A 111042-nucleotide genomic window follows, 5' to 3' on the forward strand; every position below is an offset into this window, starting at 1 on the left:
GGCGATGAGATAACGGCTGGCGAAGTCGGTGATGGTCAGCGGATAGCAATAGCGCCGATCGGCGAGCATGAACTCGCCCTTGTAGTCGGCGCACCACAGTTCATTGGGTCGACAGGAGTGGGAAAGCGCTGTCCCCGTTGCCTTGTTGCGTCGCCGCTTGCGGCGCTCGACCAGGCCGTGGCGGTCCAGAACCGCATGCACCGTCGAGATCGCTGGCCTGTGCACATCCGGGTACAGCCGGGCCAGCCGCTCGCGTATCTTCGGCGCTCMCCAGTTCGGCTTGTCCTGCTTCAGGCGCACAATCAGCTTCTCGATTTGAAACGGAAGCTGATTGGCGTGGCGGTAGGGCCGGCGAGACCGGTCCGTCAGTCCTTCCAAGCCGCTGTCGTTGTAGCGCGTGAGGATCTTGTAGCCGGTCTTGCGCGAGATATCGAACTCCCGGCAAAGCACCGCCATCTTCTCGCCGTCCAGCAGCCGGGCAACGAACTTCAGCCGCTCTTCCATGACGTTACACTCCTTCCAAGGCACCTTGCTCTCCTTGCAAAGGGCCGAAAGTGTAACCCATCTATCCGGAATGAACTGTCACCCATCTCTCGGGAAGGGCACTATAATAGGATCTTGTAGCCGGTCTTGCGCGAGATATCGAACTCCCGGCAAAGCACCGCCATCTTCTCGCCGTCCAGCAGCCGGGCAACGAACTTCAGCCGCTCCTCCATGACGTTACACTCCTTCCAAGGCACCTTGCTCTCCTTGCAAAGGGCCGAAAGTGTAACCCATCTATCCGGAATGAACTGTCACCCATCTCTCGGGAAGGGCACTATAAATCCACCATAGCCAGCGGGGGCTTTCCCACGCGCGCAGCGGCAACACTACGGCTCCGATCGATCCGACAGTTGCCATTGATCGGGTTTGCCGACTGGCAAGAAGCCGTCAGCGCTTCCAGAAATCGCGGTGCGGTGCGAGCAGCTCGTCCGCGATTTCGGGAAAAGGGCCAAAGACCTCGATCTTTTTCTGGCCGGAGTCGAGTACGGTGCGCGAAGAGAGGCTCATCGTCGGATTCTCCGCGTGATCCCCGGTGAGCGCCAGGAGCTCGGCCTCCTCGAAGCCGTAGACCAGCCGGCCGATATTCGCCCAGTAGAGCGTTCCGGTGCACATCGCGCAGGGTTCACCGGTTGAGACCAGCGTGCAGGTCCAGAGAAACTCCGGCTCGTAGGTCGCCGCGGCGCGCCGGGCGAGCTCTGTCTCGGCATGGCGCACCGTGTCGAGATTGCCCTGCCGCATCAGCACGCAATCGTCCGGTCCGACCAGCACGCAACCGAACGGATGATGCCCATGCGCCGCCGCCTCGTGCGCCACGGCGCCGGCGGATCGGAGGTGAGCGAGCATCTGATCGCGGGTCATGGCAAGATCCTGTCACGCCGACATCCACCCGATGAGCGGCTCTTTGAGCCGAGATTGCCGCCAAGGGAAGCGAGTGGCAAGGGCCAACCGTCGCTTGAGACCTTGCGCTGGGATATCAGACCTTTGCCCTACAATCGCCGACCGGTCTTGGCGTCGAACAGATGAGCACAGGCGCGGTCGATCTCGATTCGCATCTGCGCGCCTTGCTTCAGCGCAAGCCGCTCCCGGAAAAGGCAGGAGATTTCTTCGCCGGCGCAGTCGACCCTGGCGAAGATTTCCGAACCCGTGGCTTCCAGAAGCATGATCGAGCCGGCAATACCCTGAGAAGTCGTTGCTCGGATATGTTCGGGACGAATGCCGTAGATGAGTTCGCCCGCTGGAACGCTTCCCAGATTGACGCCTTCCGGCAGCGGCAAGGTCAGCCCACCGGTGCTGCGGAACACGCCTTCCTCGACATGGCCGGCAATGAAGTTCATGGCGGGCGAGCCGATGAAGCCGGCAACGAACAGATTGGCCGGACTGTCATAAAGATCGAGCGGCGCGCCGATCTGCTCGACAAGGCCGTCATGCAGCACGACGATCTTGTCGGCCATGGTCATGGCCTCGATCTGGTCATGCGTGACATAGATGGTGGTGGTGCCCAGCCGCTGGTGCAGCGCCTTGATCTCGCCGCGCATCTGGACGCGCAATTTGGCGTCGAGATTGGACAGCGGCTCGTCGAACAGGAAAACCTGCGGGTCGCGCACGATCGCGCGGCCCATGGCGACGCGCTGGCGCTGGCCGCCGGAAAGCTGGCGCGGGTAGCGGTCAAGCAGCTTGTCGAGGCCCAAGATGCTGGCGGCCCTGCCGACGCGGCTGGCGGTGTCGGCAGGATCGGCTTTCTTGATCTTCAGGGCAAAGCCCATATTGTCGGCCACCGTCATATGCGGATAGAGCGCGTAGTTCTGGAACACCATGGCGATGTTGCGGTCCCGCGCCCGCAGATTGTTGACGATGCGATCGCCAATGGCGATCTTGCCGCCCGAGATCGTTTCAAGCCCGGCAATCATGCGCAGCAGCGTCGACTTTCCGCAGCCCGACGGGCCGACCAGGATGACGAATTCGCCATCGGCGATATCGACGCTGACATCGTGAATGATCCTGGCCGTTCCGAAGGCCTTCTGCACGTTGTTGATTGTGACCGATGCCATTGGGTTTCCCTCGAAAAAAATGTGATGTCGGACCGCGCCTCAGCCGCCCTTGACGGCGCCTGCGGTCAGTCCCGCGACGATCTGCCTTTGTGCGAACATGGTCAGGACCAGCACCGGCAGCGTCACCACCAGTGCCGCGGCGGCGAGCGGCCCCCAGCTCACCTGCTCGTAGGAAAGCATGTTGTAGACGGCGACCGGCAGCGTGCGCGTTTCGCGGCTGGCTAGCACCACGCCGAAGACGAAATTGTTCCATGAGAAGATGACGGACAGGATGAAGGCGACCACGATGCCCGGCTTGGCGATGGGCAAGGCGACCAGCCGGAACACCTGCCAGGAGCTGGCGCCGTCGATGTTGGCCGCTTCTTCCAGTTCCATCGGCGTGGTTTCGAAATAGCCGATCATCACCCAGACCACGATCGGCACTGTCACCACCAGATGGATGATGATCTGCGGCCAAAGCGTGCCGAGAATGCCGACCCACTGGAACAGCAGAAACAGCGGAATGAGATAGGAAAGCCCCGGCGTCATGCGGGCGATCATGATGACGACCGCCGATCGTTCGGCCTTGAGCCGTGCTATGCCATAGCCGGCCGGCACGCCGATCAGCAGCGCCAGCAGCGTCGCCGTGCCGGTCACCAGAACCGAATTCCAGAGATAGAGCAGGAAATTGTTCTCCTCGAACACCTTTGCATAGTTCGACCAGGCGAGATGTTCGGGGATCAGGATCGGCGGATAGGCGCCGTTGTCGATCTCGAATTTCAGCGACAGCGAGATCATCCAGAGGAAGAACAGGATCGCCGGCGAGACGAAGACCAGAGCCGCGAAGAACAGCCCGATCTGGTTGAGCAGCCGTGAACTCATCTATTTGCCCTCCACGCCGATCCACTGGGAGCGCTGGCGCAACATCAAGAGGATGAAGGACAGGGCGACGATGACGATGAAGAACACCACGGCCATGGCCGAGCCATAGCCGATGTCGTAGTAGGAGAAGGCGGTGTTGTAGAGATAGATGTTGATGGTCTCCGACGCAGTGCCCGGTCCGCCCTGGGTCATCGCGTAGATGATGTCGAAGCTCTTCAGTGCGTCGATGGTGCGGATGATCACCGCGATCATCAGGAACGGCGCGATCATCGGTAAAGTGAGATAGCGGAATTGCTGCCAGGCATTGGCGCCATCGATTTCGGCGCTCTCGAACGGCTCGCGCGGCACGGACGCCAGGCCGCCCAGCACGATCAGCATCACCAGCGGCGTCCACTGCCACGTCTCGACCGCAACCAGCGAAGGGATGACCGTGTTGGCGTTGAATATCCATTCCTGCGCCGGGATGCCGACCAGCGACAGAAGATAGTTGAGGACGCCGAGCTGGGGGTGGAACATCATGGTCCAAACCAGCGCCACGGCTACGGGCGTTGCCATCATCGGCATGACAAAGACGCCACGCAACAGGCCACGCAGCGGAAACCTGGCGTCGAAGATCAGGGCGGCGACCGTGCCGAGCAGCATTGGCGCGGCAACCGAAAGGAAGGTGTAGCTCAAAGTATGGAGAAGCGATTCCCAGAACCGCTGGTCGACCGCCAGCCGCAGGTAATTCTCCATCCCGGCAAAGCTTCGCGACTGGCCGAGCGTCCAGCGGTTGACGCTCATCCACAGCGTAAAGGCCCAGGGGAAGACGATGACGGCGCCGACGACGACGAGTGCCGGAACGACGAAAGGCCAGTAGTTGGGAGCCAGCCGGATCGTCTGGCTCCCTTCGATGGCTTGCGTCATCACCCCGGTGCGTTCTGGGGTGGTGGCGGACATCAGCCTTGCTCGCTCCTGTCGAGGACCGGCTGGAATTGTTCGGTGGCCTTCTTCAGCTCCTCTGCCGGATCGGCGCCCGCGATCAAATTGGTCAGCGCCACGCCATAGATGTCGCGGAACTCGGTGACCGGGATGATGACCGGCAGCGCCAGCCGGCTGATATTGCCGGAGCCGACCACCGCATCGAGCCAGCTCGCCGGCATGGTGACGCCTGCGCGCACTTTGGGGTCTTCCAGCACCGACTTGCGGAACGGCACGCCAGCGCCTGCCTGCAGCAGGCGCGCGCCCATGGCCGGCGACACCGCCCACTGGCAGAACAGATAGGCGGCCTCCTTCTTTTCGCTCGCCGCCGTCACGCCGAGGCCGTCGCCGAAGGTGCCCGAGGCTTGCGCCTTGGGACCCTTGGGCATGACGCCGTAGCCGACCTTGCCGACCACCCGCGACTTTTCTGGATTTTCCATCGGCGGGGCAAAGCCGACGCCGTCGAACCACATGCCGATCTTGCCTTGCAGGAAGGCGGACTGCGCTTCGGCCCAGTTGAAGCCGGTGACGCCTGGAGGCGCGGATTTGGTCATCAGCCTTTGGTAGAGGCTGGCGGCCTCGATCGCCTCGGCCGACGTCGTGCGCAGCTTGCCCTTGTCGTCGAGTGGCGTCATGTCGTAGCCGAGCATGAGCGACGTCCACACCGGCGTGTTGGCGTTCTTGATGCCGCGGGCGACGAAACCATAAGTGTTGGTCGACGGATCGGTCAACGCTTCGGCGGCGGCCACCATCTGCTCGAAGGTTTCGGGATATTTGAGGCCCTTGGCCTCGAACAACTCCTTGTTCCAGTAGACGATCCAGTAGTCGACCGAGAAGGGCAGCGAGCGCAGCACGCCCTGACCGTCCTTGGCGAACAGCATGCCGGCATCGGCGAAATCGTTTTCGACCAGCCCCGGATCGGTAAGGGCTGGGTCGGCGAGATAGCCTGATATGTCGGCCAGCCAGCCAGCCTTTTCGAACTGCCGCTTCTGCACATGGTAGCTCAGATGCACGACGTCGAAGCTCGGCTTGCCGGAGCTCAATTCGATCACCGTCTTCTGGCGCTGCTGCTGTTCCGGCGTCGCCTCGGCATTGACCTTGATCCCGGTCAGTTCCTCGAACTCGGCGAGATATTTTATGAGGGTGTCGCTGCGCGGGCTTTTCACCAGGTTGACGTCGAGCGTCGTGCCGGCGAAGCGCTTCCAGTCGACGGCGGCGGCAAAGCCTGGGCGTATACCAGCAATACCGGCGGCAGCGAGTGCCGCTGTTCCTTGCAAGAGTTGCCTTCTGGTTGGGTTAGACAGATTGGACGACATTTCTTCCTCCCGGTTGCTGTCGTTGTCGGTTGCGCCGCGACCGCGGCGCGGCTCATGCTTCCTCAGATTTGCAGCGCCAGCCGGCGCGCCTTGTCGATGTGCAGGCTGATCGCCTCGACCGCCTTCTGCGGGTCGCGGCTCTCCATGGCTTCGATGACGGCAAGGTGCTCACGCATGACCGGCACGACGCGCCCGTCGATGCGGAAGCGCTCCTGATGGATCAACCGGATCTTCACCGAGTTGACCAGATAGGCCTTGGCAATGATCTCGTTGCCCAGCGCATCGATGAAGGTGTCGTGCATCGCCCAGTCGATGCTCTGGGCCTTGGCCTCCATTTCCGGGGTCGGCGCCTGCGACTGGGCCTGCGCCAGCATCTCCTCGTGTTCGCGCCGCAGACGAGCAAGCTCGTCATCGGAAGCGCTGGCGGTGAACAGCGCCACCGCCTCGCGCTCCATGAACAGGCGGAACTGAAAAGCCTCGCGGATCAGGCTGATGTCGATATGGGCGATCTGCATGCCGCGCTGCGGGATTGTCGTCAGAAGCCCTTCGGCCTCGAGACGCGGCACGATTTCGCGAATGGCGCCGAGCGGCAGGCCGGTAAAGGCAACCAGCTCGCGCTGCGACACGAACTGGCCCGGCAACAGATCGCGGGCCAGCAAATGCCGCGTGAAGCTGGCATAGGCTTTTTCCCGAAGGGTGGTCGGTTCGCTGCCGTCTTCCATTTCAGCGCGTATCCCTTTGCCGGTCAGGCTGATTCCTTGGCAAACAGCCTGTCGTAGGCGGCGGCAAGCTGTTGCTGCCCCTGCGGAGCGATCGGCTCCAGCGGTGGGCGGACCGCCAGCCAGCGGTCGTCGCCGGTCTTGCGCGCCACCATGACCTTCACCGCCGGCGTGACCGGATATTTAAGCAGTTCGAACACGAAGCTCTCGACGCGCGCATCGTCGCGCCCGTCCTCGGCCATGGCGCGGATTTCGACGGCGACGAAATTGGCCATGCCGGAGATTGCGCCCTGGGCGCCAAGTCGCACCGCTCGTGCCAGATGCCGCTCGTCGCCGATGAGGATCACCAGATCGCCATGGGCACCGAGCAGGGCCTCGCTGTAGTCCCAGTCTCCGCCGGAATCCTTGACCCCGGCAACGACATCCGAAAAAGCGGTGCGCAACCGGCCGATCAGGCCAAGCGGCAGCTGCACCATCGTGACCGACGGGATGTTGTAGAGCAGCACGTCACGGGCGAGGGGACCAAGCGCGGCAAAGACAGCGGAAAACCAGCCGAAAAGACCATCCTCGCCGACATTCTTGAAGTAGCTCGGCGGCGCAAGCAGAATGTTGCGGGCGCCGCGTTGCAAGGCATGCCGTGCCTGTTCGGCGGCATCTTCGGCTGCATCGACCAGCACGCCGGCAACAAGCTGATGCGGCAAGATGCCGGCAGCCAGCATGGCTTCAGTCACCGACCGCCGCTCCGCGGCGCCCACCGACGCACCTTCGCCGGTGGTGCCGAAAAGCGTAACGCTGCCGCACCCCTCGGCCAGGCAACGCTTGGCCTGGGCGACCATGAGGGCGATGGCGATCTGCCCGGAGGCATCAAAAGGCGTGGCGAGGGCGGCTGAAAGGCCAAAGCGTGATGTCACCGGAGTCTCCGAAAAGAAGTTCGCAGGCAGTGATACCTCACTAACATGTCAGTTGTAAATTGGGTGGTGTGGTTTTTTTCAAAGCCACCGGACGGGTGCAAATCAGATAGAAGAACTTCCGAACACCAGCGAAACATGTCCTCCGGCGTGGCGCTCGAGCCGCCCGGCGAGGTCGAGTTCCAGCAGCACCATGAAAACCTGGGCCGGATGCAGGCCGGTGTGACGTATGATCTCGTCGACCGACACTGGCGTCGGGCCGAGCGCCTCGATGACGCGGGCGCGGTCGCTTTCGCCGGGCGGTGGTGTGGCCGAGAAGTCGGGCGGCTCTTCGAACGGCGGCACATCGGGCGCTCGCATGCCGGTCAGCGGGGCGATCGCCCGCGAAATGTCCGATGCCTCGGTGACCAGGGTGGCGCCATCCTTGAGCAGGCCGTTGCAGCCTGCGGCGCGCGGATCGAGCGGTGAACCCGGTACGGCGAAGACCAGCCGCCCCATTTCGCCGGCAAGCCTGGCGCTGATCAGTGAGCCAGAGCGTTGCGCTGCCTCGACCACCACCAGCCCAAGGGCAGCACCCGCGACAAGGCGGTTGCGGCGCGGGAAATCCTGGGCGCGCGGCTGCCAGCCGAACGGCATTTCCGAGATGACGGCGCCGCGCTCGGCAATTTCCTCGCACAAGCCTTCATTTTCAGGCGGGTAGGGCAGGTCGAGGCCGCCGGCCAGCACCCCGATGGTGCCGGTCGCCAGACTGCCCTGATGCGCCGCCGTGTCGATGCCGCGCGCCAGACCGGAGACGATTGCGTAGCCGTCGCGGCCGAGATCAGCCGCCAGTATGCGCGCCATCTTGATGCCGGCCAGCGATGCGTTGCGCGCGCCAACGATGGCGACCCCCGGCAGTCGGAAGACGGCGGCATTGCCCTTGACCGCCAACAGCGGCGGCGGATGATCCATGTTGCGCAACAGCGGCGGATAGTCGGGTTCGCCGATGCCGACAAAGCGCGCGCCGGCCTTTCGGGCGGTCTCCAGTTCGGCCTCGGCTTCGGCAATCGCTGGGATGCGGGCGATGCGGTTGGCGCCGCCCGAAATCATCAGTTCCGGCAGCATTTCCAGCGCCACCTCGGCCGAACCGAAGCGATTGATCAGGTCGCGAAAGGAGGCGGGGCCGACATTCTGGGTGCGGATCAGCCGCAGCCAGCTCAGCCGCTGCCGGTCGCTGAGGCGCGGACCGGCGGCCGGCTCGCTCACCGCGGTGGCGCGATCGCTCACCTCGGTGGCCCGCTCGCTCACCCCTTGGCTCCGATCTTGCCCTCGGTGCCGGCAAGCAGGCGGGAAATGTTTTCCCGGTGCTTGATGAAAACGATGATGCTCATCACCACGAACAGGGCGGCAATTTGTGGTGTGCTCAGGACATAGAGGGCGATCGGCACGATGACGGCCGCCGTCAGTGCCGCCAGCGAGGAGTAACGGAACAGGAATGCGATCACCAGCCAGACGACGGCGAAGATCAGCGCCACCTGCCAGGCCAGGCCGATTAGCACGCCGAGATAGGTGGCGACGCCCTTGCCGCCCTTGAACCCGAGCCAGACCGGGAAGAGATGGCCGAGAAAGGCGCCGAGACCGGCCCAGATCGCCAGGTCAGGGGCAAAATGGCCTGATATCAGCACGGCAGCCGTGCCCTTCAGCGCGTCGAGCAGCAGCGTCGCGGCGGCAAGGCCCTTGTTGCCGGTGCGCAGAACATTGGTGGCGCCGATGTTGCCGGAGCCGATCTTGCGCACATCGCCAAGGCCGGCCGCGCGCGTCAGCAGGAGCCCGAACGGAATCGAGCCAAGCAAATAGCCAAACACGAGCGCTGGGATGAGGCTGTAAGTCATTGTTTCCCCCGCATTTCCCCAGTTTGACCGGATCTGGCGCGGTGCGCGGTGGCCGGTTTAGACGGAAAACACTGTGCGGCCCGCAACCAGCGTTTGCAAGACCTTGCCCTGCAGCCGCGCGCCTTCAAAACAGGTGTTTTTCGAGCGCGAACGAATGCCGCTTTCGCTGACGATCCAGGGTTCGTCGAGATCGATAAGCGCAAGATCGGCGACAGCACCCGGCTTCAGCGTGCCGCCGGGCAGTCCGAACAGTTTTGCCGGAGCGGTGGACAAGGTCTCGATCAGCCGGAGCAACGGCACGTCGCCATTGTGGTAGAGCCGCAATGCCACACCCAGCAGGGTCTCCAACCCGATGGCGCCGGCCGCCGCATCGGCGAAGGGCAGGCGCTTGGTGTCGACGTCCTGTGGGTCGTGCGAGGAGACGATGATGTCGATCGTGCCGTCCCTGACCGCCTCGATCATCGCCAGCCGATCTTCCTCAGCGCGCAAAGGCGGCGTCAGGCGAAAGAAGGTGCGGTATTCGCCGACATCGTTTTCATTCAGCGACAGATTGTGGATCGCGACGCCTGATGTGACGGCCGTGCCATCGGTTTTCGCGCGCGTCACGGCGTTTGCCGCCATCGCCGTCGAGATCTTTGCCGCATGGTAAGAACCGCGTGTCAGCCGCGCCAGCGCAAGGTCGCGCTCCAGCGGGATGGATTCGGCTTCGCGCGGAATGCCGGAAAGGCCGAGCCAGCTTGCGTAGAGGCCTTCGTTCATCACGCCGGACGAACCGAGGTCGGCATCCTGCGTTTCATGCACGATGGTGGCGCCGAAGTCGCGCGCATAGGTCAGCGCACGGCGCATCACCAGCGCGCTCGATATGGTGTGGCGGCCATCGGTGAAGGCGACGGCGCCGGCCTCGCGCAGCAGGCCGAATTCGGTCATTTCGCGCCCGTCGAGGCCCTTGGTGATTGCCGCAGCCGGAAAGACGTTGACGCTTGCCGTGTCCTTGGCGGTGCGCAGCACGAACTCGACCAACGCGACATTGTCGATCACCGGGTCGGTATCGGGCATCATGACGATCGAGGTGACGCCGCCAGCTGCCGCCGCGACACTTGCCGACGCAATGGTTTCGCGATGTTCACCGCCCGGCTCGCCGATGAAGACGCGGCCGTCGATCAGGCCGGGAATGATCGCCTTGCCGACGCAGTCGATGACGGTTGCGCCCTCAGGCGCGCCCTGGTTCAGCGCTGCCTTGCCGGCGGCAACGACCTTGCGGCCGTCGACTATGACGGCGCCGACTTCGTCGATGCCGCGCGAGGGGTCGACGATGCGGGCGCGCTCAAAGACCGTTATGCTCATGCGCCGCGGCCCTCATGATTGCGGCGCGGGTCGAGCAGGGCCTCCATGACGGCCATGCGCACGGCAACACCCATCTCGACCTGTTCCTGGATGACGCTTTGCGGACCATCGGCGATTTCCGAGGCGATCTCGACGCCGCGGTTCATCGGCCCGGGGTGCATCACCAGCGCGTCGTCCTTGGCCGCCTTCAGTTTCTCCGCATCGAGGCCAAAATAGCGGAAATATTCGCGCACCGACGGCACGAAGGCGCCTTCCATGCGCTCGCGCTGCAGGCGCAGCATCATCACCACGTCGGCGCCCTTGAGACCTTCGGCCATCGATCGGGTGACGATGACGCCCATCTTCTCGATGCCGGTGGGCAGCAGCGTCGACGGGGCGACGACACGCACCTGCGCGCCGAGCGCGTTGAGCAGCATGATGTTCGAGCGCGCCACGCGCGAATGCAGGATGTCGCCGCAGATCGCCACGATCAGTTTCGACAGCGGACCCTTGGCGCGGCGGATGGTCAGCGCGTCGAGCAGCGCTTGTGTCGGGTGCTCATGCGCGCCGTCGCCGGCATTGACGACGGAGCAGCCGACCTTCTGCGCCAGCAGCGCCGCCGCGCCCGCCGACTGATGGCGGATGATCAATATATCGGGACGCATCGCGTTCAGCGTCATCGCCGTATCGATCAGCGTTTCGCCCTTCTTCACCGAAGAACTCGCCACTGACATGTTCATGACATCGGCGCCAAGCCGTTTTCCGGCAAGCTCGAACGACGACTGCGTGCGCGTCGAGGCTTCATAGAAGAGGTTGATCTGGGTGCGGCCGCGTAGCGTCGAGGTCTTTTTCTCGGACTGCCGCGAGATCGCGACCGCGCGATCCGCCCGGTCGAGTAGAAGCTCGATGTCGGCGGGCGAAAGATCGCGGATGCCCAGAAGATGGCGGTGAGGGTAGAGTGGCAGGGACGAAGCGTCGGTCATCTCAAGGCGCTGCTATAGGGTGGAGATATTGCGGCTGCAAGCGCCAGCTTTGGATTGGAGCAATTCTCCCCGGTATTTTCATCGCGCGCGCTGCATGGCTTGGCTATATCTAACCGACGGCCTCGGATTCGTGGCTTCCTGACGATAGAAGGATTGGGCGTGACCGACGACGTGACCAACCAGCCGCCGCCGCTGACGGGCGGCAACGCCTGGCGGGGCGATCCGTTGCTGATCCAGCTCGCGGAGCGTTTTTCCGATCCGGTGCGCAAGGATCTGGACGGGCTCGGCCGTTTCGTGCTGACGCAGGAGGCACAGGAACTGGCGCGCCTCGCCAATGTCGAGACACCGAAGCTCAGGACGCATGATCGCCAGGGCCGGCGCATCGACGTGGTCGAGTTCCATCCCGCCTATCACGCCTTGATGCGCCGCTCGGTGGCCAACGGGCTGCATTCCTCGGTGTGGGAAAACGGCGATGCTGAGATCGGACGCCGCCATCAGGTTCGCGCTGCCCGGTTCTATCTGACGGCGGAGCTGGAGACCGGGCATCTGTGCCCCATCACCATGACCAACGCGTCGCTGGCTGCCTTGATGGCCAGCCCAAAACTGTTTCGCGAATGGGCGCCGCGTGTAACCACGCGCAAATACGACCAGAGCCAGAAGCCGCCGGTCGAGAAGATCGGGCTGACGCTCGGCATGGGCATGACCGAGAAGCAGGGCGGCACGGATGTGCGCGCCAATGTGACAAGGGCGGAACGCGCCGGCAGCGGGTTTTACCGCCTGACCGGACACAAATGGTTCATGTCGGCGCCGATGTCGGATGCGTTCCTGGTTCTGGCGCAGGCGCCGGAGGGACTGTCGTGCTTCCTGGTGCCGCGCGTGCTCGGCGACGGCTCGGGCAATGGCTTCCGCTTCCAGAGGCTGAAGGACAAGCTCGGCAACCGCTCCAACGCGTCCTCCGAAGTGGAGTTCGTCAACGCCATCGGCGAGATGGTGGGCGAGCCGGGCGCTGGCGTGAAGACGATCATGGACATGGTTACCCTGACCCGGCTCGATTGTGCCATCGCCTCGTCGGCGATCATGCGCGCGGGCCTCGCCGAGGCCGTTCATCACGCGCGCCACCGACAGGTGTTCGGCTCAACCTTGATCGAGCAACCGTTGATGCAGCGCGTGCTGGCCGATATGGCGCTCGACGTCGCCGCCGCTACCGCACTGTCGTTCCGGCTGGCGCGGTCCTTCGACGAGGCGGCCAGCGATCGCGGCGAAGCGGCGTTTGCCCGCGCCATGACGCCGGTCGTCAAATACTGGGTCTGCAAGATCGCGCCGCCGCTGCTGTATGAGGCGATGGAGTGCCTCGGCGGCAACGGCTATGTCGAGGAGGCGCCACTCGCTCGCTATTATCGAGAAGCCCCGGTCAACGCGATTTGGGAAGGCTCGGGCAATGTCATGGCGCTCGACGTGCTGCGCGTGCTTGGCCGCGCGCCCGGCCTGTTCGAGGATGTGCTGGCCGGCATCGACCGCGATCTCGGCGCCGGCGGACGCGGCACGATCGGCGTGCTGAAGGCGGCGATGCAGGTCGCTTCAACCGACGAAGGTTCGGCCCGGCTGCTGACCGAACAGCTGGCATTGTCGGCGGCGGCGGCGGAATTGCGCCGGCTGGGGGCAGGGCGGATCGCCGACGCTTTTGTCGAGACGCGCCTGGCGGGCCAATGGCGCAATACCTATGGCATGCTCGATTCGCGCCACGATGCGCGCATGATCATCGACACGCTCTATCCGCCGGTGAATTGAACCGCGAGCATCGCAAAAACCGGCGTTTTGAGACGCGGTCCGGAATCTTCATGCGCATGGCTAATCGCCGTTAACCTTAACAAATGGTTTCCGTTGCGGTCGCGAGCGGCAAAGCCCACTGTCCTGGCGAAGCAGGGAATGGTTCAAATTGACCGTCCCTTGCTTGGCGAAGCAGGAACACCGATGCGACAGCTACTGACCTCTTTTCTGGCCTTGCATTGGGCGATCGTTTTCGCCCTGCTTGCGCTCATCTGCATCGATGGAAATCGCGGCGTGGCGGCGGCGCTCGGCGTATTGGGTACCACAATCGAGGGCACCCGCTTCGTCGACCTCGACAACGTCGTTGTCGTGGCGCCGCTTGCCACCGCATTGCTCGTCGTCTCTGTGCTGTTCTTCTGGGCCTTTGTCGAAGCCCTGATCAACGACGCAGCCAGCCAGGGCGCTGACGGCGTTGCCCGCATCGCCTTCATCTCCGCGTCCGGCGTGTTGTCGCTGATCGTCATCGGTGGCGCCGCACAGGGCATCAACGGGCTGTTCATGGCTGTCGCCGTGCAGTTGGCGGCACTTCTGGCGTCCTATGTCGCCATGCTTGCCGAGCGGCGGTCCGTGGTTGCGGCAGTTGCTTCGGGCGAGGGCGAAGTCCGCGCCGTCGCGCACGGCATGGCAAAGGCCGCGGCCCACAATTCGCTGCTTTCACTCATATCGGGCCGAACGGTCTCCAAGACAGGCTCCAATCCCAGGGGAGGCCGCTGATGCGTTACATCTTCGCATTCTGGGCGGCCCCGATGGCGATTTTCTGGGGCTGGTTCTATCTGTCGGCCAATGACATCAATTTCGGCTACACGATGCTCAGCCGACAGATGCACGACTTCTTCTTCCAGTTGTATGGTCAGATGCTCGGCATCGACCCGGCGATCATCCCCGGCATGGTGGCGAAGACGTGCATCTTTGACGGGTTTCTGCTGATGGCGCTTTGGGCATTCCGCCGTCGCCGCGAAATCGCCGGCTGGGTCAAACAGCGCTGGGCGGGTCCGGTTGCGTTCGAGCGGATGCGTGGAGCGACTGAAGCCGGTCCAAAACTCCCTGCAGAATAAACGCGGCTGCCGCCGAATCGATTTTGCCGGCGCGCTTGCGGCGCGAGAAATCCATCTCGATCAGCGTCCTTTCGGCTGCGACCGTCGATAGCCTTTCATCCCAAAGCACGAAGGGCAGGTCGCTCATCTGTGCCATGTTGCGGACGAAGGCGCGCGATTTCTGCGCACGCGGCCCTTCCGAACCGTCCATATTGATCGGCAGCCCAATCACCACCGCGCCGGCATTCTCCTTCTGCAGCAAGGCGAGCAGCACCGCCGCATCGAGCGAGAATTTCCTTCGCATGATGACCGGGCGCGGATGGGCGAAGGAAAACCTCTGGTCCGAGACCGCGACGCCGATCGTCTTGTCGCCAAGGTCAAGCCCGGCCAGGGTCTTGCCGCCGGTTAGCCGCGCCGGCAATTCCTCGATCGCGATAATGCCCACCGGCCGTCCTTCGCCCTTCACCACCACGTGTTTTGTCAAACACGCAATGGACACTGTAACCCTTTGATCTCCGGGCTATCGACGTTCTATCCTTTGGCAAGACAAAAATCGAGGAATGCATTCATGAAACTGACCTGGTACGGCCACTCGGCCTTTCGGATCGAAACGGCTGATGCCAAGATACTCATCGATCCCTATCTGATCGGCAATCCGTCCTGGACGGGCGGCTGGGAGGGACCGGCTGAGGGGATCACGCATGTGCTGCTGACGCATGGCCACAGCGATCACATTAGCGGCGCCGTGGAAGTGCTCGGCAAGAGTGGCGCCCAGCTGGTCGCCAATTTCGAGATCTGCATGTATCTGATCGGCAAGGGTGTCAGCGACAAGAAGATCAATCCAGGCAACATCGGCGGCACCGTCGATTGCGGCAGCTTCACCACCACTTTCGTCCAGGCGCTGCACTCGTCCTCGTTCCCTGGCGAGGGGGGCCAGAACACCTATCTCGGCAATCCGGGCGGCCTCGTCCTGCATTTCCCGGAAGACAAAACCCTCTACCACATGGGCGACACCGACATCTTTTCCGACATGGCGCTGATCAACGAGTTGCATGAACCGAAGATCGGCATCGTACCGATCGGCGATCGCTTCACCATGGGCGGTGCGGTGGCGGCACTTGCCTGCCGCCGCTTCTTCAAGTTCGACACCGTGGTTCCCTGTCACTTCGGTACATTTCCGATGATCGATCCGACCGCCGACAAGTTCGAAGCCGGCCTGGAAGGATCCGGCGTGACGGTGGCATTGCCGAAAATCGGTGAGACGATTACAATTTAGAGGCAGCTAAAGCGGAATAAATCCATGGTGTTGGGGCGATCTCTTTGCGTGTCCATGTTTGTCGCGGTGTCACCCGCGCTCGCCGCGGATGATTTCATCGAGGGCGTCTACCTTCAGTCCGAGGAACTTTGCAAACAGGCCAAAAAGGACGCGCTGCAAACGCTGATCGATGCCGGCAACATCGTGCTTTCGGCGCACGGCCTGCAGAGCGTTGAATACAATTGCGAGTTTCTGCAGATCAGCAAGGCGACGGCTTCGCCGAGTTGGGCGGTGACGGCCATCTGCCAGGAACCGGGCTATGTCTTTCCCGATGTCCTCTCGGTGACGCAAATGAACTCGAAGCAAGTCGACCTCGTATCGGTCCGGCCGGTCGACGACGAAAGCGAAGCAAGCGGCAACAGTGGCAGCTACTATCTGTGCGAGGGCGTTGCCCTGCCATAGACACACCTTGTCCGTGGACCGATGGCCGAAGAGCCGGGCCGCCACGGCCTGGTCTCTCGCATGATGCATGTTGCGCACCGCGCGCGCCGCCGCTATAGCCCGAACTGGTTTTCCCCGAGGCAGAAATATGTCCGTAGATCTTCAAACAGTGAAGCGCGTCGCGCGTCTCGCCCGCATCGCGGTGAGCGAAGAAGATGCCGAACGCATGACCGGCGAGCTGAACGCCATTCTTGGCTTCGTCGAACAGCTGAACGAGGTCGATGTTTCCGGCGTCGAGCCGATGACGTCGGTGACGCCGATGGAGATGAAGAAGCGTAGGGATGTCGTCACCGACGGCGGCAAGGCGGCCGACATCGTCGCCAACGCACCGGCGACCGAAGAGAATTTCTTCCTCGTGCCGAAGGTCGTGGAGTAGCCGGCCGATGGCAATCGAGATCGCCATAGAAACGCCACTGCAGGACGATGTGCGCGGGCTGGTCAAGGAACTCAACGAGACCTTGCTCGAACTGACGCCGCCGGAGCATTGCTACCATTTGACGGTCGAGCAGATGGCCAGTGAGGATACGACCGTTTTCATCGCCCGCGATAATGGCCTGGCGATCGGCTGCGGCGCCCTGAAACGCCATGATGGCGCCGTCGGCGAGGTCAAGCGCATGTACACGCGGCCGTCGCATCGCGGGCAGAAGATCGGCGCGAAAATCGTCGAGCGGGTCGAGGCGCTGGCGCGCAATGAGGGGCTGAAGCGCCTGGTGCTGGAGACGGGCGACCGTCATCCCGCTGCGTGGACCGTCTATCAACGCGCCGGGTTCTCGCGCTGCGGCCCGGTGCTGGATTATCCCGATTCAGAGTGGTCGGTGTTTTACGAAAAGAGCCTTTGATGAGCGATCTGACCCAGCTGACAATTTCACGGGCCCGCGCAAAGCTGCGCGGAAAGGAAATCACCGCGACCGAGATCACCGAGGCCTATCTCTTGGCCATCGATCGCGCCAATCCCGCGCTCAATGCCTATGTCGCGGTGACCGGCGACAAGGCGCGCGACATGGCCAAGGCGTCCGACGCAAGGCTGGTCAAGGGCGAGGGCGGTGCGCTGGAAGGCATCCCGCTCGGCATCAAGGACCTGTTCGGCACCGAAGGCGTCCATACCCAGGCCTGCAGCCATGTGCTCGATGGTTTCAAGCCGCGCTACGAATCGACCGTTACATCAAATCTGTGGGCCGACGGCGCCGTCATGCTCGGCAAACTCAACATGGACGAGTTCGCCATGGGCTCGTCCAACGAGACGTCCTACTATGGCCCGGTCATCAATCCGTGGCGGCGTTCGCGCCTCGACACGGTGGTGATGCCAACGACGCATCAGGGCGACGGCGGCTTCGTCTCTGCCGGCGGCACCAGGACCGAGCGCAGCCTGGACAATGCGCAGCTGGTGCCGGGCGGTTCTTCCGGCGGTTCGGCAACCGCAGTCTCGGCCTTCCTGTGTGCTGGCGCGACCGCGACGGATACTGGCGGCTCGATCCGCCAGCCGGCCGCCTTCACCGGTACGGTCGGCATCAAGCCGACCTATGGCCGCTGCTCGCGCTGGGGCATCGTCGCCTTCGCCTCGTCGCTCGACCAGGCCGGACCGATCGCGCGCGACGTGCGCGATGCCGCGATCCTGTTGAAATCGATGGCGTCCGTCGATCCCAAGGACACGACGTCGGTCGACCGGCCGGTGCCGGACTATGAGGCGGTGATCGGCAAGCCTATCAAGGGCATGAAGGTCGGCATTCCCAGGGAATACCGCGTCGACGGCATGCCCGAAGAGATCGAGGCGCTGTGGCAGAAGGGCATTGCCTGGCTGAAGGACGCCGGCGCCGAGATCGTCGACATTTCCCTGCCGCATACCAAATACGCGCTGCCCGCTTATTACATCGTGGCGCCCGCAGAGGCTTCGTCCAACCTCGCCCGCTATGATGGCGTCCGCTACGGATTGCGCGTGCCGGGCAAGGATATCGTCGACATGTATGAGAAGACCCGCGCCGCCGGTTTCGGCCGCGAGGTCAAGCGCCGCATCATGATCGGCACCTATGTGCTGTCGGCCGGCTATTATGACGCCTACTATCTGCAGGCGCAGAAAGTGCGCAATCTGATCAAGCGGGATTTCGAGACTGTCTTCGCCGCCGGCGTCGATGTCATCCTGACCCCGGCAACGCCGTCCGCCGCCTTCGGCATCGCCGACGAGGACATGGCCGCCGATCCGGTCAAGATGTACCTCAACGATATCTTCACGGTCACCGTGAACATGGCCGGCCTGCCGGGCATCGCTGTGCCCGCTGGGCTCGACTCAAAGGGCCTGCCGCTCGGGCTGCAGCTGATCGGCCGGCCGTTCGATGAGGAAACCCTGTTCCAGACCGCTGCCGTCATCGAGCAGGCCGCCGGCACATTTCAGCCGGAAAAATGGTGGTAAGGATGCCGCTCGTCCGAGGGGGGTGAGCGATGTTCTTCTATCTTTCCAAGATCTTCTGGTTCTTCATCCAGCCGCTCAACCTGGCGATCTTCCTGCTGCTGGCGGGACTGCTCTCGGCCCTGATCGGCCGCCGGCGGCTGGCGGTCACCGGCAGCGCGCTGGCATTTCTGATCCTTGCGCTGTCAGCCTGGACGTCGCTTGGCGCGACGATGCTCAATCCACTCGAAGAGCGTTTTCCCAAGCCGCCGTTGCCGCAGAAGGTCGACGGCATCGTCGTGCTCGGCGGCGGCTTCGAGGGCGCCATCAATCTGGTGCGCGGCGGCTATGAGCTGAACAGCGGCGGCGATCGGATGGTCGAGACGGCGATTCTGGCCCGGCGCTTTTCCACCGCCAAGGTCGTCGTCTCCGGCGGCACCGGCGAGTTGTTTCTCGAAGGCGAGGGTGACGCCGCCACCGCGCCTCGTCTGCTCACCGCGCTTGGCATAACGACCGATCGTCTGATCCTCGAGAACAAATCCCGCAACACCTATGAGAATGCCGTCTTCACCAAGGAACTGGTAACGCCCAAGCCCGGCGAGACCTGGCTGCTGGTGACCTCGGCCTTCCATATGCCGCGCGCCAAGGCACTGTTCGACAAGGCCGGCTTCGCGACTGTTCCCTGGCCCGTCGACTATCGCACCTCGGGACGGGAAGGCATCGGCCTGTTCCGCGACAATCCAGCCGATTCGCTGCAGGCCACCACCACGGCCATCCGCGAATGGATCGGTTTGATCGCCTACTGGCTGTCAGGGCGGATCGATCAGCCTTTTCCTGGAGGCTGACCGATCACCGCCTGTCTGGCGGCCGAGAAGAATTGGCGCCGCACCAGCACCGCCAGCAGCAACAGCGTCGACAACACGAACACCATGGGGTCGACGAACCAGCCGAGATAACCGATCGAGAAGAACACGCCGCGCAGGCCGGAGTTGAAGTGCTTTCCGGCCAGCATGTTCATCTGTGCCGCGCGCCACACCGCCGTTTCGGTGACCGGATTGCGCGACGCTTCGCCATGCGGGATCGGCACGGCGCCGATCAGGATCGTGCAATAGTTGAACAGCCGGTAAGCCCAGCCGAATTTGAAGAACGAAAACGCCAGGATCAGCACCAGCCCGAACACCTTTATCTGGAAGGCCGCGCGCGACGGCGCGCCGCCCAGGGGCAGGTCGCTCAGCACTTCAAGAACCCGGTCGGACGCGCCGAGCAGGGCAAAGCAGCCGCCGATCGCGATCAGGGAGCTGGAGGCGAAGAAGGCGGTGCCTTGCTGCAGGCCGCTCATGATGGCGGTGTCGACGATGCGGATCTCGCGCTCGGCCATGGTCCGCATCCAGGCTTGCCGCTGTGCATTCATCGCCGTCGTCAGCGACACGCGGCTGATCAGCTTGCCGTCGGAGGCGAACGTGTGCAGCAGCCACGCGACGAGGAAGAAAGCCAGCGCCGCGAGATCGGCTGTCGAAAGATCGAGGGAATCGCCCATGGCCCGAATTTATCACATTCAGCGCGATCGCTTCGATATCCGCATACAGCGGTCGGCACCAATGTCGCTGCCGGAGCAAACAAGGTCGGCGGGTGCAGCGCCGCGATTTCCAAAAGAGCGGAAACATCCTGGGAATTCCTATATGTAGTCCTCGACCTGACTCCAGGAGACAACGCCGCGTGTTCCTTTCGGTTTTCGACCTGTTCAAGATCGGCATCGGACCCTCGAGCTCTCATACGATGGGGCCGATGACCGCCGCTGCGCGGTTTCTCGACGAGGTCGCGGGAAATGATTGGCCGCGGCCGGCCGGCGTCAAGGTCGATCGGCTCGGCGCCAGCCTGCACGGTTCGCTCGCCTACACCGGCATCGGCCACGGCAGCGATCGTGCGGTCGTGCTCGGCCTTGCAGGTCTGACGCCGCAGACGGTCGATCCCGACCAGGCCGATGGCATTGCCGGCCGCATCACCGCCGAAAAGCGCATTTCGCCGCCCGGCCATCCCTCCTATCGCTTCGATCCGGCCACCGATCTGGTGCTGGACCGCAAGACGCCGCTCACCGGTCACGCGAACGGCATGGCGTTCTATGCCTATGACGCTGGCGGCCGCCTGCTGCTCAAGCGCATCTATTATTCGATCGGCGGTGGCTTCGTGGTTTCGGAAGAAGAGCTGCAGCGGATGAAGGCCAAAGGATCGGTGACATCAGAAGGCAAGAAAGTTCCTTATCCCTTCAGGAACGCGGTCGAGATGCTGGCCATGGCCGGCAAAAGCGGCCTTTCCATCGCCGACATGAAACGCGTCAACGAGGAGACGCAGATGTCGCGCGAGGAGCTTGACGCCGGCCTCGACGGCATCTGGAGCGCCATGAAGGGCTGCATCGACCGTGGCCTGTCGCAGGACGGCATCATGCCGGGCGGGCTGAAGGTGCGCCGGCGGGCGCGCATGCTGCATGACAAGCTGCAGGAGCAATGGCAGCGGAACAAGCCCAATCCCTTGCTCGCCAACGACTGGCTGTCGATCTACGCCATGGCGGTGAACGAGGAGAATGCGGCCGGCGGGCGCGTCGTCACCGCGCCGACCAATGGCGCTGCCGGCACGCTGCCGGCGGTGCTGCGCTACTGGCTGCACTTCCATCCCGAGGCCGACCAGCCGAGCATCCGCGATTTCCTGCTGACGGCCGCCGCCGTCGGCGGCATCATCAAGAGCAATGCCTCGATCTCGGGCGCCGAGGTCGGCTGCCAGGGTGAGGTAGGGTCGGCGTCGGCGATGGCCGCGGCTGGCCTGTGCGCCGTCATGGGCGGTACGCCCGAGCAGGTCGAGAATGCCGCCGAGATCGCGCTCGAACATCATCTCGGCATGACCTGTGATCCGGTTGGCGGGCTGGTGCAAGTGCCATGCATCGAGCGCAATGCGCTGGGAGCGGTCAAGGCAGTGACGGCCGCGTCGCTGGCCATCAAGGGCGACGGCATCCATTTCGTGCCGCTCGACGCGGCGATCGAGACCATGCGCCAGACCGGCCTCGACATGAACGAGAAGTACAAGGAAACCAGCCTTGGCGGGCTAGCCGTCAATGTCGTGGAGTGCTGAGAGCTGGCCTAAACTGCCACTGTGGAGAAGTCGATCAGGCCGTTGACGCGTCCGCGTGCCGGACTAAACCTCAAGCGATGTCTCTCAATCTCATAAAACTCTGTGTCGGCTGCGACAGCGTCGAAGATCTCGAAGAGTGGATTGCCTTCCGCCTCGACGAGCGGCGGCGCGCCGGTGAGCCGGTCGAGCAGTATCACACCACCCGCATGATGCCGACGCGCGGCGCCGAGGTTACCGATGGCGGTTCGCTTTACTGGGTAATCAAGGGTAACGTGCAGTGCCGCCAGCTGATCACCGAGATCCGGCCGTTCACCGATGGTGAAGGCATCGGCCGCTGCCACCTGATTCTCGACCCCGAGGTTGTTCGAACCGACTGGCAGCCGCGCCGGGCTTTTCAGGGCTGGCGCTATCTGAAGCCGGCGGACGCGCCGCTCGATCTTGGCAAGGGCAAGGCCGGGCTGATCGAGATGCCGCCGAAACTCAGGCGCGAGCTTGCCGATCTCGGCCTGCTCTGACCCCAGGTGGCATCACCGTCTGGCCCTTTGTGCCGCCCGATGTGGGGCTTGCAAGCGATGTGGCAACGCCACATCTTGTTTTTATGAGCGACAAGAAGCAGCCCGTGCCTGCGAGGGCCAATCCTGCGCCGATCAAGCCTCAATCCAACGCCGGCGAGATCGACGCCTTCATTCGTCAGGCGAAGACACTTGCCGCGTCGGCGACCGGTTCGGGCAGGCTGATCCTTGCGCTCGACGCGACGATGAGCCGCCAGCCGACCTGGGATCTGGCCTGCACGCTGCAAGGCCAGATGTTCGACGCCGTCGGCAAGGCTGGAACCCTCAGCGTGCAACTGGTTTATTTTCGCGGTCTCGGCGAGTGCCGTTCGTCCGCTTTCGTGAGCGACACCAATGCCTTGAAGCAGCTGATGACGCGGATCGAATGCCGTAGCGGCCACACCCAGATCGGCAAGGTGCTGGCGCATGCGCTGAAACAGACGGCGGCCGCCAAGGTCAATGCGCTGGTCTATATCGGCGATGCGGTGGAAGAGGATATCGACGATCTGGCCGAAAAGGCCGGCAGCCTCGGCCTGCATGGCGTTCCTGTCTTCGTCTTTCAGGAGGGCCATGATTCCAGCGCAGAAAAGGCGTTCAAGGAGGTTGCGCGGCTGTCCAAAGGGGCTTGGTTCCGATTCGATCGGCAGGCTGCCGCGACCCTGGCAGGACTGCTTTCAGCCGTCGCCGTGTTTGCGACCGGCGGGTTGAAGGCACTCGAAGCCAGGGCCAGGCCGGAAGACCGGCTGATGATCGAGCATCTGCGGGGCAGCGGAAAATAAAATAATGGGCGCAATCATCGGTTTTGTAGCGTTGCTTCTGCTGCTTCTCGGCGCGGCGACGATCTTTCTGCGCGCCGAGCCAGCGAAATTGGCGAGCACGATGCGAACGCTTGGGCCGGCGCTTCTGGCACTTGTCGGCGTCGCCGTGCTTGTGGTTGGCCGTGAAGGCATCGGCGGCATGATCCTCACCGCGGCACTTGCCTGGTATGGTTCCATGCGCATGAAACGCCAGCCAACCGGGGTGGCACCGGGAAAGCGTTCGACGGTGCGCACCGCGGCATTGGAAATGGAGCTTGATCACGATACCGGCGGCCTCGAAGGACTGGTCCTGGCGGGCCGCCACGAAGGCAAGATGCTTGGCGCGATGGGGCTGGCGGAGTTGCAGCATCTCTACCGGGAACTTTCCGGAGATCCGGAGAGCCGGCAGTTGCTAGAGACGTATCTTGACGGCAGATTTCCCGTCTGGCGCAAAAACACTGAGACGAACGGTGGCGAAGGGCTGGGTGTTGCGCCAGGTCCGGGCGCCATGACTAAGGAGGAGGCCTACAAGGTCCTTGGTCTTGAAGCGGGGGCCGCCGCGGCGGATGTCCGCAAGGCGCACCGCCGCCTGATGCAGCGCCTGCACCCCGATATCGGCGGCACGTCTTTCCTGGCGGCGCGGATTAACGAAGCCAAGGACGTCTTGCTCTCCAATCACAACTAGTCTCCTTCGATGCAGAACTTTTCCGGGAGATGACTTCCACGCCGTCCTATTGCTGGACGGCGTAGCACTCGATGTTCTTCTTCTTCAAAGCGGTGCAGGCCTTCCAGGCCGCGGTCTTCGAACCAAAGCCGCCGAAGCGGGCGCGGTAGTAGGTGACGCCATCCTTGTCGAAGGCGACGGTGAAGCCGGACGCATTGGCCAGCACCTTGGGTGCGTGCTTGGTGGTCTTGTCGAGGAAGGCCTGGGCTTCGGACTGCTTTGGCGACGAGGCAACCTGGATAGCCCAGCCCGACGGCACCGACGCCGTGTTGACCGGGTCGACGGCCGCCGGCGTTGGCTCGGCATAGGCAGCGACGACCTGGGCAGTGGCAATTTGAGGGGCCGACACGATGACGGTCTTGACCTTCCTGGTCTTGACGACGGGCGCTGTCTCCTCGACCGCGGCCGTTGTCTGCTCGTCGGTAGCGTCCGTAGCTGTTGGATCGTCGTTGGACGCCATGGCATCGTCTTCGACCATCGGCTTGTCGTCCGGCGTCGGCGCGTCGTGCTTGGGCAGCAACACCTTGGCAAGCGCGGTGATCGGATTGTTGCCGCTGGCCTTGGCCACCAGGTCGCCGCCGCCGCGGGTCGATGCCCTCGGCAAATAGGTGTTGATCAAGTTGGCCATCTGGTTGTCGCGGCTGCCGCCCGAGGTGCCACCCATGACCACGCCGACGATGCGGCGATTGCCGTCGGAAACCGACGAGACGAGGTTGAAGCCGGAGGCGCGGGTGTAGCCGGTCTTGATGCCGTCGACGCCCTTGATGCGTCCGAGCAGGCGGTTGTGGCCGTTAATGCGCTGGCGCCCGTAAAGAAAGGAGCGCTGCGAGAAATAGCCGTAATACTGTGGGAAGTGCTCCCTCAGCGCGATGCCGAGCGTCGCCATGTCGCGCGCGGTGGTGAACTGGCCGGGGTCGGGCAGGCCATTGGCGTTGCGAAACACGGTGCCGTTCATGCCCAGCGCACGCGCCTTGGCGGTCATCATGCGGGCAAAGGTTGTTTCATTGCCGCCGAGCAATTCGCCGAGCGCGGTTGCCGAGTCGTTTGCCGATTTGGTAACCATCGACAGGATCGCGGTCTCGACCGTAACCGAACCGCCTGCCTTCACGCCGAGCTTTGTCGGCGGCTCGGCCGCGGCATGGGCCGAAAACACAACCTGCGAGTTCCTGCTGATCTTGCCCTTCGCCAGCGCCTCGAAGGTCAGATAGAGCGTCATCATCTTGGTCAGCGAGGCCGGGTAGCGCCTGCCGTTGGCATCCGCGGAGTAGAGCACCTTGCCAGTCTTGGCATCCACGACAATGGCTGCCTGCTTGGCAGCCAGTGACGAGGCAACGTCGCCACAAACGAAAGCCATCGCCATGGCGATGATCATCATCGTCTTGAGAGGGGAGGTGGATTTGGAAACGATGCCCAACAACGCCTTACGCACTGATACTTCCCTTGGATTCTTCGTTGCGCTGGAGGCGGCAAAGGGTCCTGCCTCGCTTCCGGCCAAGCTACTGGGGCAGCGTTACCAATCCGTTTATGGTAACCGCCGCGTTCACCATTTTCTTCGGGCTTGAAGCTCTCTTTATTCGATTTTTAGCCATTGGGTGCGCAGGCGGGTCCGCACGCCAGTGAAATATTGACTTTTGTGCGTCGCACAATTATTATCTTGCATTGCACAAGGGCGCCCTGAAGAAGGACGCCTCAACCGTCAAGGGAATCGTGAAATGACCCAGACCTATGAGGACTTCAGCAAATACGGCAAAGAGTTCGCCGACACCGGATTGAAGAGCTTTGCGTCGCTCTCCAAGGGCGCGCAGGCTATCGCGACCGAGGCTGGCGAATACACCAAGAAGAGTTTTGAAGCCGGCAGCGCCACTGTGGAGAAGCTGTTTTCGGCCAAGTCGCTGGAAAAGGCGATCGAGATCCAGTCGGATTATGCCAAGCAGTCCTACGAGGCGTTCGTCGCCGAGGCCACCAAGATTGGCGACCTCTATGCCGAACTCGCCAAGGAAGCCTACAAGCCGTTCGAATCGATCGTTGCCAAGGCGAAGTAATTCCGCCCGGGCGGAGTCATTTCGCCTGACGCGACCCAAATCCGGCCCTTTGGGACCGGGACAAAGCCCGGCTGCGGAAACGCGGCCGGGTTTTTTCATGCCGATTGCCGTTCCAGGGCCTCGCGCGCCTTCACGATTGCGAAAATCGTCCAAGTTTGGCCACCTAGCCATATTGTCAGCTAAACAGAAGGGCTTAAAATCGTCCATCGAACACCTACATGTCGAACTCGCATGGGGATTCGAAAGAGGCAGGAATACGTGACGATCGGTTTGACTGCCACGAGACACGTGGTGCGGATGCAAAACGGCGACGGCAACGGCAATGAAGCCGGCCGTGGGACGGCCGTCATCACGCGGACCAAAACCAAAACCAAGAAGCCCAGTCTTTATCGGGTCCTCATCCTCAACGACGACTACACGCCCATGGAGTTCGTGGTTCACGTGCTGGAGCGTTTTTTCCAGAAGGACCGCGAAGCCGCCACACGCATCATGCTTCATGTTCACAATCATGGAGTGGGCGAGTGCGGGGTCTATACATTCGAGGTGGCCGAGACCAAAGTGTCCCAGGTCATGGATTTCGCCCGACAGAATCAGCATCCGCTGCAATGCGTGATGGAGAAGAAGTGAGGTAACATGCCGGCTTTCTCCCAAGGCCTGGAAAAGGCGCTTCACCAGGCGCTGACGCTCGCCAATGAGCGGCACCATGAATACGCAACCCTTGAACATCTGCTGCTCGCACTCATCGACGACACCGAGGCGGCCGCCGTCATGCGCGCCTGCAATGTCGATCTCGATGAGCTGAAGCACACGGTGCTCACCTATATCGACACCGAGCTCGACAACCTCGTCACCGGTTACGACGAGGACTCCAAGCCGACGGCCGGGTTCCAGCGTGTCATCCAGCGCGCGGTGATCCATGTGCAGTCGTCTGGCCGCGAGGAAGTGTCGGGCGCCAACGTGCTCGTCGCCATCTTCGCCGAGCGCGAGAGCCATGCGGCCTATTTCCTGCAGGAACAGCAGATGACCCGCTACGATGCGGTCAACTACATCTCGCACGGCATTGCCAAGCGTCCGGGCGCGTCGGAGACACGCTCGCCGCGCGGCGCCGATGACGAGCAGGGCGGCCAGAACGGCGCCGAGCCACAAGAGGAAGGCGGCAAGAAGAAGCAGCAGGATGCGCTGACCGCTTATTGCGTCAACCTCAACAACAAGGCCAAGGCCGGCAAGATCGATCCGCTGATCGGCCGCGAATCCGAGATCAACCGCACCATCCAGGTGCTGTGCCGCCGCTCCAAGAACAACCCGCTCTATGTCGGCGATCCCGGCGTCGGCAAGACGGCGATCGCCGAGGGTCTGGCCAAGCGCATCGTCGAGGGCGACGTTCCCGAAGTGCTGCACAATGCCACCATCTTCGCGCTCGACATGGGCACGCTGCTTGCCGGCACGCGCTATCGCGGCGACTTCGAGGAGCGGCTGAAGCAGGTCGTCAAGGAGCTTGAGGACTATCCAGGTGCCGTGCTGTTCATCGACGAGATCCACACGGTGATCGGGGCAGGGGCCACATCGGGCGGCGCCATGGACGCGTCCAACCTGTTGAAGCCGGCCTTGTCGTCGGGTGCGATCCGCTGCATCGGCTCGACCACCTACAAGGAATTCCGCCAGTTCTTCGAGAAGGACCGTGCCTTGGTGCGGCGCTTCCAGAAGATCGACGTCAATGAGCCGACCATCGAGGACGCCATCGAGATCATGAAGGGCCTGAAGCCCTATTATGAGGAGTTCCACAAGGTGAAGTTCACCAATGAGGCGATCAAGGCCTCGGTGGAGCTGTCGGCACGCTACATCAACGACCGCAAGCTGCCGGACAAGGCGATCGACGTGATCGACGAGACCGGCGCCTCGCAGATGCTGGTGCCGGAAGCCAAGCGCAAGAAGACGATCGGCATCAAGGAGATCGAGGCGACGATCGCAACCATGGCCCGCATCCCGCCGAAGACGGTTTCGGCCGACGACGAGAAGGTGCTGCAAGGCCTCGATATCGAGTTGAAGCGCGTCGTCTATGGTCAGGACACCGCCATCAGCGCGCTGACATCGGCGATCAAGCTGGCACGTGCCGGACTGCGCGAACCGGAGAAGCCGATCGGCTCCTACCTGTTCTCCGGGCCGACCGGTGTCGGCAAGACCGAAGTGGCCAAGCAGTTGGCCGCCTCACTCGGCGTCGAACTGATCCGCTTCGACATGTCGGAGTATATGGAACGCCACACCGTGTCGCGGCTGATCGGTGCTCCTCCCGGCTATGTCGGCTTCGATCAGGGCGGTCTTTTGACCGACGGCGTCGACCAGCATCCGCATTGCGTGCTGTTGCTGGACGAAGTCGAGAAGGCCCATCCGGACCTGTTCAACATCCTGTTGCAGGTGATGGACCACGGCAAGCTGACGGACCACAACGGCAAGCAGATCGACTTCCGCAACGTGATCCTGATCATGACCACCAATGCGGGTGCGTCGGATGCGCAGCGCGCGGCGATCGGCTTCGGCTCGACCAAGCGCGAAGGCGACGATGTCGAGGCGATCAACCGGCTGTTCACGCCGGAGTTCCGCAACCGTCTCGATGCGATCATCCCGTTCGGCTCGCTGCCGGTGCCAGTCATCCATCAGGTGGTGCAGAAGTTCGTCATGCAACTCGAAGCCCAGCTTTCCGAGCGTGGCGTCACCTTCGACCTGTCGGCGGATGCGATCGCCTGGCTCGCCGACAAGGGCTATGACGAGCGCATGGGAGCGCGGCCGCTCGGCCGGGTCATCCAGGAGCACATCAAGAAGCCGTTGGCCGACGAGGTGCTGTTCGGCAAGCTCAAGAAGGGCGGTACGGTGCGTGTCACCGTCGAGAAGAAGGAAACCGGCGAGACTGGCCTGAAGCTCGAATCGCTCGCCGACGAGGCGCCGGTCAAGCCGAAGAAGGAAGAGCCGGAAGAAGCCCCGAAGCCCAGAAAGGCCGTGGCGAAGAAGCCCGTGGCCAAGAAGCTGGTGGCGCAGAAGCCCGAGGCCAAGGGCAAGGACGGCGGCAAGCGCAGCCTCGTGCCGCAACTGCCACGAAAGAACTGAGCCTTACGAAAGTCGAAAAAGCCCCGGAAACGGGGCTTTTTTTCATTGGAACATGAGGTGACGCATGGCCGGCCAGATCATCATCCTGAACGGCGCGCCGCGATCGGGAAAATCAAGCGTCGCCAAGGCTATTCAGGAGGGCTTCGATGGTGTCTGGATCAATCTCGGTGTCGACGTTTACGAGCAGGCCACGCCGGCGCGCTATCGGTCTGGAATAGGATTGCGGCCCGGCGGCGAGCGTCCGGACCTCGAGGGCCTCGTGCCGCAACTCTACGCCGCGCTCTACGAATCGATAGCCGCCCACAGCCGGCTGGAACTGAATGTCGTGGCGGATGTCGGCCACCACGATGCCTATTCGAGACCCCTCAACTGCCTCGTCGATTGCGCCCGCCGGCTCGCTGGCCTGCCGGTGCTGCTTGTCGGCGTTCGCTGCCCGATCGAAATCATCATGGAGAGGCGTGCGGCCAGCCCGGCGGACAAGGGATATGTGACCGGCTCGCCTGATGATCCCACGCCATTGCCCGTGCGTCTGTGGCAGGAAGAGGTGCACCGGCCAGGCGTTTACGATCTCGAAGTCGACACCTCGCTTCTGGGTCCTGAGCAATGCGCGGATACGATCCGCCAGCAGCTGGAGCAGGGCATCGCCCGGCTGAGCGCAATCGAGCAACTGGCTCAAACCTCCGCCGACTAGAACCGTTTTCCAGTTGTCGGCGATTGCGGCGTCAGCTTTGCAGGGCCGCCGGTGTCTTTTCGGCGTTCTGCAACAGCACGTCGGGCTTTTCCATCCCGCCCGTGTGGGCGTCGAAACGGATCAGGAAATACCCACACGCCTTCCAGATCGCGATTGCTATGAGCGCGCCCGCATAGCCGTCCAGGGCATAATGCCAGCCAAGCACGACCGAGCTAACCATGATGACACCGGCAAATGCCCACATAAGAAGACCAGCCAACTGGGAACGGCGCGTTGCGTAGAGAGAGAAAAGCACCGCCATCGCCACATGCATGGACGGGAAGGCGGATATGCCGATGCTGCCGTCGGTCACGCCGGTATAGCCGTTCCACAGCATGTCCTGCGTGCTGAGCGCCCAGATCGGATAGATGCGATCGGCGGCGGCGAGGGCTTGCATGAGGGGATGAAAGTCGCTGCCGAGCCCAAGCCGCTCGTAAAAGCATGGTCCTGCCGACGACACCCCCATCGCCAGCAAAAAGCCGCCTAGCGTCCATACCAGCATGAAGCTCAGCAGGAACTGGTGACGAAGCTTCGTATCGTTGCGTGTGATGCACGCGGTGAAAACCGTGGTGATGAGCACGATGAACCAGAAATTGTAGGCGATGTTGAGCATTCTCACTGCAAGTGGCGACTGGACGATGAACCATAGCCATTCGTCCGGGGCTCGACCGAAGTGCAGTATTCGATCGGCGTGGGCCAGTGCCTTGTCCCATGCAAATGGGGAAAGGATCGCGATGGCTCCCTTCAACACGCCGAAGGCGGATATGAAGGCAAGACTCGCGGCCAGGCCGTTCAGGCTGTTGGCAGTGCGTTCGGCGTCGCCAAAGAAGCTGCCCAGCGATCGGAGGAAGGTTCCGAGGGGCTCGGTATCCCGCTTGACCAGCGCAAGATGGAAAAACATCCCAAGTGCAAAGACGGAGCCGCAAATCCAGAAGGCGATGAAAAGATACTGAGCGTATTCCTCTAGTGCCCCGAAATCGGGCATGTTTCCCGTATGCCACCCGACCGCGCTTGCCAGAATCAGCGCAGCGGCAGCCATGGCCTGAAGCAGCCGGTGTCGCCAAAAGGCATCCGCCAGGGTGCCAAGAAAAGCACGCCCGACAATTGCCCTCGTCAAGGGGGTCGACGCCGCAACCGAATTTTCCATGGTTTGAAACCCCAGCTCGTCACGCTTTAGCGTTTTACCGTGAGATGGTTCGATATTTCCTAATCAGACGACTAGAGTTGCAAACTGTTGAATCCGCGCTGCAGGCGACCGGCTGGGCACTAGAAAAATCGTCTTCTGGAACCGAACGGCGCTTGTCGGTTCGATACCCTCGACCGTCCAGCACGTCGGCGGACTCTCGCTCTTCAATTTCCGAGCGCAGTGCGGATCTTTTCGGCGTTGCCGGCCAGAATCTCCGGCTTCTCCATCCCGCCTGTGTGCGGCTTCAGGGGAATGTCGTCGAACCGCGGGATGACATGCACATGCAGATGATAGACGGTCTGCCCCGATGCCGGTTCATTGAACTGCATGACGGTGACGCCGTCGGCGCCGAAGGCCTCTTTCACCGCCAGCGCCACTTTCTGAACGACGGTGAAAAGCGGCCCGAATGTTGACGGGTCGGCGTCGAGCAGGTTGCGCGACGGCGCCTTCGGAACCACGAGCGTATGGCCCGGGCCCTGCGGCATCACATCCATGAAGGCTATGACCGCTTCGTCCTCGTAGACGCGGTGCGAAGGAATTTCGCCGCGCAGGATCTTTGCGAAAATGTTGTCGGTGTCATAGGCGGCCTCAGCCATGGCGAACGCTCCGGATTGTGCCTTTCGTGTAGCGAAGCCGTGGAAAGTCGGCAAGACGATCGGGCGAAGTCGACCCTGCTCATCAGGGCAGCCCTGTTGCTATTCCTCCAGATCCTTGCGGAACGGGGTGTGCTCTTCCAGATATTCGCTCATCCGCTCCACCTCGTGACGCTCGCGCCTGAGATAGTCGGCGACGGCGTTGCGCAGGCCGGGATGCGCGATGTAGTGCGCGGAATGCATGATCACCGGCCGGTAGCCACGCGCCAGCTTGTGCTCGCCCTGCGCGCCCGCCTCGACCACCTTCAGCTTGCGTTCGATGGCGAAGTCGATCGCCTGGTGGTAGCAAACCTCGAAATGCAGGAAGGGATGATCCTCAATACAGCCCCAGTTGCGGCCATAGAGTGCGTCGGAGCCGATGAAATTGATGGCGCCGGCGATGTAGCGCCCGTTGCGCCTGGCCATCACCAGCAGGATGTCATCGGCCATGCGCTCGCCGATCAGCGAGAAGAACTGGCGGTTGAGATAGGGCCGGCCCCATTTGCGGCTGCCGGTGTCCATGTAGAAGGCAAAGAAATCGTCCCAGGCCTTTTCGGTGAGGTCCTTGCCGGTCAGCCAGTCGATCGTAATGCCGTCGGCAAGCGCCTCGCGCCTTTCCTTCTTCATCGCCTTGCGCTTGCGCGAGGCAAGGGTAGCGAGGAAGTCGTCATAGGTTGAAAAGCTTTCGTTGAAGAAATGGAATTGCTGGTCGGTGCGGTGCAGGAAACCTGCCGCTTCAAGCACCTCCACGTCGCTCTCCTGCGCGAAGGTGACATGCGCGGAAGAGACGCCGAGTTTTTGCGTGACCGCTTTCAGGCCTGCCGCCAAACCGGCCTTGACGGTGACGATATCCTCGCCCTTGGTGACCAGCAGGCGAGGGCCGGTGACCGGGGAGAACGGCACAGCACTTTGCAGCTTTGGATAGTAGCGGCCACCGGCACGCTCGTACGCATCCGACCAGCCATGGTCGAATACATATTCGCCCTGGCTGTGCGATTTGAGATAACAGGGCACCGCACCCAGCAATCTGCCTTGCCCATCCTCCAGCCTGAGGTGGTGGCCCTGCCAACCGGTGCGCCGCACGGCGCATCCGGAATCCTCAAGTGCGCTCAGAAAAGCGAAGGAAACCAAAGGATTGTAATTGGTTTCTGCATCGCCGCGCGCAGTTCCGGCAAAGCTGTTCCATTCCTCTGGGGTGAAAGCGCCGATGCCAGCGGCGACGCGGATCGAATAATCCGCATTCGCTGTCTGGCCATCACCCTCGTCGCCTTGATCCATGAAGCTTATTTAAGCTCCGTCCGGCTTGGTACAAGTCACGTTTCAGACACTCGACTTCAGGCGACTTTGACCAGATCGGGTTCAAAACCCTCGAACGTCATCTGATCGGCATATTTGAAGGTCAGGTCGACCGCGGGCTGGTCATGCACGGTCCAGGTGATAACCGGCATTTTCAGCTTTTCCCGCACGAAGCTGACGAAACGGTTCGGCAGGTCGCCGGCGGCGTAGGAGGTGAAGGCGATCTCGTGCGCAAGCATGGCGAAATGCGCCTCGATCAGCTTGACGTCCTTGCCGTAGGCGGTCAGTCCACCTGGAATGCCTGGCGCGTCTTTCGGAAAATCGCGGACCAGCCAGTGGTCGAACGACATGATCGCCGCCTTGCCCTTGTAGCGCTTGAGCATCTTGCCGACGCTCGCTACCAGGCCTTCGTCATAGCCGGGCACGCCCTTCAGTTCGACGACCAGTGGTACGCGGCCGTCGATCAGGGCGAGCGCTTCCTCCAGAGTCGGCACATAGTCCGCCGAGCCACCGATCCTGAGCGTCGCCAGTTCCGCCGCGGTGCGCTGCCAGACGAAGCCGTCCTGGCCGGTCAGGCGCTTGAGATCGCCGTCATGGATGATGACCGGAACGCGGTCGGACGACAGATGCACGTCGCATTCGATGGCATAGCCGCGCTCGGCTGCCGCCGCAAAGGCGGAAAGCGTGTTTTCCCAGCGCGTCTTGTTCATGTCGTGGAAGCCGCGATGGGCGACGGGCCGGGCCGTCAGCCAGGATAGGTCGGTCATATCTGTCCCCTGGCTCATTCGATTTCGAAGACGGCTTCGATTTCCACTGCGGCATTAAGCGGCAGGCAGGCCGTGCCGACGGCGGAGCGAGCATGCTTGCCGCGCTCGCCAAGGGCCGCGACCAGGAAATCGGAAGCGCCATTGGCAACCAGATGCTGTTCGACAAATTCGGGTGTGGAGGCGACGAAAACGGTGATTTTCACCAGACGGCGGATCTTCTCGAGGTCGCCGAGCGCTGCCTTGGCCTGCGCCAGGATGTTGATCGCGCAGTATTTTGCCGCGTCCCTACCGCCTGCCGTGTCTACATCGCGGCCAAGCAGTCCGCTGGCCTGCAGCTTGCCTTCCTTGAGCGGCAATTGCCCGGCGGTGAACAGCAGGTTGCCGGTCCTGCAATAGGGCACGTAGTTGGCGGCGGGCGCGGCGGCGACAGGAAGCGCCACGCCCAGATCGCTTAGCCGCTTTTCGATTGTTTCACTCATGGTATTTCCCTATTGCTTGGTGACGCCGCGCGGGCCGGGCCGAAATTGCTATTTTTGCCTCGCTTCCGCCACGACTTTTTTTAAGCTGGACCATCTTTCCCTGCGGCCTGCCACCAGCCGCGACGATCGGAGTACCTCATGCGCGCAACGCGCCTCGCATTCCATGCCGTCCTGTTGTCGGGGGTCTTCTCGATAGGCCCTGCCTTGGCCGTGCCGGCGCTGCAAGCCCATCGCGCCGTCTACGACCTTACCCTCAAGAAGGCGTCCGATCAGTCCGGCATCACAGGCATATCCGGCCGCATGGTCTATGAGTTCAACGGCTCTGCCTGCGAAGGCTATACGGTCAAATTCCGCTTCGTCACCCAGATCGTCACTGCCGACAACACGAAACTGACCGACCAGCAGACGACCACTTTCGAGGACGCCGAAGGCAAGACCTTTTCATTCGTGACGAAATCCTTCGTCGACCAGAACCTCGACAAGGAGGTCAAGGGTGTCGCCACAAAAGGGACCAAGGGCCTGAAGGTCGATATCGACAAGCCTGAAAAGAGCAGCGTCGAGCTGGCGACCACCCAATTCCCGACCCAGCATCTGGTCGAACTGATCGGCAAGGCCGAAAAGGGCGAGAATTTCTACGAAACCAACCTGTTCGACGGTTCCGAAGACGCCAACAAGGTGATGACCACCACTGTCGTCGTCGGCAAGAAAACCGATTCCGATAAGGCCGACCCTGAGGCTCCGGCACTGGCGAACCTCGCCACCGACAAATACTGGCCGGTCGACATCGCCTATTTCGGCGACACCGACAAGACAGGCGAAGAGGTGCCGGAATACCGCATCAGCTTCAAGCTGCATGAGAATGGCATCACCCGAGACCTCGTCATGGACTATGGCGACTTCTCGATGACCGGCAAGCTGGTCAACCTGACGCTATTCGACCAGACGAAAGCCTGCCCGACCAAATAGGGTTTTATCCGGCCGGTTCATTAACCACGACACGGCGTGGTCGTGGGGAACGACTTGAACGCGCCGCAATCGTCTCTCAACCTCTTCCCCGGCGTCAAGGCGCAAGGGGGAGCAACTTGAGCAAGATCGATGTCTTCGTGGCGCCGCGGCCCAACCCGGCACTGATCAGAGCCATGACATCCGTTAACCGGATCGTCATGCTGCACGGCATCCCCGGATTTCGTGATCTGTTGCCGTTCAACCGCCTGGCCGGTCTGCGCGGCGTCGCCAATGTCCGTCACATCGACTTTCCCGACCTCGAGCGGCTGAAGGCCAGTTGCGGGGCAGGGAAGGCGACCTTCATCACACCCAACCATCCCGAGTTCTTCACCGACTGGATGATCGACAAGGAGATCGTGTCGCAGGTCAGCCCGCTCACTGCCTCCTGGGCGACGAATGGTGTCGTCAACGGTCTTGGCCGGCTGATGCAGAAATTCTGGCTGGCCAACAATCTGATCGCCCAGATCCCCGGCAACAGCGGGGCAGCCAAGGAACACTCCATCGCCTGGGCCTTGAAGGGCCATGGCGTGCTGCTGCATCCAGAAGGCGGCGTCGGCTGGCACGGCAATATCGTTGCGCCGTTGCTGCCGGGTGCCGTCGAGATGGGGCTTGAGGCCCTCAAGCGCGGTCGGGCCACGGATCCCGATTTCAAGGTCTGGATCGCGCCAGTCGTCTGGAAGCTTGCCTTCACCAGGAATGTCGAAGCGGCGCTGGCGAAGGAGTGCGCCTATGTCGAGAAAAGCTTGAAAATAGAACGCCACGCGACCGACACGCTGCCGCAGCGTATCCACCATATCTATTCGGCGCTGCTGACCCGCGACGAAGCCGCCTGCGGCATGCCGTCCGACGATGGCGCGACCTATGCCGAGCGCCAGCAGGCGTTGGTCACCGAGCTCGGCCGCCGGCTCGGCGAAAGCATTTCAGCCGACGCCGCGGGCACCGACACCACCGATCTTCTGCGGCGGGCGCGTCGCTGGCAGCGCGAAAACACCGGCGACGCCGAAGGGCAAAAGCAGGTCCGCATGCTTGCCGATACGGTCCAGAGGCTGCATCGCGTTGGGGGCTGGGCTTCGGCCAACCCGCGCATCACCCAAGAGGAGATCGCCGAACACCTGAAGCGGATCCGCAACGACTATTGCCGGGGCGGACTGCGTGACACGATGAACCGGTTCATTCCACAGCCGGCCGGACCGCGTTGCGCCCACATCCGGCTACCCGATCCACTCGGCCTGCATGAGTATACGGGCTCGATCGACGACGCGGTTGCCGAGTTGCACCGTCGCATGCAGGACACCGTCACCAGCACAGTGATCGAGCTTGCAGCCAAAGGCAGCTTCATTTTCTATCCGAATCCATTCTATCGTCACTGACATCCGGACGGGCCATGTGGTCGACTATCGTGACGGATGGAAGGGCGGACAGCAAGCTTCATGGCAGTCTATGTCGACGCTGCGATCTGGAACTGGGCCGGCCATCGCTGGTGCCATCTGCTGGCCGACGACACCGCCGAACTGCATCGCTTCGCTGCAGAACTGGCTGTCAAGCGTTCATCGTACCAGGGGCCGCCCAAGACATCGGCGCCGCATTATGACATAACCGGCTTCGAGCGCGACCGCGCGGTGCGGCTCGGCGCAATCGAATGCAGCCGCGAGGAGATCGTCACGGTCTTCCGGCGGGTTCGGGTGCCGAACGGGAAGATAAAGCGCTGACGGCAGGGCGCGGATCGTCGCACGCCGCACCACAGATCCCGCGCCGCTTGCGTTTGTCGCGCATCCCCTCTATATGCGCGCTCATTCCACACACGGACTTTGGTGTCTGCCCGGGAGAAATCCGGCTGAAACCTCCGGTGGCGTTCGAGGACAAAGTCCAAAAATGCCTGTGTCCGTGGAGGCTAACCGGAAAGGAACTTTGAATGGCACTGCCTGATTTCAGCATGCGCCAGCTTTTGGAAGCTGGCATTCACTTTGGCCACCAGACCCACCGCTGGAACCCGAAGATGGCGCCCTACATCTATGGCGCCCGCAACAACATCCACATTATCGACCTGTCGCAGACGGTGCCTTTGCTGCACCAGGCGCTGAAGCAGGTTTCCGACACCGTCGCCAAGGGCGGTCGCGTGCTGTTCGTCGGCACCAAGCGCCAGGCGTCCGACATCGTCGCCGATGCGGCACAGCGTTCGGCCCAGTACTATGTCAACTCGCGTTGGCTCGGCGGCATGCTGACCAACTGGAAGACGATCTCGAACTCGATCCAGCGGCTGCGCAAGCTCGACGAGATGCTGGCCGGCGAGGCCCAGGGCCTGACCAAGAAGGAGCGCCTCAACCTCGACCGCGAGCGCGAGAAGCTCGACAAGGCGCTGGGCGGCATCAAGGACATGGGCTCGACGCCCGACCTGATGTTCGTCATCGACACCAACAAGGAAGCGATCGCCATCCTTGAGGCCAAGCGTCTCGGCATTCCGGTCGTCGCCATCATCGATTCCAACTGCGATCCGGACAAGATCGACTTCCCGATCCCCGGCAACGACGACGCGGCCCGCGCCATCCAGCTCTATTGCGACCTGATCGCCAAGGCTGCGATCGACGGAATCGCCCGTCAGCAGGGCGCGCTCGGCGTCGACATCGGCGCTTCGGTCGAAGCTCCGGTCGAGCCGGCCCTCGATCCGGCTCCGGCCCCGGCGTCGGAAGCCCCCGAAGCTTGACAATCGAAGGCCGGTTGCGGCCTTCATCTTTCTCATATTTTGGCACGCTAAACAGACGCACCATCGAATACCGATGGTGCGTCGGTGCATTTAAAACAAAGAGGCGACAATGAGCATTTCGGCTGCACAGGTCAAAGAACTCCGCGACTTGACCGGCGCGGGCATGATGGATTGCAAGGCGGCGTTGACCGAGACCAACGGCAACATGGAAGAGGCCGTCGACTGGCTGCGCAAGAAGGGTATTTCCAAGGCCGACAAGAAAGCTGGCCGCACCGCGGCTGAAGGTCTGATCGGCGTTGACAACGGGGTGCGCGAGGCTGCCGTCGTAGAAGTCAATTCCGAGACTGACTTCGTTGCCCGCAATGCCGCGTTTCAGGAAATCGTCGCCAACGTTGCCAAGGTTGCTCTGGCCTATGGTACGACAGACGCTGTGGCTGCCGCAAAGTATCCGGGTTCGGACAAGTCGGTTGCCGACACCATCAAGGACGCTGTCGGCACCATTGGCGAGAACATGGGCTTCCGCCGCTCTGCCAAGCTGACTGTTCCACACGGCGCAGTCGCTACCTACGTCCACAACGCGGTTGCCGATGGCCTTGGCAAGCTCGGCGTGCTGGTCGCGATCGAGACTACGGGCAATGAGCATGCTGCCAACGCCTTTGGCCGTCAGGTCGCCATGCATGTTGCCGCCACCAACCCGATGGCGCTGACCGCAGAGCAGATCGATCCGGCCGCGGTCGAACGCGAGAAGGCGATCTTCTCCGACCAGGCGCGCCAGTCCGGCAAGCCGGAAGCCATCATCGAGAAGATGGTCGAAGGCCGTCTGCGCAAGTTCTACGAAGAGGTCGTGCTCCTGAAGCAGGCCTTCGTGCTCAATCCCGACATCACCGTCGAGAAGGCGCTGAAGGATGCCGAGAAGGACATCGGCGCGCCGGCCAAGATCAGCGCTTACCTGCGCTTTGCGCTGGGCGAGGGCATCGAGAAGGAAGAGACCGATTTCGCCGCGGAAGTCGCGGCCGCGGTCAAGAAGTAAGCCGCCAACCGGCTTTTCGGCTCAGGCAACTCGGCCGGGCGCTCGCAAGGGTGTCCGGCCGATTTCTTGTGCGATGTCGACAAAGACGCGCAGCTTCGGCGCCATGGACGCTGGACCTGCTCATGGAAGGTGCTTTTGCCGGCGTAAGTTGACAAAAGGCGATAGAATTCCGGGTAGGGCGCCGCGTGACATCGCGGCGCCCTTCGTGTATCGGAACGCCATTGTTTCGAAGCGGCGCCTGCGCGAGGGTTGCCACCCGGAACGCGCCACATGCAAAATGACGAGGCCCAGATGACGGTGAAGCCCCTCTACCGACGTGTCTTGTTGAAAGCGTCGGGCGAAGCATTGATGGGCGAACAGCATTTCGGCATCGACGTCTCGGTGGTGGATCGCATCGCCGCCGATATTGCCGAGGCTCGCGCGCTGGGCATCGAGGTCGGCGTCGTCATCGGCGGCGGCAACATCTTTCGCGGCGTGGCCGTTGCCTCCAAGGGCGGCGACCGTGTCACCGGCGACCACATGGGCATGCTTGCCACGGTGATCAATTCGCTGGCGCTGCGCACGTCATTGAACAAGATCGGTGTCGACGCCGTGGTGCTTTCGGCGATCGCAATGCCCGAACTTTGCGAGAGCTTTTCGCAGCGCCAGGCGACCGCCTACATGAACCAGGGCAAGGTGGTGATCTTTGCCGGCGGCACCGGCAATCCGTTCTTCACCACTGATTCGGCCGCCGCACTTCGCGCGGCTGAAATCGGCGCCGACGCGCTGTTCAAGGGCACTCAGGTCGACGGCGTCTACTCGGCGGACCCGAAGAAGGACCCGAATGCGACGCGTTTCGAGCGCATCAGCCATGGCGAAGTCATAAATCGCGGCCTTTCCATCATGGATACGGCAGCGATTGCACTTGCGCGCGAAAACAACATTCCGATAATCGTCTATTCGATCCACGAAAAAGGTGGTTTCGGCGATATTCTGAGGGGCGGCGGCCGCTGCACGGTCGTCGCGGACGATTGATCCAGGGCCTGATCCCGAAGAAGGGGAAGCCGGCTTTCGAAAATCAGGCTCGAATACGGGGCCTTGCCCCGAAGCAGTGAACCCGCGTTAGACGGGTCGAGGAGATAAAGATGAGTGGTGAGTACGACGATCTCAAGCGGCGCATGGATGGGGCGATCGCCGCGTTCAAGCATGATCTGGCTTCGCTGCGGACCGGTCGCGCCTCCAGCAATCTGCTCGATGCGATCCAGGTGCAGGCCTATGGCACCAGCATGCCGATCAATCAGGTCGCCAACGTCTCCGTGCCGGAGCCGCGCATGATTTCGGTATCGGTCTGGGACAAGTCGATGGTCGGCGCGGTCGACCGCGCCATCCGCGAATCCAATCTGGGTTTCAATCCGATCGTCGACGGCACCAACCTCAGGATTCCACTGCCTGAACTCAACGAGCAGCGCCGCAAGGAACTGGTCAAGATCTCGCACACCTACGCCGAGAATGCCCGGGTCGCCGCGCGCCATGTGCGCCGCGACGGCATGGACTTCCTGAAGAAGGCGGAGAAGGACGGCGACATCAGCGAGGACGATCAGCGCAAGCGCTCGGACCAGGTCCAGAAACTCACAGACGAAACGATCAGCACCATCGACCACCTGCTTTCCGATAAGGAAGCTGAAATCATGCAGGTTTAGGGTCTTGGCCAGCGGCTGACCCGAAAGCGAGAACATGGCAACGCCCGCGCATGTCGCGATCATCATGGACGGAAACGGACGCTGGGCCAAGGCGCGCGGCATGCCTCGTCTTGCTGGCCATCGTGCCGGGGTCGAGGCGCTGCGCAAGACGGTGCGAGCAGCACCCGGGCTCGGCATCTCCTACCTGACCGTCTACGCTTTCTCGTCGGAAAACTGGTCGCGGCCGAAGTCCGAGGTCAGCGACCTGATGGGCCTTCTGAAAATGTTCATCCGCCGCGATCTCGCCGAACTGCACCAGAGCGGCGTGCGGGTCAGGATTATCGGCGACAGGGCAGGGCTGCAGTCCGACATCAGGGGCCTGCTCGACGAGGCCGAATCGCTGACCGCCGCAAATGAATCACTGACGCTGGTGATCGCCTTCAACTATGGCGGACGCGACGAGATCGTGCGCACGGCGCGCAAGCTTGCCGCAGCCGTGGCGCGTGGCGAACTCGACAGCGAGGCGATATCAGCCGAAAGCTTTGCCGGCGCTCTCGACACGCAAGGCATTCCCGATCCGGAACTGGTCATCCGCACCAGTGGCGAACTCCGGCTGTCGAACTTCCTTCTGTGGCAGGCCGCCTATAGCGAGCTGGTCTTCCTGCCTTGCTACTGGCCCGACTTCAGCCGCGAGCACCTTGCCGAGGCCTTGCGCGAATTTGCCAGCCGCGAACGCCGTTTTGGCGGACTTGGGGCCCAGGACGTTGCTTCGCGACCGGCCGCGGGATGAGCAACCTCCAACTTCGGGTCATTTCGGCTGTCGTGCTTGCCACCATCACCCTTGGCTTGACCTGGTTTGGCGGCTTGCCGTTCCGGCTGCTGTGCGCCGTCATGGTGGCGGCGATCTTCTATGAATGGACCCGCATGTCGCGCCCGACAGAGGCCGCTGGCCTGGGTTTCCTGCCGGAAGCGTTGCTGCTTGTCTTCATTGGCGCCTTGATCTGCGGCCTGGCCGCCTCGTGGCTGCTGCCGTTTGTCGTGGTCATGGTTGCCGCAACGGCGATTGCCGCCTCGGTTCGCAAGACCGAACAATGGGATGCGAGCGGCCTTGCCTATGCGGCGGTCTCAGGCCTGTCGCTCGCCTTGCTGCGCGATGGCGACCGTTCAGGCCTCATTGCCATCCTGTTCCTGTTCGCGGTCGTCTGGGCCACCGATATCTTTGCCTATTTCGTTGGCCGTGCCGTTGGGGGTCCGAAACTGGCGCCGTCGATTTCGCCCGGCAAGACACGCAGCGGCGCGCTCGGTGGCGCTGCCGGCGGTGTCGTTGCCGGGCTGATCCTCGCGGCCGCCGCCGGTGTCGGCAATCTGGCGTTGCTTGGCCTGGTGGCGCTAGTGCTGTCGATTGTCTCCCAAGCCGGCGACCTGTTTGAATCCTGGGTCAAGCGCCGCCACGGCCGCAAGGATTCGGGTGCGCTCATCCCGGGCCATGGCGGCGTCATGGATCGTGTCGACGGGCTTGTCGCCGCGGCTTTCGCCCTATACGTCATCGGTTGGATTTCGGCGACCGCCGACAATCCGGCGCAGGGGCTGTTTCCCGTTTGAGTGGTGCCATTTCAGGGTCCTGTGCGCGGCGCGCCTTGGATTCGCCCGGATTGGTGTCACAGTCACGGTGCACTCCGCGCCGTGGAAGAATTTGAGGGTTTGTCTTGAACGAGATTCTTCACGCGCTTTTCAGCACAGAAGGCTTTGTCCTCGGAACGCTCGTGCCGTTCGTGTTTGTGCTGACCGTGGTCGTGTTCGTCCATGAAATGGGCCATTACCTTGTCGGGCGCTGGTGCGGCATCGGCGTCAAGGTCTTCTCGATAGGCTTCGGCCCGGAACTCTTCGGCCTCAACGACAGCCACGGCACGCGCTGGAAACTGTGCGCGATACCGCTCGGCGGCTATGTCAAATTCGTCGGCGACATGAATGCCACGTCGAGCCAGCTCACGTCGGAAGAGCTCGAAACGCTGACCGAGGAAGAGCGCAAGGTCGCCTTTCATACGCAGCCGATCTGGAAGCGCGCGGCTACGGTGGTGGCCGGACCGCTGTTCAATTTCCTGCTGGCGATCGTCGTCTTTGCCGTGCTGTTCACCGCCTATGGCCGTTATGTCGCGGAGCCCATGGTGGCCGAGGTGACCGCCGGCAGCCCGGCGGCCCAGGCCGGTATCCTGCCCGGCGACCGATTCGTCAGCGTCGACGGCAACAAGGTCGAAACCTTTGGTGACGTCCAACGCCTGGTTTCGGGCCGCGCCGACGACATCATCACCTTCGTCATGCTGCGCGACGGCAAGGAGGTCACGGTGACCGCGGCGCCGCGGCTGATGGAACAGGAAGACGCCCTCGGCAACAAGGTCAAGGTCGCCGTGATCGGTGTCGTCAACAACGAGGAACTCGGCCAGCCGCGGCTCATCACCTACACGCCGGTGGGGGCGGTTGCAGCGGCGGTCGAGGAAACCGGTCACGTCATCCAGCGCACGGGCCAGTTCCTGCAGCGCTTTGTTGTCGGGCGTGAGGACAAATGTCAGCTGGGCGGCCCGGTGAAGATCGCCGACATGGCCGGCAAGGCGGCGAAACTAGGGTTCGAATGGCTCGTGCAACTGGTCGCGCTACTCTCGGTCGGCATCGGGTTTCTGAACCTTTTGCCGATTCCCCCCCTCGACGGCGGCCATCTCTTGTTCTACGGGGTGGAGGCCGTCATTCGCCGTCCGGTGTCGGAACGGATGATCGAAATGGCCTATAGGGCCGGGTTGCTTCTGGTGCTGTGCTTCATGGGGTTCGTTTTCTGGAACGATCTGTTTGGGTGCTGAAATCATGAAGAAATTTGGCTTCTGCATGGACGATGTTGAGACGCCGTTTACCATGCACGGGGATATGAGTGACGCGAAAGCCACGCCGCAGGGTTAAGTAAATACAAATTAACCAGAAGCCTTGCGTGTAGGGAAAATCCGGTTAATACGGTAGGGGAAATTACCGCACGTCCGGTTTTCTCGCCGTGGGGACTACGAGAAAAGGTTATTAAGCCCGATGAAGGCAGCATCCAAGTTTCTGAGCGCCGCGTCCGCGGTGACCCTGTCTGCGGCTCTTGTCGTGCCAGGCGCGCTCGCAGTGCAGTTCGTTGCCACATCGGCGGCCGAAGCCGCTGTCGTCAGCAGAGTCGAAGTGAGCGGCAACCAGCGTATCGACGCTGAGACCATCCGCAATTACATCACCATCAAGCCGGGCAAGGCGTTCTCAAGCTCCGATATCGACAGCGCGGTCAAGGCGCTGTTCGGCACGGGTCTGTTCTCGGATGTGCAGATCAACCAGGTCGGCTCGACACTGGTGGTCAAGGTTGCCGAGTACCAGGTCGTCAACCAGGTGCTGTTCCAGAACAACAAGAAGCTCAAGGACAATGCGCTGGCGATGGCGGTGCAGCTGAAGCCGCGTGGAACGTTCTCGCAGGCGACGCTCGATGCCGACGTCGAATCGATCAAGGCTGCCTACAAGCGGATTGGCCGCGACGATGTGACTGTGACCACGCAGGTCATGCAACTTGGCGACAACCGCGTGAACGTGGTCTTCAACATTGCTGAAGGTGATCGCACGCAGATCGCGGCGATCAATTTCGTCGGCAACAGCGCCTATTCCAGCCGCCGCCTGTCGGATGTCATCAATACCAAGCGTTCGACCTGGCTTTCCTTCGTTCTGCGCGACGACGTCTATGACGACGACAAGCTGCGCGCCGACCAGGAACTGCTGCGCCGCTTCTATTACAATCACGGCTACGCCGACTTCCAGGTCGTATCCGCTGTCGGCGAACTCGACAGCGCGACGAACAAGTACACGGTCACCATCACCGTCCAGGAGGGCGATCGCTATACGTTCGGCGACGTCAGTGTCGAAAGCACGATCCCGGAAGTCGACAGCAAGTCGCTGGAATCGGTGGTCGAGACCCGCAAGGGCGACGTCTACAACGCCAAGGACGTCGAGGATTCCATCATCGCCCTGACCGAGAAGGTGGCCGGTTCCGGCTACGCCTTCGCGCAGGTGACGCCACGCGGCGACCGTAATTTCGAGAACCACACCATTTCGGTGGTCTATACGGTCGACCAGGGCACCAAGGCCTATATCGAGCGCATCGAGATCCGCGGCAACGATCGCACGCGTGACTATGTCATTCGCCGGGAGTTCGACGTCAGCGAAGGTGACGCCTTCAATCAGGTGCTCATCCAGCGCGCGAAGAAGCGTCTGGAGGCTCTGAATTACTTTGACAAAGTCGATATCTCGACGGTGCCGGGCTCGCAGCCTGACCAGGTCGTGCTGGTGGTCGACGTGGTCGAGAAGTCGACCGGTGAATTCTCGATCGGTGCCGGCTATTCGACCGGTGGCGACACGGCAGGTCCGTCCGTCGAAGGATCGATCACCGAGCGCAATTTCCTCGGCCGTGGCCAGTTCATCAAGCTGTCAGCTGGCGGTGGCAAGAATTCGCGCGACTACAGCATTTCGTTTACAGAGCCTTATTTCCTCGGACGGCGCATCGCCGCCGGCTTCGACGTCTTCAAGCAGACGAGGAATTACGACAACTACGACAGCGATACTGTGGGTGCGACGGTGCGTTTCGGCCTGCCGATCACCAACAGCATCTCGACCCAGCTTGCCTACAACATCTCGCAAGAGAAGTATGAGCTGGATGACGGCTGTGACGCCAATGGCGACGGGATTCCCGACGCTGACTGCAGTGTTTCCACGGCTATTCTAGACGGCATAAAGCAAAGCCCTTGGATCAAGTCGTCGGTCAGCTTGGGGCTGGTTTACAACACCATTGACGACATGAAGAACCCGCACGAAGGCATCTACGCCACTACAACGGCCGAATTTGCAGGTCTCGGCGGCGATGCCAAGTATGTGAAGGTGACCGGACGCGGCAGTATCTACCAGACGCTGTCAGAACAGTTTGACTTGGTTGGGCTCATTTCGGCTGGCGCAGGTCATGTGCAGGGTTATGGCAGCGACGGCGAACTGCGCATCTTCGATCAGTTCCAGAGCAACGATCGCATGATCCGCGGCTTTGCTTATGGTGGCATTGGCCCTGTGGATCCTCTCACCGGGGACCATCTCGGAGGCACCACCTATTTCAATGCCTCCGCGGAAGCTCAGTTCCCGCTCCCTGTCGTTCCGGAAAGCTTCGGTCTGCGTGGCGCCGTCTTTGCTGACGCGGCCACACTTTATGGCAGCAAGATTACGAGCGTTGCTCAGGAGTCGACCAACTTGGAGTTGCGTGCCTCGGTCGGCCTCGGCCTGATGTGGGCCTCGCCGTTCGGGCCGATCCGTATCGACTATGCGATCCCGGTCAAGAAGGAAGCGCGCGACGACGTGCAGGAATTCAACTTCGGCATATCGACCCGCTTCTGATCGGCGGCCAACGATGCTCCCGGGTCCTACCAGGCCCGGGGGAAATGTACCGACCTAGCTGGATATAGCTTCTGGAATGACCGATCCGGTGTTCTTCGCGCCATCACGCCGGTATACGGCGGGCGAAGTCGCGAATCTGACCGGCTCGGTGCTTGTCGATTCCGGCCACTCCGATATTTCGATCGAGGCGCTCGCGCCGGCCAGCGAGGGCGGCGAGAATGCGCTCGTCTTTGTCGACGGCAAGCGCAATTCCGCGCTGATGCCGTCGTTGCGGGCGGCCGCGGTCCTGTGCCCGGCGGAATTTGCCGGCAAGGCGCCGGCCGGCGTTGCCGTTCTGGTTCATCCGCGTCCGCAACAGGCCTTCGCGTTTTTCGGGCGCCTGCTGTTTCCGAGGGCGGCGACGCCAGGGCCGATGACCAGTGAAACCGGCGTTTCGCCGCATGCTCATGTCGATGCGACCGCACATGTCGAAGCCGGTGCCGTCATCGAGGCCGGCGCGGTCATCGGGCCGGGTGCTTCGATCGGTAGGGGTACCGTCATCGCGCCCAATGCCGTCATCGGACAATCCTGCCAGATCGGCCGCGATGGCTATGTCGGTCCAGGTACCAGCATCCAGTACGCCTTGATCGGCAACCGCGTCATCATCCATGGCGGCGCCAGGATCGGTCAGGATGGTTTTGGCTTCGTCGGCGGCGCCAAGGGGCCCGAACGCGTGCCGCAGATCGGCCGTGTCGTCATTCAGGACGACGTCGAGATCGGCTCCAACACCACTGTCGATCGCGGCGCCATGTCGGATACGATCATTGGTCAGGGCACCAAGATCGACAATCTCGTGCAGATCGCCCATAACGTTCGCATCGGCCGCAATTGTATAATAGCCGGGCTTTCGGGTATTTCGGGTTCCGTGGTCGTGGGTGACAATGTCACCATGGGCGGCGGCGTCGGGCTTGCGGATCACCTGACCATCGGGTCCGGGGCCAAGCTTGCCGCCAGAAGTGGGTTTATGAGCAATGTCCCTGCAGGCGAGATCTGGGGCGGTTATCCGGCACAGCCGATGGCGGAAGCCATGCGGGAGATAGCCATGCTGCGCAAGCTCGCCAGGACCCGCAAACAGGGCGAGGGAGGCAATGGCTGACATGATCGCGTCGACGACGCTGGAAGCGGTCGACATCATGGGGCTTATGAAGCTCCTGCCGCACCGCTATCCGTTCCTGATGATCGATCGAATCGTTGATATCGACGGCGACGAGTCCGCCGTCGGCATCAAGAATGTGACCATAAACGAGCCGCATTTTCAGGGCCATTTCCCCGAGCAGCCGGTCATGCCGGGTGTGCTTATCGTTGAGGCGATGGCGCAGACCGCCGGCGCCATCTGCATCCGCAGCCTGGGCACTGAAAAGCCGTCGCTGGTCTATTTCCTGACCATCGACAATGCCAAATTCCGCAAACCGGTCGTTCCCGGCGACCAGTTGAAGATCTATGTCAAGAAAATCAAGAAACGCGGCAACCTGCTCAAATTCGCTTGTGAAGCCATGGTCGACGGCGCCAAGGCGGCCGAGGCCGAGATTTCAGCCATGATGGTCACCAGCGACTGACGATCGAATGCTTATGAAAATCAAGACATCCATCCATGCTTCCTCCGTTGTGGAGGAAGGCGCTCAAATCGGCCAAGGTGTGCGCATCGGACCGTTCTGCCACGTCGGCGCCGATGTGGTGATCGGCGATGACGTCGAACTGGTCAGTCATGTCTCGGTGATGGGTGCGACCACCATCGGTGCCTCGACCAAGGTCTATCCGATGGCGACATTGGGCGCACCGCCGCAGAACACCAAGCACAAGGGCGGTCGCACCACCCTGGTCATCGGCAAGAACTGCACGATCCGCGAAGGCGTGACCATGCATCTCGGCACCGATTCCAGCCGCGGCGAGACGACGGTCGGCGACAATGGCAATTTCCTCGCCTACGCCCACATTGCCCATGATTGCGTCGTCGGCAACAACGCGACGTTCGCCAATGGCGCGACACTGGGCGGCCACTGCGAGGTCGGCAACAACGTCTATATCGGCGGCCTGACCGCCGTGCATCAGTTTGTCCGCATCGGCGACAACGCCTTTCTGGGCGGCTGCTCCGCGATCGTCGGCGATGTCATCCCCTATGCCATCGCGGTCGGCAACCGCGCCAGTCTGCGCGGCCTCAACATCATCGGCCTGAAGCGCTCCGGCCAGCCACGGTCCGAAATCCTTGTGCTGCGCAAGGCTTACCGAATGATCTTCGATCGTTCCCGCACCGTTGGCGAGAACATCGAATTCGCCAAGGCGGAGTTCGCGTCGTCGCCGACCGCCATGAAGATCATCGATTTCATCACCAGTCGCGGCAAGCGGCACTATGCTGTGCCGTCGCTCAAGGGCGGCGATGGCGACGATGTCGATGACGAAGACTGAGGCAGCGGCAGCGCGTCTTGGTCTTCCGCCGGGCTCCAGGGTCGGCATCATCGCCGGCGGCGGCAGTCTGCCGGTCGAAGTCGCGGCCGGTTCGGCTGAACAGGGTTATCCGCCCTTCGTCATCCTGATGGAAGGCGAGGTCGACCGCATGGCGGAGCTCTCCCGATATGAGCATGAAAGCCTCGCCCTGGAAGGTATCGGCTCGCTGATACCGTTGCTGAGGCGGCACCGGATCACCCATCTGGTGCTTGCCGGCGAGATCAAGCGCAGGCCAAGACTGACACAGCTCCGGCCGAGTCTCAGCCTGCTCGCAGTGATACCGGTTGTTGTCGCGGCGCTGGCGCGTGGCGACGATGGCCTGCTGAAGGTCTTGGCACGAGGCCTCGAAGCGCGGGGAATAAAGGTCGTCGGGGCGCATGAAATCGTGCCGAACCTTGTTGCCGCCGATGGCGTCCTGACGAAGGCCGAGCCACGGAAATCGGACTGGCTCGACATCAAGGCAGGCCTTGCGGCGGCAAAGGCAATCGGAGCGCTGGATATCGGCCAGGCGGCAATCGCCGTCGGGGGCCGGACCATTGCGCTGGAAGGCATCGAGGGGACGGCCGGGTTACTCGATCGTGCGAAGCTGCTGCGTGGCCATGGCCGTATTGCGGGGAAGATCCGCGGCGTGCTGGTCAAGTGCGCCAAGCCTGGTCAGGAACTGCGCGCGGATCTTCCTTCCATCGGCCCGCAAACGGTCGAAGCCGTGCATGCGGCCGGGCTTGCCGGCATTGCCGTCGAGGCGGGACGTTCGCTGGTTCTCGAAGGCCCCGAAACCATAGCGCGCGCCAACGCACTCGGTCTGTTCGTCATTGGCCTGCCTGCCGCGACGGAGCCGGACAATGGCTGACAGGGCATTGAAGATCGCGATCGTTGCCGGAGAAGAGTCCGGCGATCTGCTCGGCGCCGACATCGTGCGTTCGCTCAAGCAGGCTACCGGGCGCGAGGTGCAACTCGTCGGCGTCGGCGGCCGCCATTTGCAGGCGATGGGACTGGCATCGCCATTCGATGCCGGGGAGATCGCCCTCATGGGATTCAGCGCAATCTTGCGCGACCTGCCGCGCCTGATGCGGCGGATCAGACAACTGGCCAGGACCGTTGCGGACGAAAAGCCGGACTGCCTCGTCACCATCGACAGCCCGGACTTTTCATTGCGCGTCGCCAAAAAGGTGCGGGCGGCCAATCCATCGATCCCGATCATCCACTATGTCTGCCCGAGCGTCTGGGCGTGGCGGCCGGGCAGGGCGGTGGCGATGAAACCCTATGTCGACCATATCCTCTGCATCCTGCCGTTCGAGGTGAAGGAGCTCGAGCGGCTGGGCGGCCCACCGGGCACCTATGTCGGGCATCGCCTGACCCATGACGCCGGCGTGCTCGCCGCGGCCAAGGCGCAGGACCTGCCGCGCGATCTTGCTGCGGACCGCTTGAAGACGCTGCTTGTCCTGCCCGGGTCGCGGCGCGGTGAGGTACGGCGCCTGCTCGACCCGTTCGGCGAGACGGTGTCGATGCTGCGCGCTCGCGGACATCGCATGCGATTGTTGCTGCCGACGGTTCCGCATGTCGCCGACCTGGTCAAATCCTCGGTCAACCGCTGGGATGAGAAGCCTGAGATCATTGTCGATCCCCAACGCAAATGGCAGGCCTTCGGCAAGGCCGATGCCGCGCTGATCGCGTCCGGGACGGTATCCCTGGAACTGGCGCTGGCGGGTGTGCCGATGGTCTCCTGCTACAGGCTCGATCCCGTCGCCCGCGCCGTGGCACCTTACCTGCTGTCGGTCTGGTCGGCACTGCTGCCCAATCTGATCTCGGATCGCGCGCTGGTGCCGGAATTCTACAACGAATATGTCAAGCCGAACAATCTGGCCCGACAACTGGAAGCGCTGTTCGCGGATAGCGGGATGCGTGCCTGGCAGAAGCAAGGCTTCGCCGAGATCACGCGGCGTATGGCGACCAACAAGCCATCTGGAGAGATTGCGGCGGGCGTTGTGCTTCGTCACATAAAAAAGGCGCCCTGAGGGGCGCCTTTTCAGTCCAGATAGCCTCGATCACCGCTTGGCAATCGGGACGTAGTCACGCTCCGGCGCACCGGTATAGAGTTGGCGCGGGCGGCCGATCTTCTGGCGCGGATCCTCGATCATCTCTTTCCACTGCGCGATCCAGCCGACGGTACGGGCGACCGCGAACAGCACGGTGAACATGGTGGTGGGGAAGCCCAGCGCCTTCAGCGTGATGCCGGAATAGAAGTCGACATTCGGGTAGAGTTTCTTCTCGATGAAATAGGGATCGGTGAGGGCGATCTTTTCCAGCCCCATGGCGATGTCGAGCAGCGGNGTATAGAGCTGCCGTGGAGGCCGATCTTCTGGTGCGGGTCCTCGATCATTTCTTTCCACTGCGCGATCCAGCCGACGGTACGGGCGACCGCGAACAGCACGGTGAACATGGTGGTGGGGAAGCCCAGCGCCTTCAGCGTGATGCCGGAATAGAAGTCGACGTTCGGGTAGAGCTTCTTCTCGATGAAATAGGGATCGGTCAGCGCGATCTTTTCCAGCTCCATGGCGATGTCGAGCAGCGGATCGTCCTTGATGCCGAGCTCGCCCAAGACCTCATGCGCCGTCTTCTGCATGATCTTGGCGCGCGGATCGTAGTTCTTGTAGACGCGGTGGCCGAAGCCCATGAGCCGGAACGGGTCGTCCTTGTCCTTGGCGCGGGCGATGAACTCAGGGATGTGATCGACATGGCCTATCTCGCCCAGCATGTTGAGCGCCGCTTCATTGGCGCCGCCATGCGCCGGGCCCCACAGGCAAGCGATGCCGGCTGCGATACACGCGAACGGGTTGGCGCCCGAAGAGCCGGCGAGACGAACGGTCGAGGTCGAGGCGTTCTGCTCGTGATCGGCGTGCAGGATGAAGATGCGCTCCATGGCGCGCGCCAGCACCGGGTTGATNGAGCCGGCGAGACGAACGGTCGAGGTCGAGGCGTTCTGCTCGTGATCGGCGTGCAGGATGAAGATGCGCTCCATGGCGCGCGCCAGCACCGGGTTGATCTTGTATTCCTCACACGGCACGGCAAAGCACATGTGCAGGAAGTTGGCGGCGAAATTCAGCTCGTTCTTCGGGTAAATGAAGGGCTGGCCGATGTGGTATTTGTAGGCCATCGCCGCGATCGTCGGCATCTTGGCGATCAGCCGCATGGAGGCAACCATGCGCTGGTAAGGGTCGGAGATGTCGGTGGAGTCGTGGTAGAAGGCCGACAGTGCGCCGACCACGCCGCACATCACCGCCATCGGATGCGCGTCACGGCGGAAGCCGGTGAAGAAGCGCGACATCTGCTCGTGCACCATGGTGTGGCGCGTCACGCGGTAATCGAAATCGTCCTTCTGCGCCTTGGTCGGCAATTCACCGTAGAGCAGGAGATAGCAGACCTCGAGGAAGTCGCCGTGTTCGGCCAATTGGTCGATCGGATAGCCGCGGTGCAAGAGGATGCCTGCGTCGCCGTCGATGAAGGTGATTTCGGATTCGCAGCTTGCCGTCGAGGTGAAGCCGGGATCGTAGGTGAAGGCACCGGTGGTGGAGTAGAGCGAGGCGATGTCGATGACATCGGGCCCGACCGAACCGCTTCGCACCTTGAATTCGTGGGTCTTGCCAGCGAATTCAAGCGTTGCCGTGGCCTCCTGGGTCTTGCCGCCCAAATCCAGTTTCTTCGCAGCTTCGGTCATTGCAAACTCCTTGTTGTTTCCTCATGCCGGCAAAGGCAAAATTCTGCAAAGCGACACGTCGAAATCACCGCTATGCGCGTATTCGCCACCGCATTTCAGGAGGTGCGTGCCAGATTGGGCCAAGGCCTAATGTTGCACTGCGAAACCCGCCTTTCAATGCCAATCTTCTTGGGCCAGTTTGCTCCTAATCGATTTGATCTTCTATGCGCGCCAGGCTTTCCTCGCGACCGAGCACGGCAAGCACATCGAACACGCCCGGCGAGGTGCTCTTGCCGGTCAAAGCGGCGCGCAAAGGCTGGGCCACGGCGCCGAGCTTGTGGCCACCAGCCACTGCAACCTCGCGGATCGCGGCCTCCGCTGCAGCGGCCGTCCACTCACTTGCAAGCGCGTTCAAAGCTTCGTGAGCGCCGCGCAGGATCTTGCGGGCATCGTCATTGAGCAGAAGGGCGGCCTTGTCATCGATCGGCAGCGGTCGCGTGGCAAACAGGAAGGCTGCGCCATCGACGAGTTCGACCAGCGTCTTGGCGCGCTCCTTCAGGCCCGGCAGTGCTGCCAGCAACTGCGCCTTGTTGCTGTCGTTCAGGCGCGAAGCCATCGCCGGGCCACCCTCGAGATAGGGCAAGGTGGCGATGAAGATGTCGAACAGCTCGACGTCGCTCATACGGCGCATATGCGCGCCGTTGATCGCCTCGAGCTTGGCGAAGTCGAAGCGGGCCGCGCCCTTGTTGACGTCGCCGATGTCGAACCAGGAGATCATGTCCTTGATCGACATGATCTCGTCGTCGCCATGGCTCCAGCCGAGGCGCGCCAGGTAGTTGAGCAGCGCCTCCGGCAGGTAGCCCATGGCGCGATAGGCCTCGACGCCGAGCGCGCCGTGCCGCTTCGACAACTTGGCGCCATCGGCGCCGTGGATCAGCGGGATATGCGACATGGACGGCACCTCCCAGCCCATGGCGTTGTAGATCACAGTCTGGCGGGCGGCATTGGTCAGATGGTCGTCGCCACGGATGATGTGGGTGACGCCCATGTCATGGTCGTCGACGACGACGGCATGCATATAGGTCGGGTTGCCGTCCGAACGCAGGATGATGAAATCATCGAGATCCTTGTTGGGAAAGCGCACCTCGCCCTGGACGCGGTCATGGACGATGGTCTCGCCCTCGGTCGGCGCCTTGATGCGGATGGCGCCCTTGGCGCCTGCAGGCGCCTCTGAGGGGTCGCGGTCACGCCAGCGGCCATCATAGCGGGGCGGCAGGCCCTTGGCTCTGGCGGCCTCGCGCATTGCCTCCAACTCGGCCGGCGTCGCGTAGCAATAATAGGCCTTGCCCATGCGCACCAGTTCCTCGGCTACCTCGCGGTGGCGCGGCGCACGCTCGAACTGCGACACCGGCTCGCCGTCCCAGCTGAGGCCGAGCCAGGAAAGTCCGTCAAGAATGGCAGCGGTGGCGGCTTCGTTGGAGCGTTCGCGGTCGGTGTCCTCGATGCGCAGCAGCATCGTGCCGCCGGTGTGCTTTGCATACAGCCAGTTGAACAGCGCCGTGCGCGCCCCGCCTATGTGCAGGTAGCCGGTGGGCGAGGGGGCAAAACGGGTGACGACCTTGTCGGACATGGAACTCTCGGAAACCATCTGAAGCGGGGTGTTGTCGCGCGGACTTTCGCGCGCCCGGCGTTCATGTAGCATAGGGTGTCGAGGGCGCAAGGGGCAGACCCGATGGCTGGACGAAGCCGGGGCTCGGATCAGGGCGAGGACGCCGCTATTGGCGTCAGCGAACGGTCCCTCTTTGCGCCTCTGCCAGCCCCGCTGCCGCCGCCGTCGCCCCTTGTGCCGGCTCCCGGCAAAGCGCCCGTACAAGCGGATGTCGCCGCCTCTATTCCAGTTGCCGAAACCGACAGGGTCGTGCGCGTGCGCCGGCGAATCGGCCGGATTTCACTGCGTCGCCTGCGCCACAGCGTAGCCACTGCGGCTGGCCTGGAACTCGACCGAGGCATCGCTTTCCTGCTGGTGCCGGTCTGTCTGGCAGTCGGAGCGATCGGCTACTTTTCGCTGGCGGCGGAGCCTGACTTTGCCAAGCCCGTCGCGGTCGTCGCCCTTGCCGCCCTATGTGCGGGGGTCTCGCGTTCCTGGCCAAAGACCCATCTGTGCTTCATGGCGGCACTTTTGTGCGCGCTGGGTCTGCTCGCTGCAAAGGTCGAGACATGGCGGGCAGGCACACAGATGCTGGGTTCGGAAATCTCGACGCAGGTGACCGGCCGGGTTGTCTCGCTCGACCGGATGGAGACCGGTCGCGTCCGGCTGACCATCGACGTGACGTCGACCGCAAGGCCGAAATTGCGCTATGCGCCGGAGCGGGTGCGGCTTTCGGCACGAAAGATCCCGGCAGACACAACCGCCGGGTCCCTGATCACGGGATATGCCAAGCTGTTGCCGCCGACGGGTCCGGTGCGGCCGGACAGCTACGACTTCTCCTTCGACAGTTATTTCGCAGGCATCGGCGGCAGCGGGTTCTTTCTCGGCAATCCAAAGCTTGTCGTCACTGATGACGGCGACATGCCGCTGTCGGCCCGCCTTTCCTCTCGCGTGGAAAATGCCCGTGAAGCGATTGCCGATCATATCAGGGCCAGCGTCGGTGGCGCCGAAGGCGAGATCGCCGCTGCGCTGATCGTCGGGGTGCGCGCCGGCATTCCCGATGAAATCAATGAAGCGATGCGGCGTACCGGCATCTACCACATTATCTCCATCTCCGGGCTGCACATGGCGCTGGTCGCCGGCACCATCATGGGTTTGCTGCGCGGTGCCTTCGCCTTGTTCCCGGACTTTTCCGCGCGCCGTCCGGTCAAGAAATATGCCGCCGCCGCGGCATTGCTCTCGATCGCCGCCTATCTCATCATCTCAGGCGTCGTGGTTGCCGCCGAGCGCAGCTTCATCATGCTGGCAGTGATGCTGATTGCCGTGCTGTTCGATCGGGCAGCACTCACCATGCGCAATCTGGCGATCTCGGCGATCGCCGTCATCGTGGTGTCGCCGCATGAAGTGGTCGGCCCAAGTTTTCAGATGTCGTTCGCGGCGACTGCCGCGCTGGTCGGCGCCTATGCCGGCTGGTCGGATCATCGCGCGGGGAAAACCAGACCGCCTCCGCCAAAGCGATCCTTACCTGGCTTCCTGACGCGAAAGTTCCTGCTGGCGGCGGGTGGCCTTGCCATGACCTCGATCATCGCCGGCAGCGCCACTGCGCTGTTTGCCATCTGGCATTTTCAGCGCGTGTCGCCGCTCAGCCTGTTTGCCAATCTGGCCATCATGCCGATTGTCTCGGTCGTTATGCTGCTTGCCGTGATCAGCGCACTGACGATGCCCTTTGGCGCCGATGGACCTTTTTTGTATCTGATGGGCGAGGGCCTGACGGCGATGGTCACCATATCGGCGTGGATCTCCGAGCGTTCGCCTGTCGATGGGGTCGGATTGATTTCGCAGCAGTCTGTCCTGCTGGTGGCGATTGCCCTGGTCATCGCGACGATGGCGACGACACGGCTGCGGCTCGCGGCTCTTCCCTTTGCGCTTGCCGGCCTGCTGACCGTCTCGGATGCGCGCACGCCCGACGTGCTGATCTCGGAGGACGCCCGACTGGTTGCGTTGCCGATCGGCGGCGGCGAGCTCGCCGTCAGCCGCGCACGGCCGAACGAATTCACCGTCGACAACTGGAAACGCGCACTGACATCCGAAACCATCGTCGTGCCGGAGGTGTTCGACAAGGGCGATGGGCAATTCGAGATCGCGGATGCCCCGGAACTGCCGCCGGGATCGCCGTTCTATTGCACCTCGGGCGTCTGTCTGGCCAGGCACACGTCCGGTGCGATCATTGCCTATGTCGAAGACCGAAAAGACACCTGGAAAGCCTGCGGCTTTGCCGAGCTGATCGTTGTCAATGACGCCACGGCCTATGACGCCTGTCACAATCCGCTGGTTCTCGTCATCACCAAGCGACAACTGGCTCGCAAAGGCAGCGCTGCCATCTTCTTCGATCGCCAGTCGGCGACCACGCCAGCAACCGTCAGCTTCGCGGTGGACAGGCCTTACCGGCCCTGGCATGTACAACGCAAATTCTCACGCGAGGCGAGGGGACTGCCGCCCTTCAAGGGACCAGAGAAGCCAGTGGTTAAACCGCAGCCACCTCAGTAGCGGCGGATCAGGCCGACGAGCTTGCCTTGCACCTTGACCCTGTCCGGGCCGAAAATACGGGTTTCATAGGCTGGATTGGCGGCTTCGAGAGCAATCGAGGCGCCCTTGCGGCGGAACCGCTTCAGCGTCGCTTCCTCTTCATCCACCAGCGCCACGATGATTTCGCCGGGGCTCGCCGTATTGGCATTGCGGATTATGACGGTATCGCCGTCGAAGATGCCGGCATCGATCATCGAGTCGCCCTTGACCTCAAGGGCATAGTGCTCGCCGCCCATGATCATGTCCGGCGGCACAGAAATCGAATGCGTCTGATGCTGGATGGCATCGATCGGCACACCTGCCGCGATGCGGCCCATCACCGGGATCGAAATGGCGGAGACCACGTCGTCGTCATTGCCGGCCGAAGACATCCGCGAAGGCGCCGGCTTGAGCTGCCGGCCAAGGCCGCCTTGACCAAGACTGCCCTGGATAATGCTTGGCGAGAACTTTTTTGCCGCGTTGAGGCCGGGCGCGATCGAATCCGGCAGCCGCAACACTTCCAGCGCGCGTGCCCGGTTGGGCAGCCGCCGAATGAAGCCGCGCTCCTCTAGAGCTGTGATTAGCCGGTGAATCCCGGATTTGGAGGCAAGATTGAGCGCCTCCTTCATCTCGTCGAAGGATGGCGGAATGCCGCTTTCCTTCAGGCGTTCATGGATGAACATCAGCAGTTCGTGTTGCTTGCGCGTCAGCATGGCGGCCCCCAAGGTACCGGAAATCAGAATCAGAAAAACAAACCCAGAACAAACACTATCTGTTCCAGTTGTGTTCCGCAACTGTTTAAAGTTTAATGAATTTGTTAAGATGGCGGAAATTTTTCGGTGTTGGAAAACGGGCCTCGTTGACGACTGTCTGCCGTCACGTTGCGCTTTCTGGCATTGAAATTGTTATGGTTAATGGCCTGTGGTCCATGCCGAGCTCAGTGTTGGCATGAGCTGTCGATAGGCCCCTCGAATGTGGGTATTTCAGCTTTTCGGGCGTTCGTTCGCAGTGAACGAAACGAAGCCAAAATGCCAACCTTGGTTAATTATCGCGGCTGGCGCTGGCCCCCAGCAATGAACGCATTTGCGAGCTGGAAATTCGTCCCTCGGTCATATGACTTGGGGAGAGCCGGCGACGACAGATCGTCGAAAGGGCTGCGTCAGGTGACAGCCTCCTTGACGGCGAAACGCTGGTCCTTCCATGCACCCGTGCGCAGAATGTCTTCCAGCACCTCGACCGCCAGCCACACATCCTTGTAGCCGACATAGAGCGGTGTGAAGCCGAAACGGATGGTCGATGGCGCGCGGAAATCACCGATCACCCCACGCTCGATCAGCGCCCGCATGATTTGATAGCCGTGATCGTTATGGAACGACACTTGGCTGCCGCGCTTGGTCGCGTCGCGGGTGCTCTCCAGCGTGAGACCATAGGCGCCGCACTTCGCTTCGACGAGCTGGATGAACAGTTCCGTCAGCGCGACGCTCTTCTTTCGCAATGCCGCCATGTCGACGTCGTTCCAGATGGCAAGCGCGCCTTTGAGCGCCCGCATCGACAGGACCGGCTGCGTGCCGCACAGAAAGCGGCGGATGCCGGTGCCGGCAACATAACCCTGTTCGAAGGCAAAGGGCCGCGCATGCCCCCACCAGCCACTGAGCGGCTGGCTGATATCGCCGTGGTGGCGCTTTGCGGCATAGATGAAGGCAGGCGCGCCCGGACCGCCGTTGAGGTACTTGTAGGTGCAGCCGATGGCGAAATCGGCATTTGCATGGTCGAGCTCGACCGGCAGAGCGCCCGCGGTGTGGCAGAGATCCCAGATGATCAGCGCTCCGGCCGCATGAGCCTTGCGCGTCAGCGCCGCCATGTCGCGCAGTTCACCCGATTTGTAATTGACGTGGTTGACCAGCACCACCGCGACGCTTTCGTCGATCAGCTCTTCGATGGTTGGCGCGTCGACGCCAGCGAGGCGCAGCACGACGCCATCCCGGGTCGAGGCCACGCCTTCGGCGATGTACAGGTCGGTGGGAAAACTATCACCCTCGGCGACGATGGCCAACCGGCCGGGCCGCATCTCCAGCGCCGCATGCAGCACCTTGTAGATGTTGGTCGACGTCGTGTCGCAGACGACGGTCTGGCCGGCCGCGGCTCCGATCAGGCGTCCGATCTGGTCGCCGAGTTCGATCGGCATGTCGAACCATCCGGCTGTGTTCCAGGCTCGGATGAGATCCTGGGCCCATTCCTGGGTCGCCGCCTGCTGCAGCTCGCCAAGAACGGCATGCGACGCTGCCCCCAGTGAATTGCCGTCGAGATAGATCACCCCCTCTGGCAAAATGAAACGATCGCGCATGGCATGCAGCGGATCCGTGGCATCCATCGCTTCGATTGCAGCCAGATCAGGAATTCCACCCATGGTCAGTCAGTCCTCGGTTGTTCGCGAAGGGTTTTCCGCCACAGACGCGTCCCCTCGGTGTGCCTGAATTTCGATGTCAGAGCCTTGTGCGGACCGTCCACAGCTCCGGGAACAGCACGACCTCGAGCATCTTCTTCAGATACGAAGCACCCGACGTGCCGCCGGTGCCCCGCTTCAGGCCGATGATGCGCTCGACCGTGGTAACGTGATTGAAGCGCCAGCGGCGGAAATAATCCTCGAAGTCGACCAGCTTCTCGGCCAGTTCGTAGAACATCCAGTAGCGCTGCGGATCGCGGTAGATGGTCTGCCAGGCGACCAGGACCTCTTCATTTTCGGTTCGCGTCTCACGCCAGTCCGTGCGCCTGGCATCGGCGCCGATGTCGAACCCGTTGCGCGCCAGAAGCAGCAGTGCCTCGTCATAGAGCGAAGGCTCGGCCAGGATCGCCTCCAGCTTCCCGCTGAGGTCCGGCCGGTGCTTATGCGGCCCGAGCATGGCCAGGTTGCGGTTGCCGGCCATGAATTCGATGGCGCGATACTGCCAGGACTGAAAACCCGAGGACTGGCCGAGCGCATCGCGGAACTCGGTGTACTCGCTGGGCGTCATCGTCCGCAGCACGTCCCAGGCATTGTTCAGTTGCTCGAAGATGCGCGCGACGCGCGACAGCATCTTGAAGCTCGGCTCGAGCCGGTCGGCGCGGATGGAGCGGATCGCAGCGCCAATCTCATGCAGGGCGAGCTTCATCCACAGTTCGGAGGTCTGATGCTGGATGATGAACAGCATCTCGTCATGCGCCGACGACAGCGGCGTCTGGGCCTCCAGCACTTTCTCCAGGTGCAGATAGTCGCTGTAGGACATGCGCTCCTTGAACGACATCTGCGCGCCTTCGGACGCCGGATCGTAGGGCTCGCTCAATTGATTTTCTCCGTACGCAGCCGGAAGCGCTGGATCTTGCCGGTCTGGGTCTTGGGCAGAGCGGCGATGAATTTCACTGACCGTGGATATTTGTAAGGGGCGATCGTCGCCTTGACGTGGTCCTGCAGGCGCTTGGTGGTCAACGCGTCAGGGGCCACGCCCTGCGCCAACACGACATGCGCCTCGACAATCTGGCCGCGCTCGGCATCGCCGGCGCCGATGACAGCGCATTCGGCGACGTCCGGATGCGACAGCAGTGCCGCCTCGACCTCGGGGCCGGCGATGTTGTAGCCGGCGCTGACGATCATATCGTCTGAGCGCGCGGCGAAATGGAAGAAGCCGTCCTCGTCCTGCGTGAAGGTGTCGCCGGTGAGGTTCCAGCCTTCGCGCACGTAGTCCTTCTGCCTGTCATCGGCCATGTAGCGGCAGCCGGTCGGGCCACGCACCGCCAGCCTGCCGGTCGCACCGCGCGGCAGTTCGCGCATCTCGTCGTCGACGATGCGCGCCTCGTAGCCGCCCACCGGCTTGCCGGTCGACGCAGGCTTCATGTCGCCAAAACGGTTGGAGATGAATATGTGCAGCATTTCGGTGGCGCCGATGCCGTCGAGGATCGGCTTGCCGGTCTTTTGCGTCCACTCTTCGAAGACGGGAGCGGGCAAGGTTTCGCCGGCCGAAACGGCGACGCGCAGCGACGACAGGTCGGCCCCTTCGTCCATGGCCTTCAGCATTGCGCGGTAGGCAGTGGGCGCGGTGAAGGAGATGGTTGCTTTGTAGGTCTCGATGATGTGGATCATGTTGGGCGGCGTCGCCTGTTCCAGCAGCGTCGCCGCCGCACCGAAGCGCAGCGGGAAAATGGCGAGCCCGCCAAGACCGAAGGTGAAGGCCAGCGGCGGCGAGCCGACGAAGATGTCGTCCGGCGTCACCTGGAGGATTTCGCGGGCGTAGGCGTCGGCGATGATCAGGAGGTCGCGGTGGAAATGCATCGTCGCCTTCGGCACGCCTGTCGTGCCCGAGGTGAAGCCAAGCAGCGCGACGTCGTCGCGGCCGGTGTCGACGGCGCTGAACGTCACCGGCTTGTCGAGAGCGGCACGATCGAGTTCGGCATCATGGTTGGCGGTGCCGTCGAAACCGATGACCTGTTTGAGGAATGCGCTGTCCTTGGCGCAGGCGGTCATCTCGTCCATCAGCCTGGTGTCGCAGAGCGCGACGGTGATCTCCCCCTTGTCGACGATCTTGGCGAGTTCGCCGGCGCGCAGCATCGGCATGGTGTTGACGACCACGGCGCCGACCTTGGTGGCTGCCAGCCAGCAGGCGACCATGGCGGGGTTGTTGGCCGAACGGATCAGCACCCGGTTGCCCGGCTTGACGCCATAATTCTCGACCAGCGCGTGGGCCAGCCTGTTCGTCCAGTCGGACAGTTCCTTGTAGGTGCGGCGGCGGCCGTTGCCGATCAGCGCGGTGTGGTCGCCCAAGCCTTTCTCGACCAGCCGGTCGGTCAGTTCGACGCCGGCGTTGAGGCGTTCGGGATAGTCAAAGCCATCGAGCAGGATATCCGGCCATTGTTCCGGCGGCGGCAGGTGATCGCGCGTGAACGTGTCGATATGCGCTGAAGGCCCAAGCATGTCGCCGCTATCCCGTCTGCTGGACGGCCAGTGCGCGAGGCGCCTGGCCGGATGTGGTGGATCTAAAGGTCCTGCTTTTGAGGAGGCTTCGTGAGACCGTCGCACCTGCTCGGGATGCCCCCCAGAAAGAGTGCACATCTGCAGGTTTTGGGCCGCACAGCGGACCTCCCATTGTCGGCTGTTCGTCGGGGCAGGATCGCATCAGTCGAAATTTGTTTCAAGCCTAAAATGTTTTTGTTCTGGAGCATTGACGCACGGCACGGCGGTGGCCATTGCTAGCGCAGAAACGATACCATTCCGGGGGAGGGTGCCGATGCTCGAACGTCACATTGCCGATTGGGACAGCGCCTATGCCAACGGCGCGAACATCGCCGGCAGCGACCGCTGGCCAGCCGCCTGGGCGGAACCGGCGCAAGCGTTTCGCAATGCGCTTTCGGCAGAGGGCCGGGCACGGCTCGACATTGCCTATGGTGACGGACCGCGCAATCGGTTCGATCTTTTCCTTCCCAAGGCCGCTCCCAAGGGGCTCGTGGTGTTCATCCATGGCGGTTACTGGCTGGAGTCCGACAAGAGTACCTGGTCGCACCTAGCCAATGGCGCGGTCGGCAATGGCTTCGCCGTGGCGATGCCCTCCTACACGCTGTGCCCGGACATACGCATCGCCGGCATCGTCAGCGAAATCGGTGCGGCGATCGGCAAGGCAGCGGCAATGGTCGGGGGACCGCTGATGCTGACCGGACATTCGGCCGGCGGCCATCTTGCCAGCCGCATGATAACGACAACCACGCCTCTGACGGCCGATGTGGCGCGGCGCATACGCCATGTCGTTTCAATCTCAGGCGTTCATGATTTGCGTCCGATCATGCGCACCGAGATGAACGCGACACTGGCCATCGAGGAGAAGGAGGCGCTGGCGGAAAGCCCGGCCCTGCTGCGTCCCATGAATGGGACCCGCATCACTTGCTGGGCCGGTGGTGGCGAGCGCGCCGAGTTCCTGCGCCAGAATGCGTTGCTTGCCAACATCTGGACCGGCCTTGGCGCCACCACCAGCGCCGTGGTCGTGCCCGATCGGCATCATTTCGATATTGTCGACGGCCTTGCCGATCCGGCGCATCCGCTGACCCGGACGTTGATCTCGGAATAGAGCCAAGATCATTTTATCTTCTGTTATTAATGGCTTGCCTGCGATTCCTCAGCGCAGCATCAGCACGCTGCAAGCTTCGCCCGCAGCCGCTGCCGGGGCAAACGGCGCCCGCACGATCAGCCCGTTGGCGTCGGCCAGCATTCTCAGCATCGAGGAATCCTGGATTCCGAACGGCGTCGCCACCAGCGCGCCGTCATCTTCCCTGACCACGGCCCGCACATAGTCCTGGCGCAGGTCGTTGGCCGGCATTGCGGTGCCCAATCGCGCCGGGCGTATGTCCTGTCGATGATTGCGGCCGCCGAGCCGCGCCAGCAGCGGCTTCAGGAACAGCTGCGAGCAGACCAGGCTCGCCACCGGGTTGCCGGGCAGGCCGATGCACCTGATATCGCCGAGGCGCCCGAACATCAGCGGCTTGCCGGGGCGCATGGCGATCTTCCAGAAGCCGAGCGTCATACCTTCGCCGGTCAGTACGTCGTGGATCAGGTCGTGATCGCCGACCGAGGCGCCACCAAGCGTGACGATGACGTCCGCACCGGCCGCAACCGCTTGTCTGACCAGCGCGGCGATGGCCTCCTTGCGATCGGCGGCAATGCCGAGATCGAGCGCGCGGGCGCCGACCGATTGCGCTGTCGCGGCGACACCATAGGCATTGGAGGAGACGATCTGGTCCGGCCCGAGATCGCTGCCGGGCGGCAACAATTCGTCGCCGGTGGCGATGATGGCTACCAGCGGCCGTTTTACCACGCTGACCCGGGGATGGTTGGCCGATGCCGCCAACGAGAGCGCCGCCGGGTCGAGCACGCGGCCTTGTTCCAGCAGCGCGTCGCCTTTCGAAAAGTCGAGGCCGATGCGGCGGATGTTGCGTCCTTCAGCGGTGGGTTCGATCACTTCGATGTCGCCGTCACCGAGATCCCGGACATTTTCCTGGATGACGATGGTATCGGCGCCTTCGGGCAGCGGCGCGCCGGTGAAGATGCGCACGGCCTGTGCCTTGCCGACCGTGCCGTCAAAACCACGCCCGGCCGGCGCCATGCCGATCACTGAAAGCCGCGACGGCACCGACGCCACATCCTTGGCGCGGGCCGCGTAGCCATCCATGGCGGAAGCATTGAAAGGCGGTTGGGTGCGCAGCGAGACGACCGGTTCCGCCAGCACGCGATCCGCGGCCTCGAAGAGCGGAACGCTTTCACCGGCCAGCGGCGCAGCGCCTTCCAGCAGGCGCTCGAGCGCCTCGGCGACCGGAACCAGCGCCATTAGGAACTCGCCTTGTAGTCGCCCGACTTGCCGCCGGTTTTTTCGACCAACCGGATGCCGGAGATGACCATCGCACGATCCACCGCCTTGGCCATGTCGTAGATGGTCAGGCAAGCCACAGAGGCGGCCGTCAAAGCTTCCATCTCTACGCCCGTCTTGCCGGTGACACGCGCAAGTGCTGTGACTTTCAGGCCGGGCAAAGCATGGTCCGGCTCGATGTCGACGGAAACCTTGGTCAGCAGCAGCGGATGGCAGAGCGGGATCAGTTCATGGGTCTTCTTAGCCGCCATGATGCCGGCGATCCGCGCGGTGCCGAGCACGTCGCCCTTCTTGGCGTTGCCGGCGAGGATCATCTTCAGGGTCTCGGGCTGCATCGCGACAAAGCCTTCGGCGATTGCCGTGCGCGTCGTCTCTGCCTTGTCGCCGACATCGACCATGTTGGCCTCGCCCTGGGCGCCAAGATGGGTGAGGGTGGCAGTCATTGTCAGATAACCTCGACTGGCGCCTTGCCTGTCAGCAGCAGGTGCGTCGCCGTGGTGACGTCCTGCTGCCGCATCAGGCTCTCGCCGACAAGGAACGTGCCGATGTCGCTCTTTTGCAGTCTGAGGCAGTCGTTATGCGAGAAAATACCGCTCTCGCTGACCAGCAAGCGGTCGGCCGGCACCATCGTCGCCAGCCGCACCGAAGTGTCGAGGCTGGTCTCGAATGTGCGCAGATTGCGGTTATTGATGCCGATCAGCCGCGACGACAGTTTTAGCGCGCGCTGTGTCTCGGCCTCGTCATGCACTTCGATCAGCGCATCCATGCCGAGTTCGAACGCTGTCGTTTCGAGGTCGCTGGCCAGGGCGTCGTCGACGCTTGCCATGATGATCAGGATGGCATCCGCGCCCCAGGCGCGGGCTTCGAAGACCTGATACGGATCGAACAGGAAATCCTTGCGCAGCGCGGGCAGGGCGACGGCGGCTCGCGCCCTGGTGAGAAACTCCGGCGCGCCCTGGAAGGACGGCGCGTCGGTCAGCACTGAAAGACAGGCAGCACCACCCTTGGCATAGGCCTGCGCCAGCGCCGGCGGGTCGAAATCGGCACGGATCAGGCCCTTGGACGGGCTCGCCTTCTTGATCTCGGCGATCAGCGCAAAGGCGCCGGATTTGCGCTTCGCTTCGAGCGCGGCAAGAAAGCCGCGCGGTGCGTCCGCATCCTTCGCCCGCGCCTTGATTTCGGCGAGCGGCACGCGTGCTTTTGCCGCCGCGATCTCATCGCGCTTGTAGGCCTCGATTTTGCGAAGAATGTCAGACACGTTTTATCCGTTCGAAATCTCGACCAGCCTGTCGAGCACTTGCAGGGCCCGGCCGCTGTCGATGGCCTGTACGGCTGCCGCGATGCCGTCGGTTAGCGTCGTCGCCTTGCCGGCCACCACCAGCCCGGCGCCGGCATTCATCAGCACGGTGTCCCGGTAGGCGCCGGCAGCGCCGCCCAGCATGTCGCGCAATGCCTTGGCGTTGTAGGCCGCGTCACCGCCGCGCAATTCATCCTTGGTATGGCGCGCCAGCCCAACCACTTCGGGCGTCAGCGTGAAGCTGCGGATCTCGCCGCCGATCAGTTCGGCCACCTGCGTCTCGCCGGTGGTGGTGATCTCGTCATAGCCGTCGCCGTGGACAACCCAGGCATGCTCGGTGCCCAGCGCCTTCAGCGTCTCGGCCACCGGCAGGATCCACTCCGGCAGGAACACGCCGACCATCTGCCGCTTGACACCGGCAGGATTGGAAAGAGGCCCTAGCAGATTGAAGATGGTGCGGGTGCCGAGTTCGACGCGGGTCGGACCGACATGCTTCATCGCCGGATGGTGCGCGGGCGCGAACATGAAACCGACGCCTGCCTCATGGATGCAGCGGCCGATGAATTCGGGCGAGATGTCGATCTTGACGCCGAGCGCAACCAGCACGTCGGCGGCTCCTGTCAGAGACGACAGACCACGATTGCCATGCTTGGCGACCGGTACACCGCTGCCGGCAATGACGAAGGCCGATGCCGTCGAAATGTTGACGCTGTGGGAATTGTCGCCGCCCGTGCCGACGATATCGATGGCGCCGTCCGGTGCGTCGACGCGCAGCATCTTGGCGCGCATAGTGGCGACGGCGCCGGAAATCTCGCTCACCGTCTCGCCGCGCACGCGCAACGCCATCAGGAAGCCGCCGATCTGGCCGGGCGTGGCGTCACCCGACATGATGATGTCGAAGGCCTCGCGCGCTTCCTCGAAGGAAAGCGCGCTTCCGGTCGCGACTTTGGCGATATGGGTTTTCAGCGCGCTCATCTTGTCGAGGCTTGGGCAACGGCGGCCTGATCGATGCGAACGTCGTACTGCGTTTGCAACTGCGCCACCAGTTGATCGAGCAGATCATCCGACATGCCGGAAGTGAAGGATTTCTGCGCATCGTCCGGCACCGAGCTGGCATCGGCCCCCGCGGGCTCGAACACTTCGGCGACCTTGTACAGGATCTGCCCGTCGCCGGTGGGCGAGGGGATCAAGCCGGAGCCGCCTTCGCCGACGCCGAACATCGCTGCCGCACCCTCCTTGCCGAAATCGACATCGTCGGCCTCGCGCTTGACGCCGCGCTTGGTCTGCTTCTCCAGCTTGAGCTCACTGGCAATGACGTCGAGCGTGGCACCGGCCTTGAGCCGCTTTTCGAGCTCGTCCGCCTTGGCGGCGAGCCGCTTGGTGGTCTCGGCCGCCGTCCAGTCGGCGACGGCTTTCTGACGAACCTCGTCCAGCGTGCGGTCGCGAGCCGGCGTGACAGAAGCCACTTCGTAGAAGACAAAACCATTGTCCGCCGTGGTCAAAGGTTCGTTCTCCGTGCCGGGTTCGGCGTCGAAGACAGCCTTGATCAGCTCCGGCGATTGCGGCAGGTCCTTGACGATGCTTGCGTCGGGCCGCAGGCCGCTACGGTCGATGGCGTCGATGGTGATGAGCTTCAGCTTCAGCTTGGTGGCGGCGTCGGCCAGCGAACCGCCGGCGGCGCGGGTATCTTCATAGCGGTCACGCACGTCCAGAAGGATGCGGCTTGCCTCGCCCAGCGCCAGGTCCTTGCGGATCTGGTCGGACACCTCGGTCAGCGGCTTCACCACCTCGGGCTTGATTTCGGTGACGCGCAGCAGCACCGGGCCAAAGGCGCCCTGCACGACCTGACTGACTTCATTGGCATTGAGCGCGAAGGCTGCGTCGGCGACAGCCTTGTCGGCGATCTTGTCCTTGGCCAGCGTGCCGAGCAGCGTATCGGCCGGGGTCTTGCCTTCCGCAGTGACGAGCTTGTCGAAGGTGGCGCCGGCCTTGAGCGAATCGAGCGCAGCCTTGGCCGCATCCGGCGTCTTGAACACAAGCTGCTCGATGGTGCGCAGTTCCGGCGTGGTGTAACGCGCCTTGTTCTTGTTGTAGTCGTCGCTGACTTGTTGGTCGGTGACGGCGGTCGTATCCATGATGTCGACCGGTTCAAGCCTGACATAGGAGAATTTGCGGTATTCGGGTGCCGCGTATGTCTTCTTGTTTGCTTCGAAATAGGCCGAAAGCACGCTGTCGGACGGCGCCTGGATCGGCTCGACCAGTGCCTTGGGCAGTATCAAATAGTCGATGGTGCGGTCTTCGCCGCGATAGAGCGCAACCGCCTTGAAGAAAGTTTCCGGAGCCTTGAGGCCATCCGAAACCGCCTCGACGATCTGCTGGCGCACTGCCACCTGGGCACGGTTCTTGAGATAATCCTCGGGCCGCATGCCAATCTGGCGCAGCATGTATTCGAATGTTTTGCGGTCGAACTGACCGCCTGGCCCCTTGAAGGCCGGATCTTCGCGCGTCAACTCGGCCAGCCGGTCCTTGGACAGTCCGAGGCCCAGCTTGCGGGCCTGTTCATCGAGGACGGCGCCCGAGACGAGCTGGGCCAGCACCTGGTTGTCGACGCCGAGCGCCTTTGCCTGTTCGTGGCTGAGACGCTGGCCGAACTGCTGCGACATGACGGCGAGCTGGCGATCATAGGCGAGGCGGTATTCGTTGATCGACACTTTGGTGCCGCCGGCGGTTATGACCGAATCATGGCCGGCGAAACCGCCCATCAGCCGTCCGGAAATGCCCCAGACCAAAAAGCTGAGCACCAGCAACACCAACAGCCCCTTCGCGACCCAGGTGCCTGCCGCGCTTCTCAATATACCAAGCATTTTTACTTCCGATTTATGCGCATTTTCGCATGCGCCGAGTCTGAAACAAGCGCAATAGCGCCCTTCCGGTCCACTGTCGATTGCTTTGTGGCCTGATTTTGGTAGTGAGAGCCAGAGCCCGATATCGCCCGGAGAAGCAAACCCATGACACCAGGAATTCGCCCGCTCGTCGCCGGCAACTGGAAAATGAACGGCACCAATGCCTCGCTCAACGAGCTCAGGATGATCGGCAACGGTTTCATGAGTGGGCTCGATGCGGAGACCGAAGCGCTGGTTTGCGTTCCCGCGACCCTGCTTGCCCACGCCGCGGAGATCCTTTCGCGCACGCCGGTGCATGCCGGCGGTGAGGATTGCCACACCAAGGAGAGCGGCGCCTACACCGGTTGCATCTCGGCGGAAATGCTGAAAGATGCGGGCGCGAGCCATGTCATTGTTGGCCATTCCGAATGCCGCGAGCAACGCGGCGAGGATGACGCGACGGTCCAGGCCAAGGCCTCCGCCGCCTGGCGCGCCGGGCTTGTGGCCATCATTTGCATTGGCGAGACGCAGCAGCAGCGTGAATCGGGCGCCGCGCTGGACGTGCTGTCGCGGCAGGTCGACGGCTCGGTGCCGCCAAGCGCCACCCCGTCCAACACCATCATCGCCTATGAGCCGGTATGGGCGATCGGCACCGGCCTGACGCCGACCGCCGCCGATGTGGCCGAAGCACACGCACATATCCGCGCAAGGCTGTCGGAAAAACTCGGCAGCGTCGCGGCAAAGGTGCGCATTCTCTATGGCGGCTCGGTCAAACCCTCCAACGCGGTCGAACTGCTCGGCGTCAGGAATGTCGACGGCGCGCTGGTCGGCGGCGCCAGCCTGAAAGCAGCGGACTTTCTCGCCATCGCCGAGGCGTATCGCAATATTGCTTGAAGACATTCGCCCCGCCGGACAGGGCTTTCGGTGTCGGAAATCGTTGCAAAGGGCGGGTTGCTTCCCATATTCCGGCCACGGGCTTGGAAATGCCGTCAAAGCATTGTATTGAGCCGCCTCCAATTCACCGGTCGTGTCCGCGGCCGGGCAAGGCCTTGCCAGGATAAACTATGGAAACCGTACTGATCGTCATCCATCTCATGGTCGTGCTCGCCCTTGTCGGCGTGGTGCTGCTGCAGCGTTCCGAAGGCGGCGGCCTCGGCATCGGTGGCGGATCCGGCTTCATGACCGCGCGTGGCGCGGCCAATGCGCTGACGCGTGCGACGGCGATCCTGGCGGCCGCCTTCTTCGCCACGTCGCTGACACTGTCGATCGTTGCCCGCTACGGCGAGAAGCCGATCGACATCCTCGACCGCGTGCCGGCGACATCGGATGGTGCCGGCAAGGGTGTGCTCAACCAATTGCCCGGCACGACCACCCCGGCGCCTGCCGGCACCACCACGCCGACGCCGCCGTCCGGCAATGATGCCGCGGCTCCGGCGACTGCCCCGGCCACGGCGCCTGCGGCTGGTTCGACGCCGCCGACAACCAATGGCGCCGCTCCCGCGGCGCCGGCGACCCCGCAGGTCCCGAACCAGTAGTCTTCGGCGCCTTAAGCCGCGATCTGTGGTCGTTTGAACACAGTCGCGGCAAATGCAGCAAAATCACGAAGATTCGACTGGGTGAGGCGCGGCCCCACGCTTGAGGCGTCCGCGCTTATTCGACTATAGATTGCGCGCGGCATTTCCGGCGCCCTTGGGGGGCGCTGGGCGACGCCGTGGGCAACAAGCATAGAACGATCGGATCTTCGCCATGCAGCTTCGCAGCTTCATCTTCCTGGGACTTTGCGCCGCACTCGGCATGAGTTCCCCAGCCTTCGCCGGTGCGCCGGCAAATATGGCCGCACCTTCAGTTGAGAAAACCGGCGCCATCAATGTCGCCGTCAAGAGTGATGCGTCGCAATTGAAGCTCCTCAAGAAGAAGAAAAACCCGACACCGGACGACCTCGCCCAGATCAAGAAGATCGAGGCCAAGATCGTTGCCGACAAGGAGGCCGCCAAAGCCAAGGCACTCGAAGCCAGGAAACTGGCAATGCGCGAGGCGGCCAAGGCAAGGGCTGACGCGGAACGGCAGGCGTTCCTGGCGAAGAAGGGCAAGAGCGCACCGGCAACCGAGGTGGCCGATGCCAAGCCGGCCAAGAAACAGGCTGCCAAGATCATCGAGCCAATCGAACCGATCGCGCCGATCCAGTCGGCAGAGCCGCTTCCGGCGGAGGCGATGAACGTCGCCTTGACCGGCAACAATGGCGAGCTGCGCAGTGAGGTCATCGGCCAGAAGCAGCCGAGCAGCGGCGGTCTGTTCGCCGGCCTCTTCGGCGGCACCTCGTCCTCTTCATCGATTTCATATCTCCCCGAGACACGGGCCCTCGACCAGGCTCTCGCCAAGAGAGAAGCCAAGAAGCAGTTCAAGGTGAAGCCGGAATTCGTGCCGCAGGACGTGGAATTCAGCGGTTACGATGCCGGCACCATCGTCATCGACACCAGCGCGCGACGCCTCTACCTCGTCGAATCGTCCTCCACCGCGCGCCGCTACGCCATTGCGGTCGGCCGCGAGGGCCTGCAGTTCAAGGGCACGGTCGCGGTCGGCGACAAGCAGGAATGGCCGCGTTGGATCCCGACGCTGGATATGCAGAAGCGCGAGCCGAAGCATTACGGCCAGTACAAGGATGGCATGCCCGGCGGTGGCCAGAATCCGCTCGGCGCGCGCGCCATCTATCTCTATGACGGCAAGAAGGACACGCATCTGCGCATCCACGGCACCATCGCGCCGCAGTCGATCGGAACCAGCGCCTCGAATGGCTGCTTCCGCATGATCAACGAGCACGTCATGGACCTCTACAGCCGCGTCAGGGTAGGCACCAAGGTCGTTATCATCTGACGTTTCCATCATTCTGCCGAAAGGGCCGGCTCAGCCGGCCCTTTTGTTTTGCCCTGTTCACGACCCGAGCGCCTTCTTGGGAAAAAGCCTTCGCGGCGGTTTTTTCTCTGGCGGAATCAATCCGGCCGCGTTAAGCGATGACTCCCATGGCGCGATATGTATTCATCACAGGCGGCGTGGTTTCCTCACTTGGAAAAGGCATAGCCGCAGCGGCCCTTGGGGCTCTCCTGCAGGCGCGAGGCTATCGCGCACGCATCAAAAAACTCGATCCCTACCTCAATGTCGATCCGGGCACGATGTCGCCGTATCAGCATGGCGAGGTTTTCGTGACCGACGATGGGGCGGAAACCGATCTCGATCTTGGCCATTACGAGCGCTTCACAGGCCGCTCCGCCAATCAGCAGGACAACATCACCACAGGCCGCATCTACAAGAACATCATCGAGCGCGAGCGGCGCGGCGATTATCTCGGCGCCACCGTGCAAGTCATTCCGCACGTCACCGACGAGATCAAGAATTTCGTCCTCAACGGCAATGACGACTATGATTTCGTGCTGTGCGAGATCGGCGGCACGGTCGGCGACATCGAGGCGATGCCGTTCCTCGAGGCGATCCGCCAGCTCGGCAACGACCTGCCGCGCAACAACGCCGTCTACGTTCATCTGACGCTGATGCCCTACATTCCGACGGCCGGCGAGCTGAAGACCAAGCCGACCCAGCATTCGGTCAAGGAACTGCGCGGCATCGGCATCGCGCCTGACATCCTGCTGGTCCGCGCCGACCGCGCCATTCCCAAGGAAGAGCGCAGAAAGCTGTCGCTGTTCTGCAACGTGCGCGAAAGTGCCGTGATCCAGGCGCTCGACGTGCCGCATATCTACGATGTGCCGATGGCCTATCACAAGGAAGGGCTCGATTCGGAAGTGCTGGCCGCCTTCGGCATCGATCCGGCGCCGAAGCCACGCATGGAGCCCTGGCAGGCGGTATCCAACCGTATCCACAATCCGGAAGGCGAGGTCACCATTGCCGTAGTCGGCAAATATACCGGCCTCAAGGATGCCTACAAATCGCTGATCGAGGCGCTGTCGCATGGCGGCCTAGCCAATCACGTCAAGGTCAAGCTCGACTGGATTGAATCGGAGATATTCGAAAAGGAGGATCCGACGCCCTGGCTCGAAAAGGTGCATGGCATCCTGGTTCCCGGCGGCTTTGGCGAGCGCGGTTCCGAAGGCAAGATCCTGGCGGCGAAGTTCGCACGCGAGCGCAAGGTGCCATATTTCGGCATCTGCTTCGGCATGCAGATGGCCTGCATCGAGGCGGCGCGGTCGCTGGCCGGCATCGAGCACGCGTCTTCGACCGAGTTCGGTCCGACCGAGGAACCGGTCGTCGGCCTGATGACCGAATGGCTGAAAGGCAACATGCTGGAGAAGCGTCGGGAAACCGGCGATCTCGGCGGCACGATGCGGCTCGGTGCCTATCAGGCCGAACTCGCCAAGGGGTCCAAGATCGCCGAGATCTATGGCGACACGCAGATTTCCGAGCGCCACCGCCACCGCTACGAGGTCAATGTCGACTACAAGGAGCGGCTCGAGGATTGCGGCCTGGTGTTTGCCGGCATGTCGCCAGACGGCGTGCTGCCGGAAACGGTCGAGTATCCCGACCATCCCTGGTTCATCGGCGTGCAGTATCACCCGGAACTGAAAAGCCGGCCGCTCGACCCGCATCCGCTGTTCGCCAGTTTCATCGAGGCGGCGGTGGAGCAGAGCCGGCTGGTGTAGCCGGCCGCGCTCGATGCAGACCTATGTCGCGCTGCTCTACAGCATCATCCTGGGCGAGGGGCGACGGGTCGTCATGGCCGATCTCAAGGCCATGGCGGAACAGCTCGGGCTGAAGAACCCGCGGACCTTGGTGGCGACCGGCAATCTGGTCTTCGAGGCGCCGGCAACTGATATCGCCGATCTGGAGCAGCGGCTGGAAGCAGCCTTCGAAAAGACCTTCGGCCGCCATGTCGACATCATCGTGCGCAATGCGCAGAACTGGCTGACGCTTGCCGCCGGCAATCCGTTCCCGGCCGAATCAGCCTTGGTGGGCGACCAGGTGGCGGTACGGGTGATGCGCGAGCCTGCACCCGTGGACGCCGTAGCAGCGCTCCAGGCCTATGTCGCCGAGGACGAGAAGGTTGTGTCGGTCAGCGGCGACATCTGGGTCGTCTTTTCGCGCGCGAGGCCAAGCTCGCGGCTTCTTGCGGCGACCAACCACAAACGCATGGGCATCGGCACCTCGCGCAACTGGAACACCGTGCGCAGACTGGCCGAGATGGTGGACAGTAGGCAGTAGGCTCCCTAACACCTACTGCCTACTGCGTCATTTTCAAGCCTTTGCCGTCTTCGCTCCAGCGCCCAAAGCGGCGGTGCGCAGCACATAGTAGATGATGCCGGCAATCGCCACGCCGAAGAACCAGCCATAGACTCCCCACCAGGACGGCAGCCAGTTGGTGAAGTTCGGCAGGATCGACGAGAAGATGGCGCCGATGCCGGCGGCGATGAAGGCATTGACGTGCCAGCCGCCCTGGAAGCGGAACTCGCCGTCCTCGCGATAGAGCGCCTCGACGTCGACCTCGCCTTTGCGGATCAGATAGTAGTCGACCATCATCACCCCGAAGATCGGCCCCATCGTCGCGCCGATGATGTTGACGAAGGAGGCGGCACTGCCTTCCCACGGTGCGAAGGGATAGAGCAGCAGGGCGATCACGGCTGCGATATAGCCCCCCTTCTTGAAGTCGATCTGCCTGGGAAAGACGTTGGAGAAGTCGAAGGCCGGCGAGACGAAGTTTGCCACCACGTTGATGCCGAGGGTTGCTATCGCAAAGGTCAAGGCTGCGAGCGCTGCCAGGAACCAGCTGTCGAATTTCGCCGAGATCTGGTCGGGATGCAGCAGCACTTCGCCATAGACGTCAAAGGCGGCAATGGTGGTGACGCCGGCGACCAGCGAGAACAGGATCAGGTTGATCGGCAAGCCCCAGATGTTGCCCTTGCGCAGCGATGCCTTGTCCGGCGCGTAACGGGCGAAATCGCAGAAATTGAGATAAAGCGCGGAAAAGTAGGTGACCCAGATCGCCGCCACCGCAAACAGCGACGTCCACGATCCCGGCGTGCCCGGCACGCCTGCATCCTTGGTCTTGTCCAGCAGCACGTCCATCGGAATGTCGCTGGTGAAGGCAAATCTCCCGGATTTGACGCAGAGATAGATCGCCAGGATCAGCATCATCACCCACACGGCAGGGCCGGCCCAGTCCTGGAAGCGGCGCACCGTTTCCATGCCGTTCTGGATGATCAGCAGTTGCAGCGCCCAGATGACCACGAAGCAGATCACCTCCAGGCCGGTGTGGCCGAGGAAATGCGTGTTGGCGTTGAAATCGGCGAACCATTGCGAGCGGATCAGCAGCGCAACGATCGCGCCGGAGGCGGCGGCCGTCTGTGCGCCGTACCAGAAGCAGGCGACGACGGCGCGCACCAGCGCCGGTATGTTGGCGCCCCAGATGCCGAAAGAGGCGCGGGCAAGCACGGGGTAGGGCACGCCGGTCTTCACGCCGGCATAACCGACCATGTTCATCAGCGCATAGATGATCAGCGAGCCGATACCGATGGCGATGATGAAGTTGACGAAGCCGCCGCAGAACAGAAACAGGCTGGCGGCCAGATAGTAGCCCCAGAGGCTGTGAACGTCCGACGTCCAGACGTTGAAGATCGAGAATGGTCCCCAGTTTCGAACTTTGGCTGGGGCCAGATCCTCGTTGTATAGATCAGGTGAAGCACCCTGTATTGTCATTGCAATGTTCCCCTTTTGCAGCACGCGCCCTCACGCGTTGGCCGCATGCAGGGTAAGCCTGACGCTGGGGAACGGACAAGCAACCTATTTGCCGGCTTTGGCCTTAAAGATATTCAATGAGAACTGCGATTATCGATGCGACCCAATGGTGGGTCACCACCGATGATTCGAATTTCGACGCCTGACCGTGCGGCGCGGCGATAGGTCGGGCTGGTTGGCGAATCCGGCTGCGGCAAGTCCACGCTGGCGCGCTGCCTGGTGAGGCTCTACGACATATCGGACGGCCAGCTCCTGTTCGAAGGTGACGACATCACTTCCAAGCCGCTGTCCGACCTCCGGCCGCTCCGGCGCCGCCTGCAATGGTTTTCCAGGACCCGTCGGCTTCGCTCAATCCGCGCCGGCGCGTCGGCAACCTGGTGGCCGAGCCGCTGCGTATCCATAGCAAGCTTTCGTCGAGCGAGATCAACAAACGCGTCGCGGAACTGTTCGACCTCGTCGGGTTGCTGCCGGATCATGTCATGCGGCATCCGCATGAATTTTCCGGCGGACAGCGCCAAGGTGTCGGCATCGCTCGGGCCATTGCATTGAACCCCGATCTCGTCGTGGGGCGCAAATCGTCAACCTGCTAGCCGATCTGTAGGAGAAGCTGCAGCTCACCTACATCTTCATCGCCCACGATCTCCCTGTCGTACGCCAGGTGTCGACCCGCATCGCGGTAATGTATCTCGGCTCGATCGTTGAGGAAGGGCCGGCGGAGGAAGTGTTTGCAGCACCTGCCCATCCCTACGGCCAGGCGCTGATCTCGGCGGTTCCCGTCGTTGAGACGACGCGCAAGCGCGTCATCCTGACCGGCGACGTACCGAGCCCGCTCAAGCCGCGATCCGGCTGCCGTTTCCATCCCCGATGCCCGATCGCGGTCGAGCGCTGCCGCAACGAGCGACCGCAGCTGAGGGAATATCGACCCGGCCGCAAAGTGGCCTGCCACTTCCCGACGGTTTAGCCGGCATCCATCGACCAAAGATTCTTCAATAATTCTGTTTTCGGCGTGGAACAAACCGTCGGAAGGGGCGTTTCGTAGAGTTCGATCAAGCGGTATCGCGGTCGACCGGGAGGAAATGATGGATCTGCAGTTCTTTTCGCCCGTGAGGATTTCGCGCGGGCAGGGTCATCCTGCTGAAGAAGTCGATAGTGTTGCCGAGGCCATGGTGTTCTTGCGGAAATGGCCGACGGGACGGCGCGGTCCGGTCTATCAGTGCGCGCTGAATTGCTGCTCGGCCGCCTTGTCGGGCCAGATGTCGGCGGAGGAAGCAAGAAAAGCGTTCACAGGCTTTGCCCGCATCACGCGCCTTCTCGATGATGATATGGCGTTGCCGGTCGCTGGCGAAAGCATGGCAAGCGTGCACGCCCTGCGGCGGTAGGCGCCTGTTGTCTTGACGGTCTTGCAAGGTCTCGCGCCATGGCGGCGCGGGTCGTGTTTTGCGATGCGCTCCGGAAATAGTGGGCATCGAAAGTTCGGCCGGTCAAAGGTCCGTCTCCACATCGATCACCGCGTCCAATCGATCACCGCGTCCGGTTCGAACAGGGCGGTCATGCCGTCGACATCGCCCGCATGCTGCCGCGAAACCAGCAGGGGCTACAGTTGCTGGGGATCGTAGACAGGCTTTCTGTCTGCTGGGTCGCCCATGTTGACCTCCGCTGCGCTTTCAAACCAAACCCTAACGCAAACCCTTCGCCCCGTCCGTGACAGGTCGCGGAATTTTCTGGATCAGCGTTGCCACCGATCGGCGGCCTCAAAAGGCGGCGGTTGAAAGAAGCGGCAAATAGGCTAAATAGGCGCCGCAATGGCCCGATTTGGCCGACCTCGATTGGACGACATGCGGGAAGCAAAGCTTGCCATAGCGCCCATGATGGACTGGACGGATCGGCATTGCCGATTCTTCCACCGCCAGCTGACGAGCCGTGCGCTGCTCTACACCGAGATGGTGGTGGCCGACGCGGTCATCCATGGCGCGCGCGAGCGGCTGCTCGGTTTCGATGCAGCGGAACATCCGGTCGCCCTGCAACTCGGCGGCTCGGATCGCGAAAAACTTGCCGAGGCGGCGCGCATCGGCGAGGCTTTTGGCTATGACGAGATCAACCTGAATGTCGGCTGTCCGTCAGACCGCGTCCAGTCGGGTACGTTCGGCGCCTGCCTGATGAAGGTGCCGGACCTCGTCGCCGGCTGCGTCGCGGCGATGAAAGCGGCGGTGACAATTCCCGTCACCGTCAAATGCCGCATCGGCGTCGACGACCAGGATCCGGAACCGGCCCTCGATGCGCTGGCGGATGGTGTTTTCGACGCCGGCGCCGACGCGCTGTGGGTGCATGCGCGCAAGGCGTGGCTGGAAGGGCTGAGCCCCAAGGAGAACCGCGACATTCCGCCGCTCGATTACAACAGGGTCTATCGGCTGAAGGCCAGAAAACACAACGAGTTCATTGGCATCAATGGCGGCATTCTGTCGATTGAAGAGGCTCGGACGCATCTCGACCATGTCGATGGCGCTATGCTTGGCCGTGCCGCTTATCACACGCCCGGCATTCTGGCCGGCGTCGATGCCGCTTTCTACGGTGCTCAGTCCGAGCCGTTCGATTTCGCCGCGCTGATCGATGTGATGGCGGACTATGCGGCACGCCATATCGAGCAGGGCGGGCGGCTTGGCCACGTCACGCGTCATATGGTCGGGCTGTTCCACGGTTTGCCCGGTGCGCGCCGCTACCGCCAGATCCTGTCCACCGACGCGACCCGACCCGGAGCCGGACCGGACGTGCTTAAAGCGGCTTTCGCCGCCGTCGATTTCGGTGGAGCAGCAGCCGAAGCGGCTTGAGCTTCGAGAATCAATCCCTGAGGATCATGCGGTCGCCGCGCACGTCGAAGCCCGACAGTGAACTGATGAAGTTCATGCCGAGCAGGGACTGGCTGAGCATGCCGGGTGCGGCGATCATGACCGGCATGTTCCTGCGCACGATACCGCCGATCGCAATCTCATCGGTTTTGACGGCCGCGGCGCGCGCCATGCCGTTGGCGGTCGAAACCGGTATTGTGTAATTGAGCGCCGCTGGATTGAACCCGGCGGCTTGCGCATCCTGCGACGTCAGCACGGTGCTGGTCGCGCCGGTGTCCACCACGGCTCGGATCGGGTTGCCGTTGACCAGGATGCGCGCTTCGAAATGGCCATTGTCCGCCTTGTCGAGCGTCACCGTGGCGTGACCGTCTTCGACGCCGAGGGCCAGCGGGCTGCCGGGAACAAGGCCAGCGGTCACGCGGCTGGCCACATCCTGCAACTCATAACGATACTGGTAGCCGGCGATCAGCGCGAGCACGATCGCCACCCAGGCGCCGAGGTTGCGGGCCATGGCGCCCAGGGGCCTGCCCGAGCGAAGCAGGCCTGCGCCGATGAGGGCGCCAAAGGCGCCGAGCCAGATCAGCCGGCTGAAATCATAATTTTCGACGCCAAACGTGCTGCCGGCGGAATCGTTGAGCATCAGCAAGACTGCTCCCACCCCGATCGCGGCCATCAGTATCCAGAACAGTCGGCTCATCCGCGCCTCACGAAAGCGCGTCGCGTTCGCGCGCCATGCGGGCGCGGCGCGTTTCCCGGCGCGGCCGGCGCTCGACCGTTTCCAGCCGGGCAGGCAATTCAGCCATGACGCTGCGGCGCGTTTCCGGCGTCATCCCGATCCAGCCGCCGATTTCCTCGCGCGTGCGGCCGCACCCGAAACAGAAGCCGGTTTTCATGTCGATCGAACAGACCAGGATGCAGGGAGATTCGATGGCCGTCATGACTTTCTCTTGGGCTTCCGACCGGAACCCCGTGTTCCATCACCACATGGTGCAACGGCAAAGCCAATGCAAGCCCCCGCGATTGCGCCCTTCGCGGCCAGCTTTGCGTCAAATGCAGGACCATGATCCAGGAGGTTGTGCCAACCACGCAAGGCGGCTATGCCGCTCATCAACTCCAGGGAATGATTGACAACGAGATGACCAGCGCGCTGCCTTTCGACGATTTCCGCAACCTGCTGGCCAATCTGCCGGCGGCCGATACGACAGCCAAGGCCCGCGTGCGCACGCTGTTTGCCAAGGCCGACAAATCAAGCAATTCGCTTGGCCGCATCGAAGACATCGCCGCGTGGCTGGCCGCCTGGAGCGGGCGGGCTCCGCCCGCGGTGACAAGACCACTGATGGCGGTCTTTGCCGGCAATCATGGTGTTGTCAGGCACGGCATTTCGCCACGGCCGGTGGCGGCGACCGTCAATGCGGTCGAGCTTTGTGCTGCCGGAGGTGCTGCGATCAACCAGATCTGCATTGCCAACGATCTCGGGCTGAAGGTTTTCGATCTTGCCCTGCACATCCCGACCGCCGACATCACCGAAGACGCCGCACTGGATGAGCGCGGCTGTGCCGCCACCATGGCCTTTGGCATGGAAGCGATCGCGGGCGGTACCGATCTCTTGTGCCTGGGCGATCTCGGCGTCGGCAACTCCACCGTCGCCGCAGCCCTGTTTGCAGCGCTGTTCGGGGGCAGGGGCGTCGACTGGGTCGGCCAGGGGTCGGGCGCCGATGCGGCGATGCAGTTACGCAAGGCGGCGGTTGTCGATGCGGCGCTGGCCTTTCACGGTGGCCATCTCGGCGACCCGCTCGAGGCGCTGCGCCGGGTCGGTGGCCGTGAGTTCGCGGCAATCGCCGGCGCCATCCTTGCCGCGCGGATGCAGAAGATTCCGGTGCTGCTCGACGGGCTCGCTGCAACGGCCGCCGCAGCGGTGCTGCACGCCGCCAACCCTGCCGCGCTCGAGCATTGCCTGCTCGCCAGCCTGTCGCCAGAGCCCGCACACGCCCGCGCCGCCGAACGGCTAGGCCTGCGCCCGTTGCTTGATCTGGGCATCGGCCATGGCGAAGGGGTAGGGGCCGCTCTTGCCGCGGGCCTGGTCAAGGCCGCCGCGCTGACCAGTTCGGGCATGGCTGCGGCTGCGCGCGGCTAAGCACCTGGCACACTTGCATCTCAACGACTTCGCCTACCGCCGTCGCGCCGCAACCGCTGCTGTAGGCAGTGCGGGCAATTCCTCCATCACCCGGCTCAGCGGGAAGATGGCGATCGCCTCTGTCCCTTCGCGCAGCTTGGAATGAAGCTCGAACTCGCCGCCATGCATGGCAAGCAGGCCTTGCACGATCGGCAGGCCAAGCCCGGTGCCCTGCTCGGCGCTCTTGATGGCGATCGAACCCTGGCCGAAGGCTGAGAGCACTACCGGGATTTCGTCTTCCGGTATGCCCGGGCCATTGTCCTTGATCGAAATGTATTGCCCGCCGCCCGCCGTCCAGCCGACGCGGACGCGGATTTCGCCGCCGGTGGCGGTGAATTTTATCGCATTCGACAGAAGGTTGAGCGTGATCTGCCGCACCGCCCGCTCGTCGGCGAACAGGCGGGGCAACTGATGCTCGAAATCCTGGACGACGCGGATGTCCTTGTTGCGCGCCCTCAGTTCCATCATGTGACAGCAATCCTCGACGATGTTCAGCAGCATCACCGGCTCTTCATTGAGCTGGTAGCGGCCAGCCTCGATGCGCGACAGGTCGAGGATCTCATTGATCAGGTCGAGCAGATGCTGGCCGGATTCATGCACGTCGTGGGCGTAGTCGCGATAGGTGGGATTGCTCATCGGCCCCAGCACCTCGTTCGACATCACCTCGGAAAAGCCAAGAATGGCATTGAGCGGCGTGCGCAGTTCGTGGCTCATCGAAGCGAGGAACCGTGATTTCGCCAGATTGGCGTCTTCCGCCCGCCGCCGCGCCTCGTCGGACATCGATTTCGCCGTCTCCAGCTCGGCGATCAGCGCATCCTTTTCAGAGCGGAACGACAACACCATCAGGGACGAGCGGTTGAGGTGGCGGGACACATAGGCAAAGAAGGGCAGCGACACTACCAGCAACCCGGCCATGATTACCTCAACCGGCATCCACAGTTTGAACCCAACATAGGCATAGAGCGCCACCGGAACGGCAAACGTCGCCAACAGCGCCCCGCCCAGAGATGAGGTCATCACCGCGGTCGCCGCCATGGCGAAGAGCAGCACCACGGCCTTGACCAACTGGAACTGGTCGATCTGGCAGGCGCCGCAGCCAAGCCAGACGAACCAGGCCCAGCCGAGGCCGCAAAGGAAATGGCAGATCAGGAATTCCCGTCGTGTTTGCAAAGGGTTGAGGTCGGAAGCTTCAGTGCGCTCAATGCGCCGCGCCATGAAGGCGACGACGGTGTAGCAGGTCAGTGTGAACAGCGCCCAGAGCCCGATCTCGTTGCCGACGCCGGCCAACCGGCCAGCAGCCGCGATCGCCAGGATGAGAAGCGGGATGGCGATGGCGCCGCTTGTCATTGCGCGGGCGTGGAGCTTCAGCAGTTCGCGATCGAAATCGGGATTGCCGGCCTGCTGCGAAAGACGGTCACGCGTCTTGCGCACCGCGCGCGCCACATCGCTGTTGCGATGAGGTTTCCTGCGGTCCACAATGAACTTGTCCGCTGTGTTCGAGCGTTGCAAGGGCATCAAAACTTCAATTTATACGAGCAGCGGTTTCCAAGTGTTAAGCTACGTTCGAATGATTAACCAACCGTTTGCCATATGAGCCGATCCTGGTCGCCGAGGCCGCGCCGGCGATACGTTGCGCCACCCAGAAGCCTGTGGCGCCGGCTGGTGGATTACGGGCTTACATCAATCATTCTCGGGCTGCTGATCCTGCTGGCGGCCCGCCTCGACCGGGTTGAAACCCGCAAGACGCAGGGCGTGGCAATCATCAATGACGGCGATTCGATCACGCTTGGCACTGAGCGCATCCGCATGCGCGGCATTGATGCTCCGGAGTATACGCAGACTTGCCGCAGGAACGGTGCCGACTATCCCTGCGGCACGCTTGCGCGTCAGTCGCTTGTGCGCCTGATCGCCGGCAAGCCCGTCTCCTGTACCGGCTGGCAGCGTGACCGTTATGGCCGGCTGCTCGGCGACTGCACCGCCGGCGGCAAGGATCTCAACCGCGCGCAGGTCGAGGCGGGCTGGGCGGTTGCCTATGGCGATTTCGAGAGCGAGGAAGCCACCGCCCGTACGGGAAAGGCCGGAATCTGGGCGGGAACATTCGACCAGCCGCAAGACTGGCGCGACAGGCATCACGGCGAAGTCGTAGAGAGAAAGCACGGCACGCTGGCGTCGATCGGCGATGCCGTGCGCGAGATTTTTCGCTTCTGGTGATACCCGTCCTGGAACTGGAACCGAGAACGAACGGAGGATAGAATGAAACTCTTCGACGGTGGGCGGGCGCCCAACCCAAGGCGGGTCCGCGTTTTCCTGGCCGAGAAAGGCATCGAGGTTCCACAGGTGCCCATCGACATGGGCGCGCTGGAGCACAGACAACAGGCGGTTAGCTCGCGCAATCCCTTGCAACGCCTTCCGGTGCTGGAACTCGACGACGGCACCGTCATCACCGAATCCGTCGCCATCTGCCGCTATTTCGAGGAGCTGCATCCGGAACCCGCTTTGTTCGGGCGCGGCGCGCTCGGCAAGGCGCAGGTCGAGATGTGGCAGAGACGGATGGAGTTCAATTTGCTCAGTTGTGTCGCGCAGGCCTTTCGCCACATCCATCCGGCCATGAAGGAATGGGAAATCCCGCAGATCCCCGAATGGGGTGAGGCCAACAAGCCGAAGGCCGTGGAGTTCCTCGGGCTGCTGGACGGCGAACTGGGCAGCCGGAAGTTCATCGCCGGCGACAGCTATTCGATCGCCGACATCACTGGCCTGATCGCCGTCGACTTCATGAAGCCGGCACGCATCAAGGTGCCGGATGAATGCGCGAATGTGTTGCGCTGGCATCAGGCCGTCTCCAGCCGTCCGAGCGCATCAGCCTGAGAATGACTGTCGAACTCGAAAGCTTGACTGCCACGGTCCGCGCTTGCCGCATCTGCGTGGAGAACCCGGTCGGCAAGCCGTTGCCGCACGAACCACGCCCGGTGTTGCGACCATCGTCCAGCGCCCGAATCCTGATCGCCAGCCAGGCGCCGGGGACCAAGGTGCATCTATCGGGTATGCCGTTCACCGATGCCTCCGGCGACCGCCTGCGCAGCTGGCTGGGCGTGACGAGTAGCGAATTCTACGACATCGAAAAGTTCGCCATCGTGCCGATGGGCTTCTGTTTTCCCGGCCAGGACGCCAAGGGCGGGGACCTGCCGCCGAGGCGCGAATGCGCGCCGGCCTGGCGCGCGCCCTTGATGGCCTTGATGCCACGGGTCGACCTGGTGCTGACGATCGGCATCTACGCGCAATCCTGGCACATGGGTGCGGCGCGCCGGCCTTCACTGACGGAAACGGTGATGGACTGGCGCGCCATCTGGGAGAATTCCGTCGGCCTGAAAGTGCTGCCGCTGCCGCATCCGTCGTGGCGCAACACCGGCTGGCTGAAGAAGAATCCATGGTTTGAAATGGATTTGCTGCCTTTTCTGCGTTCGGAAATCCGCTATCGCCTTAGTTGACCTTTCAGCAAGAAATCACTCGCTTTTTGCCCGATCAGCAGAATTTCTTTCTTGTGAAAGGCCTGGATAAGGCAGAGTATAGGCAATCTATTCCCTTGGGAGCACGATATGGATCGCCTCGATAGAAAAATTCTCCGTCTCTTGCAGGAGGACGCGACACTCGCGGTCGCCGATGTCGCCAAAAAAGTCGGGCTGTCGACGACGCCTTGCTGGAGGCGCATCCAGAAGCTCGAGGAAGAGGGCGTCATCAAGCGGCGCGTTGCCATTCTCGACCATGAAAAGGTCAATGTGCGCGTCACTGTCTTCGTGTCGATCCGTACCAATTCGCACAGCCATGAATGGCTGCGGCGTTTCTCGGAAGTCATCCAGGAGTTTCCCGAGGTGGTCGAGTTCTACCGCATGAGCGGCGACGTCGACTATCTCCTACGCGTCGTGGTGCCCGACATTGCTGCCTATGACGCCTTCTACAAGCGGCTGATCGCCAAGATCGAAATCCGTGACGTGTCTTCGTCCTTCGCCATGGAGCAGATCAAGTACACCACGGAAATTCCGCTCGACTACATGGTGCTGGACAAGGAATCGGGTGCCAACGCTGCCTGAGCTTGGCCTTGCACAAGGTTGTCCCGCTTAGTTCTTCTTTTTGTTGAGGAAACTCCAGGGCGAGTTCACCGGCAGCGTAATGGTGTCCGGCACGCTGTCGACGGCGGCCACCTCTGCCTTGCGCACCGTGTAGCCGGATTGGATGACGCTGACGCCGTCGAGAATGAACAGCTGGCTCTTCTCCATGTCCGGCTTCAGCGCCCCGGTGACGGCGACCGGCTGGTAGGCTTGCGACATCTTGTAGGGGTGAGCCGGCGTGACCAGAACGATCTGGTTGGGCGGCGGCGTCGGCATGTGGCTGCAGGCCCCCGTCCACGGCACCAGCAGGAACTGATAGACGAGATCACCATCGCGATCGACGGGTAATGCATAGCCGGCCAACTGAATGCTTTTGTCCTGCAGATTGAGGGACAGCGTCTCGCCATGGTCGGGCAATTTTGCCGCGATCATCGGCAGCCCGACGTTTTCGGCGGCGGATTGCGTGGCCGGGCGCAGATCCTTCCAGAATATGTGCGCGGTCTCGGCCGAGGCATCGGCGGTAGCGGACACAAACAACGCAGCCGCGAGCACTATGGTTGATCTGATGAGGTTGCTCATTGGCCGCTTCCTTTGGATCTGGAGTAAAGACGCCGCTGCCAATGACGTCAACGCTTGAGCCGCATCACATGCCGGCGAGAGCCGGCCATCCCAGTCTCTTGGAACCCACGAGCCGCGAACATGTCGCGAAAGCCCATGAAACTGTAACCCGGCGACGCCTGATCGACCGGGTAAGCCTCGATCGTTCTGGCGCCCTTGGCGAAGGCGTGGCCTATCGCCGCGTCGAGCAGCGCCGACGCCAACCCGCCGCCGCGCAAGGCTCTCGGCACATAAAAGCAAACGATCGACCACACGCCGGTCTCGCTGTCGTCCTGCTGCCGGGAAAGCCGGCGATAGGTCTGGCGCGGCGCAACCGAGCACCAGCCGACGGTTTTGCCTTCAACCTGGGCGAGGATGCCGACGGGTGTATCGGCCTCGATGAGCGAAATGATGGCCCGTTTCTTTTCGTCGTTCGGGACATGCTCGCGGCTGGGAAGGTTGCGCCAGGCCATGCACCAGCAATATTTCGGCCCGCCCGGCTGCTCGAACAGGTTTTCGAAATCGGCGCGTGTCGATCGCGTCACCTCCGAGAAGCGGATTTCCGGTCCGTCAGCTTTTCCTGGCGGCGATCCGCGCGAGCGTCTTGGCATTGGTCAGTTCCCTCACTGCGTCCTTGCCGATCCAGCGCGCCGTCCTGTCGGTCGACTGCGCCAGTCGTTCGGCGACAGCAAGGGCAGCGCCGTGCATATTTATGGATCGTTTGCCGATCGACCGGAGCGCCCAGTTCACGGCTTTCTTCACGAAATTGCGGCTGTCGGTGGCATGCGCTTCGATGATCGGCAGGAAGGCGAGAAAGGTCACGTCCGGCTCCTTCTTCCGGTGAACGACAGACCAGGCCATCATGGCAAAGGCCGTGCGTCGAACGAATTCCCGCTCGTCGGCCGCGAATTCGGCGATCAGTTCTTTCCAGGCGTCCGTATCGACAAAGAGGTCCGAGACGCCATCGACGATGTCCCAGGAGTCGAAACTGGCCGCCCATCTTCTTGCATCTTCAGCAGAAAACCGCTGCGGGTCAGCCGTGACGGAAGCGATGAACTGCGCCTCCATGATATCAGTCGCCCACAGCTCGAAGGCGCGCTCGTGGTTGCGCTTGATCTTCCTGGCAATCTGTCGCTGCACGCCGTGCGAGACACCGAGCGCGCGGTCGATCTTGATACCGTAACGCACCATGCCGAGGCGGTTCTCCTCCGAGCCGATGGCGCACAAGTGGGCGACAATTTCCCCGGCACTGGACTGAGGCGAGAGTTCTGCCACCGCAGAAACCTATTTTTCGAGACGCGCCAGCAGCGAAGACGTGTCCCAGCGCTTGCCGCCCATCGCCTGCACATCCTTGTAGAACTGGTCGATAAGTGCGGTCACCGGCAATTTGGCGCCGTTGCGGTCGGCTTCGGCCAGGCAGATGCCAAGGTCCTTGCGCATCCAGTCGACGGCGAAGCCGAAATCATATTTGCCGGCATTCATCGTCTTGTGGCGGTTCTCCATCTGCCAGGAACCGGCGGCGCCCTTGGAAATCACCTCGATCACCTTCTCGATGTCGAGCCCGGCCTTCTTGCCAAAATGGATGCCTTCGGCCAGACCCTGCACGAGGCCGGCGATGGTGATCTGATTGATCATCTTGGTGAGCTGGCCGGCACCGGCCGACCCCATCAGGCCGACCATGCGGGCAAAGGCATCGATGACGGGCCTGGCCCTGTCGAAAGCGTCCTGCTCGCCGCCGACCATGACGGTCAGCACGCCATTCTCGGCGCCGGCCTGGCCGCCGGAGACCGGCGCGTCGAGAAACGAAAAACCGCCAGCTTGCGCCGCCGCCGCCAGTTCGCGCGCAACCTCGGCCGAGGCCGTGGTGTTGTCGATGAAGACCGCCCCCTTCTTCATCGATTTGAAGGCGCCTTCCGGACCCGTGGTCACCGAACGCAAATCGTCGTCATTGCCGACACAGGAGAAGACAAAGTCCTTGCCCTCGGCGGCCTGCGCCGGTGTCACCGCCACACTGCCGCCATGCTGGCCAACCCATTGCTCAGCCTTAGCCTTGGTGCGGTTGTAGACGGTGACGTCGTGGCCGCCCTTGTTCTTCAAGTGCCCGGCCATCGGATAGCCCATCACACCAAGACCGAGAAATGCAACAGATGCCATGAGCCTAACCTTCAGAATGGAAACGAAATTTGCTGCGAAAGCTCCAGAGCAATTCCAGGAAAAGTGTGAAGCGGTTTTCCATCCGGAATTGCGTCAAAACAAGAAGATAGAGCGGTTCGGCGTTTCTATAAATCGACGAACCGTTCTAGGCTCTGCGCTCAATTCGTCAAGACGCGCATGGCCAGATCGACTGGTGCAGCCGAACTGAAAATGGTCAGCGTTTCAGGTGAATGGTGATCCGCCGCTCGATCCATTCGATGCCATGGCGCAAGATCTCGACCATCACCAGATAGACAAGGGCGACCCAGATATAGGCCTGAATATCGAAGGAGTTGGCGAAGGCGAGCTTTGCATTGCCCATCAGATCATAGACCGTGATGATGGCGACGATGGCGGACGCCTTGACCATCAGGATCAGTTCGTTGCCGTAGGGCCGCAAGGCGACGATCAAGGCCTGCGGCAGGATGATCTTGCGCAACGTCTGCAATTTGTGCAGGCCAAGCGAGGCCGCGCCTTCCCATTGTCCTCGTGGCACGCTCTCTATGGCGCCGCGCAGGATCTCGGCCTGGTAGGCGGCCGTGTTGAGCGCAAAGGCAAAGACACCGCAGTTGAACGCGTCCTTGAAAAAATCCCAGAGGCCAACCGACTGGAGTTCGATGCGGAACGAGCCCAATCCGTAGTAGACCAGATAGGTCTGGACCAGCAGTGGCGTGCCGCGGAAGAAATAGACGTAGCAATAGGCGAGGCCGGACAGGATCCGGTTGCTGGACATACGTCCATAGGCAACAGGCACCGACAGCATCGCGCCGAGCACCATCGATATGGAAACCAGCGAGAGCGTTACCCCAAGCCCGCGCAAATAGGCCGGCGCATATTTGGCGAAGAACTCGGCGTTCCAGGCAAAATAGAGATAGCTGACGATGCCGAGGCCGAACAAAATCCACAGGCAGACCAGCGCATAACCGACGATACGCCTGCGCGGCCAGCCGCGCGCCCGTGGCGGGGGCCGTTCGACCATGGTGGCTGTGGCGCTCATCGCTGGGCCTCCCGCCGGCCAAGCGAGCGCAGAATTGCGCTGGTGGCGAAGGACGACATGACGGCCAGGCCAAGAAAGACCAGGGAGGCAACGCCGAAGAACAGAAAAGCGTGCTTGGTGACGCGGGCGGCGATGCTGGCATTGCGCAGCGTCTCGGCCAGGCCGACGACCGATACCAGAGACGTGTCCTTGAGCAGGCTGAGCCAGCAGTTCTCCAGGCCGGGAAACGCGATGCGCAGCAGTTGCGGCACGATCACCTTGCGCATGGTCAGCCAGTTCGAAAGACCGATGGCATAGCCACCCTCATACTGGCCTTTGGGAATGGCGCGGAAAGCGGAAAGGAAAACCTCGCTGGCATAGGACGAGAAGATCAGCGCAAGCACGATCATGCCGGCAACGAAGCTGTTGACGTCGATGGTGGCGTCCGGCCGGAAATACCTGACGAGATGCTGCAGCAGGATCGGCATGCCGAAGAAGAACAGGAAAAGCGTCACCAACTCCGGCAGGCCGCGAAAGACCGTGGTGTAGATGTTGGCGGCAAGGCGCAGCGAAGGTTCTTCGGACTGCTTGGCGAGTGCAATGAAAAAGCCGATCGCCAATCCGATGGGCAGGGTGGCAAGCGCAAGCGCAACGGTGATCAGTGCGCCATAGGCAATATCGTCAAGCCAGCCTTCGGGTCCCCAACTGAGAAGTGTCCATATGCTCTGGGCTGGCATTGACCGGTCTTATCTCCACGTGTTCCCGAGACGAATAAAAAGACGGCGGGGAAATTCCCCGCCGTCTTGACCCTGGTTTATCAGGACTCGGCGCCGTAGACGTCGAATTTGAAGTACTTGTCGTTGATTTCCTTGTATTTTCCATTGGCGCGGATGGCGTCGATCGCCGAATTGAGCTTGTTGACCAGGTCGGTCTCGCCCTTGCGCACGGCAATGCCGGCGCCAGGCCCAAAGATCTCGACCGGTTGCGGCGAAGGCTGGCCGAGAATCTTGCAGCAGGCGCCATCAGGCGAATCCAGAAACTGCTGCAGCACGACGATATCGTCCTCGATGGCATCGAGGCGACCATTGGCGAGATCTGCCTGCTCCTCGGGGCTGCTCGGATAGCCCTTGACGGTGCTGTCGGTGTAGGTCTTCGAGGCATAGTTGAAATGCGTGGTGGTGGTGGCGACGCCGATGGTCTTGCCGGCGAGATCTTCCTTGGTCACGCCCTTCAGCGTGCTGTCCTTGGGCACGGCGATCGCCGACGGCGTGTTGTAGTATTTGTTCGAGAAGTCGACCTTCTCCTTGCGCTCCGGCGTGATCGACATGGAGGCGACGATGGCGTCGAATTTGCCGGCCTGGAGGGCGGGAATGATGCCGTCCCAGTCCTGGGCGACGAAGGTGCACTTGACCTTCATCTCATCACAAAGCGCCTTGGCAATGTCGATGTCGAAGCCCACGAGTTGGCCGTCTGACGTCAAATTGTTGAATGGCGGGTAGGCGCCTTCGGTGCCGATCTTCAGGGTCTTTTCCTGGGCTTGGGCTACGCCGAGCGTCAGCAGCGCGGCCGATGCGGCAAGCGCGATACGCAGTGAAATACGCATGATGGTCCTCTCTTTATGATCCCGGCCGTCGTTCCGAACGGCTCTATGGGGCGGTGCTTTTGACCGCCCGCTGGCGCGATACTCCCACTCTTTCCAAGAAAAAAGCAACTGCAAAACCACAAAAATGGGCAAGGCTATTCTGCCGCTGCGTCAACGCTCAAGCAACGAGCCCCGTGGTGCGCTCGATGAAGTCGGCTATCGACTTTGCATCGTCGAGGTCGAACACCGGCAGGTGCTCGCCTTCAACCGCAAAATCGGCGGCGACGGCGACGATGTTGGGATCACCCGCCGAAAGCGGCGTGCGGTCCTTCGCTTCCAGCCGGCGGGTTTCGACCTTGCTGTGGGTTTCGCGCTTGTAGCCTTCGACCAGCACCAGATCGCAAGGCGCAAGCCGCGACAGAATAGCCTCCAGCGTCGGCTCATCCTCACCGCGCAACTCATGCATCAAAGCCCAGCGGTTTCCGGACACGATCGCCACTTCGGTGGCGCCGGCCTGCCGATGGCGGAAGCTGTCGGCGCCCGGCTTGTCGATGTCGAAGTCATGATGGGCGTGTTTCACCGTCGACACTTTCCAGCCGCGCCAGACAAGTTCGGTGACCAGTTTTTCGGTCAATGTCGTCTTGCCGGAGTTTTTCCAGCCGGTGATGCCGAAGACGCGTCTGTTCATGGTTTCATGCTCTGCAACAGACGCTTGGCCCGGACAAGGTCGTCAGGCTCGTTGATGTTGAAGAAAGGATCAATCGGGTGGCCTGCCGATTGCAGAATCGGGAATTCGACATCGACAAAACCGTTCCGGTCGATGAAAGCCGACACCCGCCTGTTGTCCTCGTCGACCAGAAAGTGCCGCAAGGCGTCGCGGCAGTCCATCGGCCAGAGCGCGAAGGTCGGGTGCCGCTTGCCGGCCGAGCAAGCGACGGCAATCGCAGCGGGGCGTTGATCCTTGGCGGCAGCCAGCCGTTCGACGAGATCCGGCGGCAGGAAGGGCGTGTCGCCGGCAGCGGTGACAATCGCCTTGCAAGCCGTGTTGGCAACAGCCCAGTCCAGGCCAGTCAGGATTCCGGCAAGCGGCCCGGCAAAGCCGGTCACCGTGTCGGCAAGCACCGACAGGCCAAAGCGCGAGAACCGTGCCGGGTCGCCATTGGCGCTGAGCGCCAGGGGGGCGATCTGTGGGCTGAGGCGCGAGACGACCTGGTCAAGCACGCAGCCGCTGCCAAGCGGCAACAGGCTCTTGTCGCCGCCGCCCATCCGTCTTGATTGGCCACCGGCCAGAATGATCCCCGCAATGTCTCGCTTCATGCCATGAAGCCTGTACGCCAGCCGCCGGAAATCACAAGAACCTTCAAGTGACCTGGCTAGATTCCGTCGGGCACCATGGTCGGTCCCGTGCTTTCGGCAACGATCTTTCGCCGGCCGACGATCCGCTCGCGGTAGAGCGCGTAGAGGCCGGAGCCGATGATGATCGTGGCGCCGACGATCATCGGCAGATCGGGAATATCGGCGAAGATGAATAGGCCAAGCAGGATCGACCAGATCAGGGCCGTGTAGCGGAACGGCGCGATGAAGGAGATGTCGCCCGCCCGCATCGCCATGATGATGAACTGGTAGCCGATCAGCACCAGCACCGCAGCCAATGCCAGCAGAGCCGTGCCATTACCCGTCATCGGTGTCCAGCCGCCCATCGGCGACAACAGCGCCGCACCGACAATTGTCATGGCCAGCGCGGTGGCGGTCGACACCAGCAATGTCGGAATGGCCTTGGGGATCCGCTTGGTGGCAAGATCGCGCACCGCACAACAGGCGACGCTGGCCAGCGCCGACAGCGAGTAGATGCTGAACCCTTCGAAACCAGGCCGCACGATGATCAGCACGCCGGCAAATCCGATGGCGATGGCCAGCCAGCGTCGCCATCCGACAGTCTCGCCGAAGACAAGTGCCGCCCCCATCGTCACCGCCAGCGGCAGCGCCTGCAGCACCGCCGAAACATTGGCGATCGGCAGATGGGCGAGGGCGACGAGAAAACTCACCGTGGCGCCGGCCTCGCCGAACACGCGCAAGGCCACCAAAGGCTGCAGCATCGAGCCTGGACGGGCGAGCGCGCCGCGCTGCCAGGCGAGCAAGCCGACGAAAAGCGAAGCGAAAGCGCCACGGATCAACATGACCTGCGCCATGTTCATCGACTGCGACGAGTATTTGGTGATGGCGTCGTTGAGGCAGAAGCCGGCCATCGCCACCACCATGAACAACGCGCCGCGAAGATTTGGAGACAGGGGCAAGACGACTACCGGTTCCGCTTCGCAGCAAGCCTGTAACAGCCGGAGATGAAACAGCAACAGCAAAGGGCTGGGCCACAGGGTTGTTTGTGGCCCAGAGACTCCCTGCAATGGCGGCAGAGCTTACTTCTTCGGCGTCAGCACCTCGGTGCCATTGCCTTCCTTGCCGGCGATCGTCCACAGGCCATGCAGCGAGCCGTCGTCCATCACCTTGTAGACGACAAGGCCGATATCCTTGTCCATGACATAGCCGGCGGAGAAGGCGTCATCGTTGCGCATGCAGATGCCATCGGAAGATGAGCCGCCCGTCTCCCAGTGGATCGTGCAGGTCGTTCCGCTGGTCAGCGCGATGGTTGCCTCGCCGCCATAGGGTGATCCATCGAAGTTGGTGCCGGCGACGGTATAGGTGCCGCCGATCGACTGGGCTGCCGCGGGCACGGCCGCGAGACCAAGCAATGCAAGAGAAAGAACGAGTTTGTGCATGATGTATATTCCCCCCAGTTGGATGAAAACCGTCCCAGAGCGAACGCTAGGCCGGAACGGGCGCACGGTAAATCAGGTGACCATCGCGGATACAGATTTGTTCGCCGTGTGGCCGAAAATGCTCATAGAGCCCCGAAACCTCACGGCCCCTTGAGACTGCCGGCGATGGCACCCACCAGCGGGTCGTATTTCGACTTCAGGGCCGGCGGGTAGTCGACCCACACCGTGCGGATGACACCATCTTTGCCGAACAGGCGCCGCTCGTAAAAGATCTTTCCATCCTTCAAGCCCGACAGCACCGCCCAGTCCTTTGCGGCCTTGCCGTAGGTGACCTTGTAGCCCGGTTCCTGGCTTGCCTTCTCCGCTGCGACAAAGCCTTTCGGCGTATCGTCGTCGACGTTGAGGATGCCCGAGCAGATCAGGCTGGCGCCATCGGCGCTCAGCCACACCTGTCCGTCGCCATTGTCCGGTTCAGGCTGGCGATCGGTGAAGACATCGTCGGGAAAGGTGCAGACGGTGCCGAAGCGCTCGTTCACATAGGTGAACGGCGCGGCAATTGCGGTGCTCGCCGCGAGCGCAGCGAAAAACGTCCCGATTGAAAAGAACCGCCGCATGTCTTGCCCCCAAGTCGATGACCGCACGGCAATTCTTGGGCAGATCGGCGGCAAGGTCAGCCGCCAGTGACGCTCATATGGCGCGATACCGATGGGCGGCTGGTGCGGCGGTCGATGATGAAGTCATGGCCTTTCGGCTTGCGGCCGATCGCTTCGTCTATTGCCGCGGCGACCAGCTCGTTGCCTTCGGAGGCTCGCAAGGGCGCGCGCAGGTCGGCGGCGTCCTCCTGGCCGAGGCACATGTAGAGCGTGCCGGTGCAGGTCAGCCGGACGCGGTTGCAGCTTTCGCAGAAATTATGTGTCATCGGCGTGATGAAACCGAGGCGCCCGCCGGTCTCGGCGACATGGACGTAACGGGCGGGGCCGCCGGTCTTGAAGGGAATGTCGGTCAGCGTGAACTGGCGTTCCAGCGACGCGCGCAGCAGCGACAGTGGCAGGTACTGGTCCGTGCGGTCGCCCTCGATCTCGCCCATCGGCATGGTTTCGATGACCGTCAGGTCCATGTCACGGCCATGCGCCCAGCGCATCATTTCAGGCAGCTCGGCGTCGTTGAAATCCTTCAGCGCCACCGCGTTGAGCTTGACCTTCAGCCCGGCCGCCTGGGCGGCATCGATGCCTTGCATGACCTTGTCGAGATGGCCCCAGCGCGTGATCTTGTGGAACTTGTCGGCATCGAGCGTATCGAGTGAGACGTTGATGCGCTTGACGCCGCGATCGGCGAGTTCGGCGGCAAAGCGCGACAGCTGCGAGCCGTTGGTGGTCAGCGTCAGTTCTTCCAGCGCGCCGCTGTCGAGATGCCGCGACAGCTGGCGCACCAGATGCATGATGTTCTTGCGAACCAGCGGCTCACCGCCGGTCAGCCGCAGCTTCCTGACACCCTTTTCGATGAAGACCGTGCAGAGTCGGTCGAGTTCTTCCAGCGACAGCAGGTCTTTCTTCGGCAGAAAGGCCATGTCCTCGGCCATGCAATAGGTGCAACGGAAATCGCAGCGGTCGGTGACCGACACTCTGAGGTAGCTGATCGTGCGGCCGAAAGGATCGATCATGTCCATGCTTCAAGCGCTTCCCGTGGCCGTGAACGGCGTCGTTGTATACCGCTATGTGATACGATACGGCCTGCCATTCAAGATAGCGCCTTTCGATCTTTGGTAACATTCCTGCGCCGACATCGCATGTCGGTCGGCTCAAAGAGCCTTTTCCCGTTTGGCGAAGCGGCGTAGGGAAGGGTGGACGACACGGGATCGAACATCATGACCGCCCCGAAAGAACTCCGGGTCTCAAAGGACCGCAAACTGCTGTCCGTCACCTTTCCCGATCATCAGCCGTTCGAACTGCCGGCGGAGTTGTTGCGGGTCGCCTCGCCATCGGCCGAAGTGCAAGGCCATTCGCCCGAACAGCGGGTGACGGTTCCCGGCAAGCGCAATGTGGCGATCCTGAAGATCGAGCCGGTCGGCAACTATGCTGTCCGCATCACCTTCGACGATTTCCACGACACCGGCATCTTCACCTGGAATTACCTGCACACGCTCGGCCACGAGAAGGATGCACGCTGGGACGCCTATCTGGCCGAGCTTGCGGAAAAGGGCTTGAGCCGGGACCGTTAGGGTAAGGAGATAGAGCATGATGTCGTCCGAAAACCGCTCACACTTTTCGGCATCATGCTCCCGACGCCGTCGTCAAAGCGTCATCGATGTGGAGTAGCGCCGGCAAAGGTTCGGAGGCGAAAACATGTCCGTCATCACCACGGTCGAGCAGCTCGAGGCGCTCTATGGCGTTCCAGGCGAGGCCTCCCTGGTCAAGGAACTCGACCACGTCATTCCAGAGTATGCCGCCTTCATCGAAGCCTCACCCTTCGTCGCGCTGGCAACCAGTGGCCCTGAGGGGCTGGACTGTTCGCCGCGCGGCGATCTCGCCGGCTTCGTGCGCATCCAAGATCCGAAAACGCTGATGATGCCGGATCGTCGCGGCAACAACCGCGCCGATTCGCTCAGAAACATCATCCGCGACCCTCGCGTCGGCCTGCTGTTCCTGGTGCCTGGCTCTGGCACGACGCTGCGCGTCAATGGCCGCGCTCATATCACCACGGATACAACGCTGTGCGCGTCATTCACGGTGGACGGCAAGGCGGCCCGTTCAGTGACCGTCGTCGACGTCGATTCGGTCTATTTCCAATGCGCCCGCGCCATTGTCCGTTCCGAACTCTGGAACCCGGCAAGGCACGTCGACCCGAAGTCGCTGCCGACGCCCGGACAGATCCTGGAAATCACCAGCCGCAAGAATATCGACGGCGAGACCTACGACAAGGAATGGCCGGAGCGGGCGAAGAAGACGATGTGGTAAGTCTGAGCTGAAGGGCCGTTACGCCTCCTTCAGCACCTCATAGATCTTGCGCATCTGCTCGCCGATCATGTCGCACTGTTCCGGCGTCGACTGGCTCATCGCCTTCTCGATCAGCGCCATATGCACTTTCAGCGCCTGCATCAGCAGCGCCTCGCCGGCCTCGGTGAGTGCAAGCCGCAAGATGCGCTTGTCCTTTTCATCGCCTTCGCGGCGCAGCAGCCCACGCGCCTCCAACTGCGGCAGCAGCATGGTGATGTTGGAGCGGCCGACAAGCAGCTTGCGGGCAAGGTCGTGCTGCGACATGCCGGGATGGCGGTAGAGGTTCATCAGAACGTCGAGCTGCGCCGGCTTCAGGTCGAGCGGCGCGAGCTTCACCGCCAGCGTGCGCTCCAGCACATGGCAGGCACGCGCCACCGCGACCCAGTTGCGAAAACGCGGGTTGTCCCAAGGTAGCTCTTGTTTATTGTTCATCTTTGAACTATTATGTTCATGCTTGAACGTATGGATGGATTCTCACTATGGCATCATTCGGGCTGAAGGTCATCCGGGGCGTGTTTGGTGCGGCCGAGCGTGTCGCGCCACGCCTGACCGGGCGCGCGGCGTTCGAATTGTTCTGCCGCACGCCGAGCGTCAAGGCGCTCAGCGATGGCGAACGCCGCGCCATCGACCGTGCTGCCGAGTTCATGACCGAGGCGCGTCATCACCGGCTGAAGACCGCGACCGGCTGCGTCATGGTGCACGAGTTCCGGCCGGAGTCGGGCAGGGCGGCCGCCGGCACGGTGCTGGTCGTCCATGGCTGGCGCTCGCGCACCGAATATATGCGCGCATTGATCGAAGGCTATCGCGCCGCCGGCTACAGGGTTGTTTCGCTTGACCTGCCAGGCCACGGCCAGTCGCAGGGCCGGCGGTTGAACATGGTCAATGCGGTGGATGCGGTGCGGGTTGCCGGCGAGTGGTTCGGTCCCTTCGTGGCGGCGGTCGGTCATTCCTTCGGCGGCGCCGTGGCCGCCAATGCCATCGCCGGCTCGGTCAAGAACATTCCGCCGCTGGCGGCCGGATGCCTGGTGCTGATTGCGGCGCCCAGTTCGCTGCCGGCAATCTTTGCCGACTTCAGCCGCATGCTCAATGTCGGCCCGCGCTCGCAAGCCGCCATGGCGGACCGGGTCGAACATCTTTCCGGCCGGCCGCTGCACGAATTCACCGGCGACCGCCAGCTTGCCCACGCGCCGGTGCCGACCCTGGTCATCCACGCACCGGACGACCGCGAGGTATCGGCCGATCATGCAAGGCGCTACGCCGGTGCCGGCGGCCATGTGCGGCTTTACTGGGCCGATGGGCTCGGCCACCGCCGTATCCTTGCGGACAAGGGTGTGGTCGAACGCGCGGTCGGCTTCGTGATGCATCGAGAGCCGTCGCTGCTGCATTGAGCGGCGGTCGACCTATTTCTTCTTCTCGCCTGGTTCGACCGGCAGTCCGGCCGCCTTCCAGGCGGTGTAACCGCCAAGGATGTGCTTGACCGGCGAAAGCCCCATGTCCTGCGCCGTCTTGGTGGCCAGGGCCGAGCGCCAGCCGCCGGCGCAGAAGAAGACGAAGCTCTTTCCCGAGGCGAAGAATGGCTTGTGGTAAGGGCTTTCAGGATCGATCCAGAATTCCAGCATGCCGCGGGTGACATGTTTGGCGCCGGGAATCCTGCCGTCGCGTTCGACCTCGCGAGGGTCGCGCAGATCGACGAAGATGGTGTCTTCATCGTCGAGCAGCCCGGCTGCTTCCTCCGGCGAAACCACCTCGATCTCGGCGTTGGCCTCGTCCAGCAGTTCGCGATAACCCTTTTTCACGCTCTCGTCCCTCCCGACCTTGTTGGCCCCAGTGTTGCTGGCAAGTCCGGATTTCGAGCACACCGGCCGGCGTTTGTCACGCCGCGTTGATACCGGCCATTGTCTTCCAGGCAGCCAAGGCCCCGGCCACGGTTGCCAGCAGGGCAACGTGCGATGCACCGTCGCGCGCCTGGATCGACATGCCGTGCTGAACCGTGGCGAAGAAGGTCGCGGCGGCGGCGCAGTCGAAATCCGCCGGCAGTTCGCCTTCGGCGACGCCGCGCTCTAGACGCTTCCGCAGGGCGCTGTGGTTTTCGGCGCGGCGGCGACGCAGATCGTCGCAGATGGCGCCGCGGCTCGAATCCTGATGCAGCGCGCCGAGCGCGATCAGGCAACCCTGCGGGCGATCGGTCTGCGCATAGGCTTTCGCCGTCAGGCACAGAAATTGTTCGATCGCCAGCCGCGCGGTCGGTGCTTCCTCAAGCGCCAGCCAGATGTCGGCCCCCTCGGTGCGCGAATAAAGCTCCGTCGCCTCGAGGAACAGCGCCTCCTTGCTGCCGAAGGCGGCATAGAGGCTGGGCGAGTTGATGCCCATGGCGGCGGTCAACTCGCTCATCGATGCGCCTTCGTAGCCACGGGCCCAAAAGACCTCCATCGCGCAGCGCAGCGCCGAGGTTCGATCGAAGGTGCGGGGGCGGCCTCGTTCCGACATGATGCTCTTTTCTGTGTTGATCGATACATAATTCAGTTGACGCCGGCGGGCAAGGCTGAGAGATATATATGTATCGATCATTACAAAAAGGAGAAATCGATGTCATCCAACCAACTGGGGGGCAAGGCCGCGCTCGTCACCGGCGGCAGTCGCGGCATCGGTGCTGCGATCGCGCGACGGCTCGCGGCCGACGGCGCCAGCGTCGCGCTGACTTATGTGCATGGCGAGGAGCAGGCCCGCTCTGTTGTCGCCGAGATAGAGGCCAAGGGTGGCCGCGCCATCGCGATCAAGGCCGACAACCGCGATGCCGTGGCCATAGACAAGGCCGTGGATGACGCCGTGACGGCGTTCGGCCAGCTCGACATCCTGGTCAACAGCGCCGGCATCTGGCGTGCCGCGCCGATCGATACGCTGTCGCTCGCCGATTTCGATGAAACCATGGAGGTTAATCTCAGAGCCCCGTTCATCGCCTCGAAGGCGGCGGCCGCGCATATGGGCGAGGGCGGCAGGATCATCTCGATCGGCAGCAATCTTGCCGAGCGGGTCACCGACACCAGTCTTGGCGCCTATTCAACCAGCAAGGCGGCGCTGGTCGGCCTGACCAAGGCGCTGGCGCGCGACCTCGGTCCACGCGGCATCACCGCCAATGTCGTTCATCCCGGCTCGACCGACACCGACATGAACCCGGCTAACGGCCCGCATGCCGAACACCAGCGCCAGAAGATGGCGACACCGCGCTTCGGCAAGGCCGAGGACATCGCCGGCATGGTCGCCTGGCTGGCAGGCCCGGAGGGCCGTTTCGTCACCGGCGCCGCGCTGACCATCGATGGCGGCGCCAACGCCTGATTGCAAGGCATTTCGCGGCTGGAGCGCAAACACCCGCTCCAGCCGTCACGATGTTGTGAAACCGTTCTGCAACAGGCGTTCCAAAATTTATGAAAGCTTAACGAAATCGGTATGAATCAGTATAGTCGCGCCGTACATCCGCCATGCGGTGAGCGGGACGATCTAGCGTGCGGAACGGGAACCGGTTGCGGCCGGAGCGGGTGATCCATGAAATTCCTCGGAAACAAAGCAACCGTGGTGCCGCTGATGGCGATCACGGCAACGCTCGCTTTCGGTGTGCCTCAGGCAGGCGCGCAGGGGCTCTTCGACATGCTTTTCGGCGGTGGCGTCAAGCGCCCGCCGCAAGGCGAGTTTCCGCCCCCGCCACCGAAACACAAGCCGAAGGCGCCGGCCAGTGGCGGCGGTGGCGGTGTGAGAATCAGCAGCCCGTCCTACTACACCTATAAGGCCGACCGGCTGGTTCGCGTCGACTTCTCGGCGTTGGCCGCGACACCAGAGCCGGCGGCACCGCAGGACGCGGCTTTCGTTCCGTCGGCCACGGGCGCCGCGTTTCGTGATGCGGTTGCCAGCTTGGGCGACTACGAACTCTTCGCCGAGCCCGACATCGCCAAGGCGCTGATCGCCTATTACTCGGCCAATCCGGATTTCATCTGGGTGACCGGAACCAGCCTCAACAGCCGTGCGCAGGACGCGGTGCGCGTCCTTGGCGAGGCTTCAAGCTATGGCCTCACGCCGGCCGACTATACGGTCGAAGTGCCCGCCGCCGGTACATCGACGGCCGACGCCAACGCGCAACTGAAAGAGCTCGTCCGGTTCGAGATGGCGCTGTCGGCACGCGTGCTGCGCTATGCCCATGACGCCCAGAACGGCCGTGTCGAGCCCAACCGCATGACCGGCTACTATGATTTTCCGGCCAAGCCGCTCGACTTGCAAGGCGTGCTGAAGACACTGGCGCATACCCAGGAAGTGCGCACCTATCTCGAGTCGCGGCATCCGCAGAATGCGGAATACCAGGCGCTGCGCGTCGAACTGGAATCGCTGCAGGCCAGTGCGGAAAACGAAATCGTCGTCGACCCCAAGCTGCTGCTGAAGCCGGGCGAAATCAGCCCCGAACTGCCGAAGCTGCTGACCCTGATCGCGCGCAATCTTGATGACGAGATGGGCGGCGCCTATGGCGAGGTCCTGTCGAGGCTGGCCACCAGCGAAGTCTATGACCCGCAACTGGTTCCAGTCGTCAAGGCCGTGCAGCAGAAGGCAGGCATGAAGGGCGACGGCGTCATCGGGCCGCGCACCGTTGCGTCGCTGGCCGGCACATCCAAGGCCGACAAGCTGCTGAAGGTGGAAGTGGCGCTGGAAGAGCTGCGCTGGCTGCCCTCCGATCTCGGGAGCCCGCGTGTCTTCATCAACCAGCCGGCGTTCACCGCTAGCTACATCGACAATGGCGAGGAGAAGCTGAAGACGCGTGTCGTCATAGGCCGGACCACCAATCAGACCGCTTTCTTCTTCAAGGAGATCAAGCAGGTCGATTTCCATCCCTATTGGGGCGTGCCGCAGTCGATCATCGTCAACGAGATGCTGCCCAGACTGCGCAACGATCCGGGCTATCTCGACCGGGCCGGCTATGAGGTGACCGATTCGCGCGGCAAGCGCATTCCTTCGTCGGCGGTCAACTGGGGCGCCTATGGCGCCAACATTCCTTACAGCGTGCGCCAGCAGCCGAGCGAGGCGAACGCGCTGGGCGAGCTGAAGATCCTGTTCCCCAACAAGCACGCGATCTACATGCACGACACGCCGCAGAAATCATTCTTCCAGCGTGATATGCGCGCGCTCAGCCATGGCTGCGTGCGGCTGCAGGACCCGCGCGGCATGGCGGCCGCGGTGCTCGGCACCTCGGTGGACGACATCGCCGAGAAGCTGAAGCACGGCCACGCGACCGAGAATGTGACACGCACGATCCCGGTCTATGTCGCCTATTTTACCGCCTGGCCCGACATGTCCGGCAAGGTCGAATATTTCGGCGACATCTACGACCGCGACTCACGGCTCAAGCAGGCCCTGGACGCCACGGAAGCGGTACGTTCGCCTTCGAGCTGATTAAAGCGCTTCGCGTCGACGCGCTTTAAAGTCTTTGGTTTGCGCGTGTCGTTGTCCCAAAACCGCTGCGCACTTTTGGGCGACACGCACTAGCGCTCCAACAGCGGCCGTTGAAAGCCGGCGTCTCGCCCGGCGATCAGCCAATAGATCAGCCCGGCGACAAGGCCGGCAGCGGCAATAATGCCGATGTCGGCCCAGCGTTCCGGATCCATATCCTCCGGCGCGCTTGGCCAGATCAGAGCGAAGCCGCCGACCGCGGCAGCGGCGCCGAAGACCATATGCAGCAGGAAGTTGCGCAACGAGAAGAACTCGGCGATCAGCGCGAAGATCAGCGTCTGCAGGGCGGTCACCACAATCGTCAGGAAATAGACGAACATGCCGAGCGGCGGCACCACCAGGACCGCGATCGGCGAAACGCCCATGACGTCGAAATAGTCGGGCGCGTTGGGCAAGGAACTGAGCGCGCCATAGATCGCCGCAACGGCGATCAGACCTGCCAGCACCGACACAAAGTAGCCGGCTAATATCATCAATATACGCTTCAGTATGTGCTTCGCAGTCGCCATGCCCATCCCCCAATGCGGCGTCTAGGCGACAGTCAGCCATCAAAGCGAGACTGACGCAAGGGGAGGTGCCCCTTGGCAAGTCGCGGGACACGAAGCGGGCTGGAGCGGCTCTCGTTTCATGGAAACGCAGAACCGCTGCAGCTCTTGTTTGAGGCAATTCCGGACGGAACCGTCTTACACTTTTCCTGGACGTCCTTTAAACCCGTCGTCTGTGGGGACCCCTATTTTGGCTCGGCCGTCACGGGATCGTAGGTGATCTCGACCTTCGCCTTGTCCGACGTGTAGTAGGTGACGGTGTAGGCGCCACTATCCCAGTCGACCTCTTTCACATAGCGAAAGCCGTCGCGTCGCTCGACCTTGGCGATGATCTCCGACAATTTCTTGGCATTGGGCGGCGGCAACGGAGCATCGTCCGCGGCCAAAGCCGGCCCACCGGCGAGAAGAACGGCGACGCTGGTCGCCAGCAGAAATCTGGACATGGCTTTCCCTCAAGGTTTTGTCGGACAGAAACTCGCAGGCGTGCCGGTTTGTTCCGCAGCTGGAATGCATGACCCCGACGATGTCCCCAACTGATGTGGAGCGCATCACGCTTGCTACCTGCTCGAGGGGCCGCCCGCTTAACTTACGCGGCGCGTCGTTGAGCGGGGTGGAGACCTGAACGGGTTCTACGAGGGTCGACGGCGGTCACGATGCCGTGGTGGTGATCGCAATAGACGCGGTCCGTCGAGGTTGGCCCGGCACAAAAACGATAGCCGCCGGGTACTGACCGGTCTTCGCTCACCGGGAAGCGGCACTGATAGAGGCCTAGCTGAATGAGGGGGACGTCTCTCGAAGTTAGTCTGATATTTTCACGCATGGTTTTTCAGGTTCCTGGTTCATGGCCATTGCCGGCTGACGGCCGCTGTGCGGCCGCGTCAGGGCGAGCTTCTCTCGTCTTGGAGGGCTGTGGATCACAATATGGTGTTGGTCGCAGCGTCAATGAAGCCCGAGGCCCTGCTTTCGGAAGCCAATTGTTGCGACTTAAGGCCACACATACCGTTGGGGTGGGGGTGGCTTGTGGGGCCCCCCAACGCGCTGTGCACTTTTCGGGAGCGAAACCATTTTGTCAGCAGACAGCGTGGTCGCGTCCCAGAGCATCTCTCCGAACCGTTGCGCCGGTGCTATGATGTGCCTGCATGATCAGACAGCAGGGATACGAGGCATGCCCGAAGTCACCCGCCGTACACTTCTTGCGTTCACCGCCGCCGTAGCCTCGGTCGTTGAACCGACGTTTGCTGAGGCGGAAGGTGCCTCACCCGAATTGCGGGCGCTGATCGGAGCCCATGAAGCCACCTATGTCGGGCTTCACAGGGTTGTTCATCAAGCGGGCAGCAGCAGCCACGAACGCAAGAGGGCAGACCGGATTGAACAGGAAGCATTGCTGGCCATCTGCTCCTATCCCGCGATCAGCCGAGGCGACCGACGGGCCAAGGCCGATTACCTGTTGACCGTTGAGGCTCGGGGTGAACTCGACCTGGAAGAGCACATGCAGGCCATCCTGCACTCGATGAAGCGCTGATCGCGGCTCGACCGGCGCAGAGCTTGGACCCATCAACAGGAGTTCATGCGCGGACTCCAGGCTATCTCGCCACCTTCCATTACTGCGACTACGCATCAGTGGCTAACGTGCGAAGCGGTCAGCGACCTGGCGGGCAAATGGGAGGTGAGGCTCGATGAAGCCCCATCCCGTGTGCAGCAAGCCAGGGCGCTGGAACCGGAACGCTACACGGTCTGTTGCGCCGACGACCGTATCGAGGTTTCGTTCTGGGATCTCGAGCAGATGACGGTGCGGCGCGGCTCCAACGTCTGCCAGTTCCAGAGCTACGGTTCTTGCTTTCTTACCGCTGCGGGATGGGCAGCAGATTAGCCTTCCGCGCTGCAAAAACGAGCACTCACACGGTCAAAAAAGGTATATGAAAGGCTTTTCGTTCATAATTCAGTTCGCGAAAAGCGATTCTCAGGCTGGCGGCTTTGGATTTAATTTCTACCACTCTTGCCGGATCAGCCGCGCGATCTTTGACGTCAAAATTGTCGCCTGTTGCAGCCTGACGAAAATTAAGAAAAGCGCTATCAATCCTCATCTTCGAATTATGGACGCGCGAGGTCACAAAATTCGCAAAAACGTTGATGTCGTGCAAAGAGCTAATTGTGCTGTCGACTTCTGGAGATAGCGGATCACCGGGTTGCATCCATACGGAAGACGCCTTGGAAACGCACTCTGCGGTCATCTGTTCAAGTTCGGCTAGGGTGGCATCTATCATCTGCGTGTTGGCGGTAAAGCGCTGTTGAATCGCCAGCCCAGCGAGGCCGACTAACCCCGACGCGATGCCACCAAGCACCGAGATGAAAAAGGTCTCAGCGCCGTCCGCCATCGCTTGCTTTGCTGACGTGAAAATTGATGTCAGAAATGTATATGGAAAAGTCGGGTGACGCTCTGAGTGTTATGCGTCGCTGAAATTCTTCCCGCGACCACTTCATCTCCCGTACCAACCCGCCGAATGCCTCCTCTAAAAAGGAGGACGGGTAGCCACGCGTACCGTCCATCTCTATTGTGAGATGATCGTTCTCGGCCAAGGCCGGAATGAGAACTTCCTCTCTAAATTTCTGCCCAGAAGCGGGCCCATCGGTGTAATATCTGCCACCAGGCGTTCTGGAGAATTCATTGAGAATGTTGATCGTCCGCACACGGTTCCTCTGCGCAACGGTCATTTCGAGATACTCCACTCAATCAGCGTGCCGCCCAAGGCGACCCTATGGTTCGTGGCCGTGATAACACCGCGCACGCTATCATATATCGCTTCGCCAGTCCCGCTGATAATTCTCAGGTAGCCGCGATGATGGTCTAAAATCCTCATCATTGTGGGTAGGCCGTTACCGCGACCTTGCAATGTCGTTCTCGTCCGCCCGTATTCCATCGCTGCCTGAATCATTTGAGCATCGTCTGTCGTTCCGCCAATTGCCGCCAGCGCCCCACGAATGCCTTCCCATATCGTCGCTCGTGGCAAGGTGCGTGGAATGCCGACGCCCATGTCATACACCGCTGCCGTCAGCGATTTCGAAGCGCGGTCGTATGAGCCAGACATAAACCAAGTCCCAGGCGCAACGCCAAACCATTCGTCCGGTTCCAAATAGGCGTGTTGCTTCGAGTTTTTCAGGGCCTCAATGAGCCCGTCGTAGATGAAATTGTCAGCGTTTATCGGGCCCGAAATTTCGGCCAGATGCTCTAACAGGTCGTCACATTTGGCGCCGATAACGTCTGTGTCGCTGCGGTACTTCAGGATTTGAACTGGATGGCTGGCCGGGAGGTCGACAGGTGCGGGTCTGTCAGGCGTATCCAGAAAATCGAACAGTCCAAGACTGCGGAACAAATAAGCAATTTCAGGTCGCCAAAGCCTATCGCGCACAATTTTAAGCCTTCGTCCAACAAACTGCTGCCAGCGATACAACTCCGCCGCCAGAACGAGCGATGCCCCTGGCGACGCATGCTGGAAAGCCTCGAAATCAACGCCTCTGGGAAGTTCAGACGGGATTTTGTCACGGTAAATCTGAAAGCGAAGGTGAGCAAAAAATGAAGCTACTTCTTCGTAGTTTTCTCGAAGCGAAAAATTTGCAGGAGGCTGAATGTAAAGATATGATTTACGTCGACTCCCTCTTTTGATCTTCATTTCAGGCGGAGCAACGTCAGCGGGAGGCTGTGGCAGCCTCGGCTTGGCGTCATAAGTCTTTCCAACAACTGGGGTAGGAACATGAAAGTGGCGAGCCTGTTGGCGCCTCCTTTCATTGGCTGCTCTCAAATAATGCCAGTTCTTCCATGCAAGATTGGGCCTTTTCACTCAACGGCACCTCCCGATGCAGCGTTGGGGGCAGATAGTCGTCCAAGTCAAGCCCTCGCTACGCAGCCCGCGGCTGGCAAGTCGTGGACGGCAGTACAATACTAGAGACCTCGAGGACGAGGAAGGCGCGTTTCAATTCCGGGTGGATCGAGGTGCGCGTGTTAGGCCGCGAACGGCTCGGGAACAGATTCCCCGGATTTTCCCGAATGCCGGGCCGAGTTCCGCTTGCGTTCGTCGGGTGATGCCGAGCAGCTTTATGCAATTTCGTTCGCGAAGTTTACGCGAAAACGGCGCAAAACATGGCCTTATTGTGCATTGGGAATGGTGGGCGATGCAGGGATTGAACCTGCGACCCCACCCGTGTGAAGGGTGTGCTCTCCCGCTGAGCTAATCGCCCGCTCGTTGCCCAAAGGCCAAGCGAGCCGCGATATAAGGGAGGCAGGTGCGGGAAGTCAAGGCGGTGTCGGGCGTTCTGACAAGGTCGATTTATGGCCCCCTCGGGCCTGTCTCCGACAAGACGCCCGTCGCTTCCCCAGGGCAATCGCATATGGATTCTTGCGAAGAAGGACCCCCGCCCTAACCCTCCCCACAAGGGGGAGAGAAGCTGCCGCGTGCTCTTCATCTTTGCGGTCAAAACGTCGGCAATTTTGCTGAGATCAGCGCCGACGGGATCTCCCTCCCCCTTGTGGGGAGGGGTTAGGGGTGGGGGTATTTGTAGGGCGCACGCCTTTGCCCTTTGCGATTGCCTTGGCCGCTTCCCCCTCACTGTCCCGCAGCGGCGATCAGCCTCTGCGCCAGATCGAGCGTCAGCGCGTCGAAATGCGAGATCACCGCCGAAGGTTCGAACTCGCGCACATGGCGGTCGGTGTAGCCGAAATCGACCGCCACCACCGGAATGCCGGCGGCCTTGGCGGTGTCGATGTCGGTTTGCGAATCGCCGACCATCAGCGCGCGATGCGCGTCGCCGCCGGCCAGCTTGATGGTCTCGGTCAGATGGCGCGGATCGGGCTTGCGGAAGGCGAACGTGTCCTGCCCGGCGATGGCCGCGAAATGCCTGGTCAGGCCGAGCGCCTCGATCAGCGCCAGCGAGTTGGCTTCGTATTTGTTGGTGCAGATGGCCAGGAGATAGCCGGCCTCCTCGAAGCGCGCGATCGCCTCGACGACACCGGGGTAGGGGCGCGATTTGCCGGGGATGTTGATTGTGTAGTGGTCGAGGAACAGTTTCAGCAGCCGGTCGTGCTCCGCGACATCGAGCGATCGCTGCTGGGCCGCATGCGCCCGCTCGATCATCACCCGGCCGCCGTGACCGACAAAGCGCCTGAAACCGGCCTCGTCGACCGCCGCGAGCGCGCTGGCGGCAAGGCTGTGGTTCAAGCTGTCGAGCAGGTCCGGCGCTGTATCGATCAGCGTACCGTCGAGGTCGAACACGATGATCGGTCGGGTCATGGTCTGTCCTGCGCAGATTTGTATAAGGGGGAGGCGATAAAGGCTGCGACGCGTCAAGGCAAGCGGGCTGGGGCAAGCCGGCCTGGCAAAGCTCGCTCAGGCAGGTCCAAGAGCCGGGCATTTCGCGGCGAACTTCCAGACATGAAAAACCCGCCAAGGCGGCGGGTCGTTGGCGCAAATCAGCACCATGGGAAAATATGTAGCATAGCTGCCGCCACCGGATCAAGAAAAAATTCCTATCGGAGCTGTAGGGCATCGCTCTCTGTCCGCGCGTGCACAACATGCCACGCGCCAACGGCAGCAGGCCGCCGCCAAAGGCTTTGACCAGACCGGCAAAGATGCTAGGAGCCCAAAACGTCAGGTTTCGGGGCAGCAAACGGCATGGATGCAAGGCAATTGAAGGTCGAAGCCGCACGCGCGGCGCTCGCCCATGTCACGGACGGCATGCGGCTCGGCATCGGCACCGGCACCACGGCCGAAGAGTTCGTGCGGCTGCTTGCCGAAAAGGTCGCCACCGGCATGACCATCGTCGGCGTGCCGACCTCGGAGCGCACGGCGTTGCTCTGCCGTGAGCTCGGCGTGCCATTGTCGACGCTGGAGGAAACACCCGAGCTCGATCTCACCATCGACGGCGCCGACGAAGTCGACCCGGAGCTGACCCTGATCAAGGGCGGCGGCGGCGCGCTGCTGCGTGAGAAGATCGTCGCCGCGGCGTCCCGGCGCATGATCGTCATTGCCGACCGCTCGAAGATGGTCGAGACGCTCGGCCGTTTTCCGCTGCCGATCGAAGTCAACCAGTTCGGCCTGCGCGCGACCGAAATCGCGATTGCTGCCGCGGCTGAAAAGCTCGGTCTTTCCGGTCCGGTCATATTGAGGATGACGGGGGGCCAGGCTTTTGTTACAGACGGCGGCCATTTTATCCTCGATGCATCTTTTGGCCGCATTCCGGATACAAGAGCGCTTTCGAATGCTCTGCACGCCATTCCGGGCGTGGTCGAGCATGGTCTTTTCATCGGGCTGGCTTCAGCGGCCATCATCGCCGGCGGCGACGGTATCCAAACCGTCCATGCCGCCCGAAAACCAGGGAGTTCTACCGATCATGATGTTGCATAACCGGGTTCGCAGCCTTTGCGCCATTCTGGCGGCCTCGGCCGTTCTTGCCTTCTCTTCGCCGGCATTTTCGCAGGATGTCACGGAATCGCACCTGAAGGCCGCCCGCGCGGCGGTCGCGGCGATCCACGCGACCGACCCGTTCGACAACATCCTGCCGCAGGCGGCCGCCGCGCTAGAGTCGCAGCTTATCCAGAAGAACCCGGACATGCAGGAACTGATCGGCAAGACGATCGCCGAGAAGGCACTGGCGCTTGCCTCGCGCCGCGCCGACCTCGAGAAGGAAGCAGCACTCGCCTACGCAAAAGTGTTCTCCGAAAAGGAACTGACCGATATCGCCGCCTTCTACAATTCCGATTCGGGCAAGAAGCTGCTCGATAGCGGCCCAACGGTGACCCGCGACCTGGTCAAGGCAGCCGACATCTGGCAAAACGGCGTCGGCCGCGATCTCGCCCAGCAGGTTGGCGAAACGCTGGCCGCTGCGGCCAAAGCCAAGGCGCAGGCAGCACCAGCCGCGCCTGCTGACGGAGCCGCTCCGGCGGATGGCGCAGCACCCGCCGATGGTGCGGCCCCCGCGGACAACAACTGATCCTGCATTTCAAAACGGCCTAGAGCCCCACCCCGATGGAATCGGGATGGGGCTCTAGCTCTTTATTTGAGCATGATCTCTGGACAAACGGTTTCCGTTTGTCCGAGAAAACCGGATTCCACTTTTCGGGATCATGCTATAGCGGCCATCTGCGAAAGCCCGGCTTGTCCGGGCTTTTCTTTTGATGCCTGGCAGCCTACCTGTCTCTCACATTTCTGAAGCTTGAGGGAGCCGCGTCATGGCCGGTCACGACTACGATCTTTTCGTCATCGGCGGCGGCTCGGGCGGGGTGCGCGCGGCGCGCGTGGCGGCCGCGCTCGGCAAGCGTGTCGGCATCGCCGAGGAATACCGATATGGCGGCACCTGCGTCATCCGCGGCTGCGTGCCGAAAAAACTCTATGTCTATGCCTCGCAATTTCCCGAGCATTTCGCCGACGCCGCCGGCTATGGCTGGACGGTGCCGGAAGCCAGTTTCGACTGGGGGACGCTGGTTGCCAACAAGGATCGCGAGATCAGCCGGCTGGAGGCGATCTACAAGAGGAACGTCGAGGGCGCCGGCGGCGAGACCTTTCACTCGCGCGCCATGATCGTCGATCCGCATGTGGTGCATCTTCTAGGCGAAGATCGCACCGTCACCGCCGACCAGATCCTGATCGCCACCGGTGGTCGCCCGGCGCCGCATCCGGCGCTGCCCGGTCACGAACATTGCATCTTTTCCAACGAGGCTTTCGACCTCAAGGAACTGCCCAAGGCGATCATGATCGAAGGCGGCGGCTACATCGCCGTTGAGTTCGCCAACATCTTCCACGGTCTCGGCGTCGACACCACGCTGGTCTATCGCGGCAAGGAGATACTCAGCCGGTTCGACATGGACCTGCGGCGCATGCTGCACGAGACGATGGAGAAGAAGGGGATAAAGATCCTCTGCCATTCCGTGTCCGAATCAGTGCGCAAGCGGCCGGACGGCCGGCTCGACGCACTTCTCAGCAGCGGCAAGGTGCTGACGGTCGACCAGCTGATGCTGGCCATCGGCCGCATTCCCAACACCGAGAATATGGGCCTGGAGGGCATCGGCCTGGAGATGACCAAGACCGGTGCGATCGCCGTCGACCAATACTCCCGCACCAACATCGACAACATCTGGGCGATCGGCGACGTCACCAACCGCGTGCAGTTGACGCCGGTGGCGATCCACGAGGCGATGTGCTTCATCGAGACCGCCTTCAAGGGAAATCCGACCGCGCCAGACCATGAGACGATCGCCACCGCCGTGTTTTCACAGCCGGAGATCGGCACCGTCGGCCTGTCGGAGGATGATGCCGTAAAACGCTTCGCCGACATCGAAATCTACCGCGCGACATTCCGGCCGATGCGGCACACGCTGTCCGGGCGCGACGAGAAGATGCTGATGAAGCTGGTCGTCGATGGAGCGTCGAAGAAAGTGCTTGGCGCCCACATACTGGGGCCGGACGCCGGCGAGATGGCGCAGCTTCTCGCCATTCCGCTGAAAGCCGGCCTGAGCAAGGATGATTTCGACCGCACGATGGCGGTGCATCCGACAGCGGCGGAAGAACTGGTCACCATGTACAAGCCGACCTATCGCGTGAAGGACGGCGAGCGGGTGGATTGAACTCCGCCGCGGCAAGGCCATTTGCACTCCGGAGCTGCTACAGCAGCGTTCCGCGCAGGATCACCAGCGCCACCGAGAAATAGATCACCAACCCGGTGACATCGACCAGCGTGGCGACGAATGGGGCCGATGCGCTGGCTGGATCGAAGCCGATGCGTTTCAAGGCGAACGGCAGCATCGACCCCGACAGCGAACCGAAGGTGACGATACCGACCAGTGCCGCACCGACCGTCGTGGCGATCAGCGGCCAGTGCGGGCCATAGTCGTAGAACCCCATATATTGCCAGAGCGCGACGCGGCAGATGCCGACCACGCCGAGCATTGCGCCGAGCACGAGGCCGGTCGGCAGCTCACGCAGCGCCACCCGCCACCAGTCGCCAAGACCGATCTCGCGCAGCGCCATCGCCCGGATGACGAGCGACGTCGCCTGCGAGCCGGAATTGCCGCCCGAGCTCATGATCAGCGGGATGAACAGCGTCAGCACGATCGCCTTCTCCAGCTCGCCCTCATAGCTTTGCATGGCGTTGGCCGTCAGCATCTCTGAGATGAACAGCGCGCACAGCCAGCCGCCGCGCTTCTTGATCATGGCGAGAAAGCTCATCTTCATGTACGGCTCGTCGAGGGCCTCCATGCCGCCGAAGCGGTGCACGTCCTCGGTCGTCTCCTCGATCATCGTGTCGACGATGTCGTCGATGGTGACGATGCCGAGGATCTTACCGTGGTCGACGACCGGGACGGCAAGCAGATCGTATTTGGAGATCGTCTGTGCCAGGGTTTCGCGATCGGTCAGCGGGCTGACCGTCACCGGGACGCGGTCCGGCGCCACCGTCATGATCGAGTCATCAGGATCACCGGTGATCAACCGGCGCAGGCCGGTCGAGCGCACAAGCAGGTGCGTTTCCGGATCGACGAGATAGATCGCGTAGACGGTTTCGCGCGTCCGCTCGACCTTGCGGATGTAGTCGAGCGTGCGGCCGACGGTCCAGTCCGAGGGCACGCTGACGAACTCTGTCGTCATGATCGAAGCGGCACTGCCTTCGGGATAGCCGAGAATGGAAAGCAGTGTTGCGCGCAGCGGCGGCGCAAGCCCGCCGAGCAGCTCGGAACGGGCCGGCTCGTCGAGCTCGCGCAGGATGTCGGCGGCGCGGTCGACCGACATGGCGGTGAGCAGCTTGCCCGCCTTGGCGCGCGGCAGCGCCTCCATGAGTTCGGACGCGCCGTCAAGTTCAGGCTGATCGAAGATCTCGACCAGCCGCTCGAACGTCACTTCACAAAGCAGTTCCGTCGCGCTTTCGCGCGGCTCCCTGTTCAGGGCCTCGACAATGTCGGCGACGTGATCGTTGGCTAGGATACGGGCGATCGCGACGGCTTCGTCGCTCGCGACGGCGGTAAATTCGTTCATGGTTCACTCCTTGCCATCCGGCAGGACATGAACCATGAGAGGTCACGTCTAGGCGGACGGCGGTTGCGTTCGACTGTGACTGTCGCCAGGCATGGCGCGGTGACCTTTCCGTTTGCGGGTTCCTAGTTTGACTGTCTGCAAGCGGGCGCAACATAGGAGCGCGCCTTGCCGTGTCAATCGCGGGGAGGGAGGGAAATGCCGGCGAGTGGCACAGATCGCGCGACTGTGATCGCAGGCCGCCGCATGACACGGCCGGCTCGGGTCGAAGCGTCTTATTTCTGCTTTAGCCGACGCGAGAAACGCAGC

117 protein-coding genes, 1 tRNA gene and 4 pseudogenes (1 of these 122 only partly in view) are annotated in these 111042 nt (G+C 62.4%); 59 read left to right on the plus strand and 63 right to left on the minus strand.

The annotated features are described in order from the left end of the window. The 13 genes and pseudogenes from ASD12_RS15420 to ASD12_RS15475 form a co-directional block, all read right to left on the minus strand. The coding region (locus ASD12_RS15420; RefSeq protein WP_156398597.1) for a helix-turn-helix domain-containing protein at positions 1-504 on the minus strand (504 nt) is incomplete at its 3' end. 110 nt (positions 505-614) lie between these two features. After that, positions 615-740 (minus strand): annotated as a pseudogene (locus tag ASD12_RS34630) (integrase); the annotation flags it as partial. Positions 741-930: 190 nt separating this feature from the next. After that, positions 931-1401: a nucleoside deaminase gene (locus ASD12_RS15425; protein ID WP_056587468.1), complete on the minus strand. Its 471-nt coding sequence runs from the start codon at positions 1399-1401 to the stop codon at positions 931-933. A 128-nt stretch (positions 1402-1529) separates the two neighbouring features. Beyond that, positions 1530-2591, minus strand: coding sequence for a sn-glycerol-3-phosphate ABC transporter ATP-binding protein UgpC (gene ugpC / locus ASD12_RS15430; protein WP_056587471.1), 1062 nt, complete (start codon positions 2589-2591; stop codon positions 1530-1532). Positions 2592-2630: 39 nt separating this feature from the next. Continuing rightward, entirely contained in the window at positions 2631-3452 is an 822-nt protein-coding gene (locus ASD12_RS15435; protein ID WP_056587473.1) for a carbohydrate ABC transporter permease, read from the minus strand. Then, on the minus strand, positions 3453-4391 hold the full coding sequence (locus tag ASD12_RS15440) for a sugar ABC transporter permease (protein ID WP_056587476.1): 939 nt from the start codon (positions 4389-4391) through the stop codon (positions 3453-3455). Next, positions 4391-5728, minus strand: a complete 1338-nt coding sequence (locus ASD12_RS15445; RefSeq protein ID WP_056587479.1) for a sugar ABC transporter substrate-binding protein — start codon at positions 5726-5728, stop codon at positions 4391-4393. The genes ASD12_RS15440 and ASD12_RS15445 overlap by 1 nt, the downstream gene beginning before the upstream one ends. Before the next feature lie 62 nt (positions 5729-5790). Continuing rightward, positions 5791-6450, minus strand: coding sequence for a GntR family transcriptional regulator (locus tag ASD12_RS15450; RefSeq protein ID WP_056587483.1), 660 nt, complete (start codon positions 6448-6450; stop codon positions 5791-5793). A 23-nt stretch (positions 6451-6473) separates the two neighbouring features. Continuing rightward, positions 6474-7358 carry a dihydrodipicolinate synthase family protein gene (locus ASD12_RS15455; protein WP_056587486.1) on the minus strand — a complete coding sequence of 295 codons (885 nt, stop codon included), beginning with the start codon at positions 7356-7358 and terminating at the stop codon, positions 6474-6476. A gap of 102 nt (positions 7359-7460) precedes the next feature. Next, positions 7461-8600 carry a DNA-processing protein DprA gene (gene dprA, locus ASD12_RS15460; protein WP_056587825.1) on the minus strand — a complete coding sequence of 380 codons (1140 nt, stop codon included), beginning with the start codon at positions 8598-8600 and terminating at the stop codon, positions 7461-7463. Positions 8601-8638: 38 nt separating this feature from the next. Beyond that, a complete protein-coding gene (gene plsY / locus ASD12_RS15465; protein WP_056587489.1) occupies positions 8639-9226 on the minus strand; it encodes a glycerol-3-phosphate 1-O-acyltransferase PlsY in 588 nt (195 codons plus the stop codon). Between the two features lie 57 nt (positions 9227-9283). Then, entirely contained in the window at positions 9284-10570 is a 1287-nt protein-coding gene (locus tag ASD12_RS15470) for a dihydroorotase (RefSeq protein WP_056587492.1), read from the minus strand. Continuing rightward, positions 10567-11532, minus strand: coding sequence for an aspartate carbamoyltransferase catalytic subunit (locus tag ASD12_RS15475; protein WP_056587495.1), 966 nt, complete (start codon positions 11530-11532; stop codon positions 10567-10569). Before ASD12_RS15475 ends, ASD12_RS15470 begins: the two co-directional genes overlap by 4 nt. A gap of 159 nt (positions 11533-11691) precedes the next feature. Between ASD12_RS15475 and ASD12_RS15480 the strand changes: the two genes are divergently transcribed. The 3 genes from ASD12_RS15480 to ASD12_RS15490 all read left to right on the plus strand — a co-directional run bounded on the left by ASD12_RS15480 (position 11692) and on the right by ASD12_RS15490 (position 14414). Further along, positions 11692-13320 carry a DNA alkylation response protein gene (locus ASD12_RS15480; RefSeq protein WP_056587828.1) on the plus strand — a complete coding sequence of 543 codons (1629 nt, stop codon included), beginning with the start codon at positions 11692-11694 and terminating at the stop codon, positions 13318-13320. A gap of 183 nt (positions 13321-13503) precedes the next feature. Then, complete coding sequence (locus ASD12_RS15485; protein ID WP_056587498.1) at positions 13504-14073, plus strand: hypothetical protein; 570 nt, start codon at positions 13504-13506, stop codon at positions 14071-14073. Continuing rightward, positions 14073-14414: a DUF6105 family protein gene (locus tag ASD12_RS15490; RefSeq protein WP_056587501.1), complete on the plus strand. Its 342-nt coding sequence runs from the start codon at positions 14073-14075 to the stop codon at positions 14412-14414. Before ASD12_RS15485 ends, ASD12_RS15490 begins: the two co-directional genes overlap by 1 nt. Here the strand turns inward: ASD12_RS15490 and ruvX are convergent. Then, positions 14332-14838: a Holliday junction resolvase RuvX gene (gene ruvX / locus ASD12_RS15495; RefSeq protein ID WP_056587831.1), complete on the minus strand. Its 507-nt coding sequence runs from the start codon at positions 14836-14838 to the stop codon at positions 14332-14334. The genes ASD12_RS15490 and ruvX overlap by 83 nt on opposite strands. Positions 14839-14961: 123 nt before the next feature. On the opposite strand from ruvX, the gene ASD12_RS15500 reads away from it, so the two are divergent. The 6 genes from ASD12_RS15500 to ASD12_RS15525 all read left to right on the plus strand — a co-directional run bounded on the left by ASD12_RS15500 (position 14962) and on the right by ASD12_RS15525 (position 19374). Continuing rightward, positions 14962-15669 (plus strand): metal-dependent hydrolase, encoded by a 708-nt coding sequence (locus ASD12_RS15500; RefSeq protein ID WP_056587504.1) that lies wholly within the window; start codon positions 14962-14964, stop codon positions 15667-15669. Positions 15670-15693: 24 nt separating this feature from the next. Then, the gene (locus tag ASD12_RS15505) at positions 15694-16110 is read left to right on the plus strand and encodes a hypothetical protein (RefSeq protein WP_082525457.1); all 417 of its coding nucleotides are present in this window, start codon (positions 15694-15696) and stop codon (positions 16108-16110) included. Between the two features lie 127 nt (positions 16111-16237). Beyond that, on the plus strand, positions 16238-16525 hold the full coding sequence (gene gatC, locus ASD12_RS15510) for an Asp-tRNA(Asn)/Glu-tRNA(Gln) amidotransferase subunit GatC (RefSeq protein WP_056587510.1): 288 nt from the start codon (positions 16238-16240) through the stop codon (positions 16523-16525). A 7-nt stretch (positions 16526-16532) separates the two neighbouring features. Then, positions 16533-16988, plus strand: a complete 456-nt coding sequence (locus ASD12_RS15515) for a GNAT family N-acetyltransferase (protein ID WP_056587513.1) — start codon at positions 16533-16535, stop codon at positions 16986-16988. Next, the gene (locus ASD12_RS15520) at positions 16988-18553 is read left to right on the plus strand and encodes an amidase family protein (protein ID WP_056587517.1); all 1566 of its coding nucleotides are present in this window, start codon (positions 16988-16990) and stop codon (positions 18551-18553) included. Before ASD12_RS15515 ends, ASD12_RS15520 begins: the two co-directional genes overlap by 1 nt. 29 nt (positions 18554-18582) lie before the next feature. Further along, positions 18583-19374, plus strand: coding sequence for a YdcF family protein (locus ASD12_RS15525; RefSeq protein WP_056587521.1), 792 nt, complete (start codon positions 18583-18585; stop codon positions 19372-19374). On the opposite strand, the gene ASD12_RS15530 is transcribed toward ASD12_RS15525, so the two are convergent. Then, a complete protein-coding gene (locus ASD12_RS15530; protein ID WP_056587524.1) occupies positions 19353-20066 on the minus strand; it encodes a DUF599 domain-containing protein in 714 nt (237 codons plus the stop codon). The two genes, ASD12_RS15525 and ASD12_RS15530, sit on opposite strands and share 22 nt — an antisense overlap. Positions 20067-20245: 179 nt before the next feature. On the opposite strand from ASD12_RS15530, the gene ASD12_RS15535 reads away from it, so the two are divergent. From ASD12_RS15535 to ASD12_RS15550, 4 genes are all read left to right on the plus strand, one after another. Next, positions 20246-21649: an L-serine ammonia-lyase gene (locus tag ASD12_RS15535; RefSeq protein ID WP_056587527.1), complete on the plus strand. Its 1404-nt coding sequence runs from the start codon at positions 20246-20248 to the stop codon at positions 21647-21649. A 77-nt stretch (positions 21650-21726) separates the two neighbouring features. Further along, complete coding sequence (locus ASD12_RS15540; RefSeq protein WP_056587530.1) at positions 21727-22164, plus strand: DUF1489 family protein; 438 nt, start codon at positions 21727-21729, stop codon at positions 22162-22164. An 83-nt stretch (positions 22165-22247) separates the two neighbouring features. Further along, the gene (locus ASD12_RS15545) at positions 22248-22979 is read left to right on the plus strand and encodes a hypothetical protein (protein ID WP_056587533.1); all 732 of its coding nucleotides are present in this window, start codon (positions 22248-22250) and stop codon (positions 22977-22979) included. Positions 22980-22983: 4 nt separating this feature from the next. Continuing rightward, positions 22984-23682, plus strand: a complete 699-nt coding sequence (locus tag ASD12_RS15550; RefSeq protein WP_056587544.1) for a DnaJ domain-containing protein — start codon at positions 22984-22986, stop codon at positions 23680-23682. A gap of 46 nt (positions 23683-23728) precedes the next feature. Here the strand turns inward: ASD12_RS15550 and ASD12_RS15555 are convergent, their stop codons facing one another. Then, positions 23729-25150, minus strand: a complete 1422-nt coding sequence (locus ASD12_RS15555) for a D-alanyl-D-alanine carboxypeptidase (protein WP_056587547.1) — start codon at positions 25148-25150, stop codon at positions 23729-23731. 283 nt (positions 25151-25433) lie between these two features. On the opposite strand from ASD12_RS15555, the gene ASD12_RS15560 reads away from it, so the two are divergent. From ASD12_RS15560 to ASD12_RS15575, 4 genes are all read left to right on the plus strand, one after another. Continuing rightward, positions 25434-25763, plus strand: coding sequence for a phasin family protein (locus ASD12_RS15560; RefSeq protein WP_056587548.1), 330 nt, complete (start codon positions 25434-25436; stop codon positions 25761-25763). Positions 25764-26060: 297 nt separating this feature from the next. Beyond that, positions 26061-26390: an ATP-dependent Clp protease adapter ClpS gene (clpS, locus tag ASD12_RS15565; protein ID WP_056587551.1), complete on the plus strand. Its 330-nt coding sequence runs from the start codon at positions 26061-26063 to the stop codon at positions 26388-26390. Positions 26391-26396: 6 nt separating this feature from the next. Next, a complete protein-coding gene (gene clpA, locus ASD12_RS15570) occupies positions 26397-28862 on the plus strand; it encodes an ATP-dependent Clp protease ATP-binding subunit ClpA (RefSeq protein WP_056587554.1) in 2466 nt (821 codons plus the stop codon). A gap of 64 nt (positions 28863-28926) precedes the next feature. Then, on the plus strand, positions 28927-29553 hold the full coding sequence (locus ASD12_RS15575) for a chloramphenicol phosphotransferase (RefSeq protein WP_056587556.1): 627 nt from the start codon (positions 28927-28929) through the stop codon (positions 29551-29553). Positions 29554-29584: 31 nt separating this feature from the next. Here ASD12_RS15575 and ASD12_RS15580 read toward each other — a convergent pair whose 3' ends face one another. The 5 genes from ASD12_RS15580 to ASD12_RS15600 all read right to left on the minus strand — a co-directional run bounded on the left by ASD12_RS15580 (position 29585) and on the right by ASD12_RS15600 (position 33952). Further along, positions 29585-30739 carry a phosphatase PAP2 family protein gene (locus ASD12_RS15580; protein WP_244482859.1) on the minus strand — a complete coding sequence of 385 codons (1155 nt, stop codon included), beginning with the start codon at positions 30737-30739 and terminating at the stop codon, positions 29585-29587. Positions 30740-30942: 203 nt separating this feature from the next. Continuing rightward, entirely contained in the window at positions 30943-31374 is a 432-nt protein-coding gene (locus ASD12_RS15585; RefSeq protein ID WP_056587558.1) for an HIT family protein, read from the minus strand. Positions 31375-31473: 99 nt separating this feature from the next. Further along, on the minus strand, positions 31474-32688 hold the full coding sequence (locus ASD12_RS15590) for a GNAT family N-acetyltransferase (protein WP_056587561.1): 1215 nt from the start codon (positions 32686-32688) through the stop codon (positions 31474-31476). 56 nt (positions 32689-32744) lie between these two features. Then, positions 32745-33473, minus strand: coding sequence for a glycerophosphodiester phosphodiesterase (locus tag ASD12_RS15595; RefSeq protein WP_056587564.1), 729 nt, complete (start codon positions 33471-33473; stop codon positions 32745-32747). 14 nt (positions 33474-33487) lie between these two features. Beyond that, positions 33488-33952 (minus strand): RidA family protein, encoded by a 465-nt coding sequence (locus ASD12_RS15600; protein WP_056587567.1) that lies wholly within the window; start codon positions 33950-33952, stop codon positions 33488-33490. A gap of 138 nt (positions 33953-34090) precedes the next feature. Between ASD12_RS15600 and ASD12_RS15605 the strand changes: the two genes are divergently transcribed. From ASD12_RS15605 to lpxB, 16 genes are all read left to right on the plus strand, one after another. After that, complete coding sequence (locus ASD12_RS15605; protein ID WP_056587570.1) at positions 34091-34918, plus strand: cell envelope integrity EipB family protein; 828 nt, start codon at positions 34091-34093, stop codon at positions 34916-34918. 116 nt (positions 34919-35034) lie between these two features. Continuing rightward, on the plus strand, positions 35035-36327 hold the full coding sequence (locus ASD12_RS15610) for a hypothetical protein (protein ID WP_056587574.1): 1293 nt from the start codon (positions 35035-35037) through the stop codon (positions 36325-36327). A gap of 60 nt (positions 36328-36387) precedes the next feature. Continuing rightward, positions 36388-36666 carry a DUF4031 domain-containing protein gene (locus tag ASD12_RS15615; protein ID WP_056587577.1) on the plus strand — a complete coding sequence of 93 codons (279 nt, stop codon included), beginning with the start codon at positions 36388-36390 and terminating at the stop codon, positions 36664-36666. A 203-nt stretch (positions 36667-36869) separates the two neighbouring features. Continuing rightward, on the plus strand, positions 36870-37658 hold the full coding sequence (rpsB, locus tag ASD12_RS15620) for a 30S ribosomal protein S2 (protein ID WP_023812937.1): 789 nt from the start codon (positions 36870-36872) through the stop codon (positions 37656-37658). A gap of 109 nt (positions 37659-37767) precedes the next feature. Then, complete coding sequence (gene tsf / locus ASD12_RS15625) at positions 37768-38688, plus strand: translation elongation factor Ts (RefSeq protein WP_056587579.1); 921 nt, start codon at positions 37768-37770, stop codon at positions 38686-38688. 291 nt (positions 38689-38979) lie between these two features. Further along, entirely contained in the window at positions 38980-39702 is a 723-nt protein-coding gene (gene pyrH / locus ASD12_RS15630) for a UMP kinase (protein ID WP_082525466.1), read from the plus strand. A 110-nt stretch (positions 39703-39812) separates the two neighbouring features. Beyond that, positions 39813-40367 (plus strand): ribosome recycling factor, encoded by a 555-nt coding sequence (gene frr / locus ASD12_RS15635; RefSeq protein ID WP_027044549.1) that lies wholly within the window; start codon positions 39813-39815, stop codon positions 40365-40367. Between the two features lie 34 nt (positions 40368-40401). Then, positions 40402-41136, plus strand: a complete 735-nt coding sequence (locus ASD12_RS15640; RefSeq protein ID WP_082525458.1) for an isoprenyl transferase — start codon at positions 40402-40404, stop codon at positions 41134-41136. Beyond that, on the plus strand, positions 41133-41948 hold the full coding sequence (locus ASD12_RS15645) for a phosphatidate cytidylyltransferase (protein ID WP_056587584.1): 816 nt from the start codon (positions 41133-41135) through the stop codon (positions 41946-41948). Before ASD12_RS15640 ends, ASD12_RS15645 begins: the two co-directional genes overlap by 4 nt. Before the next feature lie 104 nt (positions 41949-42052). Next, entirely contained in the window at positions 42053-43195 is a 1143-nt protein-coding gene (rseP, locus tag ASD12_RS15650) for an RIP metalloprotease RseP (RefSeq protein WP_056587585.1), read from the plus strand. 217 nt (positions 43196-43412) lie between these two features. Then, complete coding sequence (gene bamA, locus ASD12_RS15655; protein WP_056587588.1) at positions 43413-45779, plus strand: outer membrane protein assembly factor BamA; 2367 nt, start codon at positions 43413-43415, stop codon at positions 45777-45779. Positions 45780-45855: 76 nt separating this feature from the next. Next, entirely contained in the window at positions 45856-46914 is a 1059-nt protein-coding gene (gene lpxD / locus ASD12_RS15660; protein WP_056587591.1) for a UDP-3-O-(3-hydroxymyristoyl)glucosamine N-acyltransferase, read from the plus strand. After that, positions 46907-47374: a 3-hydroxyacyl-ACP dehydratase FabZ gene (gene fabZ, locus ASD12_RS15665; protein WP_027036657.1), complete on the plus strand. Its 468-nt coding sequence runs from the start codon at positions 46907-46909 to the stop codon at positions 47372-47374. Before lpxD ends, fabZ begins: the two co-directional genes overlap by 8 nt. 13 nt (positions 47375-47387) lie before the next feature. Further along, positions 47388-48221 (plus strand): acyl-ACP--UDP-N-acetylglucosamine O-acyltransferase, encoded by an 834-nt coding sequence (gene lpxA / locus ASD12_RS15670; RefSeq protein WP_056587835.1) that lies wholly within the window; start codon positions 47388-47390, stop codon positions 48219-48221. After that, complete coding sequence (locus ASD12_RS15675; protein WP_244482860.1) at positions 48208-49110, plus strand: LpxI family protein; 903 nt, start codon at positions 48208-48210, stop codon at positions 49108-49110. The genes lpxA and ASD12_RS15675 overlap by 14 nt, the downstream gene beginning before the upstream one ends. Beyond that, positions 49103-50275: a lipid-A-disaccharide synthase gene (gene lpxB / locus ASD12_RS15680; RefSeq protein ID WP_056587594.1), complete on the plus strand. Its 1173-nt coding sequence runs from the start codon at positions 49103-49105 to the stop codon at positions 50273-50275. Before ASD12_RS15675 ends, lpxB begins: the two co-directional genes overlap by 8 nt. A 30-nt stretch (positions 50276-50305) precedes the next feature. Here lpxB and ASD12_RS34135 read toward each other — a convergent pair. The 4 genes and pseudogenes from ASD12_RS34135 to gltX all read right to left on the minus strand — a co-directional run. Next, positions 50306-50590 (minus strand): citrate/2-methylcitrate synthase (locus tag ASD12_RS34135; protein ID WP_280139559.1); only part of this gene is annotated, 285 nt, incomplete at its 5' end. Position 50591: 1 nt separating this feature from the next. Continuing rightward, a pseudogene (locus tag ASD12_RS35330) lies at positions 50592-51204 on the minus strand (citrate/2-methylcitrate synthase); the annotation flags it as partial. 1 nt (position 51205) lies between these two features. Beyond that, a pseudogene (locus ASD12_RS35335) lies at positions 51206-51975 on the minus strand (citrate/2-methylcitrate synthase); the annotation flags it as partial. A 184-nt stretch (positions 51976-52159) separates the two neighbouring features. Beyond that, positions 52160-53584 (minus strand): glutamate--tRNA ligase, encoded by a 1425-nt coding sequence (gltX, locus tag ASD12_RS15690; protein WP_056587598.1) that lies wholly within the window; start codon positions 53582-53584, stop codon positions 52160-52162. A 102-nt stretch (positions 53585-53686) separates the two neighbouring features. Between gltX and ASD12_RS15695 the strand changes: the two genes are divergently transcribed. Then, positions 53687-56149, plus strand: coding sequence for a ComEC/Rec2 family competence protein (locus ASD12_RS15695; protein ID WP_056587600.1), 2463 nt, complete (start codon positions 53687-53689; stop codon positions 56147-56149). Here ASD12_RS15695 and lexA read toward each other — a convergent pair. The 4 genes from lexA to ASD12_RS15715 all read right to left on the minus strand — a co-directional run bounded on the left by lexA (position 56143) and on the right by ASD12_RS15715 (position 61109). Then, positions 56143-56880, minus strand: coding sequence for a transcriptional repressor LexA (lexA, locus tag ASD12_RS15700; protein ID WP_056587603.1), 738 nt, complete (start codon positions 56878-56880; stop codon positions 56143-56145). The genes ASD12_RS15695 and lexA overlap by 7 nt on opposite strands. A gap of 446 nt (positions 56881-57326) precedes the next feature. Beyond that, on the minus strand, positions 57327-58574 hold the full coding sequence (gene kynU / locus ASD12_RS15705; RefSeq protein ID WP_056587605.1) for a kynureninase: 1248 nt from the start codon (positions 58572-58574) through the stop codon (positions 57327-57329). 76 nt (positions 58575-58650) lie between these two features. Further along, entirely contained in the window at positions 58651-59487 is an 837-nt protein-coding gene (gene kynA / locus ASD12_RS15710; RefSeq protein ID WP_027036649.1) for a tryptophan 2,3-dioxygenase, read from the minus strand. Beyond that, complete coding sequence (locus ASD12_RS15715; RefSeq protein ID WP_056587608.1) at positions 59484-61109, minus strand: AMP-binding protein; 1626 nt, start codon at positions 61107-61109, stop codon at positions 59484-59486. The genes kynA and ASD12_RS15715 overlap by 4 nt, the downstream gene beginning before the upstream one ends. A gap of 313 nt (positions 61110-61422) precedes the next feature. On the opposite strand from ASD12_RS15715, the gene ASD12_RS15720 reads away from it, so the two are divergent. Then, a complete protein-coding gene (locus ASD12_RS15720; RefSeq protein WP_056587612.1) occupies positions 61423-62253 on the plus strand; it encodes an alpha/beta hydrolase in 831 nt (276 codons plus the stop codon). A 48-nt stretch (positions 62254-62301) separates the two neighbouring features. On the opposite strand, the gene glp is transcribed toward ASD12_RS15720, so the two are convergent. Genes glp through ASD12_RS15745 form a run of 5 tightly spaced genes read right to left on the minus strand, consistent with a single transcriptional unit; the run spans position 62302 to position 67707 of the window. Continuing rightward, the gene (gene glp / locus ASD12_RS15725) at positions 62302-63507 is read right to left on the minus strand and encodes a gephyrin-like molybdotransferase Glp (RefSeq protein ID WP_056587614.1); all 1206 of its coding nucleotides are present in this window, start codon (positions 63505-63507) and stop codon (positions 62302-62304) included. Further along, complete coding sequence (gene moaC / locus ASD12_RS15730; RefSeq protein WP_056587617.1) at positions 63507-63989, minus strand: cyclic pyranopterin monophosphate synthase MoaC; 483 nt, start codon at positions 63987-63989, stop codon at positions 63507-63509. The genes glp and moaC overlap by 1 nt, the downstream gene beginning before the upstream one ends. 2 nt (positions 63990-63991) lie before the next feature. Then, on the minus strand, positions 63992-64804 hold the full coding sequence (gene trpC, locus ASD12_RS15735; RefSeq protein ID WP_056587619.1) for an indole-3-glycerol phosphate synthase TrpC: 813 nt from the start codon (positions 64802-64804) through the stop codon (positions 63992-63994). Between the two features lie 3 nt (positions 64805-64807). Then, positions 64808-65818, minus strand: coding sequence for an anthranilate phosphoribosyltransferase (gene trpD / locus ASD12_RS15740; protein WP_056587622.1), 1011 nt, complete (start codon positions 65816-65818; stop codon positions 64808-64810). Next, a complete protein-coding gene (locus ASD12_RS15745; RefSeq protein WP_056587625.1) occupies positions 65815-67707 on the minus strand; it encodes a SurA N-terminal domain-containing protein in 1893 nt (630 codons plus the stop codon). Before ASD12_RS15745 ends, trpD begins: the two co-directional genes overlap by 4 nt. A gap of 144 nt (positions 67708-67851) precedes the next feature. Between ASD12_RS15745 and tpiA the strand changes: the two genes are divergently transcribed. The 5 genes from tpiA to ASD12_RS15770 all read left to right on the plus strand — a co-directional run bounded on the left by tpiA (position 67852) and on the right by ASD12_RS15770 (position 72930). Further along, the gene (gene tpiA, locus ASD12_RS15750; protein ID WP_056587628.1) at positions 67852-68619 is read left to right on the plus strand and encodes a triose-phosphate isomerase; all 768 of its coding nucleotides are present in this window, start codon (positions 67852-67854) and stop codon (positions 68617-68619) included. Positions 68620-68789: 170 nt separating this feature from the next. Continuing rightward, positions 68790-69260: a preprotein translocase subunit SecG gene (secG, locus tag ASD12_RS15755; RefSeq protein WP_056587632.1), complete on the plus strand. Its 471-nt coding sequence runs from the start codon at positions 68790-68792 to the stop codon at positions 69258-69260. A 211-nt stretch (positions 69261-69471) separates the two neighbouring features. After that, positions 69472-70596, plus strand: a complete 1125-nt coding sequence (locus ASD12_RS15760; protein ID WP_056587635.1) for a L,D-transpeptidase — start codon at positions 69472-69474, stop codon at positions 70594-70596. 137 nt (positions 70597-70733) lie between these two features. Next, on the plus strand, positions 70734-72371 hold the full coding sequence (locus ASD12_RS15765) for a CTP synthase (RefSeq protein ID WP_082525459.1): 1638 nt from the start codon (positions 70734-70736) through the stop codon (positions 72369-72371). Between the two features lie 13 nt (positions 72372-72384). Then, entirely contained in the window at positions 72385-72930 is a 546-nt protein-coding gene (locus ASD12_RS15770) for a DUF1697 domain-containing protein (protein ID WP_056587642.1), read from the plus strand. Positions 72931-72963: 33 nt separating this feature from the next. Here ASD12_RS15770 and ASD12_RS15775 read toward each other — a convergent pair whose 3' ends face one another. Continuing rightward, positions 72964-74421, minus strand: a complete 1458-nt coding sequence (locus tag ASD12_RS15775) for an NCS1 family nucleobase:cation symporter-1 (protein ID WP_056587646.1) — start codon at positions 74419-74421, stop codon at positions 72964-72966. A 258-nt stretch (positions 74422-74679) separates the two neighbouring features. Here ASD12_RS15775 and ASD12_RS35340 point away from each other — a divergent pair. From ASD12_RS35340 to dusA, 4 genes and pseudogenes are all read left to right on the plus strand, one after another. Then, positions 74680-75050, plus strand: a pseudogene (locus ASD12_RS35340) (ATP-binding cassette domain-containing protein). A 68-nt stretch (positions 75051-75118) separates the two neighbouring features. After that, positions 75119-75421 carry an ABC transporter ATP-binding protein gene (locus ASD12_RS35345; protein WP_244482861.1) on the plus strand — a complete coding sequence of 101 codons (303 nt, stop codon included), beginning with the start codon at positions 75119-75121 and terminating at the stop codon, positions 75419-75421. 118 nt (positions 75422-75539) lie between these two features. Then, entirely contained in the window at positions 75540-75839 is a 300-nt protein-coding gene (locus ASD12_RS15785; protein WP_200951032.1) for a DUF982 domain-containing protein, read from the plus strand. A 456-nt stretch (positions 75840-76295) separates the two neighbouring features. Next, positions 76296-77285 carry a tRNA dihydrouridine(20/20a) synthase DusA gene (dusA, locus tag ASD12_RS15790; protein ID WP_056587653.1) on the plus strand — a complete coding sequence of 330 codons (990 nt, stop codon included), beginning with the start codon at positions 76296-76298 and terminating at the stop codon, positions 77283-77285. 10 nt (positions 77286-77295) lie between these two features. Here the strand turns inward: dusA and ASD12_RS15795 are convergent, their stop codons facing one another. Together ASD12_RS15795 and ASD12_RS15800 are read right to left on the minus strand one after the other, a co-directional pair. Further along, positions 77296-78000 carry a TIGR02281 family clan AA aspartic protease gene (locus ASD12_RS15795; RefSeq protein ID WP_056587656.1) on the minus strand — a complete coding sequence of 235 codons (705 nt, stop codon included), beginning with the start codon at positions 77998-78000 and terminating at the stop codon, positions 77296-77298. A 7-nt stretch (positions 78001-78007) separates the two neighbouring features. Then, positions 78008-78241, minus strand: a complete 234-nt coding sequence (locus ASD12_RS15800) for a DUF1289 domain-containing protein (protein WP_056587659.1) — start codon at positions 78239-78241, stop codon at positions 78008-78010. 197 nt (positions 78242-78438) lie between these two features. Between ASD12_RS15800 and ASD12_RS15805 the strand changes: the two genes are divergently transcribed. Continuing rightward, positions 78439-79437, plus strand: coding sequence for a nicotinate-nucleotide--dimethylbenzimidazole phosphoribosyltransferase (locus ASD12_RS15805; RefSeq protein WP_056587841.1), 999 nt, complete (start codon positions 78439-78441; stop codon positions 79435-79437). 33 nt (positions 79438-79470) lie between these two features. Here the strand turns inward: ASD12_RS15805 and ASD12_RS15810 are convergent, their stop codons facing one another. Further along, positions 79471-80991: a HAMP domain-containing sensor histidine kinase gene (locus tag ASD12_RS15810; protein ID WP_056587663.1), complete on the minus strand. Its 1521-nt coding sequence runs from the start codon at positions 80989-80991 to the stop codon at positions 79471-79473. A 75-nt stretch (positions 80992-81066) separates the two neighbouring features. Here ASD12_RS15810 and ASD12_RS15815 point away from each other — a divergent pair, with 75 nt between their 5' ends. From ASD12_RS15815 to ASD12_RS15830, 4 genes are all read left to right on the plus strand, one after another. Beyond that, positions 81067-81687 (plus strand): thermonuclease family protein, encoded by a 621-nt coding sequence (locus tag ASD12_RS15815; protein WP_056587668.1) that lies wholly within the window; start codon positions 81067-81069, stop codon positions 81685-81687. Positions 81688-81729: 42 nt separating this feature from the next. Next, the gene (locus ASD12_RS15820; RefSeq protein WP_056587670.1) at positions 81730-82341 is read left to right on the plus strand and encodes a glutathione S-transferase; all 612 of its coding nucleotides are present in this window, start codon (positions 81730-81732) and stop codon (positions 82339-82341) included. Further along, positions 82281-82961, plus strand: a complete 681-nt coding sequence (locus ASD12_RS15825) for a uracil-DNA glycosylase family protein (protein ID WP_056587674.1) — start codon at positions 82281-82283, stop codon at positions 82959-82961. Before ASD12_RS15820 ends, ASD12_RS15825 begins: the two co-directional genes overlap by 61 nt. A gap of 108 nt (positions 82962-83069) precedes the next feature. After that, positions 83070-83561, plus strand: coding sequence for an Lrp/AsnC family transcriptional regulator (locus ASD12_RS15830; protein ID WP_006205209.1), 492 nt, complete (start codon positions 83070-83072; stop codon positions 83559-83561). 27 nt (positions 83562-83588) lie between these two features. On the opposite strand, the gene ASD12_RS15835 is transcribed toward ASD12_RS15830, so the two are convergent. The 13 genes from ASD12_RS15835 to moaA all read right to left on the minus strand — a co-directional run bounded on the left by ASD12_RS15835 (position 83589) and on the right by moaA (position 93367). Continuing rightward, positions 83589-84158, minus strand: coding sequence for a DUF3299 domain-containing protein (locus ASD12_RS15835; RefSeq protein WP_056587677.1), 570 nt, complete (start codon positions 84156-84158; stop codon positions 83589-83591). Positions 84159-84205: 47 nt separating this feature from the next. Beyond that, positions 84206-84787, minus strand: a complete 582-nt coding sequence (locus tag ASD12_RS15840; protein WP_056587681.1) for a GNAT family N-acetyltransferase — start codon at positions 84785-84787, stop codon at positions 84206-84208. Beyond that, positions 84747-85451, minus strand: a complete 705-nt coding sequence (locus ASD12_RS15845) for a DNA alkylation repair protein (RefSeq protein WP_056587684.1) — start codon at positions 85449-85451, stop codon at positions 84747-84749. The genes ASD12_RS15840 and ASD12_RS15845 overlap by 41 nt, the downstream gene beginning before the upstream one ends. 9 nt (positions 85452-85460) lie before the next feature. After that, positions 85461-86330 (minus strand): NAD(P)-dependent oxidoreductase, encoded by an 870-nt coding sequence (locus tag ASD12_RS15850; RefSeq protein WP_056587688.1) that lies wholly within the window; start codon positions 86328-86330, stop codon positions 85461-85463. A gap of 214 nt (positions 86331-86544) precedes the next feature. After that, the gene (locus ASD12_RS15855) at positions 86545-87366 is read right to left on the minus strand and encodes an ABC transporter permease (protein WP_056587691.1); all 822 of its coding nucleotides are present in this window, start codon (positions 87364-87366) and stop codon (positions 86545-86547) included. Then, on the minus strand, positions 87363-88082 hold the full coding sequence (locus ASD12_RS15860) for an ABC transporter permease (protein ID WP_056587693.1): 720 nt from the start codon (positions 88080-88082) through the stop codon (positions 87363-87365). The genes ASD12_RS15855 and ASD12_RS15860 overlap by 4 nt, the downstream gene beginning before the upstream one ends. An 80-nt stretch (positions 88083-88162) precedes the next feature. Beyond that, positions 88163-88948 (minus strand): ABC transporter substrate-binding protein, encoded by a 786-nt coding sequence (locus tag ASD12_RS15865; RefSeq protein WP_056587696.1) that lies wholly within the window; start codon positions 88946-88948, stop codon positions 88163-88165. A gap of 157 nt (positions 88949-89105) precedes the next feature. After that, positions 89106-89615 (minus strand): molybdopterin-guanine dinucleotide biosynthesis protein B, encoded by a 510-nt coding sequence (mobB, locus tag ASD12_RS15870; RefSeq protein WP_056587699.1) that lies wholly within the window; start codon positions 89613-89615, stop codon positions 89106-89108. Next, positions 89612-90244 carry a molybdenum cofactor guanylyltransferase MobA gene (mobA, locus tag ASD12_RS15875; RefSeq protein ID WP_056587701.1) on the minus strand — a complete coding sequence of 211 codons (633 nt, stop codon included), beginning with the start codon at positions 90242-90244 and terminating at the stop codon, positions 89612-89614. The genes mobB and mobA overlap by 4 nt, the downstream gene beginning before the upstream one ends. A 56-nt stretch (positions 90245-90300) precedes the next feature. Further along, a complete protein-coding gene (locus tag ASD12_RS15880; RefSeq protein WP_056587710.1) occupies positions 90301-91221 on the minus strand; it encodes a DMT family transporter in 921 nt (306 codons plus the stop codon). A 120-nt stretch (positions 91222-91341) separates the two neighbouring features. Further along, complete coding sequence (locus tag ASD12_RS15885) at positions 91342-91701, minus strand: hypothetical protein (RefSeq protein ID WP_056587712.1); 360 nt, start codon at positions 91699-91701, stop codon at positions 91342-91344. Positions 91702-91841: 140 nt separating this feature from the next. After that, entirely contained in the window at positions 91842-92315 is a 474-nt protein-coding gene (locus ASD12_RS15890; protein WP_056587716.1) for a hypothetical protein, read from the minus strand. Positions 92316-92371: 56 nt separating this feature from the next. After that, positions 92372-93367, minus strand: a complete 996-nt coding sequence (gene moaA, locus ASD12_RS15895) for a GTP 3',8-cyclase MoaA (protein ID WP_056587719.1) — start codon at positions 93365-93367, stop codon at positions 92372-92374. A 198-nt stretch (positions 93368-93565) separates the two neighbouring features. Between moaA and ASD12_RS15900 the strand changes: the two genes are divergently transcribed. Beyond that, positions 93566-93919, plus strand: coding sequence for a DUF971 domain-containing protein (locus tag ASD12_RS15900; RefSeq protein ID WP_056587844.1), 354 nt, complete (start codon positions 93566-93568; stop codon positions 93917-93919). Positions 93920-94043: 124 nt separating this feature from the next. After that, positions 94044-94655: a pyridoxamine 5'-phosphate oxidase family protein gene (locus ASD12_RS15905; protein ID WP_056587722.1), complete on the plus strand. Its 612-nt coding sequence runs from the start codon at positions 94044-94046 to the stop codon at positions 94653-94655. Positions 94656-94673: 18 nt separating this feature from the next. Here ASD12_RS15905 and ASD12_RS15910 read toward each other — a convergent pair whose 3' ends face one another. Continuing rightward, entirely contained in the window at positions 94674-95126 is a 453-nt protein-coding gene (locus ASD12_RS15910; RefSeq protein WP_056587725.1) for a MarR family transcriptional regulator, read from the minus strand. 47 nt (positions 95127-95173) lie between these two features. Between ASD12_RS15910 and ASD12_RS15915 the strand changes: the two genes are divergently transcribed. After that, complete coding sequence (locus ASD12_RS15915) at positions 95174-96082, plus strand: alpha/beta hydrolase (RefSeq protein ID WP_056587728.1); 909 nt, start codon at positions 95174-95176, stop codon at positions 96080-96082. Positions 96083-96094: 12 nt separating this feature from the next. Here the strand turns inward: ASD12_RS15915 and ASD12_RS15920 are convergent, their stop codons facing one another. Next, complete coding sequence (locus ASD12_RS15920; protein ID WP_056587731.1) at positions 96095-96490, minus strand: rhodanese-like domain-containing protein; 396 nt, start codon at positions 96488-96490, stop codon at positions 96095-96097. Between the two features lie 76 nt (positions 96491-96566). Continuing rightward, positions 96567-97181: a TetR/AcrR family transcriptional regulator gene (locus ASD12_RS15925; RefSeq protein WP_056587847.1), complete on the minus strand. Its 615-nt coding sequence runs from the start codon at positions 97179-97181 to the stop codon at positions 96567-96569. A gap of 99 nt (positions 97182-97280) precedes the next feature. Between ASD12_RS15925 and ASD12_RS15930 the strand changes: the two genes are divergently transcribed. Together ASD12_RS15930 and ASD12_RS15935 are read left to right on the plus strand one after the other, a co-directional pair. Continuing rightward, entirely contained in the window at positions 97281-98027 is a 747-nt protein-coding gene (locus ASD12_RS15930; RefSeq protein WP_056587734.1) for a 3-oxoacyl-ACP reductase family protein, read from the plus strand. Positions 98028-98234: 207 nt separating this feature from the next. Then, positions 98235-100121: a murein L,D-transpeptidase gene (locus tag ASD12_RS15935; RefSeq protein WP_056587737.1), complete on the plus strand. Its 1887-nt coding sequence runs from the start codon at positions 98235-98237 to the stop codon at positions 100119-100121. A gap of 89 nt (positions 100122-100210) precedes the next feature. Here ASD12_RS15935 and ASD12_RS15940 read toward each other — a convergent pair whose 3' ends face one another. Together ASD12_RS15940 and ASD12_RS15945 are read right to left on the minus strand one after the other, a co-directional pair. Next, positions 100211-100693: a hypothetical protein gene (locus ASD12_RS15940; protein ID WP_056587740.1), complete on the minus strand. Its 483-nt coding sequence runs from the start codon at positions 100691-100693 to the stop codon at positions 100211-100213. 215 nt (positions 100694-100908) lie between these two features. Then, positions 100909-101166 carry a PepSY domain-containing protein gene (locus tag ASD12_RS15945; RefSeq protein WP_056587744.1) on the minus strand — a complete coding sequence of 86 codons (258 nt, stop codon included), beginning with the start codon at positions 101164-101166 and terminating at the stop codon, positions 100909-100911. A 722-nt stretch (positions 101167-101888) separates the two neighbouring features. Between ASD12_RS15945 and ASD12_RS15950 the strand changes: the two genes are divergently transcribed. Together ASD12_RS15950 and ASD12_RS15955 are read left to right on the plus strand one after the other, a co-directional pair. Further along, entirely contained in the window at positions 101889-102245 is a 357-nt protein-coding gene (locus tag ASD12_RS15950; RefSeq protein ID WP_056587746.1) for a hypothetical protein, read from the plus strand. Between the two features lie 171 nt (positions 102246-102416). Next, positions 102417-102593, plus strand: a complete 177-nt coding sequence (locus ASD12_RS15955) for a hypothetical protein (RefSeq protein ID WP_210173858.1) — start codon at positions 102417-102419, stop codon at positions 102591-102593. Positions 102594-102618: 25 nt separating this feature from the next. Here the strand turns inward: ASD12_RS15955 and ASD12_RS15960 are convergent, their stop codons facing one another. The 5 genes from ASD12_RS15960 to ASD12_RS15980 form a co-directional block, all read right to left on the minus strand. Further along, positions 102619-103098, minus strand: a complete 480-nt coding sequence (locus ASD12_RS15960) for a hypothetical protein (protein ID WP_056587752.1) — start codon at positions 103096-103098, stop codon at positions 102619-102621. Then, on the minus strand, positions 103082-103435 hold the full coding sequence (locus tag ASD12_RS15965; protein ID WP_056587756.1) for an STAS-like domain-containing protein: 354 nt from the start codon (positions 103433-103435) through the stop codon (positions 103082-103084). The genes ASD12_RS15960 and ASD12_RS15965 overlap by 17 nt, the downstream gene beginning before the upstream one ends. Next, the gene (locus tag ASD12_RS34140) at positions 103432-104559 is read right to left on the minus strand and encodes a hypothetical protein (RefSeq protein ID WP_156398599.1); all 1128 of its coding nucleotides are present in this window, start codon (positions 104557-104559) and stop codon (positions 103432-103434) included. The genes ASD12_RS15965 and ASD12_RS34140 overlap by 4 nt, the downstream gene beginning before the upstream one ends. A gap of 322 nt (positions 104560-104881) precedes the next feature. Next, positions 104882-104956 (minus strand) — tRNA-Val (locus ASD12_RS15975). A gap of 365 nt (positions 104957-105321) precedes the next feature. Continuing rightward, positions 105322-106005, minus strand: a complete 684-nt coding sequence (locus ASD12_RS15980) for a phosphoglycolate phosphatase (RefSeq protein ID WP_056587761.1) — start codon at positions 106003-106005, stop codon at positions 105322-105324. Between the two features lie 381 nt (positions 106006-106386). Here ASD12_RS15980 and rpiA point away from each other — a divergent pair, with 381 nt between their 5' ends. The 3 genes from rpiA (at position 106387) to gor (ending at position 109334) form a co-directional block, all read left to right on the plus strand. After that, on the plus strand, positions 106387-107118 hold the full coding sequence (gene rpiA / locus ASD12_RS15985) for a ribose-5-phosphate isomerase RpiA (protein ID WP_056587764.1): 732 nt from the start codon (positions 106387-106389) through the stop codon (positions 107116-107118). Further along, positions 107105-107704, plus strand: coding sequence for a DUF2059 domain-containing protein (locus tag ASD12_RS15990; RefSeq protein WP_056587767.1), 600 nt, complete (start codon positions 107105-107107; stop codon positions 107702-107704). The genes rpiA and ASD12_RS15990 overlap by 14 nt, the downstream gene beginning before the upstream one ends. A gap of 238 nt (positions 107705-107942) precedes the next feature. Beyond that, entirely contained in the window at positions 107943-109334 is a 1392-nt protein-coding gene (gene gor, locus ASD12_RS15995) for a glutathione-disulfide reductase (protein ID WP_056587769.1), read from the plus strand. A gap of 37 nt (positions 109335-109371) precedes the next feature. Here the strand turns inward: gor and mgtE are convergent, their stop codons facing one another. Beyond that, a complete protein-coding gene (gene mgtE / locus ASD12_RS16000; RefSeq protein ID WP_056587772.1) occupies positions 109372-110736 on the minus strand; it encodes a magnesium transporter in 1365 nt (454 codons plus the stop codon). A 272-nt stretch (positions 110737-111008) separates the two neighbouring features. Beyond that, positions 111009-111042: the 3' end of an ABC transporter ATP-binding protein/permease gene (locus tag ASD12_RS16005; protein ID WP_056587775.1), read on the minus strand. Its footprint extends 1859 nt past the window's final position; the window shows 34 of its 1893 coding nt (coding positions 1860-1893); the start codon falls outside the window, past its right edge; the stop codon is at positions 111009-111011.

Origin of the sequence: Mesorhizobium sp. Root102 (assembly GCF_001425625.1) — a bacterium.
Lineage (GTDB): Bacteria > Pseudomonadota > Alphaproteobacteria > Rhizobiales > Rhizobiaceae > Mesorhizobium.

Bases quoted from the DNA above. Each gene is read 5' to 3' on its own strand.
- ASD12_RS15425 (WP_056587468.1), bottom strand. From the start codon at position 1,401: ATGACCCGCGATCAGATGCTCGCTCACCTCCGATCCGCCGGCGCCGTG.
- ugpC (WP_056587471.1), bottom strand. From the start codon at position 2,591: ATGGCATCGGTCACAATCAACAACGTGCAGAAGGCCTTCGGAACGGCC.
- ASD12_RS15435 (WP_056587473.1), bottom strand. From the start codon at position 3,452: ATGAGTTCACGGCTGCTCAACCAGATCGGGCTGTTCTTCGCGGCTCTG.
- ASD12_RS15440 (WP_056587476.1), bottom strand. From the start codon at position 4,391: ATGTCCGCCACCACCCCAGAACGCACCGGGGTGATGACGCAAGCCATC.
- ASD12_RS15445 (WP_056587479.1), bottom strand. From the start codon at position 5,728: ATGTCGTCCAATCTGTCTAACCCAACCAGAAGGCAACTCTTGCAAGGA.
- ASD12_RS15450 (WP_056587483.1), bottom strand. From the start codon at position 6,450: ATGGAAGACGGCAGCGAACCGACCACCCTTCGGGAAAAAGCCTATGCC.
- plsY (WP_056587489.1), bottom strand. From the start codon at position 9,226: ATGACTTACAGCCTCATCCCAGCGCTCGTGTTTGGCTATTTGCTTGGC.
- ASD12_RS15470 (WP_056587492.1), bottom strand. From the start codon at position 10,570: ATGAGCATAACGGTCTTTGAGCGCGCCCGCATCGTCGACCCCTCGCGC.
- ASD12_RS15475 (WP_056587495.1), bottom strand. From the start codon at position 11,532: ATGACCGACGCTTCGTCCCTGCCACTCTACCCTCACCGCCATCTTCTG.
- ASD12_RS15485 (WP_056587498.1), top strand. From the start codon at position 13,504: ATGCGACAGCTACTGACCTCTTTTCTGGCCTTGCATTGGGCGATCGTT.
- ASD12_RS15490 (WP_056587501.1), top strand. From the start codon at position 14,073: ATGCGTTACATCTTCGCATTCTGGGCGGCCCCGATGGCGATTTTCTGG.
- ASD12_RS15500 (WP_056587504.1), top strand. From the start codon at position 14,962: ATGAAACTGACCTGGTACGGCCACTCGGCCTTTCGGATCGAAACGGCT.
- ASD12_RS15505 (WP_082525457.1), top strand. From the start codon at position 15,694: ATGGTGTTGGGGCGATCTCTTTGCGTGTCCATGTTTGTCGCGGTGTCA.
- gatC (WP_056587510.1), top strand. From the start codon at position 16,238: ATGTCCGTAGATCTTCAAACAGTGAAGCGCGTCGCGCGTCTCGCCCGC.
- ASD12_RS15515 (WP_056587513.1), top strand. From the start codon at position 16,533: ATGGCAATCGAGATCGCCATAGAAACGCCACTGCAGGACGATGTGCGC.
- ASD12_RS15520 (WP_056587517.1), top strand. From the start codon at position 16,988: ATGAGCGATCTGACCCAGCTGACAATTTCACGGGCCCGCGCAAAGCTG.
- ASD12_RS15525 (WP_056587521.1), top strand. From the start codon at position 18,583: ATGTTCTTCTATCTTTCCAAGATCTTCTGGTTCTTCATCCAGCCGCTC.
- ASD12_RS15530 (WP_056587524.1), bottom strand. From the start codon at position 20,066: ATGGGCGATTCCCTCGATCTTTCGACAGCCGATCTCGCGGCGCTGGCT.
- ASD12_RS15540 (WP_056587530.1), top strand. From the start codon at position 21,727: ATGTCTCTCAATCTCATAAAACTCTGTGTCGGCTGCGACAGCGTCGAA.
- ASD12_RS15545 (WP_056587533.1), top strand. From the start codon at position 22,248: ATGAGCGACAAGAAGCAGCCCGTGCCTGCGAGGGCCAATCCTGCGCCG.
- ASD12_RS15550 (WP_056587544.1), top strand. From the start codon at position 22,984: ATGGGCGCAATCATCGGTTTTGTAGCGTTGCTTCTGCTGCTTCTCGGC.
- ASD12_RS15560 (WP_056587548.1), top strand. From the start codon at position 25,434: ATGACCCAGACCTATGAGGACTTCAGCAAATACGGCAAAGAGTTCGCC.
- clpS (WP_056587551.1), top strand. From the start codon at position 26,061: ATGCAAAACGGCGACGGCAACGGCAATGAAGCCGGCCGTGGGACGGCC.
- clpA (WP_056587554.1), top strand. From the start codon at position 26,397: ATGCCGGCTTTCTCCCAAGGCCTGGAAAAGGCGCTTCACCAGGCGCTG.
- ASD12_RS15575 (WP_056587556.1), top strand. From the start codon at position 28,927: ATGGCCGGCCAGATCATCATCCTGAACGGCGCGCCGCGATCGGGAAAA.
- ASD12_RS15580 (WP_244482859.1), bottom strand. From the start codon at position 30,739: ATGGAAAATTCGGTTGCGGCGTCGACCCCCTTGACGAGGGCAATTGTC.
- ASD12_RS15585 (WP_056587558.1), bottom strand. From the start codon at position 31,374: ATGGCTGAGGCCGCCTATGACACCGACAACATTTTCGCAAAGATCCTG.
- ASD12_RS15590 (WP_056587561.1), bottom strand. From the start codon at position 32,688: ATGGATCAAGGCGACGAGGGTGATGGCCAGACAGCGAATGCGGATTAT.
- ASD12_RS15595 (WP_056587564.1), bottom strand. From the start codon at position 33,473: ATGACCGACCTATCCTGGCTGACGGCCCGGCCCGTCGCCCATCGCGGC.
- ASD12_RS15600 (WP_056587567.1), bottom strand. From the start codon at position 33,952: ATGAGTGAAACAATCGAAAAGCGGCTAAGCGATCTGGGCGTGGCGCTT.
- ASD12_RS15605 (WP_056587570.1), top strand. From the start codon at position 34,091: ATGCGCGCAACGCGCCTCGCATTCCATGCCGTCCTGTTGTCGGGGGTC.
- ASD12_RS15615 (WP_056587577.1), top strand. From the start codon at position 36,388: ATGGCAGTCTATGTCGACGCTGCGATCTGGAACTGGGCCGGCCATCGC.
- rpsB (WP_023812937.1), top strand. From the start codon at position 36,870: ATGGCACTGCCTGATTTCAGCATGCGCCAGCTTTTGGAAGCTGGCATT.
- tsf (WP_056587579.1), top strand. From the start codon at position 37,768: ATGAGCATTTCGGCTGCACAGGTCAAAGAACTCCGCGACTTGACCGGC.
- pyrH (WP_082525466.1), top strand. From the start codon at position 38,980: ATGACGGTGAAGCCCCTCTACCGACGTGTCTTGTTGAAAGCGTCGGGC.
- frr (WP_027044549.1), top strand. From the start codon at position 39,813: ATGAGTGGTGAGTACGACGATCTCAAGCGGCGCATGGATGGGGCGATC.
- ASD12_RS15640 (WP_082525458.1), top strand. From the start codon at position 40,402: ATGGCAACGCCCGCGCATGTCGCGATCATCATGGACGGAAACGGACGC.
- ASD12_RS15645 (WP_056587584.1), top strand. From the start codon at position 41,133: ATGAGCAACCTCCAACTTCGGGTCATTTCGGCTGTCGTGCTTGCCACC.
- bamA (WP_056587588.1), top strand. From the start codon at position 43,413: ATGAAGGCAGCATCCAAGTTTCTGAGCGCCGCGTCCGCGGTGACCCTG.
- lpxD (WP_056587591.1), top strand. From the start codon at position 45,856: ATGACCGATCCGGTGTTCTTCGCGCCATCACGCCGGTATACGGCGGGC.
- fabZ (WP_027036657.1), top strand. From the start codon at position 46,907: ATGGCTGACATGATCGCGTCGACGACGCTGGAAGCGGTCGACATCATG.
- lpxA (WP_056587835.1), top strand. From the start codon at position 47,388: ATGAAAATCAAGACATCCATCCATGCTTCCTCCGTTGTGGAGGAAGGC.
- ASD12_RS15675 (WP_244482860.1), top strand. From the start codon at position 48,208: ATGACGAAGACTGAGGCAGCGGCAGCGCGTCTTGGTCTTCCGCCGGGC.
- lpxB (WP_056587594.1), top strand. From the start codon at position 49,103: ATGGCTGACAGGGCATTGAAGATCGCGATCGTTGCCGGAGAAGAGTCC.
- gltX (WP_056587598.1), bottom strand. From the start codon at position 53,584: ATGTCCGACAAGGTCGTCACCCGTTTTGCCCCCTCGCCCACCGGCTAC.
- ASD12_RS15695 (WP_056587600.1), top strand. From the start codon at position 53,687: ATGGCTGGACGAAGCCGGGGCTCGGATCAGGGCGAGGACGCCGCTATT.
- lexA (WP_056587603.1), bottom strand. From the start codon at position 56,880: ATGCTGACGCGCAAGCAACACGAACTGCTGATGTTCATCCATGAACGC.
- kynU (WP_056587605.1), bottom strand. From the start codon at position 58,574: ATGGGTGGAATTCCTGATCTGGCTGCAATCGAAGCGATGGATGCCACG.
- ASD12_RS15715 (WP_056587608.1), bottom strand. From the start codon at position 61,109: ATGCTTGGGCCTTCAGCGCATATCGACACGTTCACGCGCGATCACCTG.
- ASD12_RS15720 (WP_056587612.1), top strand. From the start codon at position 61,423: ATGCTCGAACGTCACATTGCCGATTGGGACAGCGCCTATGCCAACGGC.
- glp (WP_056587614.1), bottom strand. From the start codon at position 63,507: ATGGCGCTGGTTCCGGTCGCCGAGGCGCTCGAGCGCCTGCTGGAAGGC.
- moaC (WP_056587617.1), bottom strand. From the start codon at position 63,989: ATGACTGCCACCCTCACCCATCTTGGCGCCCAGGGCGAGGCCAACATG.
- trpD (WP_056587622.1), bottom strand. From the start codon at position 65,818: ATGAGCGCGCTGAAAACCCATATCGCCAAAGTCGCGACCGGAAGCGCG.
- ASD12_RS15745 (WP_056587625.1), bottom strand. From the start codon at position 67,707: ATGCTTGGTATATTGAGAAGCGCGGCAGGCACCTGGGTCGCGAAGGGG.
- tpiA (WP_056587628.1), top strand. From the start codon at position 67,852: ATGACACCAGGAATTCGCCCGCTCGTCGCCGGCAACTGGAAAATGAAC.
- secG (WP_056587632.1), top strand. From the start codon at position 68,790: ATGGAAACCGTACTGATCGTCATCCATCTCATGGTCGTGCTCGCCCTT.
- ASD12_RS15760 (WP_056587635.1), top strand. From the start codon at position 69,472: ATGCAGCTTCGCAGCTTCATCTTCCTGGGACTTTGCGCCGCACTCGGC.
- ASD12_RS15765 (WP_082525459.1), top strand. From the start codon at position 70,734: ATGACTCCCATGGCGCGATATGTATTCATCACAGGCGGCGTGGTTTCC.
- ASD12_RS15770 (WP_056587642.1), top strand. From the start codon at position 72,385: ATGCAGACCTATGTCGCGCTGCTCTACAGCATCATCCTGGGCGAGGGG.
- ASD12_RS15775 (WP_056587646.1), bottom strand. From the start codon at position 74,421: ATGACAATACAGGGTGCTTCACCTGATCTATACAACGAGGATCTGGCC.
- ASD12_RS15785 (WP_200951032.1), top strand. From the start codon at position 75,540: ATGGATCTGCAGTTCTTTTCGCCCGTGAGGATTTCGCGCGGGCAGGGT.
- dusA (WP_056587653.1), top strand. From the start codon at position 76,296: ATGCGGGAAGCAAAGCTTGCCATAGCGCCCATGATGGACTGGACGGAT.
- ASD12_RS15795 (WP_056587656.1), bottom strand. From the start codon at position 78,000: ATGAGCCGACTGTTCTGGATACTGATGGCCGCGATCGGGGTGGGAGCA.
- ASD12_RS15800 (WP_056587659.1), bottom strand. From the start codon at position 78,241: ATGACGGCCATCGAATCTCCCTGCATCCTGGTCTGTTCGATCGACATG.
- ASD12_RS15805 (WP_056587841.1), top strand. From the start codon at position 78,439: ATGACCAGCGCGCTGCCTTTCGACGATTTCCGCAACCTGCTGGCCAAT.
- ASD12_RS15810 (WP_056587663.1), bottom strand. From the start codon at position 80,991: ATGCCCTTGCAACGCTCGAACACAGCGGACAAGTTCATTGTGGACCGC.
- ASD12_RS15815 (WP_056587668.1), top strand. From the start codon at position 81,067: ATGAGCCGATCCTGGTCGCCGAGGCCGCGCCGGCGATACGTTGCGCCA.
- ASD12_RS15820 (WP_056587670.1), top strand. From the start codon at position 81,730: ATGAAACTCTTCGACGGTGGGCGGGCGCCCAACCCAAGGCGGGTCCGC.
- ASD12_RS15825 (WP_056587674.1), top strand. From the start codon at position 82,281: ATGCGCGAATGTGTTGCGCTGGCATCAGGCCGTCTCCAGCCGTCCGAG.
- ASD12_RS15830 (WP_006205209.1), top strand. From the start codon at position 83,070: ATGGATCGCCTCGATAGAAAAATTCTCCGTCTCTTGCAGGAGGACGCG.
- ASD12_RS15835 (WP_056587677.1), bottom strand. From the start codon at position 84,158: ATGAGCAACCTCATCAGATCAACCATAGTGCTCGCGGCTGCGTTGTTT.
- ASD12_RS15840 (WP_056587681.1), bottom strand. From the start codon at position 84,787: ATGCCAAGACGCTCGCGCGGATCGCCGCCAGGAAAAGCTGACGGACCG.
- ASD12_RS15850 (WP_056587688.1), bottom strand. From the start codon at position 86,330: ATGGCATCTGTTGCATTTCTCGGTCTTGGTGTGATGGGCTATCCGATG.
- ASD12_RS15855 (WP_056587691.1), bottom strand. From the start codon at position 87,366: ATGAGCGCCACAGCCACCATGGTCGAACGGCCCCCGCCACGGGCGCGC.
- ASD12_RS15860 (WP_056587693.1), bottom strand. From the start codon at position 88,082: ATGCCAGCCCAGAGCATATGGACACTTCTCAGTTGGGGACCCGAAGGC.
- ASD12_RS15865 (WP_056587696.1), bottom strand. From the start codon at position 88,948: ATGCGTATTTCACTGCGTATCGCGCTTGCCGCATCGGCCGCGCTGCTG.
- mobB (WP_056587699.1), bottom strand. From the start codon at position 89,615: ATGAACAGACGCGTCTTCGGCATCACCGGCTGGAAAAACTCCGGCAAG.
- mobA (WP_056587701.1), bottom strand. From the start codon at position 90,244: ATGAAGCGAGACATTGCGGGGATCATTCTGGCCGGTGGCCAATCAAGA.
- ASD12_RS15885 (WP_056587712.1), bottom strand. From the start codon at position 91,701: ATGCACAAACTCGTTCTTTCTCTTGCATTGCTTGGTCTCGCGGCCGTG.
- ASD12_RS15890 (WP_056587716.1), bottom strand. From the start codon at position 92,315: ATGCGGCGGTTCTTTTCAATCGGGACGTTTTTCGCTGCGCTCGCGGCG.
- moaA (WP_056587719.1), bottom strand. From the start codon at position 93,367: ATGGACATGATCGATCCTTTCGGCCGCACGATCAGCTACCTCAGAGTG.
- ASD12_RS15900 (WP_056587844.1), top strand. From the start codon at position 93,566: ATGACCGCCCCGAAAGAACTCCGGGTCTCAAAGGACCGCAAACTGCTG.
- ASD12_RS15905 (WP_056587722.1), top strand. From the start codon at position 94,044: ATGTCCGTCATCACCACGGTCGAGCAGCTCGAGGCGCTCTATGGCGTT.
- ASD12_RS15910 (WP_056587725.1), bottom strand. From the start codon at position 95,126: ATGAACAATAAACAAGAGCTACCTTGGGACAACCCGCGTTTTCGCAAC.
- ASD12_RS15915 (WP_056587728.1), top strand. From the start codon at position 95,174: ATGGCATCATTCGGGCTGAAGGTCATCCGGGGCGTGTTTGGTGCGGCC.
- ASD12_RS15925 (WP_056587847.1), bottom strand. From the start codon at position 97,181: ATGTCGGAACGAGGCCGCCCCCGCACCTTCGATCGAACCTCGGCGCTG.
- ASD12_RS15930 (WP_056587734.1), top strand. From the start codon at position 97,281: ATGTCATCCAACCAACTGGGGGGCAAGGCCGCGCTCGTCACCGGCGGC.
- ASD12_RS15935 (WP_056587737.1), top strand. From the start codon at position 98,235: ATGAAATTCCTCGGAAACAAAGCAACCGTGGTGCCGCTGATGGCGATC.
- ASD12_RS15940 (WP_056587740.1), bottom strand. From the start codon at position 100,693: ATGGGCATGGCGACTGCGAAGCACATACTGAAGCGTATATTGATGATA.
- ASD12_RS15945 (WP_056587744.1), bottom strand. From the start codon at position 101,166: ATGTCCAGATTTCTGCTGGCGACCAGCGTCGCCGTTCTTCTCGCCGGT.
- ASD12_RS15950 (WP_056587746.1), top strand. From the start codon at position 101,889: ATGCCCGAAGTCACCCGCCGTACACTTCTTGCGTTCACCGCCGCCGTA.
- ASD12_RS15960 (WP_056587752.1), bottom strand. From the start codon at position 103,098: ATGGCGGACGGCGCTGAGACCTTTTTCATCTCGGTGCTTGGTGGCATC.
- ASD12_RS15965 (WP_056587756.1), bottom strand. From the start codon at position 103,435: ATGACCGTTGCGCAGAGGAACCGTGTGCGGACGATCAACATTCTCAAT.
- ASD12_RS15980 (WP_056587761.1), bottom strand. From the start codon at position 106,005: ATGACCCGACCGATCATCGTGTTCGACCTCGACGGTACGCTGATCGAT.
- rpiA (WP_056587764.1), top strand. From the start codon at position 106,387: ATGGATGCAAGGCAATTGAAGGTCGAAGCCGCACGCGCGGCGCTCGCC.
- ASD12_RS15990 (WP_056587767.1), top strand. From the start codon at position 107,105: ATGATGTTGCATAACCGGGTTCGCAGCCTTTGCGCCATTCTGGCGGCC.
- gor (WP_056587769.1), top strand. From the start codon at position 107,943: ATGGCCGGTCACGACTACGATCTTTTCGTCATCGGCGGCGGCTCGGGC.
- mgtE (WP_056587772.1), bottom strand. From the start codon at position 110,736: ATGAACGAATTTACCGCCGTCGCGAGCGACGAAGCCGTCGCGATCGCC.